Annotated in this window: 115 protein-coding genes, 3 tRNA genes, 2 pseudogenes and 2 riboswitches (1 of these 122 cut by a window edge); of the genes and pseudogenes, 68 read left to right on the top strand and 52 right to left on the bottom strand. The window is 77.1% G+C overall.

Features of this window, described 5'->3' with window-relative positions; all coding sequences use genetic code 11:
- Positions 1 to 523: the 5' portion of a HipA family kinase gene (locus tag AB8M62_RS03170; protein ID WP_369052453.1), read on the bottom strand. The gene continues 263 nt to the left of window position 1, outside the view; 523 of the gene's 786 nt are visible here — the first part of the coding sequence; the start codon lies at positions 521 to 523; its stop codon lies off the left edge, out of view.
- A gap of 114 nt (positions 524 to 637) precedes the next feature.
- Between AB8M62_RS03170 and AB8M62_RS03165 the strand changes: the two genes are divergently transcribed.
- The 3 genes from AB8M62_RS03165 (at position 638) to AB8M62_RS03155 (ending at position 4,389) form a co-directional block, all read left to right on the top strand.
- Positions 638 to 1,354 carry a response regulator transcription factor gene (locus AB8M62_RS03165; RefSeq protein ID WP_369052454.1) on the top strand — a complete coding sequence of 239 codons (717 nt, stop codon included), beginning with the start codon at positions 638 to 640 and terminating at the stop codon, positions 1,352 to 1,354.
- Positions 1,355 to 1,455: 101 nt separating this feature from the next.
- On the top strand, positions 1,456 to 2,925 hold the full coding sequence (locus AB8M62_RS03160; RefSeq protein WP_373694845.1) for a sensor histidine kinase: 1,470 nt from the start codon (positions 1,456 to 1,458) through the stop codon (positions 2,923 to 2,925).
- Positions 2,926 to 3,030: 105 nt separating this feature from the next.
- The gene (locus AB8M62_RS03155) at positions 3,031 to 4,389 is read left to right on the top strand and encodes a S1C family serine protease (RefSeq protein ID WP_369068656.1); all 1,359 of its coding nucleotides are present in this window, start codon (positions 3,031 to 3,033) and stop codon (positions 4,387 to 4,389) included.
- Positions 4,390 to 4,696: 307 nt separating this feature from the next.
- Here the strand turns inward: AB8M62_RS03155 and AB8M62_RS03150 are convergent.
- Positions 4,697 to 4,954, bottom strand: a pseudogene (locus tag AB8M62_RS03150) (DUF4031 domain-containing protein); the annotation flags it as partial.
- A 152-nt stretch (positions 4,955 to 5,106) separates the two neighbouring features.
- Between AB8M62_RS03150 and AB8M62_RS03145 the strand changes: the two are divergent.
- A complete protein-coding gene (locus AB8M62_RS03145; protein WP_369052456.1) occupies positions 5,107 to 5,397 on the top strand; it encodes a WXG100 family type VII secretion target in 291 nt (96 codons plus the stop codon).
- Positions 5,398 to 5,498: 101 nt separating this feature from the next.
- On the opposite strand, the gene AB8M62_RS03140 is transcribed toward AB8M62_RS03145, so the two are convergent.
- On the bottom strand, positions 5,499 to 5,660 hold the full coding sequence (locus AB8M62_RS03140) for a hypothetical protein (RefSeq protein ID WP_369068626.1): 162 nt from the start codon (positions 5,658 to 5,660) through the stop codon (positions 5,499 to 5,501).
- A gap of 270 nt (positions 5,661 to 5,930) precedes the next feature.
- Between AB8M62_RS03140 and moaA the strand changes: the two genes are divergently transcribed.
- On the top strand, positions 5,931 to 7,067 hold the full coding sequence (gene moaA / locus AB8M62_RS03135; RefSeq protein WP_373694842.1) for a GTP 3',8-cyclase MoaA: 1,137 nt from the start codon (positions 5,931 to 5,933) through the stop codon (positions 7,065 to 7,067).
- Positions 7,068 to 7,074: 7 nt separating this feature from the next.
- Entirely contained in the window at positions 7,075 to 7,371 is a 297-nt protein-coding gene (locus AB8M62_RS03130; protein ID WP_369052457.1) for a MoaD/ThiS family protein, read from the top strand.
- 30 nt (positions 7,372 to 7,401) lie between these two features.
- Here the strand turns inward: AB8M62_RS03130 and AB8M62_RS03125 are convergent, their stop codons facing one another.
- From AB8M62_RS03125 to AB8M62_RS03115, 3 genes are all read right to left on the bottom strand, one after another.
- Positions 7,402 to 8,832, bottom strand: a complete 1,431-nt coding sequence (locus AB8M62_RS03125) for a flavin-containing monooxygenase (RefSeq protein WP_369052458.1) — start codon at positions 8,830 to 8,832, stop codon at positions 7,402 to 7,404.
- Positions 8,833 to 8,909: 77 nt separating this feature from the next.
- Positions 8,910 to 9,938, bottom strand: coding sequence for an FO synthase (locus tag AB8M62_RS03120; RefSeq protein ID WP_373694844.1), 1,029 nt, complete (start codon positions 9,936 to 9,938; stop codon positions 8,910 to 8,912).
- A gap of 113 nt (positions 9,939 to 10,051) precedes the next feature.
- Positions 10,052 to 10,507, bottom strand: coding sequence for a molybdenum cofactor biosynthesis protein MoaE (locus AB8M62_RS03115; RefSeq protein ID WP_369068624.1), 456 nt, complete (start codon positions 10,505 to 10,507; stop codon positions 10,052 to 10,054).
- A 79-nt stretch (positions 10,508 to 10,586) separates the two neighbouring features.
- Between AB8M62_RS03115 and cofC the strand changes: the two genes are divergently transcribed.
- The 3 genes and pseudogenes from cofC (at position 10,587) to AB8M62_RS03100 (ending at position 13,217) form a co-directional block, all read left to right on the top strand.
- Positions 10,587 to 11,255: a 2-phospho-L-lactate guanylyltransferase gene (gene cofC, locus AB8M62_RS03110; protein WP_369052460.1), complete on the top strand. Its 669-nt coding sequence runs from the start codon at positions 10,587 to 10,589 to the stop codon at positions 11,253 to 11,255.
- A 31-nt stretch (positions 11,256 to 11,286) separates the two neighbouring features.
- Positions 11,287 to 12,600: pseudogene (gene cofG, locus AB8M62_RS03105) on the top strand (7,8-didemethyl-8-hydroxy-5-deazariboflavin synthase CofG); the annotation flags it as partial.
- Positions 12,601 to 12,620: 20 nt separating this feature from the next.
- On the top strand, positions 12,621 to 13,217 hold the full coding sequence (locus AB8M62_RS03100) for a suppressor of fused domain protein (RefSeq protein ID WP_369052461.1): 597 nt from the start codon (positions 12,621 to 12,623) through the stop codon (positions 13,215 to 13,217).
- Positions 13,218 to 13,319: 102 nt separating this feature from the next.
- On the opposite strand, the gene groL is transcribed toward AB8M62_RS03100, so the two are convergent.
- The 3 genes from groL to AB8M62_RS03085 form a co-directional block, all read right to left on the bottom strand.
- Complete coding sequence (groL, locus tag AB8M62_RS03095; protein WP_369052462.1) at positions 13,320 to 14,945, bottom strand: chaperonin GroEL; 1,626 nt, start codon at positions 14,943 to 14,945, stop codon at positions 13,320 to 13,322.
- 330 nt (positions 14,946 to 15,275) lie between these two features.
- Positions 15,276 to 15,479: a cold-shock protein gene (locus tag AB8M62_RS03090; protein WP_179749831.1), complete on the bottom strand. Its 204-nt coding sequence runs from the start codon at positions 15,477 to 15,479 to the stop codon at positions 15,276 to 15,278.
- Between the two features lie 406 nt (positions 15,480 to 15,885).
- Positions 15,886 to 16,206: a DUF3263 domain-containing protein gene (locus tag AB8M62_RS03085; protein ID WP_369068623.1), complete on the bottom strand. Its 321-nt coding sequence runs from the start codon at positions 16,204 to 16,206 to the stop codon at positions 15,886 to 15,888.
- A gap of 256 nt (positions 16,207 to 16,462) precedes the next feature.
- Between AB8M62_RS03085 and AB8M62_RS03080 the strand changes: the two genes are divergently transcribed.
- Positions 16,463 to 17,110 carry a uracil-DNA glycosylase gene (locus tag AB8M62_RS03080; protein ID WP_369068655.1) on the top strand — a complete coding sequence of 216 codons (648 nt, stop codon included), beginning with the start codon at positions 16,463 to 16,465 and terminating at the stop codon, positions 17,108 to 17,110.
- 63 nt (positions 17,111 to 17,173) lie between these two features.
- Here AB8M62_RS03080 and AB8M62_RS03075 read toward each other — a convergent pair whose 3' ends face one another.
- A complete protein-coding gene (locus AB8M62_RS03075; RefSeq protein WP_369052464.1) occupies positions 17,174 to 17,347 on the bottom strand; it encodes a CsbD family protein in 174 nt (57 codons plus the stop codon).
- Positions 17,348 to 17,460: 113 nt separating this feature from the next.
- Here AB8M62_RS03075 and AB8M62_RS03070 point away from each other — a divergent pair, with 113 nt between their 5' ends.
- Positions 17,461 to 18,570, top strand: coding sequence for an aldose epimerase family protein (locus AB8M62_RS03070; protein WP_369052465.1), 1,110 nt, complete (start codon positions 17,461 to 17,463; stop codon positions 18,568 to 18,570).
- Positions 18,571 to 18,631: 61 nt separating this feature from the next.
- Here the strand turns inward: AB8M62_RS03070 and AB8M62_RS03065 are convergent, their stop codons facing one another.
- Entirely contained in the window at positions 18,632 to 19,135 is a 504-nt protein-coding gene (locus tag AB8M62_RS03065; protein ID WP_369052466.1) for an OsmC family protein, read from the bottom strand.
- A 135-nt stretch (positions 19,136 to 19,270) separates the two neighbouring features.
- On the opposite strand from AB8M62_RS03065, the gene AB8M62_RS03060 reads away from it, so the two are divergent.
- Together AB8M62_RS03060 and AB8M62_RS03055 are read left to right on the top strand one after the other, a co-directional pair.
- Positions 19,271 to 19,897: a DUF7711 family protein gene (locus tag AB8M62_RS03060; protein ID WP_369068622.1), complete on the top strand. Its 627-nt coding sequence runs from the start codon at positions 19,271 to 19,273 to the stop codon at positions 19,895 to 19,897.
- Between the two features lie 9 nt (positions 19,898 to 19,906).
- On the top strand, positions 19,907 to 20,104 hold the full coding sequence (locus AB8M62_RS03055; RefSeq protein WP_369052468.1) for a DUF1737 domain-containing protein: 198 nt from the start codon (positions 19,907 to 19,909) through the stop codon (positions 20,102 to 20,104).
- 37 nt (positions 20,105 to 20,141) lie between these two features.
- Here AB8M62_RS03055 and AB8M62_RS03050 read toward each other — a convergent pair whose 3' ends face one another.
- The 4 genes from AB8M62_RS03050 to AB8M62_RS03035 all read right to left on the bottom strand — a co-directional run bounded on the left by AB8M62_RS03050 (position 20,142) and on the right by AB8M62_RS03035 (position 25,999).
- Positions 20,142 to 21,116 carry a diacylglycerol/lipid kinase family protein gene (locus AB8M62_RS03050; protein WP_369068621.1) on the bottom strand — a complete coding sequence of 325 codons (975 nt, stop codon included), beginning with the start codon at positions 21,114 to 21,116 and terminating at the stop codon, positions 20,142 to 20,144.
- Positions 21,117 to 21,205: 89 nt separating this feature from the next.
- Positions 21,206 to 22,429 carry an amidohydrolase family protein gene (locus tag AB8M62_RS03045; RefSeq protein ID WP_369068654.1) on the bottom strand — a complete coding sequence of 408 codons (1,224 nt, stop codon included), beginning with the start codon at positions 22,427 to 22,429 and terminating at the stop codon, positions 21,206 to 21,208.
- 151 nt (positions 22,430 to 22,580) lie between these two features.
- The gene (gene metE / locus AB8M62_RS03040) at positions 22,581 to 24,995 is read right to left on the bottom strand and encodes a 5-methyltetrahydropteroyltriglutamate--homocysteine S-methyltransferase (RefSeq protein ID WP_369068620.1); all 2,415 of its coding nucleotides are present in this window, start codon (positions 24,993 to 24,995) and stop codon (positions 22,581 to 22,583) included.
- On the bottom strand, positions 24,992 to 25,999 hold the full coding sequence (locus tag AB8M62_RS03035; RefSeq protein ID WP_369052471.1) for a methylenetetrahydrofolate reductase: 1,008 nt from the start codon (positions 25,997 to 25,999) through the stop codon (positions 24,992 to 24,994). The genes metE and AB8M62_RS03035 overlap by 4 nt, the downstream gene beginning before the upstream one ends.
- A gap of 60 nt (positions 26,000 to 26,059) precedes the next feature.
- A riboswitch (SAM riboswitch) is annotated at positions 26,060 to 26,151 on the bottom strand.
- 250 nt (positions 26,152 to 26,401) lie between these two features.
- Here AB8M62_RS03035 and AB8M62_RS03030 point away from each other — a divergent pair.
- The 3 genes from AB8M62_RS03030 to AB8M62_RS03020 all read left to right on the top strand — a co-directional run bounded on the left by AB8M62_RS03030 (position 26,402) and on the right by AB8M62_RS03020 (position 29,190).
- A complete protein-coding gene (locus tag AB8M62_RS03030) occupies positions 26,402 to 27,013 on the top strand; it encodes a DUF8692 domain-containing protein (protein WP_369052472.1) in 612 nt (203 codons plus the stop codon).
- A gap of 138 nt (positions 27,014 to 27,151) precedes the next feature.
- The gene (locus AB8M62_RS03025) at positions 27,152 to 27,532 is read left to right on the top strand and encodes a DUF485 domain-containing protein (protein WP_373694841.1); all 381 of its coding nucleotides are present in this window, start codon (positions 27,152 to 27,154) and stop codon (positions 27,530 to 27,532) included.
- Positions 27,529 to 29,190 (top strand): monocarboxylic acid transporter, encoded by a 1,662-nt coding sequence (locus AB8M62_RS03020; RefSeq protein WP_369068619.1) that lies wholly within the window; start codon positions 27,529 to 27,531, stop codon positions 29,188 to 29,190. Before AB8M62_RS03025 ends, AB8M62_RS03020 begins: the two co-directional genes overlap by 4 nt.
- On the opposite strand, the gene AB8M62_RS03015 is transcribed toward AB8M62_RS03020, so the two are convergent.
- Both AB8M62_RS03015 and AB8M62_RS03010 read right to left on the bottom strand, forming a co-directional pair.
- The gene (locus tag AB8M62_RS03015) at positions 29,153 to 30,325 is read right to left on the bottom strand and encodes an acyltransferase family protein (RefSeq protein ID WP_369068618.1); all 1,173 of its coding nucleotides are present in this window, start codon (positions 30,323 to 30,325) and stop codon (positions 29,153 to 29,155) included. The two genes, AB8M62_RS03020 and AB8M62_RS03015, sit on opposite strands and share 38 nt — an antisense overlap.
- Before the next feature lie 97 nt (positions 30,326 to 30,422).
- The gene (locus tag AB8M62_RS03010; protein WP_369068617.1) at positions 30,423 to 33,251 is read right to left on the bottom strand and encodes a glycosyltransferase; all 2,829 of its coding nucleotides are present in this window, start codon (positions 33,249 to 33,251) and stop codon (positions 30,423 to 30,425) included.
- A 199-nt stretch (positions 33,252 to 33,450) separates the two neighbouring features.
- Here AB8M62_RS03010 and AB8M62_RS03005 point away from each other — a divergent pair, with 199 nt between their 5' ends.
- Positions 33,451 to 34,611 (top strand): acyltransferase family protein, encoded by a 1,161-nt coding sequence (locus AB8M62_RS03005; protein WP_369068615.1) that lies wholly within the window; start codon positions 33,451 to 33,453, stop codon positions 34,609 to 34,611.
- On the opposite strand, the gene rsmI is transcribed toward AB8M62_RS03005, so the two are convergent.
- From rsmI to AB8M62_RS02990, 3 genes are read right to left on the bottom strand one after another with little or no spacing between them, the layout of a single operon-like run.
- Entirely contained in the window at positions 34,608 to 35,549 is a 942-nt protein-coding gene (rsmI, locus tag AB8M62_RS03000; protein ID WP_373694840.1) for a 16S rRNA (cytidine(1402)-2'-O)-methyltransferase, read from the bottom strand. The genes AB8M62_RS03005 and rsmI overlap by 4 nt on opposite strands.
- Before the next feature lie 34 nt (positions 35,550 to 35,583).
- Complete coding sequence (locus AB8M62_RS02995) at positions 35,584 to 37,113, bottom strand: MOP flippase family protein (protein WP_369068614.1); 1,530 nt, start codon at positions 37,111 to 37,113, stop codon at positions 35,584 to 35,586.
- Positions 37,110 to 38,390 carry a polysaccharide pyruvyl transferase family protein gene (locus AB8M62_RS02990; RefSeq protein ID WP_369068612.1) on the bottom strand — a complete coding sequence of 427 codons (1,281 nt, stop codon included), beginning with the start codon at positions 38,388 to 38,390 and terminating at the stop codon, positions 37,110 to 37,112. The genes AB8M62_RS02995 and AB8M62_RS02990 overlap by 4 nt, the downstream gene beginning before the upstream one ends.
- A 213-nt stretch (positions 38,391 to 38,603) precedes the next feature.
- Between AB8M62_RS02990 and AB8M62_RS02985 the strand changes: the two genes are divergently transcribed.
- The 5 genes from AB8M62_RS02985 to AB8M62_RS02965 all read left to right on the top strand — a co-directional run bounded on the left by AB8M62_RS02985 (position 38,604) and on the right by AB8M62_RS02965 (position 45,389).
- Entirely contained in the window at positions 38,604 to 40,250 is a 1,647-nt protein-coding gene (locus AB8M62_RS02985; protein ID WP_369068610.1) for a dolichyl-phosphate-mannose--protein mannosyltransferase, read from the top strand.
- Between the two features lie 288 nt (positions 40,251 to 40,538).
- Positions 40,539 to 42,161, top strand: coding sequence for an NPCBM/NEW2 domain-containing protein (locus tag AB8M62_RS02980; protein WP_369068608.1), 1,623 nt, complete (start codon positions 40,539 to 40,541; stop codon positions 42,159 to 42,161).
- A 246-nt stretch (positions 42,162 to 42,407) separates the two neighbouring features.
- Positions 42,408 to 43,331 (top strand): hypothetical protein, encoded by a 924-nt coding sequence (locus AB8M62_RS02975; protein ID WP_369052480.1) that lies wholly within the window; start codon positions 42,408 to 42,410, stop codon positions 43,329 to 43,331.
- Positions 43,328 to 44,674 carry an O-antigen ligase family protein gene (locus tag AB8M62_RS02970; protein ID WP_369052481.1) on the top strand — a complete coding sequence of 449 codons (1,347 nt, stop codon included), beginning with the start codon at positions 43,328 to 43,330 and terminating at the stop codon, positions 44,672 to 44,674. Before AB8M62_RS02975 ends, AB8M62_RS02970 begins: the two co-directional genes overlap by 4 nt.
- 40 nt (positions 44,675 to 44,714) lie before the next feature.
- Positions 44,715 to 45,389, top strand: coding sequence for an acyltransferase (locus AB8M62_RS02965; protein WP_369052482.1), 675 nt, complete (start codon positions 44,715 to 44,717; stop codon positions 45,387 to 45,389).
- On the opposite strand, the gene AB8M62_RS02960 is transcribed toward AB8M62_RS02965, so the two are convergent.
- Complete coding sequence (locus tag AB8M62_RS02960; protein WP_369068607.1) at positions 45,374 to 46,435, bottom strand: DUF4124 domain-containing protein; 1,062 nt, start codon at positions 46,433 to 46,435, stop codon at positions 45,374 to 45,376. The two genes, AB8M62_RS02965 and AB8M62_RS02960, sit on opposite strands and share 16 nt — an antisense overlap.
- Positions 46,436 to 46,846: 411 nt before the next feature.
- On the opposite strand from AB8M62_RS02960, the gene AB8M62_RS02955 reads away from it, so the two are divergent.
- Positions 46,847 to 47,938 (top strand): DUF4124 domain-containing protein, encoded by a 1,092-nt coding sequence (locus tag AB8M62_RS02955; RefSeq protein WP_369052484.1) that lies wholly within the window; start codon positions 46,847 to 46,849, stop codon positions 47,936 to 47,938.
- 40 nt (positions 47,939 to 47,978) lie between these two features.
- On the opposite strand, the gene AB8M62_RS02950 is transcribed toward AB8M62_RS02955, so the two are convergent.
- From AB8M62_RS02950 to AB8M62_RS02935, 4 genes are all read right to left on the bottom strand, one after another.
- On the bottom strand, positions 47,979 to 48,821 hold the full coding sequence (locus tag AB8M62_RS02950) for a glycosyltransferase family 2 protein (protein ID WP_369052485.1): 843 nt from the start codon (positions 48,819 to 48,821) through the stop codon (positions 47,979 to 47,981).
- 131 nt (positions 48,822 to 48,952) lie between these two features.
- Complete coding sequence (locus AB8M62_RS02945) at positions 48,953 to 50,116, bottom strand: glycosyltransferase (RefSeq protein WP_369068606.1); 1,164 nt, start codon at positions 50,114 to 50,116, stop codon at positions 48,953 to 48,955.
- 1 nt (position 50,117) lies between these two features.
- Positions 50,118 to 51,083, bottom strand: coding sequence for a glycosyltransferase family 2 protein (locus AB8M62_RS02940; RefSeq protein WP_369052487.1), 966 nt, complete (start codon positions 51,081 to 51,083; stop codon positions 50,118 to 50,120).
- Positions 51,080 to 51,901, bottom strand: a complete 822-nt coding sequence (locus AB8M62_RS02935) for a glycosyltransferase family 2 protein (protein ID WP_369052488.1) — start codon at positions 51,899 to 51,901, stop codon at positions 51,080 to 51,082. The genes AB8M62_RS02940 and AB8M62_RS02935 overlap by 4 nt, the downstream gene beginning before the upstream one ends.
- Before the next feature lie 126 nt (positions 51,902 to 52,027).
- Here AB8M62_RS02935 and AB8M62_RS02930 point away from each other — a divergent pair, with 126 nt between their 5' ends.
- Positions 52,028 to 53,329 (top strand): glycosyltransferase, encoded by a 1,302-nt coding sequence (locus tag AB8M62_RS02930; protein ID WP_369052489.1) that lies wholly within the window; start codon positions 52,028 to 52,030, stop codon positions 53,327 to 53,329.
- Between the two features lie 14 nt (positions 53,330 to 53,343).
- Here AB8M62_RS02930 and AB8M62_RS02925 read toward each other — a convergent pair whose 3' ends face one another.
- From AB8M62_RS02925 to galU, 11 genes are all read right to left on the bottom strand, one after another.
- Positions 53,344 to 53,997, bottom strand: a complete 654-nt coding sequence (locus AB8M62_RS02925) for a glycosyltransferase (RefSeq protein WP_369052490.1) — start codon at positions 53,995 to 53,997, stop codon at positions 53,344 to 53,346.
- A gap of 86 nt (positions 53,998 to 54,083) precedes the next feature.
- Positions 54,084 to 54,836, bottom strand: a complete 753-nt coding sequence (locus AB8M62_RS02920; RefSeq protein WP_369052491.1) for a WecB/TagA/CpsF family glycosyltransferase — start codon at positions 54,834 to 54,836, stop codon at positions 54,084 to 54,086.
- A gap of 178 nt (positions 54,837 to 55,014) precedes the next feature.
- Positions 55,015 to 56,004, bottom strand: coding sequence for a glycosyltransferase (locus AB8M62_RS02915; protein WP_369052492.1), 990 nt, complete (start codon positions 56,002 to 56,004; stop codon positions 55,015 to 55,017).
- Between the two features lie 158 nt (positions 56,005 to 56,162).
- Positions 56,163 to 57,779: a sugar transferase gene (locus AB8M62_RS02910; protein ID WP_369052493.1), complete on the bottom strand. Its 1,617-nt coding sequence runs from the start codon at positions 57,777 to 57,779 to the stop codon at positions 56,163 to 56,165.
- Between the two features lie 291 nt (positions 57,780 to 58,070).
- Positions 58,071 to 58,143: transfer RNA gene (locus AB8M62_RS02905), tRNA-Ala, on the bottom strand.
- A 79-nt stretch (positions 58,144 to 58,222) separates the two neighbouring features.
- A complete protein-coding gene (locus tag AB8M62_RS02900) occupies positions 58,223 to 59,197 on the bottom strand; it encodes a hypothetical protein (RefSeq protein ID WP_369068605.1) in 975 nt (324 codons plus the stop codon).
- 136 nt (positions 59,198 to 59,333) lie between these two features.
- Positions 59,334 to 59,933, bottom strand: a complete 600-nt coding sequence (locus AB8M62_RS02895; RefSeq protein ID WP_369052495.1) for a GNAT family N-acetyltransferase — start codon at positions 59,931 to 59,933, stop codon at positions 59,334 to 59,336.
- Positions 59,930 to 60,457 carry a MogA/MoaB family molybdenum cofactor biosynthesis protein gene (locus AB8M62_RS02890; protein ID WP_369068604.1) on the bottom strand — a complete coding sequence of 176 codons (528 nt, stop codon included), beginning with the start codon at positions 60,455 to 60,457 and terminating at the stop codon, positions 59,930 to 59,932. Before AB8M62_RS02890 ends, AB8M62_RS02895 begins: the two co-directional genes overlap by 4 nt.
- Positions 60,450 to 60,953 (bottom strand): cyclic pyranopterin monophosphate synthase MoaC, encoded by a 504-nt coding sequence (gene moaC / locus AB8M62_RS02885; protein ID WP_369068603.1) that lies wholly within the window; start codon positions 60,951 to 60,953, stop codon positions 60,450 to 60,452. Before moaC ends, AB8M62_RS02890 begins: the two co-directional genes overlap by 8 nt.
- A complete protein-coding gene (gene glp, locus AB8M62_RS02880) occupies positions 60,950 to 62,275 on the bottom strand; it encodes a molybdotransferase-like divisome protein Glp (RefSeq protein ID WP_369068602.1) in 1,326 nt (441 codons plus the stop codon). The genes moaC and glp overlap by 4 nt, the downstream gene beginning before the upstream one ends.
- A gap of 73 nt (positions 62,276 to 62,348) precedes the next feature.
- Positions 62,349 to 63,266 carry a UTP--glucose-1-phosphate uridylyltransferase GalU gene (gene galU / locus AB8M62_RS02875; protein ID WP_369052499.1) on the bottom strand — a complete coding sequence of 306 codons (918 nt, stop codon included), beginning with the start codon at positions 63,264 to 63,266 and terminating at the stop codon, positions 62,349 to 62,351.
- A gap of 175 nt (positions 63,267 to 63,441) precedes the next feature.
- Between galU and AB8M62_RS02870 the strand changes: the two genes are divergently transcribed.
- From AB8M62_RS02870 to AB8M62_RS02855, 4 genes are all read left to right on the top strand, one after another.
- Entirely contained in the window at positions 63,442 to 64,116 is a 675-nt protein-coding gene (locus AB8M62_RS02870) for a 5-formyltetrahydrofolate cyclo-ligase (protein ID WP_369068601.1), read from the top strand.
- 53 nt (positions 64,117 to 64,169) lie between these two features.
- Positions 64,170 to 67,655, top strand: a complete 3,486-nt coding sequence (locus tag AB8M62_RS02865) for a phosphodiester glycosidase family protein (RefSeq protein ID WP_369068600.1) — start codon at positions 64,170 to 64,172, stop codon at positions 67,653 to 67,655.
- A gap of 113 nt (positions 67,656 to 67,768) precedes the next feature.
- Positions 67,769 to 68,113 (top strand): FmdB family zinc ribbon protein, encoded by a 345-nt coding sequence (locus AB8M62_RS02860; RefSeq protein ID WP_369068599.1) that lies wholly within the window; start codon positions 67,769 to 67,771, stop codon positions 68,111 to 68,113.
- 101 nt (positions 68,114 to 68,214) lie between these two features.
- Entirely contained in the window at positions 68,215 to 68,919 is a 705-nt protein-coding gene (locus tag AB8M62_RS02855; RefSeq protein WP_369068598.1) for an SAF domain-containing protein, read from the top strand.
- 32 nt (positions 68,920 to 68,951) lie between these two features.
- On the opposite strand, the gene AB8M62_RS02850 is transcribed toward AB8M62_RS02855, so the two are convergent.
- Genes AB8M62_RS02850 through AB8M62_RS02840 form a run of 3 tightly spaced genes read right to left on the bottom strand, consistent with a single transcriptional unit; the run spans position 68,952 to position 74,682 of the window.
- Positions 68,952 to 69,110: a hypothetical protein gene (locus AB8M62_RS02850; protein WP_369052504.1), complete on the bottom strand. Its 159-nt coding sequence runs from the start codon at positions 69,108 to 69,110 to the stop codon at positions 68,952 to 68,954.
- 5 nt (positions 69,111 to 69,115) lie between these two features.
- A complete protein-coding gene (locus tag AB8M62_RS02845; RefSeq protein WP_369068597.1) occupies positions 69,116 to 73,009 on the bottom strand; it encodes a hypothetical protein in 3,894 nt (1,297 codons plus the stop codon).
- Between the two features lie 23 nt (positions 73,010 to 73,032).
- Entirely contained in the window at positions 73,033 to 74,682 is a 1,650-nt protein-coding gene (locus AB8M62_RS02840; protein WP_369068596.1) for a PP2C family protein-serine/threonine phosphatase, read from the bottom strand.
- A 205-nt stretch (positions 74,683 to 74,887) separates the two neighbouring features.
- Between AB8M62_RS02840 and AB8M62_RS02835 the strand changes: the two genes are divergently transcribed.
- Together AB8M62_RS02835 and AB8M62_RS02830 are read left to right on the top strand one after the other, a co-directional pair.
- Positions 74,888 to 75,685, top strand: a complete 798-nt coding sequence (locus tag AB8M62_RS02835) for a histidine phosphatase family protein (protein WP_369052507.1) — start codon at positions 74,888 to 74,890, stop codon at positions 75,683 to 75,685.
- Positions 75,682 to 76,584 (top strand): NAD(P)H-hydrate dehydratase, encoded by a 903-nt coding sequence (locus AB8M62_RS02830; RefSeq protein ID WP_369052508.1) that lies wholly within the window; start codon positions 75,682 to 75,684, stop codon positions 76,582 to 76,584. The genes AB8M62_RS02835 and AB8M62_RS02830 overlap by 4 nt, the downstream gene beginning before the upstream one ends.
- Before the next feature lie 19 nt (positions 76,585 to 76,603).
- Here AB8M62_RS02830 and AB8M62_RS02825 read toward each other — a convergent pair whose 3' ends face one another.
- Positions 76,604 to 77,017 carry a hypothetical protein gene (locus AB8M62_RS02825; protein ID WP_369052509.1) on the bottom strand — a complete coding sequence of 138 codons (414 nt, stop codon included), beginning with the start codon at positions 77,015 to 77,017 and terminating at the stop codon, positions 76,604 to 76,606.
- A gap of 290 nt (positions 77,018 to 77,307) precedes the next feature.
- On the opposite strand from AB8M62_RS02825, the gene AB8M62_RS02820 reads away from it, so the two are divergent.
- A tRNA-Arg gene (locus tag AB8M62_RS02820) sits at positions 77,308 to 77,380 on the top strand.
- A 131-nt stretch (positions 77,381 to 77,511) separates the two neighbouring features.
- Positions 77,512 to 78,420 carry a Gmad2 immunoglobulin-like domain-containing protein gene (locus AB8M62_RS02815; RefSeq protein WP_369068595.1) on the top strand — a complete coding sequence of 303 codons (909 nt, stop codon included), beginning with the start codon at positions 77,512 to 77,514 and terminating at the stop codon, positions 78,418 to 78,420.
- A gap of 20 nt (positions 78,421 to 78,440) precedes the next feature.
- Here the strand turns inward: AB8M62_RS02815 and AB8M62_RS02810 are convergent, their stop codons facing one another.
- From AB8M62_RS02810 to AB8M62_RS02800, 3 genes are all read right to left on the bottom strand, one after another.
- Positions 78,441 to 79,388 (bottom strand): GGDEF domain-containing protein, encoded by a 948-nt coding sequence (locus tag AB8M62_RS02810; protein ID WP_369052511.1) that lies wholly within the window; start codon positions 79,386 to 79,388, stop codon positions 78,441 to 78,443.
- Positions 79,389 to 79,469: 81 nt separating this feature from the next.
- Positions 79,470 to 79,787 carry a ferredoxin gene (gene fdxA / locus AB8M62_RS02805; protein WP_369068594.1) on the bottom strand — a complete coding sequence of 106 codons (318 nt, stop codon included), beginning with the start codon at positions 79,785 to 79,787 and terminating at the stop codon, positions 79,470 to 79,472.
- A complete protein-coding gene (locus AB8M62_RS02800; RefSeq protein WP_369052513.1) occupies positions 79,784 to 80,689 on the bottom strand; it encodes a sulfite exporter TauE/SafE family protein in 906 nt (301 codons plus the stop codon). Before AB8M62_RS02800 ends, fdxA begins: the two co-directional genes overlap by 4 nt.
- A gap of 32 nt (positions 80,690 to 80,721) precedes the next feature.
- A riboswitch (SAM riboswitch) is annotated at positions 80,722 to 80,836 on the bottom strand.
- Between the two features lie 304 nt (positions 80,837 to 81,140).
- Here AB8M62_RS02800 and AB8M62_RS02795 point away from each other — a divergent pair.
- The 6 genes from AB8M62_RS02795 (at position 81,141) to AB8M62_RS02770 (ending at position 87,984) form a co-directional block, all read left to right on the top strand.
- Positions 81,141 to 82,862, top strand: a complete 1,722-nt coding sequence (locus AB8M62_RS02795) for a nitrite/sulfite reductase (protein WP_369052514.1) — start codon at positions 81,141 to 81,143, stop codon at positions 82,860 to 82,862.
- A complete protein-coding gene (locus AB8M62_RS02790; RefSeq protein WP_369068593.1) occupies positions 82,859 to 83,593 on the top strand; it encodes a phosphoadenylyl-sulfate reductase in 735 nt (244 codons plus the stop codon). Before AB8M62_RS02795 ends, AB8M62_RS02790 begins: the two co-directional genes overlap by 4 nt.
- Positions 83,594 to 83,661: 68 nt before the next feature.
- A complete protein-coding gene (gene cysD, locus AB8M62_RS02785) occupies positions 83,662 to 84,552 on the top strand; it encodes a sulfate adenylyltransferase subunit CysD (RefSeq protein ID WP_369052576.1) in 891 nt (296 codons plus the stop codon).
- Positions 84,552 to 86,228 (top strand): GTP-binding protein, encoded by a 1,677-nt coding sequence (locus AB8M62_RS02780; protein ID WP_369052516.1) that lies wholly within the window; start codon positions 84,552 to 84,554, stop codon positions 86,226 to 86,228. Before cysD ends, AB8M62_RS02780 begins: the two co-directional genes overlap by 1 nt.
- Entirely contained in the window at positions 86,228 to 87,469 is a 1,242-nt protein-coding gene (gene cobA / locus AB8M62_RS02775) for a uroporphyrinogen-III C-methyltransferase (protein WP_369052517.1), read from the top strand. Before AB8M62_RS02780 ends, cobA begins: the two co-directional genes overlap by 1 nt.
- Entirely contained in the window at positions 87,466 to 87,984 is a 519-nt protein-coding gene (locus tag AB8M62_RS02770) for a low molecular weight protein-tyrosine-phosphatase (protein WP_369052518.1), read from the top strand. The genes cobA and AB8M62_RS02770 overlap by 4 nt, the downstream gene beginning before the upstream one ends.
- Before the next feature lie 11 nt (positions 87,985 to 87,995).
- Here the strand turns inward: AB8M62_RS02770 and AB8M62_RS02765 are convergent, their stop codons facing one another.
- The gene (locus AB8M62_RS02765; protein ID WP_369052519.1) at positions 87,996 to 88,505 is read right to left on the bottom strand and encodes a methylated-DNA--[protein]-cysteine S-methyltransferase; all 510 of its coding nucleotides are present in this window, start codon (positions 88,503 to 88,505) and stop codon (positions 87,996 to 87,998) included.
- A 111-nt stretch (positions 88,506 to 88,616) separates the two neighbouring features.
- Between AB8M62_RS02765 and AB8M62_RS02760 the strand changes: the two genes are divergently transcribed.
- Together AB8M62_RS02760 and AB8M62_RS02755 are read left to right on the top strand one after the other, a co-directional pair.
- The gene (locus AB8M62_RS02760) at positions 88,617 to 89,036 is read left to right on the top strand and encodes a TIGR03618 family F420-dependent PPOX class oxidoreductase (RefSeq protein WP_369052520.1); all 420 of its coding nucleotides are present in this window, start codon (positions 88,617 to 88,619) and stop codon (positions 89,034 to 89,036) included.
- Between the two features lie 113 nt (positions 89,037 to 89,149).
- Positions 89,150 to 90,097 carry a core-2/I-branching beta-1,6-N-acetylglucosaminyltransferase family protein gene (locus tag AB8M62_RS02755; protein ID WP_369052521.1) on the top strand — a complete coding sequence of 316 codons (948 nt, stop codon included), beginning with the start codon at positions 89,150 to 89,152 and terminating at the stop codon, positions 90,095 to 90,097.
- A 14-nt stretch (positions 90,098 to 90,111) separates the two neighbouring features.
- On the opposite strand, the gene AB8M62_RS02750 is transcribed toward AB8M62_RS02755, so the two are convergent.
- Both AB8M62_RS02750 and AB8M62_RS02745 read right to left on the bottom strand, forming a co-directional pair.
- On the bottom strand, positions 90,112 to 91,578 hold the full coding sequence (locus AB8M62_RS02750; protein WP_369052522.1) for a malate:quinone oxidoreductase: 1,467 nt from the start codon (positions 91,576 to 91,578) through the stop codon (positions 90,112 to 90,114).
- Between the two features lie 133 nt (positions 91,579 to 91,711).
- Positions 91,712 to 92,920, bottom strand: coding sequence for a PrsW family intramembrane metalloprotease (locus AB8M62_RS02745; protein ID WP_369052523.1), 1,209 nt, complete (start codon positions 92,918 to 92,920; stop codon positions 91,712 to 91,714).
- A gap of 116 nt (positions 92,921 to 93,036) precedes the next feature.
- Between AB8M62_RS02745 and orn the strand changes: the two genes are divergently transcribed.
- Entirely contained in the window at positions 93,037 to 93,660 is a 624-nt protein-coding gene (gene orn, locus AB8M62_RS02740) for an oligoribonuclease (RefSeq protein ID WP_369052578.1), read from the top strand.
- Between the two features lie 98 nt (positions 93,661 to 93,758).
- Positions 93,759 to 93,834: transfer RNA gene (locus tag AB8M62_RS02735), tRNA-His, on the top strand.
- 404 nt (positions 93,835 to 94,238) lie between these two features.
- Here AB8M62_RS02735 and AB8M62_RS02730 read toward each other — a convergent pair.
- Genes AB8M62_RS02730 through AB8M62_RS02720 form a run of 3 tightly spaced genes read right to left on the bottom strand, consistent with a single transcriptional unit; the run spans position 94,239 to position 95,277 of the window.
- Positions 94,239 to 94,481: a hypothetical protein gene (locus AB8M62_RS02730; protein ID WP_369068591.1), complete on the bottom strand. Its 243-nt coding sequence runs from the start codon at positions 94,479 to 94,481 to the stop codon at positions 94,239 to 94,241.
- A gap of 3 nt (positions 94,482 to 94,484) precedes the next feature.
- Complete coding sequence (locus tag AB8M62_RS02725) at positions 94,485 to 94,622, bottom strand: hypothetical protein (protein WP_369068590.1); 138 nt, start codon at positions 94,620 to 94,622, stop codon at positions 94,485 to 94,487.
- Between the two features lie 28 nt (positions 94,623 to 94,650).
- Complete coding sequence (locus AB8M62_RS02720) at positions 94,651 to 95,277, bottom strand: sigma-70 family RNA polymerase sigma factor (protein ID WP_369068588.1); 627 nt, start codon at positions 95,275 to 95,277, stop codon at positions 94,651 to 94,653.
- Positions 95,278 to 95,417: 140 nt separating this feature from the next.
- Between AB8M62_RS02720 and AB8M62_RS02715 the strand changes: the two genes are divergently transcribed.
- Positions 95,418 to 97,013, top strand: coding sequence for a tyrosine-type recombinase/integrase (locus AB8M62_RS02715; RefSeq protein WP_369068587.1), 1,596 nt, complete (start codon positions 95,418 to 95,420; stop codon positions 97,011 to 97,013).
- Positions 97,014 to 97,016: 3 nt separating this feature from the next.
- Here the strand turns inward: AB8M62_RS02715 and AB8M62_RS02710 are convergent, their stop codons facing one another.
- The 3 genes from AB8M62_RS02710 to AB8M62_RS02700 form a co-directional block, all read right to left on the bottom strand.
- The gene (locus AB8M62_RS02710) at positions 97,017 to 97,280 is read right to left on the bottom strand and encodes a hypothetical protein (protein WP_369068586.1); all 264 of its coding nucleotides are present in this window, start codon (positions 97,278 to 97,280) and stop codon (positions 97,017 to 97,019) included.
- Positions 97,264 to 97,815: a hypothetical protein gene (locus AB8M62_RS02705; protein WP_369068585.1), complete on the bottom strand. Its 552-nt coding sequence runs from the start codon at positions 97,813 to 97,815 to the stop codon at positions 97,264 to 97,266. The genes AB8M62_RS02710 and AB8M62_RS02705 overlap by 17 nt, the downstream gene beginning before the upstream one ends.
- Before the next feature lie 185 nt (positions 97,816 to 98,000).
- The gene (locus tag AB8M62_RS02700) at positions 98,001 to 98,327 is read right to left on the bottom strand and encodes a helix-turn-helix domain-containing protein (RefSeq protein ID WP_369068584.1); all 327 of its coding nucleotides are present in this window, start codon (positions 98,325 to 98,327) and stop codon (positions 98,001 to 98,003) included.
- Between the two features lie 143 nt (positions 98,328 to 98,470).
- Between AB8M62_RS02700 and AB8M62_RS02695 the strand changes: the two genes are divergently transcribed.
- From AB8M62_RS02695 to AB8M62_RS02575, 25 genes are all read left to right on the top strand, one after another.
- Complete coding sequence (locus AB8M62_RS02695; RefSeq protein ID WP_369068583.1) at positions 98,471 to 98,704, top strand: helix-turn-helix domain-containing protein; 234 nt, start codon at positions 98,471 to 98,473, stop codon at positions 98,702 to 98,704.
- A complete protein-coding gene (locus AB8M62_RS02690; RefSeq protein WP_369068582.1) occupies positions 98,701 to 98,946 on the top strand; it encodes a helix-turn-helix domain-containing protein in 246 nt (81 codons plus the stop codon). The genes AB8M62_RS02695 and AB8M62_RS02690 overlap by 4 nt, the downstream gene beginning before the upstream one ends.
- A complete protein-coding gene (locus AB8M62_RS02685; RefSeq protein WP_369068581.1) occupies positions 98,943 to 99,104 on the top strand; it encodes a hypothetical protein in 162 nt (53 codons plus the stop codon). Before AB8M62_RS02690 ends, AB8M62_RS02685 begins: the two co-directional genes overlap by 4 nt.
- Positions 99,101 to 99,298 carry a hypothetical protein gene (locus AB8M62_RS02680; protein WP_369068580.1) on the top strand — a complete coding sequence of 66 codons (198 nt, stop codon included), beginning with the start codon at positions 99,101 to 99,103 and terminating at the stop codon, positions 99,296 to 99,298. Before AB8M62_RS02685 ends, AB8M62_RS02680 begins: the two co-directional genes overlap by 4 nt.
- A 131-nt stretch (positions 99,299 to 99,429) precedes the next feature.
- Complete coding sequence (locus AB8M62_RS02675; protein WP_369068578.1) at positions 99,430 to 99,981, top strand: hypothetical protein; 552 nt, start codon at positions 99,430 to 99,432, stop codon at positions 99,979 to 99,981.
- 1 nt (position 99,982) lies between these two features.
- The gene (tas, locus tag AB8M62_RS02670) at positions 99,983 to 101,131 is read left to right on the top strand and encodes a TIGR-Tas system RNA-guided endonuclease (RefSeq protein ID WP_369068577.1); all 1,149 of its coding nucleotides are present in this window, start codon (positions 99,983 to 99,985) and stop codon (positions 101,129 to 101,131) included.
- Positions 101,132 to 101,229: 98 nt separating this feature from the next.
- Entirely contained in the window at positions 101,230 to 101,472 is a 243-nt protein-coding gene (locus tag AB8M62_RS02665) for a hypothetical protein (RefSeq protein ID WP_369068576.1), read from the top strand.
- The gene (locus tag AB8M62_RS02660; RefSeq protein WP_369068575.1) at positions 101,469 to 101,933 is read left to right on the top strand and encodes a hypothetical protein; all 465 of its coding nucleotides are present in this window, start codon (positions 101,469 to 101,471) and stop codon (positions 101,931 to 101,933) included. The genes AB8M62_RS02665 and AB8M62_RS02660 overlap by 4 nt, the downstream gene beginning before the upstream one ends.
- The gene (locus AB8M62_RS02655; RefSeq protein WP_369068574.1) at positions 101,930 to 103,153 is read left to right on the top strand and encodes a DNA polymerase III subunit beta family protein; all 1,224 of its coding nucleotides are present in this window, start codon (positions 101,930 to 101,932) and stop codon (positions 103,151 to 103,153) included. Before AB8M62_RS02660 ends, AB8M62_RS02655 begins: the two co-directional genes overlap by 4 nt.
- Entirely contained in the window at positions 103,150 to 103,716 is a 567-nt protein-coding gene (locus tag AB8M62_RS02650) for a hypothetical protein (protein ID WP_369068572.1), read from the top strand. Before AB8M62_RS02655 ends, AB8M62_RS02650 begins: the two co-directional genes overlap by 4 nt.
- On the top strand, positions 103,716 to 103,838 hold the full coding sequence (locus tag AB8M62_RS02645) for a hypothetical protein (protein ID WP_369068571.1): 123 nt from the start codon (positions 103,716 to 103,718) through the stop codon (positions 103,836 to 103,838). Before AB8M62_RS02650 ends, AB8M62_RS02645 begins: the two co-directional genes overlap by 1 nt.
- Entirely contained in the window at positions 103,835 to 104,626 is a 792-nt protein-coding gene (locus tag AB8M62_RS02640) for a ParB/RepB/Spo0J family partition protein (RefSeq protein WP_369068570.1), read from the top strand. Before AB8M62_RS02645 ends, AB8M62_RS02640 begins: the two co-directional genes overlap by 4 nt.
- The gene (locus AB8M62_RS02635; protein ID WP_369068568.1) at positions 104,623 to 104,838 is read left to right on the top strand and encodes a hypothetical protein; all 216 of its coding nucleotides are present in this window, start codon (positions 104,623 to 104,625) and stop codon (positions 104,836 to 104,838) included. Before AB8M62_RS02640 ends, AB8M62_RS02635 begins: the two co-directional genes overlap by 4 nt.
- Positions 104,839 to 105,035: 197 nt before the next feature.
- Positions 105,036 to 105,893 (top strand): hypothetical protein, encoded by an 858-nt coding sequence (locus AB8M62_RS02630; protein ID WP_369068567.1) that lies wholly within the window; start codon positions 105,036 to 105,038, stop codon positions 105,891 to 105,893.
- Positions 105,890 to 106,243 (top strand): hypothetical protein, encoded by a 354-nt coding sequence (locus AB8M62_RS02625; RefSeq protein ID WP_369068566.1) that lies wholly within the window; start codon positions 105,890 to 105,892, stop codon positions 106,241 to 106,243. The genes AB8M62_RS02630 and AB8M62_RS02625 overlap by 4 nt, the downstream gene beginning before the upstream one ends.
- Positions 106,244 to 106,246: 3 nt before the next feature.
- Positions 106,247 to 107,098: a hypothetical protein gene (locus AB8M62_RS02620; protein ID WP_369068564.1), complete on the top strand. Its 852-nt coding sequence runs from the start codon at positions 106,247 to 106,249 to the stop codon at positions 107,096 to 107,098.
- A complete protein-coding gene (locus tag AB8M62_RS02615) occupies positions 107,095 to 107,613 on the top strand; it encodes a hypothetical protein (protein ID WP_369068563.1) in 519 nt (172 codons plus the stop codon). The genes AB8M62_RS02620 and AB8M62_RS02615 overlap by 4 nt, the downstream gene beginning before the upstream one ends.
- Complete coding sequence (locus AB8M62_RS02610; RefSeq protein WP_369068562.1) at positions 107,610 to 107,897, top strand: hypothetical protein; 288 nt, start codon at positions 107,610 to 107,612, stop codon at positions 107,895 to 107,897. Before AB8M62_RS02615 ends, AB8M62_RS02610 begins: the two co-directional genes overlap by 4 nt.
- Positions 107,890 to 108,336 (top strand): hypothetical protein, encoded by a 447-nt coding sequence (locus AB8M62_RS02605; RefSeq protein ID WP_369068560.1) that lies wholly within the window; start codon positions 107,890 to 107,892, stop codon positions 108,334 to 108,336. The genes AB8M62_RS02610 and AB8M62_RS02605 overlap by 8 nt, the downstream gene beginning before the upstream one ends.
- Positions 108,326 to 108,760: a hypothetical protein gene (locus AB8M62_RS02600; protein WP_369068559.1), complete on the top strand. Its 435-nt coding sequence runs from the start codon at positions 108,326 to 108,328 to the stop codon at positions 108,758 to 108,760. The genes AB8M62_RS02605 and AB8M62_RS02600 overlap by 11 nt, the downstream gene beginning before the upstream one ends.
- Positions 108,757 to 108,891, top strand: coding sequence for a hypothetical protein (locus AB8M62_RS02595; RefSeq protein WP_369068558.1), 135 nt, complete (start codon positions 108,757 to 108,759; stop codon positions 108,889 to 108,891). The genes AB8M62_RS02600 and AB8M62_RS02595 overlap by 4 nt, the downstream gene beginning before the upstream one ends.
- Positions 108,888 to 109,703: a hypothetical protein gene (locus tag AB8M62_RS02590; RefSeq protein WP_369068557.1), complete on the top strand. Its 816-nt coding sequence runs from the start codon at positions 108,888 to 108,890 to the stop codon at positions 109,701 to 109,703. Before AB8M62_RS02595 ends, AB8M62_RS02590 begins: the two co-directional genes overlap by 4 nt.
- A gap of 147 nt (positions 109,704 to 109,850) precedes the next feature.
- A complete protein-coding gene (locus AB8M62_RS02585) occupies positions 109,851 to 110,090 on the top strand; it encodes a DUF3263 domain-containing protein (RefSeq protein ID WP_369068556.1) in 240 nt (79 codons plus the stop codon).
- Positions 110,090 to 110,455, top strand: coding sequence for a hypothetical protein (locus AB8M62_RS02580; protein WP_369068555.1), 366 nt, complete (start codon positions 110,090 to 110,092; stop codon positions 110,453 to 110,455). The genes AB8M62_RS02585 and AB8M62_RS02580 overlap by 1 nt, the downstream gene beginning before the upstream one ends.
- Positions 110,452 to 110,640: a hypothetical protein gene (locus tag AB8M62_RS02575; RefSeq protein WP_369068554.1), complete on the top strand. Its 189-nt coding sequence runs from the start codon at positions 110,452 to 110,454 to the stop codon at positions 110,638 to 110,640. Before AB8M62_RS02580 ends, AB8M62_RS02575 begins: the two co-directional genes overlap by 4 nt.
- Positions 110,641 to 110,773 lie beyond the last annotated feature (133 nt).

Here is a 110,773-nt window from a genome sequence, read left to right as displayed (position 1 = left end):
GCAGCGGGCGCTGCACCGAGGCGGCCGCGCGCGGCCAGTCGTGGTGGAAGTACAGGGCCGCGCCGTGGTCGATGAGCCACGGCTGCCCGCCCCACCACAGGGCGTTGGGGTTGCGCCAGGAGCGGTCGACGTTGAGCACGAGGGCGTCGAACCACAGCACCCGCGCCGCCCACGCGGGGTCGACGGGGTCCACGGCCGGGTCGAAGGACAGCGCCCCGGGCAGGAAGTCGGCGCCCAGGTTGTCCCCCGGCGAGCGCAGCAGCAGGTCCTGCACCTCCTCGTCCGGCTCCCCGCGGCCGATGACCGGGTCGACGCGGGCGACGACGAGCTCCGGCACCCGCAGGTCCAGCGCGGCGGCCAGGCGGGCGGCCAGGACCTCGGCGACCAGGACCCGCCGGCCCTGCCCGGCGCCGTGGAACTTCACCACGTACGTGCCCAGGTCGTCGGCCTCGCACAGCCCCGGCAGGCTGCCGCCCTCGCGCAGCGGCGCCACGTAGCGGGTCGCGGTGACGGAGCGCAGCACGCCGGGGAGTCTGCCAGCCGCCCGGCGCGCCGCGGGGCGCGGCGGGCACGGACGGCGGAGCGGGCACGGGCGGCACCCAGCGCCCTCCCAGGATCGCGGCGCACACTGGGCCGGGTGAGGTCAGCGAGCACCGGTCCCGAGGCGAAGCTGCTCGTCGTCGACGACGAGCCGAGCATCCGCGAGCTGCTGGCCACCAGCCTGCGCTTCGCGGGGTTCGAGGTCACCGCGGCCGCCGACGGCGCGCAGGCGCTGGAGCTGGCCGAGCAGGTGCGCCCCGACCTCGTGGTGCTCGACGTCATGCTGCCCGACCTGGACGGGTTCACCGTCACCCGCAAGCTGCGCGAGCGCGGCCGGGCGGTGCCCGTGCTGTTCCTCACCGCCCGCGACGACACCGCCGACAAGGTCGCCGGGCTGACGGTGGGCGGCGACGACTACGTCACCAAGCCGTTCAGCCTGGAGGAGGTCGTGGCCCGCATCCGCGCGGTGCTGCGGCGCACCGGCGCCGGGGAGGGACCCGACACCGGCCGGCTGGTCTTCCACGACCTGGAGCTGGACGAGGACTCGCACGAGGTGCGCCGCGCCGGGCGCGTCGTGGAGCTGTCCCCCACCGAGTTCAAGCTGCTGCGCTACCTCATGCTCAACCCGCAGCGGGTGCTGTCCAAGACGCAGATCCTGGACCACGTGTGGGACTACGACTTCAACGGCGAGGCCGGGATCGTGGAGTCCTACATCTCCTACCTGCGCCGCAAGCTGGACACCGAGGGCCTGGCGCCGCTCATCCACACCAAGCGGGGCGTCGGCTACGTGCTGCGCGTGCCGCCGGGCGCGTGAGCGCGCTGCACCGCTGGCGCGCGCGGGCCCTGGCCGCCGAGGCGGGCCTGCCGCTGCGCGCGCGGCTGCTGGTCATCGTCGTGCTGCTGCTGGTGGCGGCGATGTCGGTGACGGCGCTGGTGTCCACGAACCTGCTGCGCGCCAACCTGCGCGCGCAGGTCGACGCGGAGCTGCAGGGCAAGGGGGCGACGGCCGTGCGCGGGGCGTTCGCGCAGTTCTCGCAGAGCCGCGCCGAGCAGCTGCTGCTGTCCGACTACTACGTGCTGTTCGCCTACCCGGACGGCACGACGCGCGTCTCGTGCGAGCGCGACGACGCGGGCCGGTGCGTGGACGCCCCGCAGCTGCCCGCGCTCAGCGCGCCGGCGGTCGCCGGCGGGGACCAGGAGCCGTTCACGGTGCCCGACGCCGACGGCGGCGACCCGTGGCGGGTGGTGCTGCTGCCGGCCGCGGTCGGCGACGTGCCGGTGGCGGTGGCGGTGGCGCTGCCGCTGTCGGGCGCCAACGCGACCCTGGACCACTTCCGCACCGTCTCGCTGGTGGTGGCCCTGCTGGTGCTGGCCGGCGGGACGGGCCTGGCGGCGCTGGCGATCCGCCGCTCGTTCCGGCCGCTGTCGGACATCGAGGAGACGGCCTCGGCGATCGCCGCCGGGGACCTGTCGCGGCGCGTGCCGCCGGCCCCGGCCGGCACCGAGATCGGCCGGCTCAGCGGGGCGCTGAACACGATGCTCGGGCAGATCGAGCGCTCCTTCCGCGCCCAGCAGCGCTCGGAGGAGCAGATGCGCCGGTTCGTCGCCGACGCCAGCCACGAGCTGCGCACCCCGCTGGCCGCGATCCGCGGGTTCGCCGAGCTGTACCGGCAGGGCGCGGTGCGCGAGGAGGCCGACGTCGCCCACGTCATGGGCCGCATCGAGGGCGAGTCGACCCGGCTGGGCCGGCTGGTGGAGGACCTGCTGGCGCTGGCCCGCCTCGACGAGGCGCAGCGGCGGCGGGCGGCGGCTCCCGAGCCGGTGGACCTGGCCGTCGTCGCCTCCGACGCCGTCCACGACGCCCGCGGCCTGGCCGCCGACCGGCGGGTGCGCCTGGTGGGCGTGGACGACGAGCACGGGCCCTCCTCGGCGGTGGTGCTGGCCGACGAGCCGGGGCTGCGGCAGGTGATGACGAACCTGCTGGCCAACGCGCTGCACCACACGCCCGCCGGCACGCCTGTGGAGGTCGCGGTGGGCCGGGTGGCCGGGCCCAGCGGCCCGGAGTCGGTGGTGGAGGTGCGCGACCACGGCCCGGGGCTGACGCCGCAGGAGGCCGAGCGGGTGTTCGAGCGCTTCTACCGCGTGGACGCCTCCCGCCAGCGCGGCACGGGCGGCGCCGGCCTGGGCCTGGCGATCGTGTCGACCATCGTCACCGGGCACGGCGGGACGGTCTCCGTCGTCCCCACGCCCGGCGGCGGCGCGACCTTCCGGGTGCGCTTCCGCGCCGTGGACGCCCCCGTCGGCGACGAGGACCCCGAGGAGGAGGACGCCGCCGAGGACGTCGCCGAGGACGTCGCCGGCACCGGTCCCGAGGTTCACAGGTGACGTCCAGCCGGTTCCGGGTCCACCTGCAGGGGGGCGTCCGATCCTCGTGGTGAACGGTCGCCCGCGACGGGCGGCGCGGACCTCCACGAGCACGGGGTGAGCAGGATGAACGGTCAGGACGAGCGCACCCGCACCGACGTCACCGGCGGCGCGGCGGGCACCGGGACGGCGGGCACGGGCTGGCCCGCGCCGGCGGCGGACGCGCGGCGCTTCGACCCGTGGACGACGCCGGGCGGGCCGGTGCCGCCCACCGGCGGGGACGGCGGGACGGGCGGCGGCGGGCGGGGCCCGCGGCGCCGGCCGGGCTGGCTCGGGCTGACCGGCACGGCGTTCGTCAGCGCGGTCGCCGCGAGCGTCCTGACCGCGGGCCTCGTGGGGGCCTTCGGGCAGGACACGAGCACGAGCACCGGCGCCACCACCGGCGCGTCCAGCGCGGCCGTGGCCGGGGTCAGCGAGACGACGGTGAACTGGCAGGGCGTCGCGAGCGCCGTCGGCCCCAGCGTCGTGGCGATCGACGTGCGCTCGGCCACCGCCGAGGGCCAGGGGTCGGGCATCGTCTACGACACCGACGGGCACGTCGTCACCAACAACCACGTCGTCACCGGCGCCGGCAGCGGCGCCACGATCACCGTGACCCTCAGCGACGGCCGGCGCTACGGGGCGACCGTGGTGGGCACCGACCCCTCGACCGACCTGGCGGTCATCCAGCTGACCGACCCGCCGTCGGACCTGGTGGCGGCCACCTTCGCCGACTCCGACGACGTGGTGGCCGGTCAGGCCGTCATGGCGCTGGGCAACCCGCTGGGCCTGGCCGGCAGCGTGACGACGGGTGTCGTGTCGGCGGTCGACCGCCCCGTCCTCACCGAGGCGGCCACCGAGCAGGAGCAGCAGACCTCCCCGTTCGGGCAGCCGGGGCTGTCGGCCCCGCAGCGGACGACGGCGGAGACGGTGGCGACCAACGCGATCCAGACCGACGCGGCCATCAACCCCGGCAACTCCGGCGGCGCGCTGGTCGACAGCTCCGGGCGGGTGGTCGGGGTGAACTCCTCGATCGCCTCCCTGGGCTCGGGCAGCGGCGGGCAGGCCGGCAGCATCGGCCTCGGCTTCGCCATCCCCTCGAACGAGGTGCGGATGATCGCCGACCAGCTCGTCGCGAGCGGCTCGGCGCAGCACGCGTGGCTGGGCGTGAGCCTGGCCTCGCAGGACCCCGCCGTGACCGCGGACGGCGTCACCCGCACGGGGGCGCAGGTGGCGGCCGTGGAGGACGGGACGCCGGCCGCGGAGGCGGGGCTGCGCGCCGGGGACGTCGTGACGGCCGTGGACGGGCGCGAGACCCCCGGCTACGAGTCGCTGACGGCCACCGTGCGCGGCACCGCGGTGGGCACGAGGGTCGAGCTGACGGTGGTGCGCGACGGGCAGCAGCTCGCGCTGACGACGACCCTCACGGCGCGCCCGGAGCGGTGAGCCCCGCGGGGGTGGTGGGGCCGCGCCACAGCGGGCTCCACCACCCCGCGGGCAGCGGCCCGTTGCCCGGGCCGCCCGCGGCCAGCTGCACGGCGTGGTGCTCGACGCGGCGCAGGCCGCCGTCCCACCACCAGCGGCGCCGGAACCCCAGGACCTCCAGGGCGGGGTCGGGCGCGGCCAGCGGCGCGACGAGTCCCCGGGCGGGGTCGAGGACGACACCGGGCCCGTGCGGGGCGGGGACGGCGGCCGCGCTCAGCAGGTCCTCGCGCACGCCGTCCGCCTCGCGGGTGGCGACGACCCTCTCCCCGCGCCGCTTGGGGGTGCGCAGCCCCGCGGCGCGCACGCGGCGCAGCAGCTCGCGGGTGGGCACGGCGACCGCGCCGCGGGCCAGGGCCCGCGGGACGAGGTCGGCGGCCACGTCGTAGTGGTCGCCCTCGAAGGCGCGCCGGGGCAGCCCCAGCGCCTCGGCGAAGGCGTGCAGCTCGGCCAGCGAGGTGTCGCTGGCCAGGTGCGCCCAGAGGCGGCCGTGCGCGGGCCAGCGCGGGTCGTCGACGAGGACGGTCACGGGCGGGTCCACAGGCGCGCTGCGCCCGGTCGCGGGGACCGGGGTGTGGACGGCGGCGGCGTGCCGATCGGGCGCTCCCTAGCGTCGCGGGCGGCGGGTCGGCGCAGGGCCGGCCCCGGAGTGCGGGCGGGTCCCGCGGGCAGGAGCGTGCCATGAGCCGGTTCGAGGTGGACAGCGACCGCGTGGCCGCGGCGAGCCAGGTGGTGCAGGCCTCGGTGCAGACCCTGGGCGGCGAGGCGGAGGCGCTGATGCGCCACCTGCTGGACCTGGAGGCGGTGTGGAAGGGCTCGGCCGCCACGGGTTTCCAGGCGCTGAGCGCGAGCTGGCGCTCGACGATGGAGCGGGTGCGCGTGAACCTGGAGGAGATCCAGCGGGTGCTGGCCGCGGCCGGTCAGCAGTACGCGGAGGTGGAGGCGGCCAACGCCCGCATGTTCGCGGGCTGAGCACCCGCGCGTCCCCGCCGGCCGTCGCGGCCGCCGGACGCACGAGGGCCCGGGACGCTCGTCGGTGGGCGTCCCGGGCCCTCGCGGCCGGTGCGGGCGGGTCAGGCGGCGCGGGCCGCCGGTGCCGCCGCGGTCGCGCCGGGCACGTCCCAGCGCATCTCCAGGTGCGGGCGACCGCTGTCGTCCCGCACGGTGATCCAGTGCACCGTCGGCGTGCTCGGGCGGACACGCTCACGGCGAACCGTCATGGTCAAGTCAGCCATGAGGAACCTCCTGTTCATCTTCCGTTCACCTGAACCATAGCTCACGATCGCGCCGAGAGCGAGCCACCCGGCCATCACGGTGCGGTCACGGTCGCCCGCCGGGGTCTGCCGGCCCACCCGCTGCCCGGACCGCGCCGCGAACCGCGCCAGATGTCGACGCAGCGTCCACATCGGTGACTGCTCGTGGTGGCCGACGCGGATCGCGCCAGCGCCGCCGGCCCTCCGCGTTCACCTCGGGTTCACCCGCGTCCCGGCGCCTACGCTGGGGCGGTGACGATCGTCGACCTCGGGGTGCCCGCGGTGCGCCGGCCCACCGGGTCCAGCAGCTCCACCGGGTCCGGCCCGGGCAGCGCCTCCCCGGCCCCGCCCGTCCCGGACAGCTCCTCGGGCCCGCTGCGCGACCGCTACGGCCGCACCGCGACCGACCTGCGGGTCTCCCTGACCGACCGCTGCAACCTGCGCTGCCACTACTGCATGCCGCCGGAGGGGCTGCCCTGGCTGGAGCGCCCCGCCGTCCTCACCGACGACGAGGTCGTCCGGCTCGTCGCGCTGGCCGTGCGCGAGCTGGGCGTGCGCGAGGTCCGCTTCACCGGCGGCGAGCCGCTGCTGCGCCGCGGCCTGGAGGACGTCGTGGCCGCCGCGGCCGCGCTGCGCACCGCCGACGGCGCCCCGGTCGGCACCTCCCTGACCACCAACGGCATCGGCCTGGCCCGGCGCGCCGCCGGCCTGGCCGCCGCCGGGCTCGGACGCGTCAACGTCTCCCTGGACACCCTCGACCCCGCCCGCTTCGCGGCCATCACCCGCCGCGACCGGCACGCCGACGTGCTGGCCGGCGTCGAGGCCGCCGCGGCCGCCGGGCTGGCGCCGGTGAAGGTCAACGCCGTCCTGCTGCGCGGCGTCAACGACGACGAGGCGCCCGCGCTGCTGCGCTGGGCCCTGGAGCGCGGCGTCGAGCTGCGCTTCATCGAGCAGATGCCGCTGGACCCCCACGGCACCTGGCGGCGCGAGGACATGATCACTGCCGAGGAGGTCCTGGCCTCCCTGCAGGGCGCGTTCACCCTGGCGCCCCGCCCCGCCGGCGCGCGCGGCTCCGCCCCCGCCGAGACGTGGGACGTCGTCGAGGGCGCCACCGGCCGCGCGCTCGGCCGCGTCGGGATCATCGCCTCGGTCACCCGGCCGTTCTGCGGCGACTGCGACCGCACCCGGCTGACCGCCGACGGGCAGGTGCGCACCTGCCTGTTCTCCACCACCGAGACCGACCTGCGCGACGCCCTGCGCGCCGGCGCCGACGACGCCGAGCTCGCGGCGACGTGGCGGACGGCGATGTGGGGCAAGCTGCCCGGCCACGACATCGACGACCCCGGCTTCCTGCACCCCACCCGGCCCATGAGCGCCATCGGAGGATGACGAGCCCGTGACCAGCAGCACCCCCTCCCCCACCGCCACCGTCCCCGCGACCGTGCGGGTGCGCTTCTTCGCCGGCGCGGCCTCCGCCGCCGGGCGCGAGGAGGAGGACGTCGCCCTGCCCGCCGCCGCCGGAGGCGAGCCCACCGTCGGGGACCTCGTCGACGTCCTCGCCGCGCGCGGCGAGCCGCTGGCCCGCGTCCTCGCGGCCTCGACGTTCCTGCTGGACGCCGAGGCCGCCGAGCGCGGGGACCGCTTGCGCCCCGGCGCCCTGCTCGACGTCCTGCCCCCCTTCGCCGGCGGCTGAGCCCCGCGGCCGGGGCCGCCGCACCGCTCCTCAGGCGGCGAACGGCGCCGGGTCGAACACCCCGTTGCGCTCGCGGAACTCCGTCGCGGTCCCCGGCCACAGCAGCGTCAGCCGGCCGCTGCGCGCGTCGACGTACCAGCTCGTGCACCCGCCGCGCAGCCACACCGTGGAGCGGGCGCGCTCGTCGATCTCGCGGGTGTACTCGCGCTCGGCGCGCTCGCTGACCTCCAGCGCGCCGGCGCGCCCGGCCAGGTGGTCCAGCGCGCCCAGCACGTAGCCGAACTGGCTCTCGATGACGTGCACCGCCGAGTTGTGGCCCAGGCTCGCGTTCGGGCCGTCGAGGACGAACATGTTCGGGAACCCGTGCACCACCGTCGAGGCGTGCGCGGTCATGCCGTCGCGCCAGTGCTCGGCCAGGGTGCTGCGCCGCCCGCGCACGCGCTGCGCCCACAGCGGCCGCGTCGAGCGGAACCCCGTGGCCAGCACGAGGACGTCCAGGCCGAACCGCCGGCCCGCCGCCGACACCGCCGCGCCGGGTTCGAGGCGTTGCAGCGCAGCCGGTTCGAGGTCCACGTGGGGTTCGCCGAGCGCTGGGTAGAACTCGTCGGACAGCAGCACCCGCTTGCAGCCGACCTCGTGGTCGGGCGTCAGCAGCGCCCGCAGCCGCGCGTCGGGCACCTGCGCCGCCAGGTGCGCCAGGGCGCGCTCGCGCAGGGCCTCGACGTCGGGGCGCACGAGGCGGCGCGCGGCGTGGCCGCGCTCCATCTGCGCGAACTGCTCCTCGCGCAGGCGCCGCACCAGCTGCGGGTCGGCGCGGAACGCGGCGCGCTCGGCGTCGCTGTAGGCGCGGTCCTGGCGCGGCACGACGTACGGGGCGCTGCGCTGGAACACCACCACCCGCCCCGCGGTCCGGGCCAGCTCCGGGACCAGCTGCACGGCCGAGGCGCCGGTCCCGACCACGCCCACCCGCTTCCCGGCCAGGTCCACCGACGGGTCCCAGCGCGCGGAGTGGAACACCGGGCCGCCGAAGGCGTCCAGGCCCTCCACGTCCGGCAGCCGCGGGTCGGACAGCCGCCCCCCGGCCAGCACGAGGACCCGCGCGCGCACCGGCCCGCGGCGGCTGGTCACGTGCCAGCAGCCCGCGTCCTCGTCCCAGCGGGCGTCCGTCACCTCCGCCCCGAACCACGGGCGCACCCCCGCCGCGCGGGCGGTGGCGCGCAGGTACTCCTGCACCTCCGCGCCGGGGGCGAAGACGCGCGACCAGTCCGCCCGCGGGGCGAAGGAGTAGGAGTACAGGTGCGAGGGGACGTCGCAGGCCACCCCCGGGTAGCGGTTGTCGCGCCAGGTGCCGCCGACGTCGTCGCCGCGCTCCAGCACGACGAACGACTCGCGGCCGCGGCGGGCCAGCAGCACCGCCAGCCCCAGCCCCGCGATGCCGGCGCCCACGACCGCGACGTCCACCGCGGTCCGCGCCGACGGGTCCGCCGGGGGGCTCGGCGAGAGGCCCGGCGAGGCGTCCGGCGAGCGTCCCGGGGAGGTCACCAGCGCCCGCCCGGGGCCGCCGGGACGTCCCCGTACAGCGTGGTGCGCTGGCGCACCCGCCGGCCCAGCCGCTCCCCCAGCGCCGCGACGTCGGCGCGGGTCAGCTCCCGGCCCGCCTCGGCGCCGGCGCCCGGGCGCAGCGCGCCGTCGACCAGCAGCCCGCCCAGGTCGTCCGCGCCGCCGCGCAGCAGCTGCTCCACGACGTCCGGGCGCACCTTCGTCCACGCCGTCTGCACGTGGTCGATGCGCCCGTGCAGCAGCAGCCGCGCCACCGCCGTCAGCGCCCGCACCTCGCGCGCGTCCGGGCCCGGGCGGCAGCCGGGCGGCAGCGGCCCGGCCGGCGGCAGGAACGGCATGGGGATGAACTCGGTGAACCCGCCGGTGCGGTCCTGCAGGTCCGCCAGCAGGCGCAGGTGCGCCACCTGCTGCGCGGGCGTCTCGACGTGCCCGTGCACGACCGTCGCCGTCGAGCGCAGCCCCGCGGCGTGCGCGGTGGCCACCAGCTCCAGCCAGCGCGCCACCGGCAGGTCCGGCACCCCGCCGTTCAGGCGGGTGCGCACGTCGTCGTCCAGGACCTTCGCGGCCGTCCCGCACACCGAGCCCAGCCCGGCGGCGCGGGCCGCGAGCAGGAACTCGCGCGGGCTCGTGCCCAGCCGCGCGGCCGCGTCGGCGACCTCGGCGGGGCGGAAGGCGTGCAGGTGCACGCCCCGGGCGTGCTCGGCGACCAGCCGCACCAGCCGCAGGTAGCCGTCGGCGGGCGCGTCCTCGGGCAGCGGGCCCTGCACGCACACCTCGGTGGCGCCCAGGGCGACGGCCTCGGCCAGCAGCTGCGGCGCGTCCTCCTCCAGCACCACGGCCGTGTCCAGGTTGCGGTTGACGACGAAGGTCAGCTCGTCGCCGACGGCGTCGCGGCGCACCCCGTCGGCCAGCGCGCACAGCGCCTCCAGGTCGCCGCCGTCGGCCACCAGGAGCGCGGCGTACGCGGCGTCGCCGAGGCCGGCGGGGTCGCGCTCGACGGCCCGCAGCGCGGCGCGGACGGCCGGGTCCGACGTGCCGGCGGAGGGTGCGGGGGCGCGGGGCGCGCTCAGGGGCCGGGCGGGCGCGTCGGGGGTGGTGCCGGGGGCGGCGTCGGGGCGCGTCACGGGCAGGCGACCCACTCGCTCGTCCCGTCGGCGAAGCGCTGCCGCTTCCACACCGGCAGGTGCTCCTTGACCTCGTCCACCAGCCGGGCGCACGCCGCGAACGCCTCCGCGCGGTGGGCGGCGGAGACCGCGACGGCCAGCGCGCAGTCGCCCACCGCCAGGTGCCCGAGGCGGTGGCTGACCGCGACGGCGTCCACGGCCTCCTGCGCGCTCACCCGCGCCACGACCGCCGCCAGGACGTCGGCGGCGCTCGGGTGGCCCGTGTACTCCAGGTCCAGGACGGCGCGGCCGTGGTCGTGGTCGCGCACCACGCCGGCGAAGGTGACCACGGCCCCCGCGGCGGCGTCGCCGACGAGGCGCGCGTGCTCGTCGACGTCGAGCGCGTCGGCGGTCACGGCGGTGCGCACCACGCGCCGGGCCGGCTCGCTGCGGCGGGAGGTGTCCAGGCTCACGGGGCCACCCTAGGCGCGCGGCGCGCGCCCGGCCGGGGCCGCCCGGGCGCCCGCCCGGCGCCTGGGGGAGGATCCCCCGGTGGTCGCGAGCGCACGCTGGCGGGTCGTCGTGCCGGTCAAGGGCGGGGACGGGGCCAAGTCGCGCCTCGGGCTGCCCGTCGCGCAGCGGCGGGCTCTGGCCACCGCCATGGCGCTGGACTGCCTGGCCGCGGCCCTGGCCGCCCCGCCCGTCGCCCTCGTCGTGTGCGTCACCGACGACCCGGACGTCGCCGCGGCCGCCCGCGGGGCCGGGGCCGCCGTCGTGGCCGCCGGTGGTCCGGGCCTGCACCGGGCCGTGGAGGCGGGGCTGGCCGCCGTCGGCGCCGGTCCCACCGCCGTGCTGGTGGCCGACCTGCCGGCGCTGCGGCCCGGCGACCTGGCCGCCGCGCTGACCGGTGCGGCCGCCCACCCCGGCCCCGTGCTCGTCACCGACGCCGAGGGCACCGGCAGCGTCCTGGTCGCCGACCGCGCCGGGCACCCCCCGCACCGCTTCGGCCCCGGCTCGGCGCGCGCCCACGCCGAGGCCGGCGCGGTGCCCCTGCCGGGCGCGCTGCCGACCCTGCGCCGCGACGTGGACGTGCCCGCCGACCTGGCGGCCGCCCGCGCGCTCGGCGTCGGCCCCCGCACCCGGGCGGCCCTGGACGCCGCCGCGCCCACGACCGCGCCCACGACCACGTCCGCGCCCACGTCCGCGCCCGCCTGCCGCTGAGCCCCCGACACCGGACCGGAGGTCCGTCCCCGTGACACCCACCGCCCTGCCCGCGCCGCGCCGTCGCGCCCGCCACGCCGCCCCCGCGGTGCCCGCGCCGCCGGCGCCGCGGCTGCGCAGCGCCCTGGACGCCCTCGACGACCTGGACCCGGGCGCGGGCACCGCCCCCTCCCCCGGCGACGCCGAGGTGCTGCTGCACGCGCGCGGGGAGGACCTGGCGCGGCTGTGCGCGGCGGCCGCGCCCGTGCGCGACGCGGCGATGGCCGCCGCCGGCCGGCCGGGCACGACCACCTACTCCAAGAAGGTGTTCGTCCCCGTCACCCGGCTGTGCCGCGACCGCTGCCACTACTGCACGTTCGCCACCACGCCCGGGCGCCTGCCCGCCGCCTACCTGGACGAGGAGGAGGTCCTGGCGATCGCGCGCGCCGGGGCCGCGGCCGGCTGCAAGGAGGCCCTGTTCACCCTGGGCGACGCGCCCGAGGACCGCTGGGGCGCCGCGCGCGACTGGCTGGCTGCCCGCGGCTACGCCTCGACCTTGGAGTACGTGCGGGCGCTGGCCGTCCTCGTGCTGGAGGAGACGGGGCTGCTGCCGCACCTGAACCCCGGGGTGATGAGCGCGCAGGCCCTGGCGCGGCTGCGGCCGGTGGCCCCCTCGATGGGGATGATGCTGGAGACCACCTCGGCGCGGCTGTTCACCGAGCCCGGGCAGGTCCACTTCGGCTCTCCCGACAAGGACCCCGCGCTGCGCCTGCGGGTGCTGCACGACGCCGGCCGCGCGGCCGTCCCGTTCACCACCGGGATCCTCGTCGGCATCGGCGAGACCCCCGCCGAGCGCGCCGAGTCGCTGTTCGCGCTGCGCGCGGTGGCCGACGAGCACGGCGGCACGCAGGAGGTCATCGTGCAGAACTTCCGCGCCAAGGACGACACCGCCATGCGCGGCGAGGACGACCTCGGCCACGAGGAGTACCTGGCGGCGCTGGCCGTGGCCCGCCTCGTCGTGGGCCCGTCGGTGTCGCTGCAGGCGCCGCCGAACCTGTCCGACCCGGAGCAGCGCGCGCAGCTGCTGGCCGCGGGCGTCGACGACTGGGGCGGGGTGTCGCCGCTGACGCCCGACCACGTCAACCCCGAGCGGCCGTGGCCCCAGCTGGACTCCCTGGCCGCGACCACCCGGGAGGCGGGCTTCCGGCTGCGCGAGCGGCTGACCGCCCACCCCCGCTTCGTGCTGGACGCCCTGAGCGGCAGCGAGCGCTGGGTGGACGCGCGCCTGCACGCCCACCTGGCGGCCCTGGCCGACCCGGTCACGGGGCTGGCGCGCGAGGACGCGCGGCCGGTGGGCCGGCCCTGGCACGGGGCGGGGGTGAGCGCGTGAGCCTCGTGGAGCCCAGCGACGCGGAGGTCGCGATGGCCCGCTACGTCGCCCGGCGCCTGTCGCCGGGGGCGTGGCCGCTCATCGAGCCGTACCTGGACCGCACCCAGGAGCACGAGCTGCACCTCATGACGTGCCCGGACGCTCCTCGGCCGGGGCAGGTGACGGTCTCGACGCTGTCCCTGCACCGGCGCCGGAACCTCGTCGACGGCGAGGACGTGCGGGTGGAGCTGGTGACGACGCTGCGGCACCCCGACGTGGACCTGTGCAGCGGCCTGGTGGTGGCGTGCGCGTTCACGGCCGTCAAGGAGCGCCTGCCCGTGCGGGCCGGGACGGTCTTCCCCGACGTGGTGGGCGAGCTGCTGGACGGGCGGGCGCGGCACCTGCTCGTCACCGCCCCGTGGTCGTTCCCCACGCTGGCCCGCTACCCGCTGAGCGAGGGGGTGGAGGTGCGCTGGCTGCAGGCCGTGCCGGTGCACGACGGCGAGCGCGAGCACGCCGAGCGCAGCGGCGCCGACTCCCTCGTGGAGCTCCTGCACGCCGCGGGCGCCGACCTGGCCGACCTCGACCGCGACCCCGTGCCGCTGCCCGCCTGACGACGGGCCCGGGGACGCCGCGAGGGCGGCCCCCTGCCGGGGACCGCCCTCGCGGGTGGTGCTGGTGCGGTGCGCTCGCGCGCGCCGCGCCTCAGGCGCGGATCAGAAGTCCATGCCGCCCATGCCGCCGTCGCCGGCCGGGGCCGCAGCGGCCTTCTCCGGCTTGTCGGCGATGACGGCCTCGGTGGTCAGGAACAGGCCCGCGATCGAGGCGGCGTTCTGCAGCGCGGAGCGCGTCACCTTGACCGGGTCGTTGATGCCCGCGTCGAGCAGGTCCACGTACTCGCCGGTGGCGGCGTTCAGGCCGTGACCGGTGGGCAGGTTGCGGACCTTCTCCGCCACGACGCCGCCCTCGAGGCCGGCGTTCACGGCGATCTGCTTCAGCGGGGCCTCGACGGCGACCTTGACGATGTTCGCGCCCGTGGCCTCGTCACCGGTGAGCTCGAGCTTCTCGAACGCCGCGGTGCCGGCCTGGATGAGGGCCACGCCACCACCGGCGACGATGCCCTCCTCGACGGCGGCCTTCGCGTTGCGGACGGCGTCCTCGATGCGGTGCTTGCGCTCCTTGAGCTCGACCTCGGTGGCCGCGCCCGCCTTGATGACGGCCACGCCGCCGGCGAGCTTGGCGAGGCGCTCCTGCAGCTTCTCGCGGTCGTAGTCGGAGTCGCTGCGCTCGATCTCGGAGCGGATCTGCGCGACGCGGCCGGCGATCTGGTCGGCGTCGCCGGCGCCCTCGACGATGGTCGTCTCGTCCTTGGTGACGACGACCTTGCGGGCGCGGCCCAGCAGGTCGAGGTCGGCGGTGTCGAGCTTGAGCCCGACCTCCTCGGAGATGACCTGGCCGCCGGTGAGGATGGCGATGTCGTTCAGCATCGCCTTGCGGCGGTCGCCGAAGCCCGGGGCCTTGACGGCCACGGACTTGAAGGTGCCGCGGATCTTGTTGACGACGAGCGTGGCCAGGGCCTCGCCCTCGACGTCCTCGGCGATGATGACGAGCGGCTTGCCCGACTGCATGACCTTCTCCAGCAGCGGGAGCAGGTCCTTCACCGTGGAGATCTTGGAGTTGAGGATCAGCAGGTACGGGTCCTCGAGCTCCGTCTCCTGACGCTCGGCGTCGGTGACGAAGTAGGGCGAGATGTAGCCCTTGTCGAAGCGCATGCCCTCGGTGAGCTCGAGCTCGAGGCCGAAGGTGTTGCTCTCCTCGACGGTGATGACGCCTTCCTTGCCCACCTTGTCGAGGGCCTCGGCGATGAGCTCGCCGATGGAGGAGTCGCCCGCGGAGATGCCGGCGGTGGCGGCGATCTGCTCCTTGGTGGTGACCTCCTTGGCGGCGCCGAGCAGCTGCTCGGTCACGGCCTCGACGGCCTTCTCGATGCCGCGCTTGAGGCCCATCGGGTTCGCGCCGGCGGCCACGTTGCGCAGGCCCTCGCGCACGAGCGCCTGGGCCAGGACGGTCGCGGTCGTCGTGCCGTCACCGGCGACGTCGTCCGTCTTCTTCGCGACCTCCTTGACGAGCTCGGCCCCGATCTTCTCGTAGGGGTCCTCGAGCTCGATCTCCTTGGCGATGGAGACACCGTCGTTGGTGATCGTGGGGGCGCCCCACTTCTTCTCCAGGACGACGTTGCGGCCCTTGGGGCCGAGCGTCACCTTGACCGCGTCGGCGAGCTGGTTCATGCCGCGCTCGAGGCCGCGACGGGCCTCCTCGTCGAAGGCGATGATCTTGCTCATGCCTGGTGTTCCTCCCAGAAGGCGGGCGGGGGTCGGCCGGAGCGGTGCCCGCGACGGACGGCCGGCGGCGGCGGGGTCACGTCCCCCGCGCCGACGACCTCACCGGACCGGCCGGGAGCTGTCGCTCCCGTGTCGAGGTGCTGGTCGTGCTGTCACTCTCGACTCGAGAGTGCCAGCGCCAATGTTGGCACTCGGGGCGGGCGAGTGCAAACCACCCCCCGCCGTCCGGGGGCGTCCGGAGGGCACGACCGGTGCCCGCGCGGCCGGGTCCGGGCGCGCGAAGGCCCCGCGACCGGGCTGCGGCGGCAGCGGTCGCGGGGCCGGGACGCTTCAGAGGCCGCGGACGCTCTCGGCCTGCGGGCCCTTCTGGCCCTGGCCGACCTCGAACTCCACGCGCTGCCCCTCCTCGAGGGAGCGGTAGCCGTCGGCCACGATGGCCGAGTAGTGCACGAACACGTCCGCACCGCCGTCGTCGACGGTGATGAAGCCGTACCCCTTCTCGGCGTTGAACCACTTGACGGTGCCCTGAGCCATTGCCTTCTCCTGGTGGTGCCACGAGCGGAGGACGCCTCCGGCACGCACCGGACGCGGGTCTCACGCTGCCCGCGGCGGTGGTCGCCGTGGGCGACGCCCGGCGCTCGCGCCCGCGGGGGGCGCGAGGGCCGGACGGCTCGACCGGGACCGAGGCTAGTGCGGCGGACGCCCGCGCGGACAGGGTTCGCGCAACCCGTGGCCGGACGGTGTCACAGCAGCGAGCGCGCCAGGTCCAGGAGGTCACCGGCGACGCGGTCCAGCGCCCAGGCAGCGGCGGCGACCACGGCGGCGGCCACCAGCAGCCAGAGGAGCACCAGGAGCAGCACGCCCAGCGGCCCGCGCCGGGTGCGGTGGGCGCCGCGGCGGGGGGCCAGCGGCCGGGCGGGACGGGCGGCGCGGCGCGCGCTCAGGGCTGCACGCCCAGGCGGCGCGCCGAGCGCGCGCGCTGGCGGGTGGCGCGCATCCGGCGCAGCCGCTTGACGAGCATCGGGTCGTGGGCCAGGGCCGCCGGGGAGTCGATGAGGGCGTTGAGCACCTGGTAGTACCGGGTCGGGGACAGGTCGAACAGCTCGCGGACGGCCTGCTCCTTGGCGCCGGCGTACTTCCACCACTGCCGCTCGAAGGCGAGGACCTCGGCGTCCCGGGGGCTGAGCCCGCCGGCCGCGGCACCGGCGTCCCCGGCCCCGTCCTGACCGGCGCCGATCGTGCGCGCCGCCGCCTCGTCCATGCCGTCCTCCAGCCCTCGTGCGTACCGCCGACGTCCCCACCGGCGTGCGCCACTGTAGGTCCTGGCACCGACACGAGCCCCTCCGCGCGCCCCCGGCGCGCCCCGCCCGCAGCGCTCACGACCGCTCGCCGCCGGGCGCCCGCGCGGGGCGCGGGTTAGCGTCGCGGCCGTGGTGCAGCCCCCCCTCGACCTGGACCTGCCCGACCCCGGCGACGGCGGTGCCGGCAGCGGTGGCGACGACCCCGCCGGCCTCGGCCTGGACGACCTGGACCCCGGCTGGGCGCGGGCCCTGGCGGGCGTGCGCCCGCAGCTGCGGGCGCTGTCGCAGCGGCTGGCCGCCGAGGAGGGGCCCTGGCTGCCGGCGCCGCAGCACGTCCTGCGGGCCTTCCGCCAGCCGTTCGAGGACGTGCGGGTCCTCCTGGTGGGGCAGGACCCCTACCCCACCCCGGGCCACCCCATCGGGCTGTCCTTCGCCGTCGAGCCGCACGTGCGGCCGCTGCCGCGCAGCCTCGTCAACGTCTACCGGGAGCTGCGCGAGGACACCGGCGTCCAGCCGCCGGCGCACGGCGACCTGTCGGCGTGGACGGCCTCGGGGGTCCTGCTGCTCAACCGCGTCCTGACGGTGCGCTCGGGCGCCTCCGGCTCGCACCGGCGGATCGGCTGGGAGGCCGTCACCGACGCAGCGGTGCGCGCGCTGGCCGCGCACGGCGGCCCGCTCGTGGCGCTGCTGTGGGGCCGCGACGCGCAGACGGTGCGGCCCCTGCTGGGGTCCGTGCCGGTCGTCGAGGGCGTGCACCCCAGCCCGCTGTCGGCCTCGCGGGGCTTCTTCGGCTCCCGGCCGTTCAGCGCCGTGGACCGGCTGCTGCGCGAGCAGGGCGGGGACGGGATCGACTGGCGGCTGTGAGGGGGCCGGACGCGACGGGGCGCCGCCCCCTCGGGGACGGCGCCCCGGGAGGGCTGGCGCGGTTCAGCCGCGGAAGACGTCCTTGACGTTCTCCCCGGCCTGCTTGGCGCTGGCGGTCGTCTGGTCCGCCCGACCCTCGGCCTGCAGGTCGCGGTCGTCGGTGGCCTTCCCGGTGGCCTCCTTGGCCTTGCCGGCCGCCTTCTCCGCGGCGTTGTTCAGCTTGTCCCCGATGCCCATGAGGACGCCTCCTTCTCGACGTGCTGCTCGACGTGGTCGACGGACCCCCACGCTAGGTCGGTGCGGGCCCGGGCGCGCGCCGGGAGACCGCCGGGGTGCGGCAGCATGCGCGCATGGACGCCGAGAGCACCACGACCCCCGCCCCGGGCGCGGCGAGCGCCACCAGCGCCCCCTGGGGCCGCACCCGCCGCGGCGAGCCGGTCGAGCGCTGGGAGCTGCGCCTGCCCTCGGGCGCGGGCGCGTCGGTGCTGACCCGCGGCGCCGCGCTGGCCTCGCTGCGGGTGCCCGACGCCGCCGGGCACCTGGACGACGTGGTCGTCGGCCTGGCCGACGTCGGCGCCTACGAAGAGGCCTCCGGCTACCCCGGCGCCGTCGTCGGCCGGGTGGCCAACCGGATCGCCGGCGGCCGGTTCGTCCTGGACGGCACCGAGCACCGGGTCCCCGTCAACGACGGGGCGCAGGCCCTGCACGGCGGCGCGGAGGGCTTCGACCAGCGGGTGTGGAGCGCGCGGGCGGTGGACGTGCCCGGCGGCGCGGGCGTCCGCCTGGAGCTGGTCTCCCCCGACGGCGACATGGGCTTCCCCGGGCGGCTGGAGGCGGCGGTCGTCTACGCGCTGACCGAGGAGGACGGCGCGGTCGTCCTGGCGCTGGAGTACGAGGCGCGCGCGGACGCGCCCACCCCCGTCAGCCTCACCAACCACGCCTACCTCAACCTCGACGGCGCCGGGTCCGGCAGCGTCGAGGACCACGTGCTGCAGCTGCGCGCCGCGCGGTACCTGCCCGTGGACGCCGGCCTGGTGCCGGCCGGCGGGCCCGCCGACGTGGCGGGCACCCCGTTCGACTTCCGCGAGCCGGTCCGGGTGGGCGAGCGGCTGCGCGAGGCCGACGAGCAGCTGCGCCGCGCGGGCGGCTACGACCACGACTGGGTGCTCGACGAGCCGGCGCCGGGCCGGCCCGGCACGGCGGCCGTGCTGCGCGCCGGGCGCAGCGGGCGCGTGCTGACGGTGACGACCGACCGGCCGGGCGTGCAGTTCTACTCCGGCAACTTCCTCACGGGCGCCTGGCGCACCGCCGACGGGCGCGCCGTCCGGCAGGGCGACGCGCTGTGCCTGGAGACGCAGGCGCACCCCGACGCCGTCAACCAGCCGGAGCTGGGGAACGTGGTGCTGCGCCCCGGCGCCGTGTGGCGCTCGACGACGGCGCTGCGCTTCACGGCCGGCTGAGAGCGGCCGGACGCGCGACCGGCCCCCGCCCGTCCTCGGGCGGGGGCCGGTCGGGGTGCGCTCAGGCCCGGCGGACGGTCAGCTGCGGGGGCGTGCGCAGGGTCTGCGCGATGACGCAGTAGCGCTCGGCCAGGGAGACCATCTTCGCCTCGGTGGCCTCGTCGGCGTCGGAGGTGAAGTCGAAGGTGACGGTGACGTCGGTGATGCCGACGGGCACCTCGCGGGAGACGCCGAGGGTGCCGCGCGCGTCCCAGGTGGCCTCGGCGGTGACGGAGGCGTTGCGCAGCTGGACGCCCATCGCGGTGGCGACGCTGCGCAGCGTGACCCCGGCGCACGCGGCGACGGCCTCGCAGAGCATGTCCGCCGAGCACGCCTCGGTGCCGTCGCCCCCGGCGGCCGGGTGCAGGCCGGCGCGCGTGGTGCCCGCGAAGCCGTCCACGGACACGCCGATCGAGGAGCCGTCGAGGACCGCGACGGCCCTGGCCGGCACCTGCGCGGTGGCGGGGTCGTCGCGGTACTTGTCCTTCAGCGGCTTCTGCAGGGCCCTCAGCTCGGTCGCGTCCACCGGGTGAGGATAGGCCGACGCCGCGGGGCGGGCGACAACCCCCGCACCCCGCCCCGCAACCCGCCCCGCACCCCGGGCGGGGGTCCGCCGGTGCCCGGGGGCCGGGACCGCGCCCGGCCGCGCGAGCATGGGGCCGTGAGGTGGACGACGGCCGCGCGGCAGCTGGAGAAGGTCGCGGCGGGGTGCGCGCACGCGGCCCGGCTGCCGTTCCTGGGCCTGCGGGTGGAGGAGGCGTGGGTGCACGGGCGCCTGCTCGGCCCGCGCGAGGACGACGTGCCCGACGGCGCGGTGGCCGTGGCGCTGGTGTGCGACGCGGCGCGCGACGACGTGCCGTGGGGGCGCGCACCGGCCGGGGCCCAGCACTGGCTGGGCGCCGCCGGCCTGGCGACGCTGCCGGTCGCGGTCGTGTTCCGCTCCGCGGCCGGGCCGGTGGCCGGGCACGCCGTCCAGCGGCCGGTGCGCTTCTGGAGCCGGGAGGACGCCGTGGACGAGGACGTGCTGCGCGCCGTGCGCGACGGGGACGCGGAGCGGCTGCGCCCGCCGGCCCCGGAGCCGGAGCGGGCGGCCGCGGACCTGGCCGAGGAGGCGCGGGTGTCGCTGGCCGCCCTGCGCCGCGCGAGCGCCGACTACCGCGAGCACCGCTGGGGCGGGGGCTCCCCCGTGGCGCGCGCCGACGTCCTGGCCGACGTGGTGGCCGGCTGGCTGGACCTGCTGGACGCGGGTGCCGCGCCGCCGGGCGCGCAGGGCGGGCGGGCGTCCTAGGGTGCGGGCGTGAGCGAGGAGAAGCTGCGCTACCGGCTGCTGACGGGACCGGACGACCGGTCGTTCTGCGAGCGCGTCAGCGCCGCCCTGGCCGACGGCTACGAGCTGCACGGCAGCCCGTCGGTGACCAGCGTGGACGGGCGGGTGGTGGCCGCGCAGGCGGTCGTGCTGCGCACCCCGCCGGCCCCGCGCACGCTGCCCGCCTGAGCCCGCCTGAGCCCGCGGGGCCGGCTCGTGAGCCGGGTCAGCCGGGGCAGACCGCCCGCCAGGCGTCGGCGCGCATCTCGAAGCGCTCGCGCACCTGCTCGCCGCTCACCTCCCCGTCGGCGTTGAGGCGGAACGGCCCGCCCGCGGAGGTGATCTCCACGACCGTGCCGCGGGCGGTGCGCACGTCCTGCCGCTCCACGTGCACGCCCTGGCGCAGCCCGGCGGCGAAGCCGACGCGGGCCAGCGGCCCCGTGGAGGTGGACACGACGACGTCGGCGACGCCGTCGTGCGGGTCGGCGCCGGGCACCAGGGGCGCGCCGCCGCCGATGGTGCCGCCGATGCCGATGCCCACGAGGAGCACCGGGTCGGACGGGTCGGCGACCTCGCGGCCGTCGACCTGCACGCGCAGCCGGTAGCCGCGGCCGATGCCGACGCCCGCCCACAGCGCCCCGACGGGGTAGGCGGCCGGGCCCAGCAGGCGCTTGAGGCGCTCGGCGCGCGCGGTGGCGGCGGCGCCGATGCCGGCGTGGACGGTGTTGACGGTGATCCGGTCGCGGCTGTCGACGAGCAGCTCCAGGTCGCGCACGCACCCGCCGAGGGCGGTGCGCGCGGCGCGCACGGGGTCCAGCGGCAGCCGCAGGGAGCGGGCCAGGTCGTTGCCGGTGCCCAGCGGCACGATGCCCAGCGGGCCGACGTCGCGGGCGGCCCCGGCGCTGTGCAGCACCTGCAGGGCGGCGTGCAGGGACCCGTCGCCGCCCATGAGCACCACGCGGCGCCCGTCGTGCTCGAGCAGCGCCCGGCGCAGGTCGTCCAGGGTGGCGGTGCGCCGCAGCTCCACCGGGGTGCCGCCGCCCGCGCGGCGCAGCTCGTCGAGGACGGCGGCGACCGTCCGCGGCTGCGCCGAGCCGGCGCCGGCGTTGACGACGGCCACCACGCCCTCGACCTCGGACCGGGCGGGCTCCCCCGCCGGTCCCGCGGGTCGTGGCTGTCCTGACGGTCCTGCTGCGTCCACGGGGTCCTCCTGTCCTCCGGCGGTGCCAACGCCGGGCGGGTCGCGGACGTGCCCGACACCCGGTACCGGCTCGGCCGGACGGGTGCCGCTCAGCCGGCCGGGCCGGCGAGACCGGTGGGGCCGGTCAGCCGGCCGTCGCCGCGGTCGGTGACCACGGGCGCGGCGTGCGGGGCCCCGCGGTCCCGGTGCAGCACGACCCGGCCCTCCAGGACGGTGGTCAGCACCCGCGAGGTGACGTCCATCGGGTCGCCCGACCACAGCACGAGGTCGCCGTCCAGGCCGGGCGCCAGCGAGCCGACGCGGTCGTCGAGGCCGAGCAGCCGCGCGGGCGAGGACGTCAGCGCGCGCAGCGCCTCGTCGCGGTCCAGGCCCTCGCGGACGGCGACGGCGGCGCTCAGGGCCAGGTGCTGCACGGGCACGACGGGGTGGTCGGTGGTCAGGGCCAGCGGCACCCCGGCGGCGGCCAGCGCGGCGGGCACGGCGGGTGTGCGCCCGCGCAGCTCGGCCTTGGAGCGCGAGGTCAGCAGCGGGCCGACGACGGCGGCCGCGCCGTGCTCGGCGAGGAACCCGGCCACCAGGTGGCCCTCGGTGACGTGCTGCAGCAGCAGGCGGTAGCCGAACTCCTCGGCCAGGCGCACGGCGGTGACGAGGTCGTCGGCGCGGTGGGCGTGCTGGTGCCACAGCAGCTCACCGGCCAGGACGCGGGCCAGGACCTCCGCGTCGCGGTCGGCGCCCGTGGCGGGCAGGACCTCCTGGCCGGCGGCCAGGCGCTCGGCGCGCCGGGCGGTGAGGGCCTGCGCGGCGGCGAAGGAGTCGCGCAGCGCCGCGGCCACGCCCATCCGGGTGCCGGGGCCGGGGTTGCCGGCCTTGCGGGGGTTCTCCCCCAGCGCGCTCTTCACCCCCAGCGGGGCGCGCACCAGCATGTCGAGGACGGTGCGGCCCCACGTCTTCAGCGCGGCCGTCTGCCCGCCGACGACGTTGGCCGAGCCGGGCATCACCACGGCGGTGGTGACCCCGCCGGCCAGGGCGTCGGCGAAGCCGGGGTCGGCGGGGTCGACGGCGTCCAGGGCGCGCAGCCGCGCCCCGCGCGGCTCGCCCTTCTCGTTGACGTCGGCGCCGTGCCAGCCCTCCCCCTCGGCGTGCACGCCCAGGTGGGTGTGCGCCTCGACGAACCCCGGCAGGACCCAGCAGCCGGTGGCGTCCAGCACCGGGACCCCGTCCGGCACGGCGACGTCGGGGCCGACGGCCGCGACGACCCCGCCGCGCACGAGCACGGTGACCGGCTCGCGCTCGCCCGCCCACCCGGGCGTCATCCGCAGGACGCTCCCGCCGACGACGGCCAGGTCGCGCCCGCGCGGGGTGGTGCGCGGGGCGCCCGGCGCGGCGGGCGGGTGGACGGGCGGGACGGGGACGGTCACCGGGCCAGCCAACCAGCGGCCCGGTGAGCCGACCACCGCGCGGGGCTCAGCCCGCGCGCCCGCCCGCCCCCACGGCGCGCCCGTGGGACCCGTCGTGCCCGTCCAGCTCGGCGCGCACGGTGCGGGCGGCCTCGACCAGCGCCCGCAGCGCCGGCTCCACCTCCGCGTAGCCGCGGGTCTTCAGCCCGCAGTCGGGGTTGACCCACACCTGGCGCGCGGGCACGGCCGCCACCGCCAGCCGCAGCAGGTCGGCGACCTCCTCCTCGCCCGGCACGCGCGGGGAGTGGATGTCGTACACGCCGGGCCCGATGCCGCGGGCGAAGCCCTGCCGGGCCAGGTCGGGCACGACCTCCATGCGCGAGCGGGCGGCCTCGATGCTCGTGACGTCGGCGTCCAGGCCGTCGATGGCGTCGATGACCTCGCCGAACTCCGAGTAGCACAGGTGGGTGTGCACCTGGGTGGCGTCGGCGGCGCCGGCGGTGGCCAGGCGGAACGAGCCCACCGACCACTCCAGGTACGCGCCCTGGTCGGCCTCGCGCAGCGGCAGCAGCTCGCGCAGCGCCGGCTCGTCGACCTGCACGACGCGGGTGCCCGCGGCCTCCAGGTCGGCGACCTCGTCGCGCAGCGCCAGCGCCACCTGCCGGGCGGTCTCGCCCAGCGGCTGGTCGTCGCGCACGAACGACCACGCCAGGATCGTCACCGGGCCGGTGAGCATCCCCTTGACGGGCTTCGCGGTCCGCGACTGCGCGTGCTGGGCCCAGCGCACGGTGATCGGCTCGGGGCGGACCACGTCGCCGAACAGGATCGGCGGGCGCACGCAGCGCGAGCCGTAGGACTGCACCCACCCGTTGCGGGTGACGGCGAACCCGTCCAGGTGCTCGGCGAAGTACTGGACCATGTCGTTGCGCTCGGGCTCGCCGTGCACGAGGACGTCGAAGCCGAGGTCCTCCTGCAGCGCCACGACGCGGTCGACCTCGGCGCGCAGGAACTCCTCGTACGCCTGCGTGCTCAGCTCCCCGCGCGCGTGGGCGGCGCGGGCGGCGCGGATCTCGCGGGTCTGCGGGAACGAGCCGATGCTCGTGGTGGGCAGCAGCGGCAGGCCCAGGACCTCCTCCTGCGCGGAGCGGCGCACCGCGTAGTCGCTGCGGCGGAACGCCTCCGGGGTCAGGGCGGCCAGGCGCTCGCGGACCTCCGGGCGCACGACGCCGGGGGCGCCGGCCCGGTCGGCGCGCACGCGGGCGCTGGCGGCGAGCGCGTCGGCGACCGACGCCTCGTCGCGCAGCGCGCGGCCCAGGACGACGACCTCGGCGACCTTCTGGTCGGCGAAGGCCAGCCAGCTGCGCAGCCGCTCGTCCAGCTGCGGCTCGTCGGCCACGTCGTGCGGGACGTGCAGCAGCGACGTCGACGTGCCCGCCGCGACGTGCGCCGCGCTCCCCTCCAGCGCGCGCAGCGACGCCAGGGCGCGCGGCAGGTCGCCGGCCCACACGTTGCGCCCGTCCACGACCCCGCCGACGACGAGCGTGCCGCGCAGCGCCTCGCGCAGCCCGGCGTCCGCGTCGACCTCCGGCAGCCGGCCGCGCACGAGGTCGAGGCCGATCCCCTCCACGCCGGTGCGGGCCAGCGGCTCCAGCAGCTCGCCCAGGTCCCCGTACGGGGCGGCCACCAGCAGCTGCGGGCGCTGCGGCAGCGCGACCAGCCGCTCGTAGGTGCGGCGCACCAGGCCCGGCAGGTCCGCCACCCCCGCGGTGGCCGAGTCGCTGACGAGGGCGGGCTCGTCCAGCTGCACCCACGTCGCGCCGGCGGCCGCGTGCGCGGCGAGCAGGTCCGCGTACGCGGGCAGCAGGTCGTCCAGGCGGTCCAGGGGCCGGAACCCGGCGGGCGCGCCGTCGACGGGCTTGGACAGCAGCAGGAACGTCAGCGGCCCGACGAGGACGGGCCGGGTGAGGAACCCGTCGGCCAGCGCCTCGGAGAACTCCCGCACGCTGCTGTCGTCGGCGAAGCGGAACGCGGTGTCCGGGCCGATCTCGGGGACGAGGTAGTGGTAGTTCGTGTCGAACCACTTCGTCATCTCCAGCGGTGCGTCGGCGCCGCGCCCGCGGGCGATGGTGGAGCGCCCGGCGACGTCCACGCGGCCGTCGGGGCCGACGACGTCGGCGAAGCGCGGCGGGACGGCCCCGAGGGTGACGGCCGCGTCGAGGACGTGGTCGTAGCTGGAGGCGGCCGAGGGGATGGACGCGTCGTGCGCGTGCAGGCCCAGGGCGTTCAGGCGGCGCAGGGTGCGCGCGCGCACCGCGGCCAGGGCCTCCTCGGTGGCGGCGACGTCGGCGCGCCCGGCCCACAGGGCCTCCAGGGCCTTCTTCGCCTCGCGGCGCGGGCCGGTGCGGGGGTAGCCGAGGACGGTGGCGCCCCACGGCGCCGAGGCGGTGGTGCGTCCGGTGGTGGGGTGGTCGGTGGTGCTCATGCGGTGCCTCCAGCCGGCTGCGCGGCGGGTTCGGGGAGGGGTGCCTCCGGGGAGCTGCCGGCCTGCGGCCGTCCGGCCGCCGGCGGGACCGTCGGGGTCCGCGTGTCGAGGTGGGCGCCCTCGAGCAGGTCCAGCGCGTGGTCGTGGGAGTTGAAGGTGTAGACGTGCACGCCGGGCGCGCCGGCGTCGAGGAGCTCGCGGACCAGCCGCGCCCCCCAGGCGGTGCCGGCGCGGCGGCGGGCGGTGTCCCCGGACTCCTGCGCCGTCTCCAGGACGGCGAGCAGCTCGCGGGGCACGGGCACGCCGGTCAGCTGCTGCAGGCGCAGCAGCCGGGCCGGGTCGGTGGTGGGCACGACGCCCGGCAGCACGGGGATCGTGATCCCGGCGGCGCGGGCGCGCGCCAGGTGGTCGGCGTACTCGCTCGCGCGGTAGCAGACCTGCGCGACGGCGAAGTGGGCGCCGGCGTCCTGCTTGGCGCGCAGGGCCGCCAGGTCGTCCGGCCCGCCGGAGGGGAAGGCCGCCACGGCGATGCTCAGCGGTTGCTCGTCCACGGGGCGGGCGCCGCCGCGCTGGGCGAGGTGGCGCCGGTCGGCGACCTGCAGCAGCTCGACGAGGTCGCAGGCGCGGTGGACGCCGTCGGGGTGCGGGCGCCAGTCCTCCTGCCCGGCCGGCGGGTCCCCGCGCAGGGCGAGGACGTCGCGCACCCCGGCGTCGAAGAACGCCGTGGCCAGCTCGACGACCTCGCGGCGGGAGGCGCCCACGCAGGTCAGGTGCGCCAGGACGGGCACCGGGGTGCTGGCCAGCACGTGCCGCACCAGGTCGGCGCTGGGCCCGCGGGTGGCGCCGGAGGCCCCGTAGGTGACGGAGAAGAAGTCCGGCAGGACGGCGGACAGCTCGGCCACGGTGCGGTGCACGGCGTCCACGCCCGCCGCCGAGCGCGGCGGGTACAGCTCGAAGCTGACCGTGGGCCGGTCCGTCCCCCGCAGGCGCGGGGCGAGGCTCACCGCCGGGCCCGGGCGCCGGCGCAGGCGGGGGTGGCGGGGGTGCGTGACATCGACATCTGAACTCCATCGGCCTGGCGTTAGCACCCTCGCCCGGGCTCGGGGGGTTGCTGCGGCGTCACGGAGCCAGGACTCTCGACCGCTCTGGATGGGCTGCGTCGATGCTAGGGGCACGGGGCCCGCGCTTCAACACCCTTCGTGTCGGCCGTGCGCGGGGCGGGCTCGATCGCCCGGGCGGGTGAGGTGCCGGCCGGGCGCGCAGCCCCCCGCGCCGAGCGCCGGGGTCTCGCGCGGACCTGCCATAGTCATCGGATGGTCACCCGGCGTTCACCGATCAGCCACCGAGCGGAGGACCAGGGCCCTGCTCAGCTCTCCGTCGCGCCCGCCCGCGGGCACGGGGAGGCGGTGCTCGTCGGCTCGGTCGTGGCGGCGAGCGTCGCGGCCGCTGCGGCGCTGACCGTGGTGATCGGGCTGGAGCCCGAGTGGTACGGGGTCGCGGTGCGCGACGTCCTCGCGGTGGCGCGCGCCGGGGACCCGCTCACGTTCTACGCCGGGTGGGTGACCTACCTCGGCGCGCTGGGCTGGTTCGCCGCCGCGACGGCGGGCGTCCTGACGGGCCTCGTCCTGCGGGGCCGGGCGCCGCGCCGGCGCACCTCCCTGCTCCTGTGGGGCGGGCTGGTCTCCCTGGCCATGGGCGTGGACGACCTGTTCATGTTCCACGACGGCGTGCTGGCGTGGCAGGGGGTGCCCGAGGAGGCGACGATGGCCGCGCTGGGCCTCGCCGCGGCGGTGTGGGCCCTCACCTTCCTCGGCTCCTGGGCGCGGGAGCTGACCGGCCTGCTGCTCGTCGCCGCTGGCGCCTGGTTCGCGCACTCGGTGCTCGTGGACGTGCTGGACGTGTCCCTGCTGGTGCACGAGGAGGCCAGCAAGCTGGCCGCCGTCCTGTGCTGGACGGCGTGGTTCACCGCGGTCAGCGCCCGCGAGCTGCGCCGCGCGACGGCGCCCGCCGCCCGCTGAGGGGTCTCGCGCGAGCGCACGGGCACGTCTTCCGGAAGCCCTCTCGGCGCGTTCGGTGGCCGGGAGTCTCGACGTCGAGCTACCGTCGGCGCCCTCACAGCCGGGGCTCGGGGTCCCGGCGCTGACGAGGAGGTCACCGTGAGCACGACCGACCACGGCCGGTCCGGGCCGGCCGGCGAACCGCCCGGCGGGTCCGGGCCCCTGGACGGGCGCACGCCCTACCAGGAGGTCCAGGACTCCCCCGAGTTCGCCGCGCTGCGACGGCGCTTCCGCCGCGTCGTCTTCCCCCTGACCGCGCTCTTCCTGTTCTGGTACCTGCTGTACGTCCTGCTGGCCGACTACGCGCACGGCTTCATGAGCACGCGCCTGGGCGACAGCAACATCACGATCGGGCTGCTGCTCGGGCTGAGCCAGTTCGTCATGACGTTCGCCATCACCACCGTGTACGTGCGCTGGGCGAACAAGAGGTTCGACCCGGCGGCCGAGGAGCTGCGCCAGCGCGTCGAGGGGGTCCGGTGAGCGCTCTGACGACGGGCCTGTCCACCGCGGCGGCCGCGGGGACCGACATCGGCAACCCCTGGGTCAACATCGCCATCTTCGGCGCGTTCGTCGCCGTCACGCTGACGGTGGTGCTGCGGGCCAGCAAGAACAACCGCACGGCCGCCGACTTCTACGCCGGCGGGCGCGCCTTCACCGGCCGGCAGAACGGCGTCGCCATCGCCGGCGACTACCTGTCGGCCGCCAGCTTCCTGGGCATCGCCGGCGCCATCGCCCTGTACGGCTACGACGGGTTCCTGTACTCGATCGGCTTCCTCGTCGCCTGGCTGGTGGCGCTGCTGCTGGTCGCCGAGCTGCTGCGCAACACCGGCCGCTTCACGATGGCCGACGTCCTCAGCTTCCGGCTGCGCGAGCGGCCCGTGCGCACGGCCGCGGCGATCTCGACGCTGGCGGTGTCCTTCTTCTACCTGCTGGCGCAGATGGCCGGCGCGGGCGGGCTGGTCTCGCTGCTGCTGGGCATCGACTCGCGCGCCGGGCAGAACGTCGTCATCGCCGTCGTCGGCACGCTGATGATCCTGTACGTGCTCGTCGGCGGCATGAAGGGCACCACCTGGGTGCAGATCATCAAGGCGTGCCTGCTGGTCACCGGCGCCGGGATCATGACGGTGTGGGTGCTCAGCCGCTACGGCTTCAACCTGTCCGACCTGCTCGGCGCGGCCGTGGCCGCCCCCGGCTCGGCCGGTGAGGCGCTCATCGGGCCGGGTGCGCAGTACGGCGCCAGCGAGGTCTCCAAGCTGAACTTCCTGTCGCTGTCGCTGGCGCTGGTGTTCGGCACCGCGGGCCTGCCGCACGTCCTCATGCGCTTCTACACGGTGCCCTCGTCCAAGGAGGCCCGCCGCAGCGTCGTGTGGGCCATCTGGATCATCGGCGTCTTCTACCTGTTCACGCTCGTCATCGGCTACGGCGCCGGCGCGATCGTGGGCGCCGAGGTCATCCGGGCGGCGCCCGGCGGCGTCAACTCGGCGGCACCGCTGCTGGCGTTCGAGCTGGGCGGCACGATCCTGCTGGGGATCATCGCGGCCGTCGCGTTCGCGACGATCCTCGCCGTCGTCGCCGGCCTGGCGATCACCGCGAGCGCCTCCTTCGCGCACGACATCTACGCCAGCGTGCTGAAGAAGGGGCAGGTCGACCCCGACGGGGAGGTGCGGGTGGCGCGGCTGACCGTCGTCGTCATCGGCGCCGTCGCCATCGTCGGCGGCATCTTCGCGCAGGGGCAGAACGTGGCGTTCCTCGTCGCCCTGGCCTTCGCGGTCGCGGCGAGCGCGAACCTGCCGACGATCATCTACTCGCTGTTCTGGAAGGGCTTCACCACCCGCGGGGCGATGTGGAGCATCTACGGCGGGCTGATCTCCTGCCTGGTGCTCATCGCGTTCTCCCCCGTCGTCTCCGGCAAGGTCGACCCGAACACCGGGGCGAGCCTGTCGGTGATCCGGGACACCTCGGTGGACTTCTCGTGGTTCCCGCTGGAGAACCCGGGCCTGGTGACGATCCCGCTGGCCTTCTTCCTGGGCTGGCTGGGCTCGGTGCTGGGCAAGGAGCGCGGCAACGAGAAGCGCGCCGCCGAGATGGAGGTGCGCTCCCTCACCGGCGCCGGGGCGGAGAAGGCCGTCCAGCACTGACGCCGTCACCGGCCCCGTCGCCAGGCGGGGCCGGCCGGTCAGCGGGGCGGGTGCCGTCGGGCACCCGCCCCGCTGCCGTCCCACCACCGGGGCCCGGGCGCCGGCGCTGGCCCAGGACGAGGGTGCGGGTCAGCGCCCAGCGGCGGGCGGTCAGCTCGACGAGGACGCCGACGGCCAGCCCGGCCAGGACGCCCAGCAGCAGGTGCAGCGGCACCGACTCCACGCCCAGGCGCTCCAGGAGCACGCGGGCGGCCGACGTCCCGAACACGTGCGTGGTGTAGATCGTGAAGGAGAACGCGCCCAGCGCCACGAGCGGACGGACCCGCCACGGCACGAGCAGCAGCGCCAGGCAGGCGCTGATGCTCAGCGCGGCGCCGACCGGGTCGCGCCGCGAGGGCACCGGGGCGACGACCCCGAGCAGTCCCAGCAGCACCCACGCCGACAGGGCGAGCGCGGCGGCGACGACCCCGGCGCGCACGGCGCGCGGGGCGCTGGTGAAGGCGAACCGCTGCGCGGCCAGGCCGGTGAGGAAGAACGGCAGCAGGAACAGGGCGCTGCGCAGCCCCAGCGGGTCCACCCCGAACGGCACGAGCACGTCGGCGGCCACGGCCGCGACGACGAGCGCGGCCACGACGGCCGGGCGGGCCAGGCGCCCCGCCACGTCGAGGACGCCGACCAGCACGAAGATCCAGAAGACGGCCTCGAGGAACCAGAAGTGCGCCACCGGCACGACGTGCCACAGGTACCAGGGCGTCCCCGCCCCGCTGTTGGCGGCACCGGCCGCGAAGAGTGCCTCGCGGAACAGCGCGAACGCCGTGCCCACCACGAGCATCGGCACGAGCAGGCGGCGGGCCTTGCCGCGCACGAAGCGCCCCAGCCCCTCGCGCACGGGCCGGTGCGCGTAGACCACGCCGGACAGGAACGTGAACAGCGGCATCCGCAGGTGGTCGAACGCCGAGACCGCCCGCGACCACGGGTCGTCCGCGGCCAGCTGCAGGCCGTCGGCGGGGGTGCCCCCGCGCACGTGGTAGGCCACGAGCAGGACGCAGGCCAGGCCCCGCAGCGTCTCCACGCGCGGGTCGCGGCCGCGGGCGAGCGCGGGCCGGTCGGCGCCGATGAGGGGGGTGGTCGGCACGAGGTGCTCCTCGGGGGTGGCGGGCGGGACGCTCGCCGTCGAGTGGTCGCAGTCTGTGCCGACCGCTCACCGGGTGTCAAAGACCCGAGCTGGGCGCTCAGTCCTCGGCCGGTGCGCGCCCGGCCCCGCGCACCTCGGCCCGCGAGCGCCACCAGGCGCCGGGGCCGGCGACCGTCCCCCGCACCTGGGCGGCGAGCACGTCCCGCGGGGCGTCGTCGTCGTTCCAGGCGGTGGCCGCGGCCCGGCGCGCCAGGTCGCGCGGCAGCCCCCACACCAGGCGCCCCAGCCCGCGCACGTCGCCGTGCCGGGCGGCGACCTGCAGGTGGTAGGCGACGTGCCCCGCCGAGTAGGCGCGCAGCTGCGCCAGCAGGCCGGCGCGGTCGGCGCGGTGCTCGTGCAGCACCACGGCGGTCGGCTGGTGCACCACGCGGTGCCCGGCGCGCAGCACCCGGTGGAACAGCTCGGTGTCCTCCCCCACGCCCGCCGGGCGCCCGGCGCCCAGCACCTCGTCGAAGGGCCCGACCCCGGCCAGCACGTCGCGGCGCACCGCGGCGTTGGCGGTGGCGCCGATCCGCCAGGTCGGTGCCGGCCCGCGGTGGCCCTCCAGCCACCAGCGGTCGTAGACGTGCCGGTGCGGGCCGCGGTCCAGCCCGCCGTAGTCCTCGAACAGCTGCGGGTCCAGCGAGCGCAGGTCCGCGGGCAGGACGGCACCGGTCACCAGCCCCACCGACGGGTCGGCGAAGGGCGCCAGCAGCTCCTCCAGCCAGCCGGGCGTCACGACGACGTCGTCGTCGACGAGGACGACGACGTCGCCGGACAGGTGGGCCAGCCCGGCGTTGCGGGCCGCGGACAGGCCCGGCCACGGCTCGTGGACGACGACGACCCGCGGGTCGCCACCGGCGACGGCGCGGGCGGTGGCGCGGGTGGCGGCCGGGTCGGGCGAGTTGTCGACGAGGACGACGCGCAGCGACCGCGACGGCTCCGCGAGCAGCGCCGCCAGGGCCCGGCGCAGCTGCTGCGGGCGATCGCGGGTGGCGAGCAGCACGTCGACCCGCGCGCCGGGGTCCAGCCGGGACGGCGCGCGGCGCACGGCGGCCGCCAGGGCTCCCGCCAGCGGGGCGGGGCCGCCCGCGACGGCCGCGGCGTGCAGCTCCTGCCACGAGGTGCCGGGCGCCAGCAGCGCCGGGCCGAGGTGGTCGACGACCTCGCGGGCCAGCCGCGCCGGGGACACGTCGGACCCGCCGGCGCGCACGGTGAGCACCGTCTGCGGCAGCCCGTCGCGCAGCAGCCGCACCCGCAGCCGCCGCGCGCCCGCGACCGGGGGCACGACGACGGCGTCCGGAGCGTCCGGGGCGTCCGGGACGTCCGGGACGTCCGGGACGTCGCGGGCGGCGTCCGGCGGGACGAGGACCTGGCGCAGGACGTCGACGTCGAGGACGGGGTCGGCGCGGCGGGGCGGGCGGGCGCTCGCGGGCCGGTGCACCAGCGGCCCGGCGCTCGGCTCGCCCGGGTGCGCGGCGGCGCGCTCGGCGGCCTCGCGCTGCGCGCGCCGGTAGTAGCGCCCGGCCACGGCGTCCAGGGCCCCGCGCGAGTCGGCGCGCACCAGCTGCGGGGGGTACAGCTGCGGCCACACGAGGCTGCGCACGTGGGCGCGGCCGTGGTACTTGGCGAACCAGGCGGCGGAGGACAGCGCCATGTCCCGCGCCTGGACGCGGCCGTAGTTGCCCCCCGCCCCCGCGAAGATCGAGAAGGCGCCGGTGCCGTTGCCGCGCAGCTGCCGCCGCAGCTGCTCCAGCGACGCGCGGTGGCGGTGCAGGACCACCACGGCCGGGTCGTACACGCACAGCCCGCCCGCGGCCAGCACCCGGAAGTACAGCTCCAGGTCGCCGCCGCCGCCGGTCGCGGTGCCCACGTCCAGGGCCGGGTCGAACCCGCCGAGGGCCAGGACCTCCTCGCGGCGCACGGCGGTGCTGGCGCCGGTGCCCAGGTCGCCGGTGCCGGGGTGGGCGCGGGCGGCGACCTGCCCGTCCCCGACGGCGACGGAGAACCAGCGCTCGCGGTAGCCGCGGCCGAAGCCGCCGACGGCCTCGAAGAGGACCTGCGCGGGGGTGGCGAACTCCGCCGGGGCGACCAGCCCCGTCACCACGAGGGCGGCCGGCTCCTCGGCGAAGGCGCGCACCGTGGCGCGCGCCCAGCGCGGGTGCACGAGCACGTCGTCGTCGGCGAAGGCGACCAGGGGCGTGCGGGCCTCCAGCAGCGCCCGGTTGCGCGCCACGTCCAGCCCGGCGCGCGGTTCGCGCACGCAGCGGGCGCCGAACTCCTCGGCGACGGCGCGGGTGCGCCCGTCGCGGGAGGCGTTGTCGACGACGAGGACCTCCGCGACGGGGTCGGCCAGGCGGCCGACCGCCTCCAGGCAGCGGCGCAGGTCCTCGGGGCGGTCGCGCGTGCACACCGCGACCGTCAGGGACCGGGTGTCGGCGCGCTCGGCGGCCCGCAGGCGCGGGCACTCCCCGGCGGCGGGGTCCAGCCCCTCGCGGGCGGCGCGGCGCACCCCGCCGGGCACGCGCAGCGCGTCCAGCAGCAGGTGGTCCAGGACGGCGTGCTCCAGCTCGCGGGCCGCGCGCGCGGGCAGGCCGGGCAGGACGACGTCCGGGTCGCCGGGGACGGTCAGGTCGCCGACGGGCACGCCGTGGAACCAGACGAGGGCGTGCACGCCCTCCGGCGGGTGCTCGGGCGGCGTCAGCGCCGGGCGCAGCACCGCGGTGCGCGCGTCCAGGTCGACGTCGGCGACGGCCAGCGCGCGGTAGCGGCGGCGAGCGCCGGGCGGCCGGTAGCGGTCCAGCCCCTCGGGGCGGCGCACGCCGGCCACCGCCTGCTGCACGCCCACCCGCGCGGCCCTGCGGGCCGCCGACGTCCACGCGCCCACGCGCGCCCCCCTCCTCGTGCGCGGCGCGCGCCGCGCGCTGACACCCTGCCAGGACCGTTCCACGGTCCGTCGCCGAACCCCTGCAAGTGGCCGGGACCGCCGCCGTGGCGGGTAGGGTCCGGCCCGACCACGACCGGTCCGCCCCACCCGTCACGCCTGTCCCGCGGGCCCCGCCCGCCCGAGCGCACCGGAGACGTCCGTGGCCGCCACCGCCCGCCTCGCCTGGGTCGACACCGCCCGGGGCGCCGCCCTGCTCCTCGTCGTCGTCTACCACGCCTTCCTCTTCGCCCTCGCCGGCGGACTGACCGCCGGCGCGGCCGCGAGCGCGTGGGGGCAGCTCGTCGGGGCGGCGGGCGCGGTGCGGATGCCGCTGTTCTTCTTCCTGTCCGGGCTGCTGGCCGCGCGCGCCCTCGACCGGCCCTGGCCGGTGCTGGTGCGCGGGCGGGTGGGCACCCACCTGTGGCTGTACGTGCTGTGGGCGAGCGTCGCCTACGCCGTCTTCTCCGTCGTGCCCTACCAGCGCGAGGGTGCCCCGGACGGGCCGCTGCTGTGGGCGGAGACGACCTTCTGGCTGCCGCGCAACGCCGCCTGGTACCTGCTGGCGCTGGCGCTGTTCGTCGTGGCGGGCCGGCTGCTGCGCCGCGCGGCGACCGGGCCGCTGCTGCTGGGCGCGACAGCCGTGGCGCTCGGGACGTCGGCGGGCGCGCACAGCGGCGTCCTGCCGGTGCCCAGCTTCGTGTGGTTCAACGTCGCCACCCTGTTCGTGTTCTTCGCCGCCGGGTCGCGGGCCGGCCGGTGGGCGCCCGCCCTCGTGCAGCGCTGCAGCGGCACCCTCGTCGCGGGCGGACTGCTCGCGGCCGTCGGGGCGGTCGCGCTGCTGGCCGCCCGCGCGCAGCTGCTCGCGGTGCCGGGGGTGTCGCTGCTGCTGGGGGCGGCCGGGGTCGTCGCCGGCCTGGCCGTGGCGGGCCGGCTGGCGCCGACCGCGCCCGGGCGGGCGCTCGCCCGGCTGGGCCGGGACACCCTGGGCGTGTACGTCTTGCACGAGGTGGTCCTCGGCTGCCTGGTCGCGGTGGTCCTGGCGGTCACCGGCGCCGCCCGGCTCGTGGCGGCGGGCAGCGGCGCGGGCGAGCTGGTGTCCTGGCTCGCGGTCCCCGTCCTCGTCGTGGCCGCTCTGGTCGCGGCGGTCGCGCTGACCGTGCCGCTGCGCCGGGTGCGCGGGGCGCTGGGCGCGCCGTGGCGCCGCGGCACCGCGCCCACCGCCGGTGCGGTGACGGTGCTGCCCCCGCAGCGCTCCGCTGGGGGCGCCCCGGCGCCGGGCAGCCCGGGCGAGCCGTCGGGCCGGGCAGCCGGGCGCCGCTAGGAACCGGAGCGGCGCGCGGCCAGCGCCGCCTCGTACAGCCGGTTGCGGCCGGCGCCGGAGGCGGCTGCGACAGCGCCGGCGGCGTCCTTGAGCCGCTCGCCCGCCGCGGCGCGGGCGAGGACCTCCTGCGCCAGGGCCGCCAGGTCGTCGGCGGTGGCGACCGCCTCCGGGGCGCCCGCGACGACGAGGCACACCTCCCCGCGCACGTCCCGCTCGGCCGCCCACCCGGCCAGCTCCCCCAGCGGGGCGCGCACGACCTCTTCGTACGTCTTGGTCAGCTCCCGGCACAGGGCGGCCGGCCGGTCGTCGCCGAGGGCGGCGGCCATCGCGGCGAGCGTGGCCGCCGTGCGGTGCGGGGACTCGAAGAAGACCATCGTGCGCCGCTCGCCCGCCAGGGCGCTCAGGGCGCGCGAGCGCTCCCCCGGCTTGCGGGGGCAGAAGCCCTCGAAGGTGAAGCGGTCGCTGGGCAGGCCGGACAGGGCCAGCGCGGTCGTCACGGCCGAGGGGCCGGGCAGCGCGGTCACCCGCACCCCGGCGTCCAGGCAGGCCCGCACGACGGCGTAGCCGGGGTCGGAGACCGAGGGCGAGCCGGCGTCGGTGACCAGCGCCACGACGGCGCCGCCGGCGACGGCGCGGGCCAGCTCCGCACCGCGCGCGACCTCGTTGTGCTCGTGGCAGCTGACCAGCCGCCCCCGCGGCTCCACGCCGAGCGCCGCGCACAGGCGGCGGGTCCGCCGGGTGTCCTCCGCGGCGACGACGTCGGCGCTGGCCAGCAGCTGGACCAGGCGCGCCGAGGCGTCGGCGGCGTTGCCGATGGGGGTGGCCGCCAGGACCAGCGCCCCGCCGGGGCCGCCGGGCACCCCCGGCACGTGCTCCAGCTCGTGCTCCAGCTCGTGCTCCAGCTCGGCCTCGGGCTCTTCGGACGTCACGGCGACCATCATCGCCGCCGCAGGGAGGGCGGACCGCCGGCGCTCAGGCCGCGCGGCGCCGGCGGGCGATGGAGCGCAGCTCGCCCAGGCGCTCACGGTCGACGGCGAGCGCACCCAGGACGTACACCGCGACCCCCGCGAGGACCTGCAGGCCGACGGTCAGCGGCGCGGTGCGCTCCAGGCCGGGCACCAGGCCCACCGACCAGGCGGCCGCGCCCATCAGGGCGGACACCGCGAGGGTGGGCAGGGCGTTGCGCAGGGTCGTGGTGACCCTGAGCCCGACGAGCCGGCCGGACACGTGCAGGGCGACGGGGGTCATGACCCACGACTTGGCGAGCACGGCCCAGGCGACGCCGAGGATGCCCCACGGCAGCCCCGCCACCATGGCGGCGACACCCATGACGGAGCTGACCACCCCCATGACGAACATGAGGGTCGTGCGGCCCTGCGACTGGTACAGCCAGCCGACGCTGGTGGCGATGCACTGCGGGACGCCGGCGATGCACAGCACCTGCAGGACCGGCACCAGCTCGACCCACTGGTCGCCCCAGAGCAGCGGGACGAGCCCGTCGGCGGTCGCGGCGATGCCGACCAGCACGGGGATCGTCACGAAGTTGATCAGCCCGAGGCTGCGCAGGTAGATCGAGCGCACGCGCGGGTGGTCGTCCTGGACGGCCGCGAGGGCGGGGAACATGACCCGCCCGAGCGTGCCCGTGATCTGGGTGACGGGCAGCAGCATGAGGTTGTAGGCGCGCCCGTACAGGCCCAGGGGCCCGGCGCCGAGGAACCGGCCGATGAGCAGGTTGTCGGCGTTGCGGCCCCAGTAGTTCACGGCGTTGAAGCCGAGCATGCCGCCGGAGAAGCGCCACAGCTCGCGCACGCTGCGCCGGTCGACGAAGTGCCGGGGGCGCCAGCGCACGACGGCGAACAGCAGCACCGACGACAGCGCCGTCGTCAGCAGCGGGCCGACGACCAGCGCGAAGGCACCGGCCCCGAGCAGGGCCGCGGTCACGGTGGCGACGTGACCGGCCAGCCCGGCCGAGACGTCCACCACCGCCAGGACCTTGAAGCGCAGCGCCCGCTGGAGGATCGCCGAGTGCACCACGCCCAGGGCCAGGGTGAACGTCAGCGCCACGAACGGCATGAGCGTCGTCAGCCGGGGCGCGTCGAAGAACTCCGCGACGAGGGGCGCGATCGCCCACATGAGCCCCGCGTAGACGACACCGGCGATCGCGTTGATCCAGAAGACCGTCGCCAGGTCGCGCTCGCTGGGGTCGCGCTTGTGGACCAGCGCCGCCCCCAGGCCCATCTCGAAGAACAGGGTGGCGAAGCCGGTGACCACGTAGATGCTCGCCAGGAGGCCGAAGTCCTCCGGGGCGAGCAGGCGCGCCAGCACCAGCCCGGCGAGGAACTGCAGCCCCTGGGTGCCCAGCTTGCTGGCGCTGGCCCACTTCGCGCCCGAGACGACGGAACCGCGCAGGGACTTGCTGGTGTCGACCGTCACCGACGCGGCGGCGGCCTGCTCCCTCGTGTCGCTGGTGGCGACGGCCGCCTCCGGCAGCCGATCGCTCACGCCGGGGTCCCGGCCAGGACCGCGGCGACCCGGCCGCCGACCGCGCGGGCGCCCTCGCGCAGCGGGGGCACCGTCTCGGCGAGCGTCGTGCGCAGGGCGCCGGTCTGGTCCAGCAGGTCCAGGACGCGGGCGGCGAGCACGTCCGCGTCCACCTCGTCGATGGTCACCGTCCACCGGTCGAGCCCGAGCTGGGACCACACCTCGGTGGTCTTGTACTCGTAGGCGATCGTCAGGGTCGGCAGGCCCGTGCAGACCGCGCTGATGGCCCCGTGCAGGCGGGTCGAGAGCATGGCGTCGAAGGTCGCCAGGAAGTCGATGAGCTCCTCGGGCGAGCGGGCGGCGCCGTCGACCTCCACGCGCTCGCGCACGTCGGCGGGCAGCCCCTCGGCCACCGTCCGCGCGAAGTGCGAGTCGTCGCGCACGTACTCGGGGCGCCCCTGGCACGTGGAGACGAAGGTCACGCGCGCACCGCGCTGCCGCACCGCCGCGGTGACCGCCGCGCGCAGGGCCGCGGTGTAGTCGCGCATCCCCTGCTCGGTGCTCTTGCCGGTGAAGTGGGCCCAGTCGCGCACGCTGACCGCGAGGCGCGGGGCGTCGTCGTCGCGGTGCGGCGGCTCGGCGCCGAGGGCCTCCGGACGCGCGAGGGCGAAGACGATGTCGGGCACGACCGCGCAGCGCGCCGGGTCGGCACCGACGTCGACGACGTGCTCCAGGGACCGCTCGTCGCGCAGCAGCACGAGGTCGGCGGCCGCCAGCACGGGGCGCAGCGCCTCGCGGTTGACCGGCTTGGTGAAGGGGCCGGCCGACTGCGGCAGCAGGACGAGGGGCTTGCCCAGCCGCTGGGCGACCTGCAGGTCGAAGACCTTCGTGGACAGGTCGTAGTTGTCGGTCAGGGACGTGCCACCGGTGTAGGCCAGGACGTCGGCGCGCGCCATGAGGTCCAGCGCCGGCCACGCCGCGCGGGGGGCCACGGCCCGGGCGGGCGCGCGCAGTCCGCGGCGCAGCAGCTCGGCGGCCGCCTTGACGCGCGCGCAAGCCACCCGGACCGCCGCGCGGCGGGTGCGCTCGGGCAGCTCGGTGGCCGCCTCCACCAGCGCGGGCAGCAGGAACGGCACGAACTCGACGTCGGGGAGGTAGTGCCCCGCCGCCTCCGGGTGGGTGTCGGAGGCGGTGACGCGCGCACCGGGCCACTGCTCGCGCAGGACGTCGCGCTGGGCGACGAGGATGGCGGCGTCACCGCCGTTGAGCGCGACCGTTCCCAGGACGTGCACGTGCATCGGGGTTCCCTCCGTCGGTGGTGACCTCGGCGGCCCCGCGCGGCGGCGGGACCCGACCAGCCCGCGTCGACGGGCCGGCGGGACGACGGCGTCTCCCCTGATCGGGTCAACAATGTAACCGCACGGCCACGCACAGCGGCAAGGAGCGACCCCCGCCGCCGCGCGGCGGCGACCTACGATGGCCCTCGTGATCGTGAGCACCGGGGACGCTGCGTGACCGCCTCGACGACGTCCCCGGGCACGTCCCCGGGCCCCGCTGTCCGCCGCGGCGACGAGCGGGCCCTGCGCGAGCGCCTGCTGGGCGGGCCCTCCGAGATCGACGGGGAGGGCTGGCGCCGGGCGTGGCTGCCCCTGCTGCTGGTCACCGCGGTCGGCGGGCTGCTGCGGTTCTGGCAGCTGGGGCGCCCGCACCAGCTCGTCTTCGACGAGACGTACTACGTCAAGCAGGGCTGGTCGCTGCTGCGGCACGGCGTCGAGCTGCGCACCGACCCCGACATCGCCGAGCCCGACGCGCTGTTCACGGCCGGCACCCCCGACGTGTTCGACACCGTCGGCGACTTCGTCGTCCACCCGCCCGTCGGCAAGTGGATGATCGCGTTCGGGCAGTGGGTCTTCGGGGTCGACAGCTCGTTCGGCTGGCGCTTCTCCGCCGCCCTCGTGGGGACCCTGTCGATCCTCGTGCTCGGCCGCGTGGCGCGCCGGCTGTTCCGCTCCAGCCTGCTCGGCGTCACGGCCGCCGTGCTCGTCTCGGTGGACGGCCTGCACTTCGTGCAGAGCCGCACCAGCCTGCTCGACGTCTTCCTCATGTGGTGGGTGCTCGTCGCCTTCGCCTGCCTGCTGGCCGACCGGGACGACGCGCGCGCCCGGCTCGCGCGGGCCGTCGCCGAGCGCGGCGCCGACGGTCTGGGACCGCGGCTGGGGGTGCGCTGGTGGCGCCTGGCCGCGGGCGTCAGCCTCGGCCTGGCCTGCGGGGTGAAGTGGTCGGGGATCTACGTGCTGGCCGTCTTCGGGCTGATGACGGTGCTGTGGGACGCCGGCGCGCGCCGCGCCGTCGGCGTCCGGCGCTGGTTCCTCGCGGCCGCCTGGCGCGACGGCGTGCCCGCGTTCGCCTCCACCGTCCCCGTCGCCGTCGTCGTCTACGTGGCGTCGTGGTCGGGGTGGTTCGCCACCTCCGCCGGGTACCTGCGCCAGTGGGGCGAGCAGAACCCCGCGACCGGCGCGGCGGCGCTCGTGCCGGACGCGCTGCGCAGCCTGTGGCACTACCACGCCGAGGCGTACCGGTTCCACATCGGGCTCTCCAGCCCGCACCCGTACTCGGCGAACCCGTGGTCGTGGCTCGTGCAGGGCCGGCCCACGTCGTTCTTCTACGAGACCGTCGAGCAGGGCGCGCAGGGGTGCGACGCGGCCCAGTGCTCCTCGGCGATCACCTCGCTGGGCACCCCGGTGCTGTGGTGGGCGGCTCTGGTGGCGCTGGCCGTCGTCGTCGCCCGGTGGGCGTTCGCCCGCGACTGGCGCGCCGGGGCCGTGCTGGCGGGCGTGGCGGCGACCTACCTGCCGTGGTTCCAGTACCAGCAGCGGACGATCTTCACGTTCTACGCCGTCGTCCTCGTGCCGTTCCTCGTCCTCGCGCTGACGTACGCGCTGGGGCTCGTGCTGGGCCCGGACCCCTCGCGCACCGCGCTGCGCGCCGGGGTGCGGGCCGAGGCCGCGCTGCGCCGGCGCCGGTGGGGGGCGCTGGTGGCCGGCGCCGTGCTCGTCGCGTGCGTGGCCTGCTTCGCCTTCTTCCACCCCGTGTTCACGGCCGAGGTGGTCCCGTACACGTCGTGGCAGCGGCGGATGTGGCTGCCCAGCTGGGTGTGAGCCGAGGGCGCCGGCGCACCCGCTGACCCGGCCCGCCCGGCACCCGTCTCACGCGCCGTGACGGAGCGGGATCACCTGTCCGGTGCAGCGAGCACGCAGGGCGACCGTGACTCCCGCGCCCGACCGGGTGAGCAGCCGTGCGCCCCGCGACGTCGTCCCGCGACCGGGTGTGGAACTCGCGGACGCGGAACCCCGCGGGCGGGTGAGAACTCCCGCCGGGGCTGCAGCCGGGACCCGGGCGGACCCGATGGGTGAGCTCCGCACACCGCAGCCCACCTGGAGATCCCCGTGCTCCCCTCACGCCTCGCCACCGCCCTCACCACCGCTGCCTGCTCCATCGGCCTGGTGGCCCTGTCGGCCACCGCGCTGACGGGACCGGCCGCGGCCACCACCACGAGCACCACGTCCACGAGCACCACCCAGCGCACGACCGTCAGCGGCCACGGCATGCCCGCCGGCGGGGTGTTCACCGCCGGTACGGGCTGGAAGCTCGACGTGCGGAACGCCCCGCTGCACCCGAACTCCGCCGGGATGGTCGCCAACGTTGCGGCGCAGACGGCCGCGCAGTACAGCGGTGTCGCCGCCTTCAACGCCTACCAGTACAGCACCAGCTTCTACACGGTCCCCGCCGACCAGCCGAAGGTCGACGTGCGGTGGACGAACTGCCAGGGCAAGAGCTCCGTCCCCGACTTCCTGCTCGGGCCGGGCGGGCACTTCACCCAGGTCCCGATCCCCTCCCGCGCGGTGCCCGCCAAGGGCACCGACAGCCAGCTCACCGTGTGGTCGCCCGACACGGACCAGCTGTGGGAGTTCTGGATGGCGAAGAAGGTCGACGGCGTGTGGTCGGCGTGCTGGGGCGGCCGCATCGACGGCCTGTCGAAGAACAACGGCTACTTCCCGCAGCACTTCGGGGCGAGCGCCAGCGGGCTCGCGCTCGCCGGCGGCACGGTCGGCATCAAGGACGTCCAGTCGGGAGTCATCGACCACGCCCTGGCGCTGCACCTGCAGGCCCCCGGGACCGCGTCGGAGTGGAGCTACCCGGCCCAGCGCAGCGACGGCTTCGACACCTCGGCGAACCGCGTCCCCGAGGGCACCCGGCTGCGGCTCGACCCGTCGGTCGACGTCGACGCGCTGCCGATGCACCCCATCGCGAAGATGGTCGCGAAGGCGGTCCAGAAGTACGGGTTCATCGTCACCGACCGGGCCGGCTGCACCGCCGTCGTCGCCGAGAGCCCCGAGGCGTCGATCAACGCCACGGGCGTCGACCCGTGGAAGGCGCTCATGGGCAGCACCCCCAGCTACTCGATCATGAAGGGCTTCCCCTGGGAGAAGCTGCAGGCTCTGCCGAAGGACTGGGCCGAGCCCGCCCCCACCGCCCCGGTCGGACCCAGCGGCCCGGTCGACACCACCGGCATGGACGTCCGCTACGCCTCCGACACCGCCTACCGGGTCAACAGGAACGGCTGGGGTCCGGTCGAGAAGGACCGCAGCAACGGCGGTCAGGCCGCCGGGGACGGCCGGACGCTGACCATCGCGGGGACGACCTACGCCAAGGGGCTGGGCGTGCACGCGGCCAGCGAGGTCGTCGTCCCCGTCGGCACCGCCACGGTGTTCACGACGCAGGTCGGCGTCGACGCCTCGGTGGGCCTGAAGGGGTCGGTCGTGTTCCAGGTTTGGCGCGGCACCACGAAGATCGCCGACAGCGGCCTGGTGCGCGGCGGGGAGCCCGCGAGGACGCTGACCGTCGACGTGACCGGCGCCGGGGAGATCCGCCTCGTGGTCACCCACGGCGGGGACAACAACTACGACGACCACGCCGACTGGGCCGACGCCAAGCTGCTGACCAAGCTGCCCACGTCCGGCACGGGCTCGACCGCCACGACGGGCTCGACCGGGCCCTCCGCGACCTGACACCGCCCACCGCGTCCCGAGAACGCCGGCAGGCCGTTGGGGCCGCCCGCTGACGCCCCGCCCCAACCACCCCGGCGCTGTGACGGATCGTCACCACGCCGGGGTGGTTGCTCGTCGCACAACAACACGGCGTGATGGACCTGTGGCCGTTCGTCGCCGGACGGCGACCGGGACGGCCCAGCGCGGGTACTGTCTGCCCCGATCCGACTACAGACGCCCTCGCCGAGTCAGATGGAGCAGTGCCTCGTGGCCCAGGACGCCAACTCCCCCGTGAGTCCCCTCACGGCCCTCGCTCAGCGGTGGAAGCTCGCCGCGGCGCTCGTCGTCGCCGGTGCGCTCGCGGGCGCGGGCCTGGCCCAGGCCGTCCCGACCACGTACACCGGCGAGGCGCGCGTCGCCGTCGGCAGCCAGAGCCTGGACGCCCGCATCGTGGCCGGCTACTCGGTGGCCGCCAACCAGCTCGCCTCCGACATCGCCCGCTACGTCAACGACCGCCAGGCCCAGGGCGACCTCGAGCCCGTCCTCGGCGAGCGCGCCGACGAGGTGCAGCGCGTCTCCGCCTCCCCCATCGCCGGGTCCAGCGTCGTCCTCGTGGAGGTCGACGCGGCGAGCGCCGAGACCGCCACCGAGGGCGCGCAGGCCGTCGCCCAGCAGCTGGTCGACCAGGTGAACACGGCCGGCACCGGTGCCCCCGACCTCCTGCTGCAGCAGTACCGGGACCTGACGGCCCAGGTCGAGCAGGCCCGCCAGGCCGCCGCGCAGGCCGAGGGCGCGCTCGCCGAGGCGCAGGCCTCGGGCGCGGCGGCGCTGGAGGTCGAGGCCGCGCGGACCACCGCGCAGGAGACCGCCGCCGCCCTCGACGTGCTCGAGGTGCAGCAGCAGGCGCTCAGCCAGCGCTACCGCAACGCCGTCAGCAACACCCCCTCGGCCTCCGGGCTCAGCGTGGTGCGCGACGCCGAGGTGTCGCGCGACGACAGCGGCAGCACCCTGCAGCTGCTCCTCCTCGCGGGTGCCGGGGCGGGGCTCCTGCTGGCGCTGCTGCTCGCCGTCCTCCAGGACCGCCGGCGCGCCCGCCGCGCGGGCGCGGCGACGTCCGCGCGCCCGACCGTGCTGGACGTGGACCACGAGCGGGAGCCGGTGGACGGGGCGCGCTCCGCCCCGACGCGGTGAGCGCGCCGGCCACCGGGACCGGCGAGGACGTCCTCACCGGCCGGCGCACCGGACCCCGGGCACCCGCCTACGTCTGGTGCTTCCTGGCGACCATCGTCTTCAACGTCTTCTCCGGGCACTGGGACCGGCTCGGCGCCCCCGTCGGCCTGGACAGGATCGCCTTCGCGGGGGGTGTCCTCCTGCTCGTCCTGGACCCGTGGGCGTGGCACCAGCGGCGGCTGCGCCTGCGACCGGTCCACGTGGCGGTCGTGGGGCTCGTCGCCGTCGCCGTCCTCTCGGCGATCGCCCACGACACCCTGCTGGGCAACTACGGGCTCTTCGCGCTGCTCGACCGGATCGTCGTGCCGTTCGCGATGTTCTGCCTCGCGCCCGTCGTGTTCTCGACCGCCGCCCGGCGCGCCCTGCTGCTCAAGACGCTCGTCCTGCTGGGGCTCTACCTCGGCGTGACCGCCCTGCTGGAGACCCTCCAGCTGTGGTCCTTCGTGTTCCCCTCGTACATCGCCGACCCGGACGTGGGGATCCAGTTCGGCCGGGCCCGCGGTCCCTTCGCCGCGTCGGAGGCGATGGGCATGGCGTGCGCGGCGTGCTTCTTCGCCGCCGGCCTCGCCGTGGTGCGGTTCCGCGGTGGCTGGCGGCTGCTCAGCGCCGCCGTCCTCGCGCTGTCCGGCGGCGGGGTCCTGCTGTCGCTGACCCGCTCGGTGTGGGTGGGACTCGTCCTCGGCGTCCTGGCCGTCATGCTGATCGACCGCCGCCTGCGGCGGTTCACCCCCGTGGCGCTCCTGGGCGGCGCGGCGCTCGTCGCCGTCCTCCTCGCCACCGTGCCCGGGCTCCAGGACAGCGTCGACGAGCGGGCGGGCACGACCCGCTCGGTGCTCGACCGCCTGAACACCAACGCGGCCGCGCTGCGCGTCGTGGAGCAGGAACCGCTGACCGGCGTCGGGTGGACGCGCTTCGTCGACGTGGCGTCGACCTGGGTGCGCCAGGCCGACGACTACCCGATCACCAACGTGGCCATCGAGGTCCACAACGTCCCGCTCTCGCGCGCGGCGGAGCTCGGGATCCCGGGAGCCGCCCTGTTCCTCGCGTGCATCGCCTTCGGGCCGGTGCGGGCGGCGTTCCAGCGCGGGCGTCGCGACGAGCTCGCCGACTGGCGGTACGTGTCGATCGGGATGACGGCCGTCTGGCTGGTCACGATCATGCTGAGCCCCGTCCCCTACCCGCTGCCGAACACGCTGACGTGGCTGCTGGCCGGGATCGCCCTGATCCCCTACCTGTCGGAGGGAGCCGAACATGAGAGCGGACGCGGGAGCGCGACCGGGCGACGAGGTCCGGCCGGCACCTGAGGACCCTCCGGGACCGGCGGCCGGCACGGCGGTGACGGCGATGACGGCGCGACGCGCCCAGCGCCTGGTCGCCGCCGCCGCCTACCTGGGAGTCAGCCGGCACCTGCCCTGGTCGCCGCGTCCCGGTGGCTCCCTGGCCCGTCGGGCCCGTGGCCTCAGCGCGCGCTGGATGCTCGACGAGTGCGGCCGGGACGTGAACATCGAGCACGGCGCCTGGTTCGGCTCCGGCAAGGGCGTCAGCGTCGGCGACCGCTCCGACATCGGCATGGACGCGCTGGTCATCGGCCCGGTGCGCATCGGCCGCGACGTGATGATGGGCCCGCGCTGCGTCCTGCTCGCCTCGGCCCACGAGACCAGCCGCGTCGACGTGCCCATGAACCAGCAGGGTTTCCGCGAGGACCGCCCGATCGTCGTCGAGGACGACGTGTGGATCGGTGCGGGGTGCGTCGTGCTGCCGGGCCGGCGCATCGGCACCGGCAGCATCGTCGGCGCCGGTTCCGTCGTCGTCTCGGACGTGCCGCCGTGGACGGTCGTGGCGGGCAACCCCGCACGGGTCGTCAAGCGGCGCCGACCCGGCGACCAGGTGCCGGAGGCCGTCGCCGCCGCCGTCCCGCCGCCCGTGATGGACCGCGTGGAGGTCGAGGCCGCGGTGGAGGAAGCCGCCGAGGTGGCCGCGCGGGCGCGGCAGGACGCCGGGGGTCAGGGCTTGCCGTAGTCCGTCGGCAGGACCTGCAGGTCGCGCCAGGGGAAGCCCGCCATCACCTCGTAGGAGGGCGTGCCGTCCAGGACCTCGTCCCAGGGGTTCAGCGCGCCGCCGGTCGCCTGGCCGGTCTCCGCGCTGACGGCGACCGACCCGGCCTTGTCGACCACGAGGAACCCGTAGCGCTGGGCGGCCTCGGCGACCATCCGCGCCACCGGGTGCAGGTCGAGGGCGTCGAGGTCGAGGTCGGGGTCCAGCCGCAGCCGCTGCCCCTCGGGCAGCGCGTGCTCGTCGGTGCTGAAGCCGTCGCTGCGCTGCGCCGGCCAGCTGACCCTCTTCCACGTCGCCGGGGAGACGATCTGCAGGGCGAGCGCGTGCTCCACGGCACCGGCCCGCACGTCGTCCACGCGGACCATCCCGCCGGAGACCGCCAGGCCGCTGGCGCTGGAGCCGAACCCGCCCTCGAAGAACCCCGGGCTGGTCGACACGTCGTCGATGCGGCCGCCCCAGCACGCCCGCCACTGCCCGTCGACCCGCTCGGCGCGCCAGAACTCCCAGAGCTGGTCGGTGTCCGGCGACCACACGGTCAGCTGGCCGTCCCGCCCCGCGGCGGGCACGGCGTCGTCCGGCACGGGCACGCCGGAGAACTGCTCCTCGACGCCGCTGGGCGTGTGCCCCTTGTCCTGGCAGTCCTCGAAGGCCACGTCCACGCGCGGCTGGTCGGCGTCCACCACGTAGGAGGAGGTCGAGTAGTCGTTGACGTTGAACGCCGCGACGCCGCCGTAGTGGGCCTCCACCTGCTCCACGAGGTGCTCGACCATCGCGGCGGAGTCCTCGTGCAGCGGAGCGTCGCGCACGTCCTGGCGCCAGACGCTGCCGTCGCCGAAGGGGTAGTCCCCGGCGACGGGCGGGAGCTCCTCCGGTCCCTCGCCGGCCGGTCGCTGCAGGAGGAGGACGGCGGCGGCGACGGCGAGGGCCGCGAGGCCGGCCAGCGCGGCGACGAGCCAGCGGCGCCGCGGCGCCCGGGCGGGGGGCCGGGCCGGTTCGCCTGCTGCCGTCACGGTGGCGGACTCCTCCGGTCGCGGACTGTGCGGGCGCTGCCCACGATACGTGCGCCTCCAGCGGCTCAGGTCCGCCCGGGATCCGCCGATGGCATGAAGGTCGTCACAGCACGTGGAACGGCGGGCGCGGGCGGCAGCGCTGGGTGACCAGCGGGGCACGGCGCCCGGTCCGGACGGGTGAGCGGGGCTGCCGGACGCTCACCCGCAGCGACCGCTCACCCGCTGCGCCGTCCGGGGGTCGCCCCGCTGCCCCGCCCACCCGGCGGCCGGACACACCGCGTGCCCACCGCGGACCGGCGCCTGCGCCGCCCGGGTGGAGCCGCCACCGGACCGGGCACCCGGTGCGCGAGGACGGGTAGCGGCAGCCCGATCACTCCAGGGAGACGAACAGCACCGACCCTGGAGACTCCCGTGCGCACCCGCCGTCCCCTCGCCGCCCTGGCCACCACGCTGACCGCCCTGACGTTCGCGACGCTCGCCGCGCCCGCGGCGGCCGTGGCCGACGCGCCGGCCCTGGCGCGCGGCGAGCGGTCCGTGGCCGCCACGCGGATGCAGGCGACCAGCGACCCGACCCGCCCGCGCGGCGGCGTCTTCGGCGCCACCAGCGTCTGGAAGGCGGACGTGCGCACGGCCCCGGTGCACCCCCGCTCGCAGGTCATGGTCGCCGACCTGACCAAGCAGGTGACGTCCCTCTACAACGGCGTGGCCGCCTTCAACGTCAGCAACTACTCGACCAGCTTCTACACCGTCGGTGCCGCGCAGCCGCGCGTGGACGTGAAGTTCGACGACTGCCAGAAGAAGGGCTACCTGCCCACCGGCCTGTACGGCCCGGGCGGGCAGTTCACGGCCGTCCCGGTCCCCGCCGACGCCGTCCCCGCCCGGGGCACCGACGGGCAGCTGACGGTGTACTCGCCCTCGACGGACCAGCTGTGGGAGTTCTGGCGCGCCAAGAAGGTCGGCGCGCAGTGGCAGGCCTGCTGGGGCGGGCGCATCGACAAGGTGTCCACCAGCCCCGGGTTCTTCTCCGGCAGCTTCGGCTCCTCGGCCACGGGTCTGTCGTTCAGCGCCGGGGCGATCAGCGTCAAGGACGTCCAGGCCGGGTCCATCGACCACGCGCTGTCCCTGCAGATCGTCACCCCGGCGACGTGGAAGACGTTCAGCTGGCCGGCCCAGCGCAGCGACGGGTTCTCCACGCACCCCGACGCCATCCCCGAGGGGCTGCGGTTCCGCCTCGACCCGTCGGTGGACGTGGAGGCCCTCCAGGGGCTGACCCCGATCGGGAGGATGGTCGCCCGCGCGGCGCAGCGGTACGGGTTCATCGTCACCGACAAGGGCGGCGCGGTGGCCCTGACCGCCGAGAGCGGGACGGCCGTCCAGGCGGCCACGGGCACCGACCCGTGGCCGGCCCTCATGCAGCGCAAGCCCTCCTACGAGGTCCTGCGCGGATTCCCGTGGGACAAGCTGCAGGCGCTGCCGAAGGACTACGGCAAGCCGGTGCGCTGACAGCACCTCGTCGGCACGGGCCCGCGGGGCACCGGCCGGGTCAGGCGGAGGCGTTGCGGGACAGGCGCCTGGCGCGCAGGAGCGCCGCGAGCGTCGACCACGTGTAGGGCCTGGACGCGAACCAGGAGAGTTCGCGGACGGCCGCCGCGGCCTCCCCGCTGCGCTGGGCGGCGCGCGCGTCGTCCCAGTGCCAGCGGACCCAGGCCCGGTCGGCGTCGCGGTCGGTGAACCAGTCCTTCGAGCGGCAGTCGTCGACGATCCGCGTGAAGCACTGGCGCATGAGGTCGCTGTCGAGGATGGCCTGCTGCTCGTGCAGGTGGTACGTCACCGTCGGGCGGGCCAGGGCGAGCCCCGTGCCGCGCTCGAGGACCCGCACCCACATGTCGAGGTCCTGGGCCCGGCGCAGGTCCCGGAACAGCCCGGCCGCCAGCAGCGCGTCGCGGCGGGCGGCCGTCCCGCTGGTGCACAGCATGTCCCCCGGGCTCAGCACCGTCAGGGGCGTCAGCTCCACCTCGCGGGACGAGGAGTTGCCGAGCACGCGCCCGTCCGTGGACCTGCCGGGCGACCCCACGAGCACGTGGTCGCCCGCGCGGTCCATCAGCGTGCGCAGGTGGTCGGGGTGCCAGCTGTCGTCCGAGTCGAGGAAGGCGATCCACGTGGTGGAGGCGGCCTCGATCCCCCGGTTGCGCGCGGGGCCGCTGCCCCCGTTGGTCTCCATCTCCAGCACGGTCGCGCCGTGCGCCCGCGCCACGGCCACCGTGTCGTCCGTGGAGGCGTCGTCCACGACGACGACCTCCCGGGGCCGCAGCGTCTGCGCCCGCACGCTGTCGAGGGCGCGCCCGATGAGGTGCGCCCGGTTCATGGCCGGCATGACGACCGTCACGTCGGCGCTCGTCCCGTCACGACCGCCCGCGTCCGCCGACGCACTCACGTCCGACCGCCTCTCCTCGACTCCAGGTACCGGCGAGCCCCGTCGCAGCCTCGGCCACGCTACTCGACGCCGGGCCGGGCTCCTCAGCCCGCGCTCACCGCGCGGTCGTAGACCTCCTCGACCGCCGCCGTGGTGCGGACGATGTCGAAGTTCGCCTCGACGTGCGCCCGCGCCGCCCGGCTCTGCTCGAGCAACCGCGCCGGATCGGCGAGGAGGCCGGTGAGCGCCTCGCCCAGGGCGGCGACGTCCCCCTCGGTCACCAGTTCCCCCGTCCGTCCCGAGAGCACGGAGTCGACGAGACCCGAGTGCGCGTACCCGACGACCGGCCGGCCGCAGGCGCTCGCCTCCAGGCTGGTCACCGGCAGGCCCTCGGTGTCACCGGTGGCCGAGCGGCGCGACGGCATGACCACCACCGAGCAGGACTCCAGGTGCCGCAGGACGGTCTCCCGGTCGGCCATGCCGTGGAACCGGACGTCGACCCCGAGCCGGCCGGCCAGCCCCTCCAGGTCACCGCGCAGCGGTCCGTCGCCCAGCACGTCCAGCGGCGGCAGGCCCGGGTGCGCCGCGAGGGCGCGCAGCAGGTCGGCGCACCCCTTCTTCTCCACGAGCCGCCCGACGAACAGCAGCCGCCCCGACGCGTCGGGCGGGCTCCACCGGAAGGTCCGGGGATCGACACCGCACGGCACCACGGCGATGCGGTCCTCGCGGGCGCCGCGGCGGACGAGTTCCCGACGGACGAAGTCGCTGACGGCGATCACCCAGCCCGTACCCGCCACCAGCTCGTCCCAGCGGTCGAGCATCAGCTGCCCGACCGGGGTCTTCGCCACGGACTCGGGGTAGGTCGTCGCGTCGTACCCGTGGAAGGTGACCACCGAGGGCACGCCCGCGCGCCGGGCAGCGCCCAGCGCCACCGCTCCGTCGGTGCCGAAGTGGGTGTGCAGGAGGTCGGGCCGCAGCGTTCCCAGCGCCGCCGCCAGACCCCGCTCCTCCGTCTCCAGCTGGTCGGCGCGCCACCTCCGCGGGAGCCGCCGCCGCGCCCTGCTCAGCAACCGGCGGTCGTCCGCGAGCACCAGGGGGACGCCCGGCACCTGCAGCCCGTCCGCTTGCGGGTAGGTCGTCACGGCCGTCGGGCGGTACCGCCGCAGCGCCAGCAGGTGGTCGCGCACGAAGGTCTCCGAGCGGGGGAGGAAGGTGCGCCGGTACACCGCCACGCTGCCGCTGCGGGCGTCTTCCGCGGTTCCCGCCACGTCAGCGGTCCCCGGGGCCGGAGGGGCCGGTCACCGGTGCGGCTCCCGCCACCGGCGCGACCCGTCGCCCCTCCGCCCGCGGGCGGTTCCGCAGGCGGTACCGGTCGTGGGCGAGCCGGTAGCCCAGGTCGAAGCACACCCCGGCGGAGTGGCTCAGCTGCTGCACCTGCCGGTCCTCGTCCCCCCGCAACCGCGCGCGCGCGAAGCGCAGGGACATCGCGGCGAGGTTCCGCACCAGGCGCGCGGCGGGGACCGGCGCGGGCAGGTCGGCGCCCTCGTGCGCCCAGTCCAGGCGCAGCTGGTGGTTGCTGCGCCCGTACCGGTAGTTCTGCTCCACGTAGTCGCGCGCGCGGTCGCGCGGCACCCAGTCGGCGAGGACGTCCTCGACGGCGACGAGCCGGCGTCCGGGACGACCCAGGACGCGCCAGCAGAAGTCGGCGTCGCCGCCGCTGCGCACCTCGGAGAAACCGTCCACCGCCTCCAGGTCGGAGCGCCGGACGGCGAGGCTGCACGTCGGCAGGTAGGGCCGGAAGAACGGCCGGGCCAGGTAGTTGCGCAACCGGTAGAACTGCTGGGCGTGGGAGGCCCGCGCCCCCAACGACTCCCCGGGCAGCACCTCGACCTCGGAGCCCACGAGGGCGACCTCCGGGTCGCCGAACGGCTCCGTCAGGCGGCGGGACCACTCGGGGCGGGGGCGGGTGCGGGCGTCGAGGAACAGCACCACGTCGGCGCCGGTCGAGCGCCAGCCGATGTTGCGGGCGGCGTAGGGACCGCGTCCGCGGCTGCGGACCACGCGCGTGCCGGGCAGCTCCTCCAGCGACTCCTCCGGGGAGTCGTCGACGACCACCACCTCGTCCACCGGCACGTCCTGCCGGCTCAGGGCCTCCAGGCAGCCGTCGAGCAGCCGGGCGTGACCGCGGACGGGCAGGACGACCGCCGTCCGCGGCCGCTGCAGCGCGCCGCTCACCGGGCGCCCCCGCCGGTGCGACCGGCCAGCCAGCGGGCGTGCACCTCGACGAGGCGGGTGCGGCCGAAGCGGCGGGCCTGGCTGAGGAACGGGTCGGCCGGGACGCGGCGCGTCCACTCGCGCGCCGCCCGCCCGGCACCGAAGGGCGGCAGGGGGCGCAGGTGCTGGATGGCGGTGATCTCCTTCACGAGGCGCCGGTGGTACGCGCGCACCCCGGCGGAACGGCGGTGGTCACCGGGGACGACGAGCCGCGGGTCGACGACCAGGGGTCCGGAGTCGGCCAGCGCGCGCCACGTCCACTCCTTGTCCTCCGTGGCGCTCAGCTGCTCGTCGAAGCGGTGGCGCTGCCACACCTCGGCCGACCAGGCCGAGGCGTGGTTGGAGAAGCCCCAGTGCTGGTGCTGCAGGACGTACCGGTGGTCGGCCGTGAACGGCCCGGCCAGGGGCCGGCGCTCGCCGTCGACCGGCAGGCCGACCACGGCGGCGGCCCCGGCGCGCACGTGCCCGACGGCGATGCTCACCCAGTCCGGGCGGGGCAGCACGCAGTGGCTGGACAGGGCGAGGTGCACGGGGGCCGAGGCGCGGGAGGCGCCGGTGTTCAGGCTCCCGCCGTAGGTGAAGGTGCCCGGCGGCAGTTCGACGACCACGTCCGCGAGGTCGCGCACGAGGTCGAGCGTGCCGTCCGTGGACCCGGAGTCGACGACCACGACCTCGACGGGGACGTCCTGCCGCCGCAGCGAGGCGATGGTCTCGCCGACCGTCCCCGCCGAGTCGAAGGTGCGGACCACGGCGCTGGCAGCGGGTTCCTGGGGTGCCACTGAGCCTCCTCGTTCATGCCGACCTTCGAGGCGCCGACGCGGACTGCGACACGGAGGATACCCACAGCGACAGCCCTGCCTGTCGACGTCGCCGACCGGCCCGGACCGCTGGCTACTCTTCGCGTCATGTCGTTGCCGAACGTCGTGACGGACGACCGGACGCCCGGGCGTCCCGCGCCGCGGGGCAGCGCGGTCGCCTACCTCGTCAGCCGCTACCCCACGCTGTCCCACGCGTTCATCGAGAACGAGGTGGAGGCGCTGCGCGCCGCGGGCGTCGAGGTCCACACGTTCTCCGTGCGCCCTGCCCCGGCCGACCAGCAGCGCTCGGCGCGCAGCCGCCGCGAGGCCGCCACCACGACCACCGTCCTGGACCGCGCCCGGGCCGGGGCGTGGGCGGCGGCGTCGGGGCGGGCGCTGCGCCGGCCGCGGGGGCTGGCCGCGGCCGCGGCGCTGGCCGCCCGCTCGGGCCCGGGCACCGCCCGCTCGAAGGTCTGGCAGGCGTTCTACCTGGCCGAGGCCGTCGCCGTCCTGGACGAGATGCGCCGCCGGGACCTGCGCCACCTGCACGTGCACTTCGCCAACAACGGCGCGGACGTCGCGCGGCTGGTCGTCGCGATGGGCCGCGCCCAGGACGGCCCGGACGCCGGCTGGCGCTGGACGCTGTCCATGCACGGGCCGACCGAGTTCGAGCAGGTCGACGCCTTCGACCTGCCCGCCAAGGTGCGCTCGGCGGACGCGGTGGCCTGCATCAGCGACTTCTGCCGCTCCCAGCTCATGCGCCACCTGGAGCCTGAGCACTGGGGCAAGCTCGGCCTGGTGCGGATGGCCGTGGACGCCGACCGGTTCGCCGACGCCTCCGCGAGGCGGGCCGGGCGTCCCGCCGGGTCGCTGCGGGTGCTGTTCGTGGGCCGGCTCGTGCCCGAGAAGGGCCCGGCGCTGCTGCTGGACGCCGTCGCCCGGCTGCGCCGCGAGCAGCCGGACCTCGACCTGCGGGTGCGGGTCGTCGGCGGCGGCCCGCTGGCCGGCGACCTGGCGCGGCAGGTGGCGCGCGAGGGGCTCGGCGACGTCGTCGACCTCGTCGGCCCGCTGGGCAACGAGGACCTGCCCGCCCAGTACGCGTGGGCCGACGTGTTCTGCCTGCCCAGCTTCGCCGAGGGCGTGCCGGTGGTGCTCATGGAGGCCATGGCCACGGCCCTGCCGGTCGTCACCACCCGCATCGCGGGCGTGCCCGAGCTCGTGCGCGACGGCGTGGACGGCCGGCTCGTCACCGCCGGCCGCGTCGACGCCCTCGCCGACGCGCTGCGCGAGGTGGCGCTGATGGGCCCCGGGGAGCGCCGCGAGCGCGGTGCGGCCGGGCGCCGGCACGTCGTGGAGGAGTTCTCCCCCGCCCTCAACACCCGCCGGTTGCGCGAGGTCGTCGGCGTCTGAGGCCGGCGGCCGGGTCAGGTCCGCCGCCGGGCGCGCACGAGGAGCGCCAGCGCCTCCCGCGGGGTCCACGGTGCGGCGCGGTGGAGCACGGCCCCCGGGGCGCGGACGACGCGGGCCCCGGGCCGGACCAGCCCGGACCACCGGGCCCGGTCGCGCGCCTCGGGCCACCGGCCGTCCGCACCGGCGAGGTCGAGGTCGGCGAGGTCGAGGTCGGCGCGGCGCACGACCGCGTTGCTCGCCACGTCGTACCACCCCCGGTCCCCGGTCCGGGCCCGGACCGTCGCGGCCCACCGCTCCACCCTCGTGGGGCGCGCGGGCTCGAGGGGGACCACCCGCACGGGTCCCGTGACCACGCACGGCCCGGGGACGTCCCGCAGCACCGCCACGGTCTCGCGCAGCCACCCGGCCCCCGGCCGGCAGCGGCTGTCCAGGAGCGCCACCACGTCGCCGCCGGCGCCCGAGACCGCCGCGGTCAGGGCCGCTCGCCGGTCGGGGACGGGCAGCCGCACGAGGGAGACCTCGCGCAGGGCCTGCACGGCGCGCTGCACGTCGCGGTTGCCGCCGAGGTCCACGACGACGACGTCCACGCCGCCGGGGTAGTCCTGGGCGGCGAGCGCCCGCGCCGTGCCGACCAGCGTCCGGCGGTCCTGCTGCGCCGGCAGGACCACGGTGACCGAGGGCCAGGCAGCCGCCGGGCTCCCGGCGGCGCAGGTGCCGCCGCTCGTGGTCTCCCCACCCGCTCGGGTCGGGCGGCTCACCCCGCCCGGCGGGTCCGGCGGGCGGCCGAGCGCACCATCAGCCCCGCCGCGTAGGGCACGTCGTGCACGAGGTAGCGCTTGGCCATCCGCCGCGGCTCCTTGGCCAGGCGGTGCACCCACTCCAGCCCGCTGCGCTGCACCCACTCCGGGGCGCGGGAGACCTCCCCGGCGATCATGGTCAGGCTGCCCCCGCAGCCGATGAACCACGTCTCCGGCAGGTGCCGGCGCAGCAGCTGCATGAGCCGCTCCTGCTTGGGGAAGCCCAGCGCCACGAACACGAGGTCCGGCTTGGCGTCGACGACCGCGGCCACGGTCGCCTCCAGCTGCTCCTCGCGCCGCTCGAAGCCGAACGGCGGGCAGTGCCAGCCGGCCACCCGCAGGTCCGGCACCTCGTCCTGCAGCGTGTCCGCGGCCCGCTCGGCGATCCCCTCCGCGCCGCCGAGCAGGAACACGGACCGCTCCGCGGTGGCCGCGGCGCGCGAGAGCGTCCACACGAGCGAGGAGCCGGTGACCCGCTCGGGCAGCTCCTGGCCCTGCAGCCTGCTCGCCCACACGATGGGCATGCCGTCGGGCACCACGAGCTCGGCGTCGTCGGCCAGGTCGCGCAGGGCGGGCCGGCGCAGCTGGCGCAGGATGTCGACGTTCGGGGTGACGATGCAGCCGCCGTCGCCGCGGTCGAGGGCGGCGACGACGTGGGCGACGACCTCGCTCTCGCGCAGGGCGTCGAAGGCGACGTCGTCCACGCGCACGCGCAGGCGCTCACCGGGCGGGGTGGTGGCCGTGGCGGGCGCCGTGGCCGCCGGGTGCGCGGGACCCGGACGCTCATCACCTGCGAGCGAACGTCCACTCACGCTGTGTAGCGACCTGAGTGAGCGGGGAGCTGAGGAGTCGAGGACCATGAGGATCTCCAGGGGGGAGGGGTCGCGGTCAGCGCGTGGAGGTGTCCCGCTGCCAGGCGCTCGCGCGCCTGCGGCGGGCCAGCACCCGGGACACGACGGTGACGGCGGTGTAGACGGCGACGGACGGGACGAGGCGGGGTCGCGTCGTCGCGAGCCGCAGGAGCGCGGTGGTCGTCGTGGTCGTGGTGCGGTCGAAGGCGGCGCGGTCGCCACCGCCTCCCCCGTCGACGCCGTCGCCCGGTCCGCTCGGGACCGGACGCCCCCCGGCGTCGTCCGCAGCCGCCGGCAGGCGGCTGAGCTCGGTGTTCCCGGACGCGGTCCGGGTGCGCACCTTCAGCAGGTTGCGCAGGTCGCGCGGAGCGCTCACGACGAACTCGCCGTCGCTGGTGGCGCGCTCGGAGCGGTGGAACGTCCGCTGGACGAACAGGTCGTCGCTCGTCACGGCCGGGAAGTCCCCGAACCGCGCCCGTCCCCGCTCGGACATCCCGTACACCCCCAGACCGACGAGGCCGTCGGTCACGTACGGGATCTCGCGGTAGACGGCGTAGAAGGCCCGCACGGGCCAGGAGGACGCCGACACGTCGAACACGACGCGCGGGGACGCCACGAGGACGTCGTCGCGGCGCAGCGTCGCGGCCAGCGCGTCCAGCGTGCCCGGGGCGAGGCGGATGTCGGCGTCGAGGTAGACCCGCGGGAAGGCGGTGGCCGCGGCGTCGCCGGCGCTGAGCGCGGCGGCCTTGGACGGCTGCGCCAGCTCCACGACGCGGGCGCCGGCCGCGCGCGCCACCTCGGCGGTGGCGTCGGTGCAGCCGTTGGCGACGACGACGACCTCGGGGACCTCGCGCCCGCCCTGGGCGGCCAGCGCCGCCAGCGTGCGGGCCAGGGGGCGCTCCTCGTCGTGGGCGGGCACGACGACGGACACGGTGGGCGTCGTGCCGGGCGCGGGGGCCAGGGCGGGTCGCGGGGAGGGGAGGTCGCCGGGCGCCGTGCGCTCGCTGGTCAGCGGGCTGGTGCTCACGTGTCCCCTCCTCCCTGCTCTCGTGGCTCTCGATCGCTCGTCCAGCGGTTGACGGTCACCTCGGGTCACCGGTCGGAGCGCATGGTAGCCAGCCTCCACGGTCCCGGCGCAACCCCTGACGGTGATCTCCTGTGACCCCTGGGGCTGCCGGGACGTCCTCAGTAGGCCCCGCGCCCGCCCAGGACGGCCTTCACCGTCTTGGCGAGGATCAGCGCGTCGAAGGCCGGCGACCAGTTCTCCACGTACTGCAGGTCCAGGCGCGTGGACTCCTCCAGGTCCAGGTCCGAGCGGCCGCTGACCTGCCACAGGCCCGTCAGGCCCGGCTTGACCAGCAGCCGCCGGCGCAGGTCGTGGCCGTACTGGGCGACCTCGCGCGGCAGCGGCGGGCGCGGGCCCACCAGCGACATGGACCCGGTGAGGACGTTGAGCAGCTGCGGCAGCTCGTCCAGGGAGTAGCGGCGCAGCAGCCCGCCCACGCGCGTGATGCGCGGGTCGCGCTTCATCTTGAACAGCAGGCCGTTGCCCTCGGAGCGCTCGCGCAGGTCGATCAGCCGCTGCTCGGCGTCCACCACCATCGAGCGGAACTTGACCATCGTGAACTCGCGGCCGTCGCGCCCGACCCGGCGCTGGGTGAAGAACACCGGCCCCCGGCTGTCGACCCTGATGGCCACGGCCAGCGCCAGGAACAGCGGGCTGAGCAGCAGCAGGGCCAGGGCCGCGGACCCGCGGTCCAGCGCGGCCTTGCCCAGGTGGCGCACGCCGCGCAGCTCCGGGCGCTCGACGTGCAGCAGCGGCAGCCCGGACACGGGGCGGATCACCACGCGCGGGCCGACGACGTCGGTCAGCGCGGGCGCCACGACCAGGTCGGCGCGGGTGTCCTCCAGCTCCCAGCCCAGCCGGCGCAGCACCGGGCCGTCCAGCTCGGGGCAGGTCAGGGTCGCCACGACGTCGGCGTCGGTGCGCCGCGCGACCTCCGCGACGTCCTCCAGGCCGCCGACGACGGGCACCCCGAGCGCCTCCAGCTCCGGGGACGTGCGCCCGCCGGGCGTGCAGGCCGCGTCCACGCGCAGCCCGTGGTCGGTGTCGCGGCGCACCTGGCGCACCAGCGACGCGACCGCGCCGGGGTGGCCGGCGACCACGGTGGACTGCACGCAGGAGCCGGCGGCCCGGCGCCGGTGCAGGTGGCGGCGGGCCAGCAGCCGCCCGGCGACGGTGAGGACCCCGGCCACCGGCAGGGCCACGACGACGAAGCCGCGGGCCACGTCCAGCGCGAACGCCCAGCTCGTGGTGCCCACGAGCGCGACGACCGTGGTGCCGGCCAGCAGGACGCGCTGGAACTCCTCCGAGCCGACCCCGAGGAAGCGGGGCTCGTAGGCGCGGAAGAGCAGCATCGTCACCACCCACAGCGGGGGCAGGACGAGCAGGGCCCAGGCGGCCGAGACGCCGCTGATGCTGGCGGCGGCCCCGGCCTCGCCGAAGCGCACGACCCAGCCGGCCAGCGCGGCCAGCAGCGCGGCCAGGGCGTCGGAGACGACGAGACCGAGCGTGTACTCGCGCTGCCAGGGCGCGCGCCGGGCCGCGGGCCGGCGCCCGCCGGCCGGGGTCGTGGTGCGCCGCGGGGCCGGCACCAGCGGGCGCAGCAGCGGCAGGAAGGGCTCGGTCGCGCCCGCCGTGCGGGCGGCCCCGGCCAGGGCACCGGCCGGCGCGTCGACGACCCGGCGCTGCTGGGCCGGGAAGTGCTGCGCCGCCAGGGCGCGGGCGTCATCGGTCGCCACGGTGTCTCCCCCGTCGTGTCGGGCTGGTGGGCTCGTCCACGGCGGTGTGGCACGCGGTTCACCCGTACGTGGCGTCAGGAATCACGGACGGCTGAAGTTGTGGTGCCGACTGTAGCCGGGTGTCACCCGTCCGCCGCAAGTCCCTCACAGCGGGTGCACGAGCCGGTGAGCACGAGACGTGCTGGACGCGTGAGGCATCTCACGCTGGGGAGCCGATCCGTCACCTAGCGCAATGGAAGTGGCCGGGAACGCGACGAGGGCCCCACCCTGACGGGTGGGGCCCTCGGAGGGTGGAGCTGAGGGGACTCGAACCCCTGACCCCCTCGTTGCGAACGAGGTGCGCTACCAGCTGCGCCACAGCCCCTCACCGGCGACAGTCCCGCAGGACCGCCGCAGCACGCACGAGGTTAGCAGGTGCCCGCCCCCGGCCCGCGCGCCGGCCCTCAGCGGGCGGCGGCCCGGGGCAGGTCGCGCAGGTCCAGCACGCGCGGCAGGTCGTCGTCCAGCAGGTCGGCGTCCAGCTCGCGGTCCACGGCCGTCAGGTCCACGGTGCGCGGCACCGGGGTCGTCCACGTGCGCGCCTTCGGCTTGAGCAGGTAGGTGGGCAGCGGCACCGGGGCGGGCGTCCACCCGCCGGCGCGGGCCGCCGCGACGACGTCCGCGTCCTCCAGCTCGACGTCGTAGCCGGCGCCGGGACGGGCGTCCGCGGCCGGGGCGGACGGCACCGCCGGGGCCGCCGGAGCGGACGACGCGGCGGGGGCCGCGGGAGCCGCGGCGGGCTCGGCGGTGCGGGGCGCCGGGACGGGACGGGCGGTTGCCGGGGCCCGCACCACCGGCGCGGCGGCCGGAGCGGGGGCGGGAGCGGCGACGGGCACGGGCCGCGCGAGCGGGCGGGGCGCCGGGGCGCCGTGGCGGGCCAGCGCCGCCAGCACGAGGCCGAGGACCGCGGTCGGCGCGAGCGCCGGCCACCACGGCAGCGCCGGACCGGCCAGCGGCACGAGCACCGCGGCCAGCCAGGCCGCGGCCGTCGCCGACGCCAGCACGGCCACCAGGCGGCGCCGGCGGCGCACGACCTCGCGCCCGCGGGGGGCGGCCGGCCGGGCGGGGCTCGCACCGGCGGGCCGGGGAGCGGGGACGGTCGCGGGAGCCGCAGCGGGGCCGGTCGCGGGGACCGCAGCGGCCGGGAGGGCCGGGCGGGCGGGCCCGGTGAGGACCGGGCGGCTGGAGGCCCCGGCGAGCGCCGGCGCCGGGACGGTCACCGCGCTGCCCGCGCGCCGGACCACCACGCGCAGCGCCTCCGACTCCCGGTCGGCGGTGCGCGCGGACGCGACGCGGCGCCGGGCGCGGATCCGGCCGGGCACCAGGTAGGCGGCCGTCAGGACGACGATGGCGAGGAGGGCGAGGCCGCTGGCGGACACGTGCGCCACGGTAGGGGCGGCGGCACCGCCCCTCGGGGACGTCACGGGTGTGTCGCGCCGGGTGTCCGTCACCCACCAGCCTGCGACGGCCGCGGAGCACCCGCACCCCGGACGGTGTCGGCCCGCCAGGTCCTCGTCAGGCCGGCCGCAGCGCCCGGTAGCGGGCCAGCAGGCCCTCGGGGACCTCCTCGGCCGTGACCGCGAACGTGCGGTGGTCGCGCCACTCGCCGTCGATGTGCAGGTACTTCTCGCGCAGCCCCTCGTCGCGCAGGCCGAGCTTCTGCGCCACCCGCAGGGAGGCGGCGTTCTCCGGGCGGATGTTCACCTCGATGCGGTGCAGGCGCAGCGCCCGGAAGCAGTGGTCGCCCGCCAGCGCCAGCGCGACGGGGATGGTGCCGCGGCCGGCGACGCGCTGGTCGACCCAGTAGCCCACGTGCGCCGAGCGCAGCGAGCCCCACGTGATGCCGGAGACCGTCACCTGCCCGACGAGCCGGCCGTCGCGCTCGACGACGAACGGCAGCATCCGCCCGGCGCGCGCCTCGCGGGAGAAGCCGCGCACCATCTGCGCGAACGTCGGCGCCGGCCCGGCCGGCTCGGGGCTGGTGGCCTCCCACGGGCGCAGCCAGGACGCGTTCGCCGCGCGCACCGAGCGCCACGCGGCGGCGTCGCGGCGGCGCAGCGGGCGCAGGCGCACCGGCCCCTCGCGCAGCTCCACCGGCCACACGGGCGCGCTCACGTCCCCGCCCGGCCGGCGCCCGGGCGGGGGTGGTCCCCGCCGCGCAGCTGGTCCACCGCGTGCTCCAGGAACCCCGACAGCACCTGCACGCCGTCGCGGGCGCCGCCCGGCGAGCCGGGCAGGTTGACGACGAAGGTGCGCCCGGCGACCCCGGCCAGCCCGCGCGAGAGCACCGCGGTGGCCACCCCCTTGGCGGCGCCCGCCGCGCGCAGCGCCTCCGCCACCCCCGGCACCTCGTGGTCCAGGACGCGGCGGGTGCGCTCGGGGGTCAGGTCCAGCGGGGACAGGCCCGTGCCGCCGTTGGTGACGACGACGTCGTAGCCGGCGGCCACCGCGTCGCGCAGCGCCTCCTCCACCGGGTCCCCGTCGGGCACGACGACGGGACCGTCGACCGCGAACCTGAGGGCGCGCAGGCCCTCGGCCACGACCGGGCCGGAGTCGTCGGCGTACACGCCGGCCGCGGCGCGGTTGGAGACCGTCACCACGAGGGCGGTGCGGGGCGCGGCGCCCGCTCGCTCAGTCATCGACGCTCCAGTCCCCCGAGCGGCCGCCGCTCTTGGCGGTCACCCGGACCCCCTCGATCACGGTGCGCCGGTCGACGGCCTTGACCATGTCCACGAACGTCAGCGCGGCCACCAGCACGCACGTCAGGGCCTCCACCTCGATGCCGGTGCGGTCCGCCGTGCGCACGGCGGAGCGGATGCGGACGCCCTCCCCGCCGGGCGTCGCGTCGACCTCGACGTCGACCTCCACGGCGTGCACCGCCACAGGATGCGCCAGCGGGACGAGGTCCGGGGTGCGCTTGGCCGCCTGCAGCCCCGCGATGCGCGCCACGGCCAGCGCGTCGCCCTTGGGCAGCCCGCCCTCGGCGATGAGGGCGAGGACCTGCGGCGAGCAGCGCACCCGCCCCTCGGCGCGCGCCTCGCGGACGGTGACCGGCTTGGCGGACACGTCCACGACCCGGGCGCGGCCCGCGTCGTCCAGGTGCGTCAGCCGCGGCGCCGGCTCCTGCCCGCTCACCGCTGCTCCGCCAGGGGCGCCGGGCCCAGCAGGACGCACTCGACCTCGTCGCCGGGCTCCACGCGCGAGACCCCGACCGGCACCACGGCCAGGCAGGTGGTGCGCGCCAGCGCCGTCACCAGGTGCGAACCGTGCCCGGAGACGGGCCGCACGCGCAGCACGCCGTCGCCGTCGCGGTGGTGGGCGGCCCGCACGTACTGCCGCTTGGCCGGCGGGGAGGACCAGGCCTCGTCGGCGACGGCCGTGACGACGGGCCGCTGCGGGTCCGGGCCCTCCTCGCCGAGCATCCGGCGCAGCGCGGGGCGCACGAACACCTCGAAGGAGACGAAGGAGCTGACCGGGTTGCCGGGCAGCGTGAAGACGGGCGTGCGCTGCTCGCCCAGCCGCCCGGCGCCCTGCGGCATGCCCGGCTGGACGGCGACCCGGTCGAAGCGCACCTCCGGCGAGCCCGACAGGACCTCCTTGACGGTGTCGTAGGCGCCCTCGCTGACCCCGCCGGAGGTGACGAGGACGTCGGCGCGCACCAGCTGGTCGTCCAGGACGGCGGCCAGCTCGCGCGCGTCGTCGCCGACCACGCCCACCCGGTAGGCCAGCGCGCCGAGCTCCTCGGCCGCGGCGGCCAGCAGCGGGCCGTTGGCGTCGTGCAGCTGCCCGGGCGCCAGCGGCGTGCCGGGCTCGACGACCTCGGCGCCGGTGGACACGACGACCACCCGCGGGCGCGGGCGCACCCGCACCCGGGCGCGCCCGAGCGCCGCGAGCACCCCCACGTGCCGGGCCTGCAGCCGGGTGCCGGCCTCCAGGACGACGACGCCGGCCTCGACGTCCTCGCCCGCCCGGCGCACGTGCTGCCCGGCGGTGGGCGCGCGGTGCACCCGCACCTGCGAGACCCCGCGGTCGGTGTGCTCGACGGGCACGACGGCCTCCGCGCCGGGCGGCACGGGCGCGCCCGTCATGATCCGCACCGCGGTGCCGCCGGTCAGGCGCACCGGCTCCGAGGGACCCGCGGCCACGTCGCCCACGACGGGCAGCTCGACGGGGCTGTCCTCCCCCGCCCCCGCCACGTCCGCCAGCCGCACGGCGTAGCCGTCCATCGCGGAGTTGTCGAAGCCCGGCAGCGGGCGCGGGGAGACGACGTCCTCGGCCAGCACGCAGCCCAGGGCGTCGCGCAGCGCCAGGTCCAGCGGGCGCAGCGGGCGCACGAGGTCCAGGCAGCGCCGCAGGTGCTCCTCGACCGGGACCAGCGGGAAGCCTGGCTGCGGGCCTGGCTGCGGGCCCGGCTGCGGGCCTGGCGGGGGCGGGCCCGCGGGGGTCTGAGCGCTCACGCGTCCTCGGTACCACCCCGCGGGCCGCCGCGCCCGGCCGCACCGCCGCGACGGCGCGTCCGGCTCGCGCCGCTCAGCTGTCCGCGCCGGTGCCGTAGTTCTCGGTGAGCCAGGCGCGCAGCTCGGCGCCGATGTCCTCGCGCTCACCGGCCAGGCGCACGACGGCCTTGATGTAGTCGAGCTTGTCGCCGGTGTCGTAGCGGCGGCCGCGGAAGACGACGCCGTGCACGCCGTACCCGGGGCCGTCGCCCTGCGCGAGCACCTGCAGGGCGTCGGTCAGCTGGATCTCCCCGCCCTTGCCGGGCGGGGTCTCGCGCAGCACGTCGAAGACGGCCGGGTCCAGCAGGTAGCGGCCGATGATGGCGAGGTTGCTCGGGGCCTCCTCGCGCTTGGGCTTCTCGACCAGGCCGGAGACCTTGACGACGTCCTCGGTGCCGGTGGGCTCGGCCACCGCGCAGCCGTAGAGGTGGATCTGGTCCTCGGGGACCTCCATGAACGCCACGACGCTGCCGCCGTGCTCCTCGCGCACGGCGATCATCGTGTCGAGCAGGGGGTCGCGGGCGTCGACGATGTCGTCGCCGAGCAGGACGACGAACGGCTCGTCGCCCACGTGCTGCGCGGCCACCAGGACGGCGTGCCCGAGGCCCTTGGGGTCGCCCTGGCGCACGTAGTGCACCTGCGCGAGGTCGGTGGACTCCTGGACGCGGGCGAGCTTGGCGTCGTCGCCCTTGGCCTGCAGGCCGACCTCGAGCTCGACGTTGCGGTCGAAGTGGTCCTCGAGCGACCGCTTGTTCCGCCCCGTGATCATCAGGACGTCGGTCAGGCCGGCGCGGACCGCCTCCTCGACGATGTACTGGATGGCCGGGGTGTCGACGACCGGCAGCATCTCCTTGGGCATCGCCTTGGTGGCCGGCAGGAAGCGGGTGCCCTGTCCGGCGGCGGGGATCACGGCCTTGCGCACGGGGCCGGGACGCTCGTCGCGTTCGCTCATGGGGCCGGAGGCTACCGCGGGCCGCTACCACCGGCGGCCGCGCGATCACCCGGCGCAGCGGGGCTGCGCCGCGCGGGCGACGCGCGGGGGCTCGACGCGCCGCGCCGACGGGCGGCAGACTGCGCGGAGGACGACGGTGGAACCCCCGCAGCGCGTCCCGGACCCTGGAGCCGCCGTGCCCGTCACCGACGACCCCGTGACGGGCGAGGTCCCCCTCGCCCGCACCTCCCCCTCGACCGGTGACCCGGCGCCGCAGGTGCGCGCGGACCCCCTGGAGGTCGAGGCCCGCAAGGCGCGGCTGCGCAGCGCCCTGCGCGAGCGCCGGCGCCAGCGCGACGCGGCCGAGAGCACCGCGCTCGATACCGCCCTGGCCCGCACGCTGCTGGCCTGCCCCCTGCTGCAGGGCTGCGCCCGGGTGGCGCTGTACGCCTCCCGGCCGGGCGAACCGGGCACCCGCTCGACGCTGGACGCGCTGCGCCGGCAGGGCGTCGACGTCCTGCTGCCGGTGCTGCGCGCCGACGCCGACCTGGACTGGGAGCTGCGCGCCGCGGCAGCGCCCGCGCGCGGCAGCCACCCGCCGCGCGGGCCGGTGGGCCCGCACGCCGTCGCCGGCGCCGACCTGGTGCTGGTGCCGGCGCTGGCCGTCGACACCGCCGGCCGGCGGCTGGGGCAGGGCGGGGGCAGCTACGACCGGGCGCTGCGCCGCGTGCCGCCCCGGGTGCCGGTCGTGGCGGTCGTGCACGACGACGAGGTCCTGGACGCGGCCGTCAGCCCGCTGCCCGTCCTGCCGCACGACCGGCCCGTGCAGGGCGTGGTGACGCCGACCCGCTGGCTGTGGCTGCTGGCCTGACAGACGGCGACACGACGTCGCTGATCGACTACTCGTCGTGACTACGGTGGGGCATGGGTCCCCACCGGCGCGGAACCGCCACCACCCCGTCGCCCCCGTCGGCCCCGTCGGGCCCGTCGGCCCGGCGCACCCGGTCCGCGGTCCTCGTCGCGGCCCCGCTGGCGGCGCTGCTGGCGGGGCTGCTGACGGGCCCGCCCGCCGCCGCCGCGCCCGCGCCCGCCCCCCTGCCCGCCGGCGCGCTGGCGCCCGACCTGGAGCTGCGGGCGGCACCGGCCACCGGCGCGCTGCTCGTCGACGAGCGCACCGACCGCCTCGCCCCCGGCCTCGTGCTCGAGCAGCGCGCCGAGCTGACCGCGGCCGGTCCCGTCCGCAGCCGCGTCCTGCGCCTGGCGCCCGGGTCCACCACGCGCCCGCGCCTGCTGCAGGACGGCCTCAGCGCACCCCGCGAGCCCGCGGCGCTGGCCGCCGCCGGCGGGGCCGTCGCGGCCGTCAACGGCGACTTCTTCGACATCGACCGCACCGGCAGCCCGAACGGCCCCGTCGTGCGCGACGGCACCGCGCTCAAGGCCGCGGCCTTCCCGCAGGCCGTCACCTCCCTCGACGGCGCCCTCGCCGACCTGCTGCTGCGCGGCACCGCGACCGTCGCCGGGCGCCCGTACCCGCTGGCCGGGCTGAACCCCGGGCAGGTCGGCCCCGACGCCGTCGCCGTCTACACGCCCGACTGGGGCCGCGGCGACCGCGCGTTCGCCGCCGCCGGCGGGGTGGAGCTGGAGGTGCGCGACGGGCGGGTCAGCGCCGTGCGGTCCGCGCCCGGCGCCGTGCCCGTCCCCGCCGGGGGCCAGGTGCTGCTGGCCACCGGCACGGCGGCCGCCGCCCTGGCCGGCACGCCCGTCGGCGCCCCCGCGAGCACGGCGTGGGACGTGCGCGACGTCCCGCCGGGCGACGCGCTGGGCGCCCGCCTCGTCCTCGTCCGCGACGGCCGCGTCGCCGCGGTCGACACGGCCGACCCGCTGTGGAGCACCCCCCGCGCCCGCACGGCGGTCGGCTGGACCGCCGCCGGGGAGCTGCTGCTGGTCACCGCCGACGGCGGCACGGCCCGCTCGCGCGGGTGGACCGCGCTGGAGACCGCCCGGGCGCTGGTGGACCTCGGGGCCCGCACGGCGGTGATGCTCGACGGAGGCGGGTCCGCCCAGCTGGTCGCCCGCGCCCCCGGCACGGGCGCCGCCGCGGTGGTCGGCGAGCCCTCCGACGGGGCCCCGCGGCCCGTGGCCAACGCCGTCGGCCTCGTGCCCGCCCCGGGCGACGGGCGCACTGCCGAGCTGCGGCTGGTCACCGGGCCGTCCGGGTGGTCACCGGACGCCGACGACCCCGGGCAGGCCCTGCGGCTCTTCCCCGGCCTGGCGCGCGAGGTGCGGGCGCTGGCGCTGGACGCCTCGGGCGCTCCCGCCGGCGCACCGGCGCCGGTGTGGACGTCCAGCGACCCCGGCACCGCCGCCGTCGCTCCCGGCCCGGCGGGCCCGGCGGGCCCGGTGGGCCCGGTGGGCCCGGTGGCGGGCACGGCCGCGCTGCGCGGCGGCGCGCCCGGGACCGCGCGGGTGCGCGCGTCCCTGCAGGAGGTGGGCGGGGAGCGGGAGGTCCTCGTCCTGGGCCGGCTGGCCGGGCTGTCGCTGATCACGGACGCCGCCGACGGCTCCGGCGCGGAGGTGCCCGTGCTGCCCGCGGCCGGTGACAGCGCGGACGTCGTCGTCCTCGGCCGCGACGCCGAGGGCCGCGCGGCGCCCGTGGACGCCCGCGAGGTCGCCGTCCGCACCGACCCGGCGGTCCTGCGCGCCGAGGCGCTGCCCGACGGGCGGCTGCGGCTGAGCGCCGTGGCCGTCCCCGCCGCGGGCGGCACCCGCGTCGGCCTGGCCGCGGCCGGGGTGAGCGCGAGCGCCGGGGTGTCCGTCGGCCTGCGGGCGGTGCGCGTGGACGACCTGGCCGACGCGGGCCGCTGGAGCGCGGCCGGCACCCGCGCCGACGTCACCGCCGCGGCCGTGCCCGCGACGGGGCTGGCGGGCGCGGGCGGCGCGCTGCGCCTGTCGTGGGACGTCACCGGGCAGCCCGCGGGCACGTCCGTGGCCGCGCTCGTGCCCGCCGCCCCGCTGCGGCTGCCCGCCGGCGCCCGCGAGGTGGCGCTGGACGTCCGCGCGGACGGGCGCGGAGGGTGGCTGCGCGCGGTGCTGCGCGTCGACGGCGCCGAGCGGCCCGTCACGCTGGCGCCCGCGCTGGACTGGACGGGCTGGCGGCGGGTCAGCGCTCCCGTGCCCGCGGGCGCCCGCGACGTGCGCCTGGTCCGCGTGCACGTCGCGCAGACGGACGTGACGCGCCGCACCTCCGGCGCGCTGGACGTGGCCCGCCTCGACGCGGCCGCCGCCGCGCCACCGCCCGCGGCCGCCGACCCGGCGGCGGCGACCGGGCGGGTGGACCCGGCGCTGGAAACCGCGCAGCCGCTCGCCGGCGGGCCCGCGCCGGTGGCCGTGCTGGCGGGCACGGCCGTGGAGGCGGCGCGCCCGGCGAGCGTGGAGGTGCTGCGCCGCGCCGTCGCGGACGCCGTGGCGGCCGGCGCCGGGCGGGTGGTCCTGGCCGGGGACGTCGCCGGCCCGGCGGGCGGGCGGGCGGGCGCCGCGGACGTGCGCGCCGTGCGGGACGTCCTCGAGCGCTCCGGCGCGCGCTGGGAGTGGGTGCGCGGGAACTCCGAGCTGGGCGCGGACCTGGGGCCGGGAGCGGGCGCGCGCCGGGTGGACGACGCCGGGACCCGGTGGCTGCTGCTGGACGCGGCGGGCGGGTCGCTGCGCGCGGCCGACCCCGGGCAGCTGGCGTGGCTGCGCGCCGAGCTGGACGCCGCCGCCGGCGACGCGGCGGTGCGCGGGCTGGTCGTGGTCAGCGCGCACGGGCCCGGCTCGCTGGCCGACCCGGACGAGGCGGCGCTGCTGCGCGGGTGGCTGGCCGGCTGGCGGGAGGAGACCGGCGGGCGGGTGGCCGTGGTCGCCGGTGGCGCGCCGGGTGCGAGCACCGCGGGCGCGCAGCGGCGCGAGGGGGTGCTGGAGGTGACGGCCGCCGGTGGGACGGGCGCGCCGGGGACGCCGCCGGCGTGGACGTCCCTGGTGGTGGACGCCGCGGCCGCCTCCCGCCCGTCGGCGGGCTCGGCGGCCGTGCCCGGGCGCGACGACGGCTGGCTGCGGGTCGCGACCCGGCCGGTGCTGGACTCCGCGGCCGCCGGTGACCTCGCGCTCGCGCCGGGGGCCCGGGCCGCGCTGGCGGTGAACGGCACCGCCGCCGGGGGCGGCGCGGTGCGCGTGCCCGCGGCGGCCGCGCGGGTCTCGGGGCCGGGGCTGGTGGTGCGCCCCGCGGCGCCGGACGGGCGCCGGGTGGCCCGCGCGGGGACCCTCGCGGTGCTGGACCCCCGCACGCTGGAGGTGACCGGCGTGTCGCCGGGGACGACGACGCTGCGGGTGGAGGCCGGCCGGGCGGTGACGACGCTGCGGCTGCGCGTCGGGTGAGCCGCGCCGCGGGCCCGGCGCGGCTATCATTGGCACTCGACGGGCCCGAGTGCCAGAGCCGGGCCCCGCAGCGCCGCCGCGGCAGCGCCGCGCGCCCGAGCCCAGGAGACGACGTGCCCACCTACGCCTACGCGTGCCAGGAGTGCCAGCACAGCTTCGAGGTCCGCCAGTCCTTCAGCGACGACGCGCTGACCGACTGCCCCGAGTGCTCCGGTCGCCTGCGCAAGCTCTTCAACTCCGTCGGCGTGGTCTTCAAGGGGTCCGGCTTCTACCGCACCGACTCCCGCAAGACCCCGTCCGAGTCGTCCGGCTCCTCCAGCTCGTCCAGCTCGTCCGGCGGCTCCGCCAAGGAGTCCTCGGGCTCGTCCTCGTCGGGCTCGTCGTCCTCCACGAGCTCGTCGTCGAGCTCGTCCTCCGGGTCGTCCTCCTCGGGCTCCTCCAGCACCTCGGCGGCCTGACCGCTCCGGCGGCGGGGTCCACAGCCCGCCGCCGGTACCGCCGTCCACAGGGGCCGGCGCGCGGCCCGGGGCCGGTGGCGGTCGCCGCCTAGCGTCCCCGCGTGCTCGCCGACTCCTCGACCCGACCCACCGCCCCGGCCGCCCCGCCCGCGGGCCGGGGCCCGTCCGCGCGGCGACGCCGGCGGCGGGCCCGCGGCTGGCTGAGCGCCGGGCTGGTGGCGGGGGCGGGCGGTCTGGCCGTCGCCGTCCTCGCCCCGCCGGCGCCCGCGACCACCACCGTCCTCGTGGCCGCGCGCGACCTGCCCGCGGGCAGCGCCCTCGCCGGCGGCGACGTCGTGCCGGCCGCCTGGCCGCGCGCGCTCGTGCCGCCCGGGGCGCTGACGAGCGCCGACGGCGCGGTCCTGGCCGGCCCGCTGGGCCGCGGGGAACCGCTGACCCGCACCCGCACCGCCGGGCCGGGCCTGCTCACCGGGCAGCCCGCCGGCGCGGTGGCGGCCCTGGTCGACCTGCCCGCCGGCGCACCGCCCGGTCTGGCGCCCGGCACCCGCGTCGACGTCCTCGCCCGCGTCCTGGACCCCGTGACGGGCGCCGTCACGGGTGCGAGCGCGCTCGCGGTGGACGTGCCCGTGCTCGCCGTCGCGGGCGGCGCCGCACCCGGCGGCACGAGCGCGGGCCTCGGGGGCGCGTGGCCCGGCGGGGGTGCCGGGGACGGCCCGGGCGCCGTCGTCGTGGCCGTGACCGCGAGCACGGCGGCGGACCTGGCGGCCGCGGCCGGCCGCACCGTCCTCCTCGTGCGCGGGACGTGAGCACCGCGCGCCCGGGCTCGCGCTCCGGGAGGTCAGTCCCAGTGCGGCGGGCGCTCGCGCAGGAAGCGCTCGTCGTCCCCGCCCGTCCCGTCCCCGCGGACCTCGCCCCAGCCGAGGTCGCCGTCGTCGGCGGAGCGCTCGTCCTCCAGCGGCACCTCGCGCTCGCCGTCCTCGCCCGGCCCCCCGCTCACCGGGCTCACCGGGCGCCCCGCCCACCGCGCCCGGCACCCGCGGGCGCCGCGGCGCGCGAGCGCACCTGCTCGTCGAGCACCGGTCCCGGCGCCCGCGGCGTCGGCGGCCTCGACGCCGGGTCCGCGGGCTGCGGACCGGGGGCGTGCAGGTCCGCGGCGCGCAGGTCGACGGTGCGCGGAGCGGGCGGACCGCTCGTCGCCGAGACACCGCCCAGCGAGCGCCAGGCACCCGCGATGCGGCGGGCCTCGCCGGCCGGGTCGGCGTGCACGTCCCCGGAGGTCGAGCGCAGGCAGTGCCAGCCGGCCCGCTCCCAGCGGGCCGGGCGGGCGACCTCGCGCTCCACCACGTCCGGCTCGTCGGCGGCGTCCAGGTCGACGGCCACGGCCGGTCCCCCGCCGGGCGCCTGCACCACCAGCGGCAGCGCGGCACCGGCCCCGACGCCCGTGCTCACCGGCAGGCCCGCGTCCGCGCAGGCCGCGGCGAGGCGGGCGACCAGCGCGCCGGGGGCCCCGGTGGACGGCCTCGCCTCCCCGGCGGCCTCCCAGTCCAGCGCCAGCCGCAGCAGCTCCGCCGGGACCGCGCGCTGGCCCTCGAGCGCGGCGTCGTCCAGGACCAGGGTGGTGCGCCGGCGCGAGCGGGTGAGCGCCAGGCGCACCTGCGCGCGACCGGCGGAGCCGCTCCACGTCCCGGCCACCACGACGACGTGGTCGCGCCGCTCCCCCGGCCACAGCGCCGCCTCGGTCACGAGGAGGGCGGCGGGCAGGCGGACGCCGGCGTCGCCGGCGCGCAGCCGCAGCGCAGCCGTGACGGCGTCGGCGGTCGCGGCGTCGTCCAGCACCACGCCCAGGCTCTCGCGGGGCCGGGTGCGCAGGGCCTCCAGCGCGACGTCGACGGCCAGGTCGACGACGGCCTCGGGCCCGCGGCGCGCCCCCGCGGCCCGCCCGGAGGTGCGCTCGACGCGCCGCGCCCCCGTCCAGGCGGCGGGCAGCGCGTCCGCCGCGGCGTCGGCGGCGGGCCCGGCGAGCAGGGACTCCTCGAGGCAGGCGTGCTGGCGCGTCAGCCGCAGCGCGGGCAGCACCCCGTCGCTCTCGGCGAGCAGGTCGCGCGGGGCGGACGGGTCGGCCGTCGTGAGCGCGGCGGACGTGCCGGGCGGGGCCGGCCGGGGCGCCGGGCCGCCGGTGGCGGGCGGCGCGGGCGGGCCGGGCAGGGCCGGGTCGCCGACGACGACGACCTGCGCGCCGCGCGAGAGGGCCGGCAGGACGGCGGCGGTCGCCACGGCCTCGGCCCCCAGCACGAGGACGAGGTCCGCGGCGGGCTCCTGGTCACCGGCGCCCGGCAGGGCCCCCGCACCCAGGACGGCCGCGGCACCGGCCGGGGACAGCGCCCAGCACGGCAGCACGTCGGCCACCGCGTCGGCCACCGCGTCGGCCACCGCGGCGGTGGCTCGCCCAGCGGCGCCCGCACCGGCGGCGTCGGCGGGCGCGGTGGCGGTGGCGCGGTCGATCCGGGCGTCGACGGCCGCCCGGACCGCGCGGGCGGCGTGCACGTGCGCCGCCGCGACGGCCAGCTGGAGGTCGGCGCGCGCCTGGCGCAGGGCGTCGCTGTCCCCGGCGCCCACGAGGGGGTCGTCGAGGCTGACGACGTCCAGGACGCCCGACCACCAGGCGGCCTCGACCTCGGCGGCCAGGTCCAGGCTGCCCGGCCCCGACCAGCGGGCGGCGAGGTCCTCCACGAGGGGCTGCCAGCCGGCGGCGCCGAGCTCGCGCAGCAGCGTGGTGCGCCGCGGCAGGGTGTCCAGGGCGTCCACGTCGCGCTGCAGCGCGGCCAGCTGCGCACCGAGCTCCGGCAGCGGCAGCTCGACGAGGCTGCCCTCGGCGCGCAGGCGCTCCGGCAGCACCTCGGCCAGCGCGTCCAGGTCGTCGCGCAGGGCCACCACCGCCACCTGCGCCTCGGCCAGCCCGTCGGGCACGTGCGGCGCCGCGTCGCGGGTGGTGAAGCGCTGCCAGGCCAGGCGCTGCGCGCGTGCCTGCTGCAGCCAGTCGTGCAGGTGCTCGGTGCTGTCGGCCACGACCCCCTCGCGCAGCATGGCGCGCGCCTGCCGGCGCAGCCGCCAGCGGGCCAGGGGACCGGTGCGCACGCCGTGGCTGCGGCGCCAGTCGGCGGTGGCGGTGGCGGCGGCCACGTCGCCGAGGGACCGCGCGAAGACGTCCGCGCCGAAGCGGCCGACGGTCAGGCGCACGCCCTCCAGCAGCCGCAGCTGCTCGACGGCCTCGGCGACCGAGGCGGCGCCGCGCAGGCCGGCCGCGTCGGCCAGCGTGGCGGTGCGGGCGCGGGCGCGGGGCAGCTCCTCCTCGACCACGCGCCGCAGCCGCAGCCGGGTCGCCCCGGCGGCCTCGTCGCTGGTCAGGTCGGCGCCGGCCCAGACGCTGGTGTCGGGGGTGACGTCGAAGGCGCCGAGGCGCACGGCCTCCTCCAGGCGCGCCGCCCACCCGGGCAGGTCCTCGCGCCGGCAGGCGGCCAGGTGCTCCCCGCGCAGGCGCCGCGTGGTGGAGGGGGCGGTGGGCCGGGCGGCGAGCTCGGCCAGGGCCTCGCGGGCCTGGTGGGCGCTGACCCCCCACGGGGCGCGGGGGGTGTGCAAGGCGTCGGCGGTGGCGGCCAGGACGGCGGCCAGGCGCTGCACGTCCCGCTCGGGGCCCCGCTGGTCCGGCTGGTCGTCCCGGGGCGCCGCGCGCCCGTCGCGGCGGCGCTCGCGCTCGGCGAGCGCGGCCCGCACCTGGCGCTGCGCGGCGGCCGCAACGGGCGCGGCGCTGAGGTCGCCGTCGAGGTGGAGGACGAGGGAGCCCAGGCCCGCCCCGCGCAGCCGGTCGTCGACCGCGCGCCGCTCGGCCGCGGCACCGGCCACCAGCAGGACGGTGCGGCCGTGCTCGGCGGCGGCGGCGACGAGGGCGGCGGCGACCTGGGTGGCGCCGGTGCCGGCGGGCGCCACGAGGCGCAGGTCGCCGCCGGCGGTGACGTGCTCGACGGCGCGCCGCTGCGCGGGGTCCAGCGGCAGCGGGGAGCGCGCGGGACCCGCGCCGGCGCCCCCCGCGGCGTCCGCGCCGGCCCACGGCGCCGGTCCCGGCGCGGGGGCGCGGCGCTCGGCGAGGGCCTGCACGACGCGGTGCCCGCGCACGCGCGCGCCGCGGCGGCGCAGGTCGGCCAGCAGGTCGGCGGAGGGGTCGGCGAAGGCGGCCAGCAGCAGCCGCCGCTCCACCCGCAGGCCGGGGGCGGCGTGCAGCTGCCGCCGCACCTCGGCCAGGGCCGGGTCGGGGTCGAAGCCGCGGTGGCGCCCGACGGCGCGCAGGACGGCGGCCGTGTCCAGCGGCAGCCCCAGCTCGCGGCGGGCGGTGGCGGCCAGGACGGGGTTGACGAGCACCTCGTCGTCGAGCCGGACGACGTGGTCGTCGGGCGCGTCGGCGGGCACCTCCAGGGTGCAGCGGCGCAGCAGCAGCGGCACCCGCCGCGAGGGGGCGCCCTCACCGCGCCAGCTGACGACGCCCACGGCCAGGGCCAGGGAGCGGGTGCCGTGCTGGGTGAGCAGCACCTGGGCGGTGCGGTGCACGGCGCGGGCGCGCTCGCGGGCGGTGGCGTGGGCGCCGGCCTCGCGCACGAGGCTCGACAGGGCGGTCGGGGACCCGGCGAGCAGCTGCGCCAGGCCCGAGGGGTGGGCGGTGGTCAGGTCCAGCCCGGTGCTCGTACCGTCGGGGCAGTGCAGGAGCGCGGAGGGCACGCCGAGCGCGGAGGCCTCGTCCCACCAGCGGCGGCGGGTCAGGTCACCGGTGCCCGCGGGGGTCCCGCCGGGTGTCGACCCGGCCCGCTCGGGGGTGGCCGGGGCGTCGTCGGGCACGGGCTCGTCCACCCCTCCACAGTAGGCGCTCCGCCTCACTCCCCCGCCGCGGCGACACCGCCCGTCCGCGTGCGCTCACCGTCCGTGCGGGCCGCGGTGCCCAGGCGCTGCAGGGCGACGAGCGTGACGTCGTCGCGCACGCGGCCGCCGCTCCACCGGCGGGCGACGTCGAGGGCCTCGTCCACGATCACCGCGGGGGTGAGCTCCTCGTGGGGGGCCAGGGCCTGCAGGAAGCGGTCGACGCCCAGCTCGTCGGTGCTGCCGGTGGGGCGCGCCTCGACGAGGCCGTCCGTGTAGACGACGAGCGTGGAACCGGGAGCGAGCGGCACGGTCGCGGCCGTCCAGGCGCCCGGCACGTCCAGGTGCAGCCACGACAGCAGCGGCCCGGTGGGCCGCAGCCGCGAGACGACCCGCACCCCCTCGGGCCCCGAGCGCACGACGAGCGGCTCGGGGTGCCCGGCGTTGGCGTACGTGACGAGGCCGGAGTCGGGATCGACGACCGCGACGACGCAGCTGGCGAAGCGCTCGGCCTCGTCGGCGAAGACGCGCGCGGCCATCGCCAGCGCCAGGTCCGGCTCCGGCGCCAGGTGCAGGGCGGCCTCCAGCAGCCGCTTGAGCTGGATGGCGACGATGCCGGCGCGGGCGCCGTGCCCGGACACGTCGGCCACGACCACGGCGCAGCGGCCGTCGCGCAGGGGCAGCACGTCGTACCAGTCCCCCGCGAGCAGCCCCTCGGCCGGGCGCAGCGCCGCCGCGGCCGCCCAGCCGGGCAGGTCGGGCACGGGGTGCGCCTGCAGCTGGTCGCGGACCTCCGCGACGAGCGGCTGGCCCTGCTGCAGCGCCTCGCGGGCGGCCACGGCGTCGGCGAGCTCGTCGAGGATGCGCCGGCGCATCGTCTCGGCCGAGGAGGCCACGGCGGCCAGCTCCGGCGGCCCGGCCAGCCCGACGGGGGTCTGCAGGTCCCCGCCGCCCACGCGCAGCATCTGCGCGGACAGGTGGTCCAGGGGGCGCAGCACCCAGCGGCGGACGAGGTAGAGGGCGCAGGCGACGAGCACGATGGCGGCGCCGGCCGCGGCGAGGGACAGCCACAACCAGATCGCCTGCGCGCGCGCCGACTGCCGCACCGCCTCGCCGCGCATGTCCTCCAGCTGCGTCACCAGGTCTTCCAGGGCGCTGTTCGTCTCCAGGAACTGCAGTCCTGCGAGTCCACGACCCTGCGCTTCCCGGAGCGCCTGCTGATCGCCAGCCAGCCGGGCCACCACCTGGCGGCGAGCGATGACCCGCCACCGCGAGTAACCGGCGAGCACCTCCTCGACCTGAGCGCTGATGTCAGCCCTGCCGGTGGCGCGAGCCGCCCCTCGCAGGTCGTCGGCGCTGTCGGTCAGCGCCGTCTCGTCCTGCTCGCGCATCTCGAGGTCTTCGAGCAGGCCGGAGACGATGTAGAGCTGGTGGTGCACGTGCAGTCGGACGAAGTCGCCGCGGTAGTCGTTCACCTCGGCGACGACGTCGTTGTACGGCTCGGGCCGGTCGATCACCTCGTCGCGCGCGACGAGCCCGACGACGACGACCGTGGCGAAGGCGAGCACCACCGCGAGGAACCCGGCCGCGATGGCGGACACCCGCCGCTGCAGCGAGGTGCGCAGCATGAGCCGGTGCCACGCCCGTGCCACGCGCGCCAGCGCCACCACCTCCGCTCCTCCGGACCGCCGGGTCCCGGCGGGTCCGGGGCGGCCGCCGTCGCCCGCCCAGTGTCGACGACCGCTCCGTCGACGGTCACCACCTTGTCACCCGTCACGCCCTGTGCGCCCGGTGCACCGGCTGTCACCGCGCGCCGGGGACGTTCGTGCGGTTGGCTGGCCGCCGGAACGGGTGCGAGCGGGAGGAGCCGACGTGGGGGTGCCGGGCGGCTGGCCGGCGGGACTGGTGCTGGTGCGGCACGGGGAGAGCGTCGGCAACGTGGCCGAGGCGCGCGCCCGGGCCGGCCGCTCGGAGGTCGTCGACGTCGGGGAGCGCGACGCGGACGTGCCGCTGTCGGCGCTGGGGCGCCGGCAGGCGCGCGCGGTGGGCCGCTGGCTGGTGCACGACGCGGCCGCGCCCCCGCTGCCCGACGTGGTCGTCACGTCCCCGTACCGGCGGGCGCGCGCGACGGCCGAGGCGGTGGTGGCGGAGCTGCGGGAGGCGGGTCGCGACCCGGGCCGCCTGCGCACCGACGAGCGCCTGCGCGAGCGCGACCTGGGCTGGTGGGACGGGCTGACCGGCGCCGGGGTGCGCGCCCGGTACCCGGAGGAGGCCGCCCGCCGCGAGCACCTGGGCAAGCTGTACTACCGCCCGCCGGGCGGGGAGAGCTGGTGCGACGTGGCGCTGCGGCTGCGCAGCCTGCTGCGGGACCTGCGCGCCGAGCACGCCGGCCGCCACGTCCTGCTGGTCAGCCACCAGGCGGTGGTGATGAACGCGCGGATGGTGCTGGAGGACCTCGACGAGGAGGAGGTCCTGCGCCTGGACCGGGAGGAACCGCTGGCCAACTGCTCGGTGACGGCGTACCGGGCGGGCCCGGACGGGCCGGTGCTGGACGTGGCGGGCGACACGACGGCGGTGGCGGACGTGGCGGACCTGGCGGTCACCGACGACGAGGTGGACGACGAGCCCGACGACGCGCCCGCGGGCGGCGGCGCGGGGGTGGCCCGGTGAGCGGGCCGGCCGGCGAGCGCGCCACGACGGTGACGTCGGCGCTGCTGCGCGAGTGGCCGCTGCCCCCGCCGGGGTCCGGCAAGGAGAGCCGCGGGCGCACGCTCGTGGTGGGGGGCAGCACCCGCACGCCGGGCGCGGTCCTGCTGGCCGCGGAGGCGGCGCTGCGCTCGGGCGCGGGCAAGCTGCAGGTGGCGACGACGCGCACGACGGCGGCGGGGCTGGGGGTGGCACTGCCGGAGGCGCTGGTGCTGCCGCTGACGGAGACGCCCGGCGGGGGCATCGACCCCGCCGCGGGCGAGGAGGACGGCGAGCTGGCCGAGCTGGCCGGGTCGGCGGACGCCGTGCTGCTGGGCGTGGGCGCGGTCGGCGAGCCGGACGTGCGCGCGCTCCTGGAGGCGCTGGTGCCGCGGCTGTCGAGGACGGTCGTGCTGGACGCGCTGGGGCTGGCGCCCGTGACGCGCGACGAGACGTTCCTGCACCACCTCGAGGGCCGGGCCGTGCTGACCCCGAACGCCGCGGAGCTGGCGATCGTGCTGGACGCGGAGCCGGAGGAGGTGGAGCGCGACACGGCCGGGGCGGCGGTGGAGCTGGCCCGCCGCAGCCGGTGCGCGGTGGTGGCGGGCGGCGGGACGAGCTGGATCGCCGCGCCGGACGGGCGGCTGTGGAGCGACCCGTCGGGCGGTGCGGGGCTGGGGGTGTCGGGGTCCGGGGACGTGCAGGCCGGCATCGTCACGGGGCTGTGCGCCCGCGGTGCGGAGCCGGTGCAGGCGGCGCTGTGGGCGGCGTACCTGCACGGGCGGGCCGGGGACCGGCTGGCGACCGAGGTGGGCCGGCTGGGCTTCCTGGCGCGGGAGTTGCCCGCGCAGGTGCCGCGCGTCCTCGCCGAGGTCGAGGTCTAGGACCCCCGGCGGGAGCGGCTCAGACGAGCAGGGCGCTGGCGGTGGGCACGAGGTCGGCCAGCGGGATGCCGAGGCGCCACGTCGTGGAGGAGCGGCTGCCGGCGGCACGCGGGTCGCCCTCGGGGCCCTCCCACGCCTGCGGGTGGGCGGTGACGGTCCAGGCGCCCGGACCGGCCTGGCGGGCGCGGTCGGCGAGGCCGGTGTCACCGGCGCGGACGGCGGCGGCGGCGATGACCTCGACGGCGCGCCCGAGGGAGCGGGCGTCGTAGAAGGACACGGTGCAGCCGGTGGTGGTGGCGGTGGTGTCCACCAGGATGCAGCCGCTCTCGGTCAGGGCCGCCTGGACGGCGGCGGTGGCCGCGTGCTGGCGCGGCGCGCGCCGCTGGGCGGGGACGGTCTGCTCGGCCCGGGGGCGGGCGACGGTGGGGGCCATGACGGGTACTCCTCTGGGCGACGACGTCGGCCGGTGTCGGAGTCGCCGTCGACTCGGCCTCCGACACCCAGCAGACGGCATCGGTCGGCGTTCGCTGCGGCTTGAGCATAGGCGCTGCGCGGTCGTGGTCCGGACCGGCGGGCCGCGATGTTCGTTGTGGGAGAACGACATGACGTCGTACGCCAGCGGCGTTCGACGATGACGAACGCTCCCGGCGGGCGGCGACGCCGCGCCCGCGGGCCCCGGCAGCCGCCCCGCTAGACTCGCCCCGGCCCGCCCGCGCGGGCCGCGCCTCCGTAGCTCAGGGGATAGAGCATCGGTTTCCTAAACCGTGTGTCGCAGGTTCGAATCCTGCCGGGGGCACCCTCCCGCACCGACCCTCCCGTCCCCGCGCCCGTCCGCCGCTCACCGCGCGCAGGCCGTCGCGGGCGAGGACGATGGGCCTCGCAGCGCTGCGGCGTCGCGGCGCTGCGGCGTCCGGGAGGAGCAGCGCCGTGACCGAGCAGGAGTCCACTCCCCGTCCCCCGCGCGCCGGCGCGGCGCTCGCGCTGGTCACCGCCCTGGTGACCGCGTGCGGCCCCGCTCCCGCCGGGGGTCCCGCCCCGGGCACCCCCGCGCCGTCGTCCTCGCCGTCGTCCCCGACGGCGACGGCGGACCCGTCCGCCCCGCCGGAGCTGGTGACGGTCCCCGCCTACTACGCCGGCCGCACCGGCCTGGTGGGCGGCCTGGAGGTGGCGCTGTACCGGGAGTTCGCGCGGGTGCCCCTGGACGGTGACCGGGTCAGGACCGCCCTGGGCGTGGCGCTGTCGCCGCCGCGCGACCCCGACTACTCGGTCCCGTGGCCGGAGGGCACGCGGCTGCTCGGCGTGGAGCGGCTGGAGGACCTCGTCACCGTCGACCTGTCCGCGGAGGCGGCCGCGCCACCGCCGGGCGCGGACGCGCCTCTCGCGCGGGCCGCGCTCCAGCAGGTCGTGCACACGGTGACGGCCGCGGACCCGTCGGTGGCGGGGGTGCAGCTGCTCGTCGACGGTTCGCGCGTGCCCGACCTGTGGGACCTCGGCGCCCACGCCGGGGAGGCGCTGGCGCGCGCGAGCGCCGCGGAGGTGCTGGGACCGGTGTGGGTGCTGCAGCCCGAGGAGGGCGCGCGGGTGACCTCGCCGGTGACGGTGTCCGGTCGGGCGACGGTGTTCGAGGGCACCGTCGGCTGGGACGTCGTGGACGCCGGCGGGCGGGTCGTGGCGCAGGGGTGGACGACGGCGTCGGAGGCCGGCCCGGGGCGGGGCGACTTCTCCGTCGCGGTCGACCTGCCGCCGGGCGAGCACACCGTGCGCGCGTTCAGCGAGTCCGCCCGCGACGGCTCGCGCGTCGCGGAGGACTCCAAGACGGTGACCGTCACCGGGTGAGGGCCGGCGCACGCCGCCGGTCAGCGGCGCGCGCGCTTCACCTCGTACATGCGCTCGTCGGCGCGCGAGAGCACCTCGTCGACGTCGTCGCCGGCCGCGGCGCGCACCCACCCCGCGCTCACCCCGACGCCGTGGGCGCGGGCCAGCGGGCCGGCCGCGGCGGCCCGCGCGGCGCGCGCGGCGGCGTCGGCGGGGTCGCACCCGGCGCCGCGCAGGAGGAGGACGAACTCATCGCCTCCGGTGCGGGCGACGACGTCGCCGTCGCGGACGGCGGAGCGCAGCCGGGCGGCGACCTCGACGAGGACGGCGTCGCCGACGGCGTGCCCGTGCTCGTCGTTGACCCGCTTGAACCCGTCGAGGTCGGCGCACACGACACCGCAGCCCTCCCCGGCGGGGTCGAGCGCCGCGGCGGCCTCCTGGAACAGGGCCCGCCGGTTCAGCAGCCCGGTCAGGGGGTCGGTGCTCGCCAGCTCGCGCAGCATCTCCTCGGCGCGGCGCTGCTCGGTGACGTCGACACCGACGCACGCGAGGCGGTCGGGCACGCCGTCCTCGTCGAGCAGGATCGTGTTGTGCCAGCGGATGCGGTGGTGGCCGCCGTCGCGGTCCAGCCACTCCCCCTCCGCGACGCTGGAGGACCCGTGCGCCACACCGAGGGCGACGCCCTGCCGGGCCAGCTCACGGTCCCCGGGCGCGATGACGAGGTCGAACATCTCCTCGCCCAGGACGTCCTCGGCCGCGTAGCCGGTCAGCTCCTCGCAGGCACGGTTGAACAGGGTGAAGCGGCCGTGGACGTCGAGGACGCAGACGAGGGCCGCGGTGCTGTCGAGGACCGCGCGGGACGTCTCGCGGTCCAGGGCGCTCGGCGCCGACGCGCGGGCGCGGCGGGTCGGGCCGGCGGCCGGCCGCCGCGGTGTCAGGCTCACCAGCGGCGCCCGCTCACCGCGCTCCGGCACGCTGGAGGTGTCCACGTCCCCCGATCGGTGCGCCCGGCACGCGCCTTGAGCCCGGGCGGTCACGGCGACCCGGACGGCGCAGCGCGGACGGGACCCTCAGGAGGGGGCGGGCAGGGCCGCGACGAGCGGGTGGTCGCCGGCCACCGGGCCGTGCGCCCCCGCCCCGCCGGGGGAACCCACCGCGTCGAAGAACTCGGCGTTGGCGGCGGTGAACGCCGACCACTGCTCGGGCACGTCGTCCTCGTAGTAGATGGCCTCGACGGGGCACACGGGCTCGCAGGCCCCGCAGTCCACGCACTCGTCGGGGTGGATGTACAGCGACCGCTCGCCCTCGTAGATGCAGTCGACGGGGCACTCCTCGATGCACGCCTTGTCCTTGACGTCCACGCACGGCTGGGCGATGACGTAGGTCACGCGGTGGTGCTCCTCTGCAGCTGGCGGGCGGGGGTGGTGCGGGAACGCCGGTGGCGGCGCACCGCGCTGGTCACGGCCAGGCCGCCGAGGACCAGCACCAGGGCGTACACGGCGAACCGCACGCCGTCCGGCGCGGCGACGGCGTCGGCGCGCAGCAGGGTGCGGGAGTTCGTGAGGACGATGACGGTGCCGACGGCGGCACCCAGCACCTGCGGGGGCGCGAACCGCACCAGCCAGGCGGCGATCGGCGCGGCGACCAGCCCGCCGGCCAGCAGCGCGAGGACCCACGACCAGGCGATCCCCTGCGAGCCCAGGCCGAGGAGGAAACCCGCGCTGGCCGCGACGGCCACGAGGAACTCGCTGGCGTCGACGGACCCGATCACCTTGCGCGGTTCCAGCCGGCCCGAGGCGAGCAGGGCGGGGGTCCCGACGGGGCCCCAGCCCCCGCCGCCGGTCGCGTCGACGAAACCCGCGAACAGCCCGAGCGGGGCGAGGAACCTGCGCCGCAGCGGGCGGTGCAGGGACCGCGCGTCCAGGGTGGTGACCGAGAACCGCACGAGGATGTAGACGCCCAACCCCAGCAGCAGCACGCTGACGAAGGGGGCGGCGACGTCCCCGGGCAGCGACGACAGCAGCGTGGCGCCGACGAAAGCGCCTGCGGCGCCGGGGATCCCGACCCGCCGGACCACGCGCCAGTCCACGTTCCCGAACCGGTGGTGCGCGGCGCCGGAGGCCAGCGTGGTGCCGATCTCGGCCAGGTGCACGGTGGCCGACGCCAGCGCCGGGCTGGTGCCGACGAGGAGCAGGAGAGTCGTCGAGGTGACGCCGTAGGCCATGCCGAGCGAGCCGTCGACCAGCTGGGCCAGCAGGCCGACGACAGCGAGGAGCACGAGTCTGCGCACGAGGGTTTCCCGTTCGTCCCGGTGGACCCGCAGGTCCGCGCTTGCCGGGCACCGTGCGGCGACCGGCCAGGTCCTCACCCGGAGCACCCCGCCGCGGAGGAGGGTTGCCGACCAGCGAGCCGGGGCTTGACGCTGGCACTCGTGACCTGCCGACCACGCTAGGGCGCCGGACGCGGACCGTCAACACCCGGCGCCGGCCGGAACTCCCCGCGGACCGCGCCGGGAACCCGCCGGAGGACCCGCGGAACTCCCCGACGGGCTTGACGGGGGTTCCGCGTGCCCTACGGTGGGGACGTGGTCCAGCCGCTGACCGTGCGCCTCGTCTCGCGCCGGTACGTCGACCTCATGCGCGTGCACAGCAACTACGCCTGCCGCCGCACCACCTCCCCCACCCCTCCCCGTCACCGCTAGGGGCGCTCCTCACGGAGGGCCCGCACCCCCGTGAGGACCGATGACACCCGACCCCTCGCTCGCGACGCCCGGCGCACCCGCCGCGGCGCCGGCCCGTCCCGCGCGCACCCGCAGCAACGGCCAGTGGGCCGTGGACGGTCGTGCACCGCTCAACCACAACGAGGAGGTCAAGGCCGCCGGCCCGGGCCTCGACGTCCGCGAGCGGATCGAGCGCGTGTACGCCCGGGAGGGTTTCTCCTCCATCGACCCCGACGACCTCAACGGCCGGTTCCGCTGGTGGGGCCTGTACACCCAGCGCCGGCCCGGGATCGACGGCGGGCGCACCGCGCAGCTGTCGAACGAGGAGCTGTCCGACGAGTTCTTCATGCTGCGCGTCCGCGTCGACGGCGGGGCGCTGACGACGGAGCAGCTGCGGGTCGTCGGGGACCTGTCCACCCGGTTCGGCCGCGACTCCGCCGACATCACCGACCGGCAGAACGTGCAGCTGCACTGGGTGCGCGTCGAGGACGTGCCGCAGGTGTGGCGCGAGCTGGAGGCCGTGGGGCTGCGCACCACCGAGGCGTGCGGGGACACCCCGCGCGTCGTGCTCGGCAGCCCGGTCGCGGGGATCGCCCGCGACGAGGTCCTGGACCCGACGCCGGTCGTCGAGGAGATCGTGGGCCGGTTCGTCGGCGACCCGGAGCTGGCGAACCTGCCGCGCAAGTTCAAGACCGCCGTCACCGGCCACCCCAGCCAGGACGTCGTCCACGAGATCAACGACGTGTCGTTCGTCGGCGTCGTCCACCCCGAGCTCGGGCCGGGTTTCGACGTGTGGGTCGGCGGCGGGCTCTCGACCAGCGCCCACCTCGCCCAGCGCCTGGGCGCGTTCGTCACCGCGGACGAGGCGCCCGAGGTGTGGCACGGGGTCGTGCGGGTGTTCCGCGACTACGGCTACCGCCGCCTGCGGAACAAGGCCCGCCTGAAGTACCTGGTGGCCGACTGGGGCGCCGCGCGGTTCCGCGAGGTGCTGGAGACGGAGTACCTGGGCCGGCGCCTGACCGACGGTCCGGCACCGCCGCCGCCGCGCGGGCCGGGCGACCACGTCGGCGTGCACGAGCAGAAGGACGGCCGCCGCTACGTGGGCCTGGCCCCCACCGTCGGGCGGGTCAGCGGGACGGTGCTGAGGGCCATCGCGGACGCGGCCGAGGCCGCCGGGTCGGGGCGCGTCCGCCTGACCCCCCACCAGAAGGTCGTCGTCCTGGACGTCGAGCCGGACCGCGTCGACGCGCTGCTGGCCGCGGCGCGGGAGCTGGGGCTGACCGCCGCCCCGTCGCCGTTCCGGCGCAGCACCATCGCCTGCACGGGCATCGAGTTCTGCAAGCTGGCGATCGTCGAGACGAAGGCCACGGCGGCGCAGGCGGTCGCCGAGCTGGAGCGGCGGCTCGCGGGCATCGAGCTCGACACGCCGATCACGCTGCACGTCAACGGGTGCCCGAACTCCTGCGCCCGGATCCAGACCGCCGACATCGGCCTGAAGGGGCAGCTGGTCACCGGGGACGACGGCGTGCAGGTGCCCGGGTTCCAGGTCCACCTGGGCGGCGGGCTGGCCTCCGCCGACCGCACCGAACCCGGGCTGGGCCGCACCGTGCGGGGGCTGAAGGTGAGCGCCACCGGTCTGGCCGACTACGTCGAGCGCGTCGTGCGCCGCTACCTGGACACCCGCGCCGACCGCGAGACGTTCGCGGCCTGGGCGCACCGCAGCGACGAGGAGGCCCTGCGATGAGCACCCCCACGAGCACCCCCCCGGGGACGACCCCCGCCACCCGCTCCGCCGAGGAGCTGCGGGCCGTCGCGGCCGCGGCCGCCGACCGGCTCGCCGGGGCGGGCGCGGACGAGGTCGCGGCCTGGGCGGCGGCGGAGTTCCGCGGCCGGCTGGCCGTCGCGTGCAGCATGGCCGACGCGGTCCTGCCGCACCTGGTGGCCGGGCACGCCCCCGGGGTGGACGTGCTGTTCCTGGACACCGGGTACCACTTCGCCGAGACCCGCGGCACCCGCGACGCGGTCGCGGCGACGATGGACGTGCGGGTGGTGGACGTCCTGCCGCGGCTGAGCGTCGCCGCCCAGGACGAGGAGTTCGGCGCCCGCCTGCACGAGCGCGACCCCTCGGCCTGCTGCCGGATGCGCAAGGTCGAACCCCTGGCGGCGGCGCTGGCCGGGTACGAGGCCTGGGTCACCGGGGTGCGCCGGGACGAGGCGCCCACCCGCGCCGGGACACCGCTGGTGCAGTTCGACGAGCGGCACGGGCTGGTGAAGCTGAACCCGCTGGCCGCCTGGAGCGCCGACGACGTGCAGCGCTACGCCGACGAGCACGGCGTGCTCGTCAACCCGCTGCTGTCGCAGGGGTACCCCTCGATCGGGTGCGCGCCCTGCACGCGCCCCGTCGCGGTCGGCGCGGACCCGCGCTCGGGCCGGTGGGCCGGCAGCGCCAAGACCGAGTGCGGGATCCACCTGTGAGCGCCGCCGCCGTGCACCCCGCACCCCGTCCCGCGCCCGGGTCCCGTCCGGTCACCCGCCCCGGCGCCGTGGACGACCTGCGCGCGCTGGAGGCCGAGGCCGTCCACGTCGTGCGCGAGGTGGCCGCCGAGTTCGAGCGGCCCGTGCTGCTGTTCTCCGCCGGCAAGGACTCCGTCGTCCTGCTGCGCCTGGTGGAGAAGGCGTTCCGTCCCGCGCCCGTGCCGTTCCCCGTGCTGCACGTGGACACCGGCCACAACTTCGACGAGGTGCTGGAGTTCCGCGACCGGCGGGTGCGCGCGGGCGGCCACCGGCTGCTCGTGGCGTCCGTGCAGGACAGCATCGACCGCGGCCGCGTCCGCGAGGACGCCCCCGGCGCCTCCCGCAACCGCCTGCAGACCCGCACGCTGCTCGACGCCCTCGCCGAAGGGGGTTTCGACGCGGCGTTCGGCGGCGCCCGCCGCGACGAGGAGCGCGCCCGCGCCAAGGAGCGCGTGCTCAGCGTCCGCGACGCCGCGGGGCAGTGGGACCCGCGCGCGCAGCGTCCGGAACCCTGGTCGCTGTACAACGGCCGGATCCGCCGCGGCGAGCACGTGCGGGTGTTCCCGCTGAGCAACTGGACCGAGCTGGACGTGTGGCGCTACGTCGCCCTGGAGGACCTGGACCTGCCGTCCATCTACTACGCGCACGAGCGCGACGTCGTCGAGCGCGACGGGATGCTGCTGGCCGTCACGCCCCTGACCCCGGCGCTGCCCGGTGAGCGCGTGCAGCGGCTGCGGGTGCGCTACCGGACCGTCGGGGACCTCACCGTCACCGGCGCGGTGCGCTCGGACGCCACCGACGTCGAGGCGGTGCTCGCCGAGGTCGGCGCGGCGACCGTCTCCGAGCGCGGCGCCACCCGCGCCGACGACCGCACCTCCTCCGCCGCCATGGAGGACCGCAAGCGCGAGGGGTACTTCTGATGCGGGAACTGCTGCGGATGGCCACGGCCGGGTCCGTCGACGACGGCAAGTCCACCCTCATCGGGCGGCTGCTGCTGGACACCGGCAGCCTGCCGACGGACCACCTGGCCGCCGTGGACGGCCCCGACGGCCCGGACCTGGCGGCGCTGTCGGACGGCCTGCGCGCCGAGCGGGAGCAGGGCATCACGATCGACGTCGCGTACCGGTTCTTCTCCACCGCCGCGCGCAACTACGTGCTGGCCGACACCCCCGGCCACGTGCGGTACACGCGCAACATGGTGACCGGCGCCTCGAACGCGCACCTGGCGATGCTGCTGGTCGACGTGCGCGCGGGGGTGCTGGACCAGACCCGCCGGCACGCGCGGATCGCGACGCTGCTGGGCGTGCCGCACCTGGTGGCGGCCGTGAACAAGATGGACCTCGTGGACTTCGACCGCGGCGCCTTCGACCGCGTGCGCACGGAGCTGCAGGACGTCGCCGAGCGCCTGGGCGTGCCGCTGCTCGTGGTGCCGGTGGCCGCCAAGCACGGCGACAACGTGGCGGTGCGCTCGGCGCGCACCCCGTGGTGGGACGGGCCGACGCTGCTGGAGCACCTGGACGCCGTCGACGTCCCCCCGCCCGGCGAGGGCGGGCTGCGCCTGCCGGTGCAGTGGGTGTCGCGGCCGGTGGCCGGTGCGCGGCGCAGCTACGCGGGCCGGCTGGCGGCGGGCACCCTGCGCGCCGGCGACGAGGTGGTCGTCCTGCCCTCGGGCGCGCACACCCGCGTCACGGCCCTGGACGCGCTGGACGAGGAGCGCGAGACCGCCCTGGCTCCGCTGTCGGTGTCGGTGCAGCTGGCCGACGACCTCGACGTGGGCCGCGGGGACGTGCTCACCGCGCCGGAGGACCCGCCCGTGGTGACGCGCGAGCTGCGCGCGCAGCTGTGCTGGATGGGCGAGGAACCCCTCCACCCGGGGCAGCGGTTGCTGCTCAAGCACACGACGCGCACGGTGCGGGCGGAGGTCACCGCCCTGCACGACCGCCTGGACCCGGCGACCCTGGCGGACGTCACGTCCCCGGACCGGCTGGAGCTCAACGACATCGGCACGGTGACCGTGCGCACGGCCGTCGACCTCGTCGTCGACGCCTACACCCGCAACCGGGACACCGGCGCGTTCGTCCTCGTCGACGAGCACACCCACGCCACGGTGGCCGCGGGCGTGGTGCGCGAGGCCGTGCCGCGCGCGGGCGCCGGGCGGCCGGCGGACGGCCCGGAGGGCACGGGGAGCGCCCCGCGCTGGACGCCGTCGCGGGCGGCGCGGGCGCACCGCGGCGCGGCCGTGTGGCTCGTGGGCGCCCCGCCCGAGGCGCTGCGGGAGGCGGAGGCCGCCCTGCTGGCCGCCGGGCGCCCCGCCTACGCCGTGGACCCCGGCAACGTGCGCGCGGGCCTGGCCGAGGACCTCGGCGACGGGCCGGCGGAGCGGGCGGAGCTGGCGCGCCGCACGGGGCACGTGGCCCGGCTGCTCGCCGACGCCGGGCTCGTGGCGCTGGTGGCGGCCGGCTCGGCCGCCGAGGCCCGCACCGCCGCGCGCCCGGCCGGGGAGGCCGGACTCACGGCCGTCGTCGTCACCGGGGCGGGCGGCGCGCCGGGCGTCGCGGACGTCCTGGCCGCGCTCGCGCTGGCCGAGGAGGCCTGATGCTGCCCCTGCACCTGGACGTGACCGGCCGGCGCGTGCTGGTCGCCGGCGGCGGCCCCGTGGCCGCCCGCCGCGCCGCGGACCTCGTGGCCGCCGGCGCCGACGTCGTCGTGGTCGCCCCGCAGCTGTGCGAGGACCTCGCGGACCTGGCCGGTGCGGGCGCGCTGGTCCACCACGCCCGCGCCGCCGTCGCGGCCGACGTCGAGGGCGCCTGGCTGGTGCACACCGCCACCGGCGACCCGGGCACCGACGCCGCGCTGGCCGCGGCCGCCGAGGAGCGGCGCACCTGGTGCGTGCGCGCCGACGACGCGGCCGCCTCCACCGCCTGGACGCCCGCCGTGGCCCGCCGCGACCTGGCCGGCGGCGGGGAGGTGGTGGTCTCGGTGACGGCCGGGCGCGACCCGCGCCGCGCCCGCCACCTGCGCGAGGCCCTGGGCCGCTGGCTGGACGGAGCGCTGGACGGGGCGCAGGACGGGGCGCAGGACCCAGCGGTGGAACCCGCTCCCCTGCGCCGGCGGCGCCCGGGGCCCGGCCGCGTCACCCTCGTCGGCGGCGGCCCCGGCGACAGCGGGCTGCTCACGCTGCGCGGGCGACGCCGGCTGGCCGAGGCCGACCTGGTGGTCGTCGACCGCCTGGCGCCGCTGGACGTCCTCGACGAGCTGGACCCCGAGGTGGAGGTCGTCGACGTCGGCAAGACCCCCGACCACCACCCCGTCCCCCAGCACGAGATCAACCGCCTGCTCGTCGAGGCCGCGCGCACCGGCCGGCACGTCGTGCGCCTCAAGGGCGGCGACCCCTTCGTCCTGGGCCGCGGCGGCGAGGAGGTCCTGGCCTGCCGCGAGGCCGGTGTCGAGGTCGAGGTCGTGCCCGGGGTGACGAGCGCCTTCGCGGTCCCCGCCGCGGCCGGGATCCCCGTGACCCACCGCGGCACCGCCCGCGCCGTCACCGTGCTGTCCGGTCACGACACCAGCACCGGCGAGCTGGACCACGCCGCCCTCGCCCGCCTGGAGGGCACCCTCGTCGTCCTCATGGGCGTCTCGACCCTGCCCGCGCTGGCCGCCGGGCTGCTCGCCCACGGCAAGGACCCCGTGACCCCCGTCGCGGTCGTCGAGGACGGCTGGCGGCCCTCCCAGCGCACCACCACGGCCCCGCTCGCGGACATCGCCGCCGTCGCGGCCGCGCGCGGCGTGCGAGCCCCGGCGGTCGTCGTCGTCGGGGAGGTCGCGAGGATGGCCCGGTGACCTACCGGATCATGACGGTCTGCACGGGCAACATCTGCCGCTCCCCGATGGCCGAGGTGGTGCTGCGCCGGCGCCTGGCCGAGGCGGGCCTGGACGGTCGGGTGGAGGTCGACTCCTCCGGGATCAGCGACGAGGAGCACGGCAACCCCGTCGACCCGCGCGCCGCCTCGGTGCTGCGCGAGCACGGCTACGACGTGCCCCGCCACCGCGCCCACCAGGCGACCCCGGAGGAGATCGGCGGGCGCGACCTCGTGCTGGCGATGACCGCCCGGCACGCCCGCTGGCTGCGCACGAACGCCCCCGACGAGGACGCCGCCGCCCGCGTGCGGATGTACCGCTCGTTCGACCCGGACGCCCCCGACGTGGAGGGACCGGACGCGGTGGCCGACGAGGCGGACCTCGACATCGACGACCCCTGGTACGGCGGCCGGGAGGACTTCGAGCGCACGCTGGAGCAGGTGGAGGCCGCGGCCGGCGCCGTCGTGGAGCACGTGCGCCGGCAGCTGGACGGCTGAGCGCGCGGAGGTCAGAACAGGCGCCCGGCCTCCTCGGCCGGCGCCTCCTCCAGCGCCAGCAGGAACCGCTTGCGGGCCAGGCCGCCCGCGTAGCCGACCAGCGCCCCGTCGGCGCCGACGACGCGGTGGCAGGGCACCAGGACGCTCAGCGGGTTGCGGCCGTTGGCCGCGCCGACGGCCTGGGCGTACCCCGGCCCGCCCAGCTCGCGGGCCAGCGCCCCGTACGTCGTCGTCGCCCCGTGCGGCACGCGCAGCAGCGCCGCGCGCACCCGCTGCGCGAACGCGTCGCCGACCGGGGCCAGCGGCAGCTCGAACGCGCAGCGCTCGCCGGCGAAGTACTCGCCCAGCTGCTCGCGCACGTCCGCCACGGCCGCCTCGTCGCGCACGCCGAGCGCGTCCGCGGACGGCCCACCGCGGTGACCGGGGAACCAGACGCCGCGCACGCCGTCGTCGCCGCGGGCCACGAGCAGGTCGCCCAGCGGCGAGGCCACCACCCCGTACCGCGCCCCACCGGTCCCCACGCCGCTCCCCCGTCCCCCGCCGCGAGCGCCCGCGGCGGCCTGCGCGAGCATCGCAGCCGCTGGTCCCCCGCGGCCCACCCGGCCCGCGACCGCCCTGGAGAGGAACCCGACGTGCCCGTCCCCCCGCTTCCCGACGACGTCACCGCCCTGCTGCGCCGCCCGAACCCCGCCGTGATGGCGACCGTCCACCCCGACGGGCACCCCGTCACCGTCGCCACCTGGTACCTGCTCCAGGACGACGGGCGGGTGCTGCTGAACCTGGACGCCTCCCGCGCGCGCCTGCGCCACCTGCAGCGCGACCCGCGCGTCTCCCTGACCGCGCTGGCCGGGGACGACTGGTACACCCACGTCAGCCTCCAGGGCCGCGTCGTGGAGGTCCGCGAGGACACCGACCTCGCGGACATCGACCGCCTGTCCGGGCACTACCTGGGCACGCCCTACCCGACCCGCGACAGCCCGCGCGTCAGCGTCCTCGTCGAGGTGGAGCGCTGGCACGGCTGGGGCGCCGCCCGCCGGGACGAGCGCGGCTGAGGCGGCGCTCCCCCCGGTCGCGGCGGACCGGTGGTGGGAGCGCTCCCGCTGGTCCACCCTGTGCTGCGACACGGCGCCGTCCCGGTGCCGCCCACGGACGGGAGTACGGCGCGGTGCAGCGCACGGGTGCGGACGGGGCCTTCGCCTACGTCCTCATGAGCCACGTCGACGCGGACCTGGTGCTGCGCACCGCGCGCCGGGTGCGGGAGCTGTCCCCGGGCGCGCACGTGCTCGTGCGGCACAGCCGGCCGGGGTTCCTGGACCCGCGGGAGGCGGCGGCCGCGGGCGCGCAGGTGCTGCGCAGCCGCACCGCGATCCGCTGGGGCACCTGGTCGACGGTGGCGGCGGTGCTGGAGGCGCTGGCGGAGGCGGAGCGGCGCTTCTCGCCCTCGCACACCGTCCTGCTGTCCGGGCAGGACCACCCGGTGCGGGACCTGGCCGCCTGGGAGCGCTCGCTGACCGGTGTCGACGCCCTGCTCAACCCCGACCCGCGCGAGCACCGCGACCGCTGGGAGCGCTCCTGGCACCGGCTGCCGGGCGGGCGCCTGCTGCCGGCGCGGCTGGCCGGGCCCGTCGCGGCCGCCTCCCGCGGGGTGGGCGGCCTGGTCCCGGGGGCGCCCGACGTGCGCCTGGCGGGCGGGCGCACGTGGCTGGTGTCGCGCCCGCGCGCGGACGCGCCGCCGGTGCCCTACCGCAAGGGGTCGCTGTGGACGGTGCTCTCGCGCCGCGCCGTCGCGCGGCTGCTGCGCACCACGCACGAGCGTCCCGACGTCGTGCGCTTCTTCGCCTCCACGCTGCTGCCCGACGAGGCGTACGTGCACAGCGTCCTGGCCGCGCACCCGGACCTGCGGGTGGTGCACGGGCCGACGACCCTGGCGCTGTTCGCCGAGCGGGCCCCGCACCCGGGTGTGCTGCACCTGGAGGACCTGCCGCTGGCGCGGGCCAGCGGGGCGGCCTTCGCGCGCAAGGTCGTGCGGGACGTCAGCGACGCCTTCGTGGTGGCCGCCGACGCGGCGGTGGACGCCGACCGGGCGGGCACCGGCACGACCTCCCCCGCCTGAGCGGGGGGGCGCCCTCAGGCCGTCAGGTGCAGGGCGTCGCGGGTGCGGGCGGACGCCTTCGCCAGCAGGTCCGCGTCCTCGGACAGGGCCCGGCCGTAGCTGGGCACCATGTCCACCAGCCGGGGGCGCCAGGCCTCCTGGTGCGCGGGGAAGCACTGCCGCAGCAGCTTGAGCATGACGTCGACGGCGGTGGAGGCGCCCGGGGAGGCGCCCAGCAGCGCGGCGATCGAGCCGTCGGCGGCGTGCACGAGCTCGGTGCCGAACTGCAGCACCCCGCCGCGCGGGCCCTTCTTGATGACCTGCACGCGCTGGCCGGCGGTCAGCAGCTCCCAGTCCTCCTCGCGGGCGTCCGGGTAGAACACCCGCAGCGCCTCCAGGCGCTGCGCGGGCGACTGCAGGACCTGCTTGACCAGGTAGGTCGTCAGGGGGACGTTGTCGCGCGCGACGGCCAGCATCGGCAGCAGGTTGTCGGCGCGCACCGAGCGCGGCAGGTCGGTCAGCTTCCCGGTCTTGAGGAACTTGGGGCTGAACCCGGCGTAGGGGCCGAACATGAGGGCCCGCTGCCCGTCGACGACGCGGGTGTCCAGGTGCGGCACGGACATCGGCGGGGCGCCGACCTCCGCCTGCCCGTAGACCTTCGCCGCGTGCCGGGCCACGACGTCGGGGTTCGTGCAGCGCAGCCACTGCCCGCTGACGGGGAACCCGCCGAACCCGCGGCCCTCGGGGACGCCGCTGCGCTGCAGCAGGTGCAGGGCGCCGCCCCCGCCGCCGACGAACACGAACGGGGTGACGACCTCCTCGGTGCCGGCGGCGTCGGAGCGCACGGTCAGCGCCCACCCGGAGCCGCGGCGGGCCAGGTCGGTGACGGTGTGCCCGGTGCGCACCTCGACGCCGCGGGCGGCGGCGCCCGCCAGCAGCTCCCGGGTCAGGGCGCCGAAGTTCACGTCCGTGCCGGCCTCCGAGCGCGTCGCGGCGATCCGCTCGCCGGGCGCGCGCCCCTCCAGCAGCAGCGGCGCCCACTCGCCGACCACGGCGCGGTCGTCGGTCCACTGCATGTCCGCGAACAGCGGGTGCGCCGACAGCGCCTCGTACCGGGCGCGCAGGAAGTCCACGTCGGCCCCGCGCACGAAGCTCATGTGCGGCACGGAGCGGATGAACGCGCCCGGGTCGGCCAGGGCGCCGGTCTCCACCAGGTGCGCCCAGAACTGCCGGCTCACCTGGAACGACTCGTTGATGGCGACGGCCTTGGCGATGTCGACGCTGCCGTCGGCCTTCTGCGGCGTGTAGTTCAGCTCGCACAGCGCCGAGTGGCCGGTGCCGGCGTTGTTCCAGGGGTCGGAGCTCTCGGCGCCCAGGGTGTCCAGGCGCTCCAGCACGAGGACGGACCAGTCCGGCTCCAGCTCCCCGACGATCGCCGCGAGCGTGGCGCTCATGACGCCCCCGCCGATGAGCACGGCGTCGTAGCGGTTCTCCGTGGGCACCCTGACCACCCTCTGTCCCGGCGAGACGTCCCGGCGGCCGCGTCCGCGGCCGCCCCCCGGCGCACCGTGCGGCGCGCCCCAGCAGGCTACGTCCCCCCGGCGGGGCGCCGCCGCCCGGGACCGCGGGCGGGGGTCAGCGCGGCGCCGGCGGCAGGGGCGCGCGCGGCGGGGGCAGCACCGCCAGCAGCTGGGCGCGGTCGGCGACCAGCCGCTCCAGCAGCGCGGCCTCCTCCCCCGCCGCCGGGCGCGCCGTGCCCCGGCGCGCCCGGTCGCGCAGGAACGCCAGCTCGGTGGCCGTCTCGTGGAACTCGCGCAGCGCGGCCAGGGCGGGCCGGCCGCCGCCGCGCGCGACCTGCCGACGGGCCAGGCGCCGCCCGCCCGTCGAGGACAGGGTGCGGACCTCGTCGGCGGTCAGCCAGCCGGTGCGCACGTACACCTGCAGGTGCCGGCCCACCAGGCGCGCCTCGCGCGAGCGGGCCGCCAGCGCCACGCCCACGGCGGCGACGAACACCGGCACCTGCAGCAGCAGGTACAGCTCGATGAACGTCGTCACCCCGCTGCTGGCGCTGGCGTTCCACAGCGCGTGCAGGACCACGGAGACCACCAGGCCGGCCACGGGCGCCACCACCCGCACGAGGCGCGAGCGGTGGGAGGCGGCGAGCCCCAGCCCGACGCCCACGGCCATCGTGAACAGCGGGTGCGCGAACGGCGAGACCAGGCAGCGCAGCACGAACACCGCCACGAGCGCGCCCTGCCCCTCCGGGGCGCCCAGCGCGCGGCCCAGGTAGAGGACGTTCTCCAGGTAGGCGAACCCGACCCCCACGAACGCGGCGTAGACGACGCCGTCGACGACGCCGTCGAAGTGCCTGCGCTGCAGCAGCAGCACCAGCAGCAGCCCGAGGCCCTTGAGGGACTCCTCCACGAGCGGGGCGACCACGACCGAGGTGTTCGTCACGTCGCCCACGGCCCGGTGCAGCAGCTGCGAGCCCAGCGAGTTCAGCACCAGCGCGCCCAGGCTGGCCACGCACGCGCCCCACCCGAAGGCGAACGCCAGCAGGTGCGGCGGCTCGGCCTCGTGACGGTCCAGCCACACCACGGTCGCCAGCACCGGCCCCACGGGCACGGCCGCCAGCAGCAGGCCCGGCAGGGTGCCGCGCAGCCCGACCTCCATCGTCACCGCGGCGATGGACAGCGACCCGCACACCAGCAGCACGAGCACGGTCAGGACGAGCAGCGAGCGACCGCGCGGCGCGCGGGCGGCGGGGGCACCGCCGGCGCCCGCGCCGGACGGTGCGGCGAGCGCGGGGGTACCGGCCGGGCCGCCGGGGGCGTCGTCCGGCATGGGGCTCAGGCTAGGGCACCGCCTAGGCTGGCGCCGTGAGCAGCACAACCAGCGGTGGCGCGGCCCCGTCCGGCGGCGGCCCGGCCCCCTCCGGCGGCGCGCGCGCCCAGGACCGCGTGCAGGACCGGATCGTGTGGATCGACTGCGAGATGACCGGGCTGGACCTGGAGCGCGACGCGCTCGTGGAGGTCGCCGCCCTGGTCACCGACGCCGACCTCAACGTGCTCGGCGAGGGCGTCGACGTCGTGGTCAAGCCGCCGCAGGAGGCGCTGGAGGGCATGGAGCAGGTCGTCGTCGACATGCACACCGCCTCGGGGCTGCTCGCGGAGCTGCCGCACGGGCGGACGCTGGCCGAGGCCGAGGAGGCGGTGCTGGAGTACGTGCGCCAGTGGGTCCCCGAGGCGCGGAAGGCGCCGCTGGCGGGCAGCTCGGTGCACACCGACCGCGCGTTCCTGGCCCGCGACATGCCCGGCCTGACCGGGCACCTGCACTACCGGATCGTCGACGTGTCCTCGATCAAGGAGCTGGCGCGGCGCTGGTTCCCCCGCGTGTACTTCCACACCCCCGCCAAGCACGGCGGGCACCGGGCGCTGGCGGACATCCGCGAGAGCGTGCAGGAGCTGAAGTACTACCGGGACGTGCTGTTCGTGCCCGCGCCCGGGCCGGACTCGGAGACGGCGAAGGCCGCGGGCAAGCGCCACGAGCTCGCGCCCGGGGACGGCACCGCGGCCCACGGCTGAGCGCGCGCCCGCCCGGGTGACCGGCGGCGGCCGCGCCCGCGCCGGGCGTGTATCCTCGCTGCGTCGCCGCGTGCCCGGAGAGGGCGGACGGCGTCGTGGTGGGTGTAGCTCAGCTGGTAGAGCACCTGGTTGTGGTCCAGGAAGTCGCGGGTTCAAGTCCCGTCACTCACCCCACGGGCGAGGGCCCCTGACCTGCGGAAACGTAGCTTAGGGGCCCTCGCTGCATCTCCCGGCAATGAAAACAGGCAAGCTAACGGAAACGGGCGTAGCTGACCCCGTGCGGGACAGCCACTCTCAACCACCGGCAGGGTGAGCACCGTCACCCGCACCGTGCCCACTGTGCGACGATCCACCGCGGGTCCTTCTCCTGTTCGAGCAGGTGTTGGATCAAGGCCCTCGTCGGTGTTCGAGCGCCGGCGGGGGCCGCCGTCTTCGCTGGCCGGTCGGGTGAGTGCGTCGTGACCCTCCGTGCCCTGCGTGTGAGAAGCTCGGCTCCGGGTCCGCCCCTCTTTTTCTCCTGTTCCAGGGGTGGATCAAGGCCCTCATCGGTGTTGGCGCACCGGTGAGGGCCGCCCCACTCAGGGCCCGGCGGCGCGCATCTCCTCCAGCCACACCCGGAAGGCGGGCGTCAGGACGAGCGGCGGCTGCCAGGGCCGGCGGGTCTTCCACGGGTCGTGGGGCGGCTCGACGGCGTCGGGGTCCGGGTGGGTCGCGCCGCGCAGGTCTGCGATCCAGCTACCGCCCACGGCGTGGGGCTGGTCGCCGTGGCCGAGCTCGAGCAGCTCCTGGCGCCGCCAGGCGGGCAGCTGCCGCCACCACACCTCTCAGCGGTGCCCGTCCCACCACAGGTCGGGGTGACCCTGCACGCCATCGACGACTACGCCCGGCTCCAGGTTCCCCGGCACGTCGCCCAGCCCGCCCCTCAAGACGTCCTCCCCCACGGCGGCCACCGTGCCAGCCACGACCGACAGGCGCCGTCCTGGGCCGTGCTCAGCCGGCCAGGGCCTGCGGGGCGTCCGGGGCGTCGTCGGCGTCGTGCACGGCCCGCAGGCGGGCATGAGCGCGGGTCAGGACCCGAGAGGCGCGCGACTCGCTGAACCCGCGCCGCTCGCCGAGCTGACGCAGCGTCAGGCGCGCCCAGTGGTACTCGCTCAGCAGCCGGCGGTCCGCCGGCGAGGCCGCGGCGAGCAGCTGGCGCGCGGCGAGGCGGTCGACGACCTCCTCGGCGTGGTCTGCGACCGCGGACAGCCCCTGCCCCAGCGTCGTCCCATCCGGGCCCGGCTCGTCCAGCGACAGCAGCAGCACCCGCGGGCGCGGCCGCTGCGGCGCGCGGTCCGGGCGCTCGGGGTAGCCGCGGCGGGTGCGGTGCAGGTCGATCATCCGCCACCGCACGGTGTGCACGACGTGGGCGACCTCCGCTCCCCCGCGCTCGGGGTCGTAGGTGCGCGCGGCTTCCAGCAGCGCCAGCGCCGCGTCGGAGAGGACATCGTCGTGGTCGATCGCGGGGGCGGTGCGCATCTGCTTGCGCGCCAGGCGCAGCATCACCGGCCAGTGCCGCAGCACGAACGTCTCGACGTCGGCCTCGCTCCTGCCCGTGCCCGTGCGCTCGCTGCGCATCCCCGGCTCCTCCTGCGGCGGCGCCCATCGCCTACCGGCTTACGGTGTCAAGCGTAACTGCGCGGGTTGCGCCATCCGGGTGAGCGAACCGCGTGCTACGTCACACCCACGCTGGCCTGGCCGTCCGTACCATGAGCGCCATGACGACGGCCGCTGAGGCGTTCCTGGCAGCGCTCACCCCGGAACGGCGTGAGCGGTTCTGGGCGCGGGTTGAGTGCGGCGGACCGCAGGAGTGCTGGCCGTGGACGGGGGCCCGGGCGAAGTCCGGGCAGGGCACGTGGACGGTGCCGCGGGTCGACCGGGCCGGCACGACGAGCGTGCGCCCGCACCACGTCGCGTGGGTCGCCGAGCACGGCTGGCGCGGCGACGTCGCGCTGCCGGAGCCGTGCGCGGTGGACCCGGCCTGCTGCAACGTGGCGCACCTGGCCGCGGGGCGCTCGGGCCCGCGCCGGCGCCGCGGCCGTGGGGCGCACATCGACGCCCGCCCCCGCGCGGACGGCTCGATCGCCTACCGGGTGATGTTCACCCTCAGCGACGGCGCGCAGACATCTGTGACGATGGACACGCCGGCCAGCGCGAACCAGCTCGTCGACCTCGTCGCCCGCCTGGGCGGGGACGCGGCCCTGGACCTTGCTCGCGCTCGCCGCGGCAACATCGTCGGCGCGGTCCCGCTGCTGCGCGACTGGCTGGAGCACCACCTGGCGCACGCCGCCGGCGTCACCGACGGCACCGTGGCCGAGTACCGACGTCTGGCTGCGCGCACGTGGCTGCCCACCCTGGGCGAGTACCCGCTGGACACCCTGACCCGCGACCACGTGGCCCGCTGGGTCGCGCAGCAGACCCGGACGCTGACCCGGCGCGGGACCCCGACCAGCGCGAAGACCATCGCCAACGCCCACGGGCTGCTGTCCACGGTGATGGCCTCCGCCGTCGACGCCGGGCACCGCCCGGACAACCCCTGCCGCGGGCTGCGCCTGCCCTCAGGCACCCGCGAGGAGATGACCTTCCTCACCGAGGGCGAGTTCGCGCGCGTGCTGGCCGCCGTCGAGCCGTACTGGCAGCCGCTCGTGGCGCTGCTGGCCGGCACCGGCCTGCGCTGGGGCGAGGCCACCGCCCTGACATGGGGCGACCTCGACCTCGAGGCGCCCGTGCCCACCTTGCGCGTCTCGCGCGCGTGGAAGCGCGGCGCCGGCGTCAACCAGGGCGGCAAGGTCCGCGAGATCGGCGCGCCCAAGACCCGCCGCGGCGTGCGCACCGTGTCCCTGCCCCCGCAGATCGCCGATCTGCTGCGCCAGCTGCGCGGCCCGGCGACCGCCCGCCGCGGCGGCGGCTACGTCTTCACCGGCCCCCAGGGCGGCACCGTGCACCACCAGAACTTCCACCCGCGGGTCTGGCGCCCCGCCGTCGAGCGCGCCGGCATCGGCAAGACCCCCCGCATCCACGACCTGCGGCACTCGCACGCCTCGTGGCTGATCGCCGCGGGTGTCCCGCTGCCGATCATCCAGCGGCGCCTGGGCCACGAGTCCATCCAGACCACCGTCGACGTGTACGGCCACCTGGCCGCCGACACGCAGGGCCTGGCCGCGCAGGCCGCCGCCGCCGCGCTCTCGACGGCGCTGCCTGAAGCGCTCCCCGACACCCTCGTCGGTGAGCTGGTCGAGGAGGTGAGCGTCGTCAGCCCTCTGCTCGAGCTGCCCGACGTCGCGCAGCTGCCCGGCACCGGCCCGGCAGCCTGATCCTCACGGGCGGTGCCGTGTGCGGGCCTCCTCCAGTCCCGCTCGGTAGCCTGCCCGCCAGGCGTCACGGGAGCGGGCCACCTGCAGCCAGACGCCGATCACGGCGCACAGGACGGCCACGATGAAGACCAGCCACCCGACCCGGGTGTTGGCCGCCCAGCTGTCCGGCTCGAAGAACACCCACCCCAGGGTCACGAGGAAGCCCGCGACGGCCTTGCCGAGGAACAGCCCCCCGAGGAACTGGCGGGTGCTACTGGACAGGTTCACGCCGCACCTCCCCTCTGACCACGCTCAGGCGCCGCGGCGTGCGACCAGCGCGGACGGTGGCCGTCGGCCTGCCGGCGCGGGCGTCCGCGGCCGCGTCGCGGACCCCGCTCAGGTAGGGCAGGTCCGCCAGGGCCTCCTCGCGGCCCTGCCGGTAGCCGTCGCGCCAGGCGTCCTTGCTGCGGCGGATGCGCAGGCGCAGCGCGAGCACGCAGGCCGCGGCCACCACCGCGGTCGCGGCCCGGGAGGCCGTGGTCGGCGGGCCCACGAGCGTCCAGACGCCGAGACCGGCCAGCCCCAGGCCGGCCGCCGTGCTAAAGCCGACCAGCCACAGGCGCTGGCGGCGGTGCTGCTCGCCCGGTGCGAGCAGGACAGGTTCCCCGATGGACAGGAGCATCCAGACCGCCGTCGTGGTGATGGCGGCGACGGTGCAGAAGCGGGCCGGCGTCCCGGCCGGCTGGACGAAGGACAACCACAGGACCAGGCCCCACGAGACGACCGTCATCGTCGTCAGAGCCGGCAGGAAGAAGCGGTGCAAGATCAGAACCCCCCAAACTCGCTGTAGGGGCATGACAGCACGGTGTGAGAGCGCGCGCTAACTCACGCTGCGTGACCTGCTAGCTGGTCGCACACCGTGTAAACCGTTGCGCCGCATACGAAGTGATAAGTGCGCTGCGCACTACGCACTGACCCCGACTCGGGGTCGTGGCCCTCCGTCGAGGGTCAGCCGGTGCGGCGGCGGAAGCTCTCGCCCGGGCGCGGCGGGTTCAGCCCGTAGGCCATCTGCGCGAGCAGCTCGTAGTCCATGTTCAGCGCCTGGGCGTAGGCCACCAGGCGGTGGATCGGGATGCCGCGCTCCTTGCCGCGCTCGTCCTCGGAGACGACGTTCTGGCGCACGCCGATGCGCTCGGCCAGGTCGGCCTGCGACATCTCGCGCTCGAGGCGGGCGGCGCGCACCTCGGCACCCACGGCCTGCCAGCGCTGGCGGGTGCCGGCATCGTCCGTCGGCCACGAAGGCATGAGCGGCATCTCCAGGCAAGCGGTGGGCATGTGGTCAGCATCGACCTTAGCGGTTACCGGGTAAAGGGTGAACGAGGCTGACGCGCCCCAACTTCACCCATCCGCCAGACCTCGTGCGACATCCCGTCACTCCAACGCTTGACCCGTAATCCGTTAGCCGGTAGACATGGGGCATGCCCACCACGACGACGCACCTCGCGGACCGCATCCGCCGAGAGCGCGAGGCGCGCAACTGGACGCAGCACCGCCTGGCCGCCGAAGCGGGCATCGGGCAGTCCACTGTCGCCGCCCTCGAGCGCTCCAGCGATGCGCGCACCAGCACCCTGTGCGCCCTGGCCCGCGCCCTGGACCTCACCGTCGCCGACCTGCTCGACGGTGCCGGCCCCAGCACCGTCAGCGCGCCATGACCGAGACCCTGACCGCGGACGACGTGGCCGCTCAGCTGCGCGTCCCGCGCAGCTGGGTCGACAAGGCCGCTCGCCGGGGTGAGATCGGCTCCCGCAAGATCGGCCGCTACCGCCGCTTCCTGCAGAGCGACGTCGACGACTTCCTGGCCGTCTGCCACCGAGCGGCCAGCGACCCCCTGCTCATGACGGCCCGAAGCTACGCCGCCCACAGCCGACCCAGGAAGCGGAGGACCGCACGATGAACCGCACCAGCCACGAGGTGCACCAGCCGCGAGAGCGCTCCGTGCCCTGCAACACCTGCCAGCGGCGCACCCTCAACATCCACGGCCGCTGCGACAGCTGTCTGCCCGGCGCCCCCGTCAGCTGCCCCCAGCGCTGCCGCGAGGCGGTGCCGGCGTGAGCGTCCAGGTCGTCCTCGTCGGCTACGCCCTGCTGTGCGTCGTCGCCGGCATCGTCAGCCTCAGCCTCATGGCCGTCCCCGCCCTCGACGAGCGCGCCCAGGCCCGCGAGAAGGAGCGCCTGGCCGACGCCCGGCGCTGTCTGCCCGAGCCCACCCGGGCACCCGCGCCGGCCGCCGCGCCGCGCACTCCCTGACCCGCTGGATCCGCCGCGACACCGGACTCCGGCGGATCCAGCGGCACCACCCCACAGCAACCGCCAGGCCACAGCCCCTTCGGTACCCGTACTCGTCGCGCCTGGCGGCCACCACTTCACCGGGAGAACCCATGAGCACCACGACGACCGACAGGACGGTGCGCTCGATGATCCGCGAGCTCATCAACGCCAGCGACCTCACCGACTGGCGCGAGATCGCCGACGCCGTCCTCGCCGGCATCGACCCGCAGGACTACGCCGACGCCCTGCGTGAGGTCCTGCCCTCCTACGTCCGCCTGGTCGCCTCCCGCTCCCGGCAGACCGGCTCCATCGCCGGACCCGTGCAGCCGGCACCGCAGCTGCAGCAGGTGAGCGACGACGGCAACCTGCCGCCGGACGCCCCCCGCAAGCACGTCTCCTCCAAGATCCGCGCCATCAACGCCGACTGGCGTGAGCGGCTGCGGGAGATCTACCCCGCGGCCGACGGCACCAACAAGCACCTGGGCGACTTCACCCGTCACGACCTGCTCGCCATGGCCGACCGGCTGCGCCGTCACGCCCGCCACACCATGGCCCGCGCCCAGGGCTGGACCGAGCTGGCCGACGCCCTCAGCGTGCACCAGGCCGACACCGTCGCGGGCCTACCCGTCTCCGTCGCCGAGCGCCTCGTGAAGGCGGCCTGAGATGACCATCGAGCAGACCCGCTACATCGTCGGCGAGAACGGCCCCAACCTGCAGCTGAAGCCCAGCGCCGAGGGCATCGCCCGCCGCGCCCGAATCCTCCAGGACCCCACCAACTCCCTGCCCGGCCAAGTTGGCCTCGATGCCCACCACTCGGCCGCCGGGCAGGGCTCTACTCCCACCAGCAGCAGCCAGGCGCCAGTCGCTACCCAGCCAACGCTCGCTGCTGCTGGTGGGCCCACTACTCCCCCGCCGGCCAGGTCGGACACGACGCCCGTAGAAGGTCCGCCGGCGGGGGCCTCAACTCCTGCTCCGACCACTGACCCCGCGGTCACCACTGACCCCCCGTCGGAGCAGGGCACAACTCCAGCAGCAGCGGCCAGCGCAGATTCGCGACCCCGCCGTGGTGCGCCGCTGCTGCTGGACCCCACCCTCCTGCTGGCCGCCGCGGCGCTCGACGACATCGAGCGCACCGCGAACGCCAACGCGAACCGGCTGCGGATGCTCACCCGCGACGTCGAGGACAGCGACGGCCGCATCCGCGGCGCCGGCCTGACCGCCGAGCACCCCCAGGTCGCCACCCTCACCGCGATCGTCGACACCCTCAAGCAGCTGGAGAAGGACGCCACCCGCAACCTCGAGAAGGCCATGAAGGCCCACCCCCTCGGCCCCTGGGTCAAGGCCCAGGCCGGCGTCGGCAACAAGCAGGCCGCTCGCCTGCTCGCCGCCATCGGCGACCCCTACTGGCGCGAAGACCTCCTGCACGAGGACGGCACCGTCCGCGTCCCCGCCGGCCCTCGCACCGTCTCCGCCCTGTGGGCCTACTGCGGCCGCCACGTCATCGACGGCGACGCCGCCCGCCGCCGCAAGGGCCAGCGCGCCAACTGGTCAGTCTCCGCCGGCTCCCGCGCCTACGTCATCGCCGAGGCCTGCATCAAGCAGACCGGTGAGCCGATGAAGAACGGCATCACCCGGGCCCGCTCGCCCTACCGCGACGTGTACGACGCCCGCCGCGCGCACACCCTCATGACCCACCCCGAGTGGACCGACGCCCACAGCCACAACGACGCCATGCGCGTCACCACCAAGGCGCTCCTGCGTGACCTCTGGATCGAGGCCCGCCGGCTGCACCACGAGGCTGCAGCCCACTAGCTCTGACGCCCATCCGTCCGCGTCCTCGCGCGCCCGCTGCTACCTCAATCCCCGGTAGCCGCTAGCCGTTCACTCGACCACCACGGAAGGTCACCGACATGGACTCCTCCGCCGCCCGGCGACACGCCGGACCCACCCGCCGGCGCCCCACCGACGGCTGCGTCGGCTCCTGCGGCCGCGCCGTCGCCGCCCCCAAGATCCTCTGCTCCGCCTGCTGGCCGAAGCTGCCCACCCACCTGCAGCGCGCCGTCATGCGCCGCAAGCGCATGGAGCCCGGCGACCGCTTCAACCTCCTCCTCGACGTCGAGGCCCACCTGCGCACCGCCCGGAGCGCACGATGAGCACGGGACCCTGCGGCACCCTCGACCTGCTCGAGGTCCTGGCGACGCCCACCACAGCGCCCACCACCGGCACCCGTCCGCCGCGCGCACCGCACCGCCCCGCGGACACCGTCGACGACGTCGCCGCCGTCTGCGCCCTGGTCAACGGCAACCCGCTGCACGCCAACGACCGCCGCGAAGTCGTCAGCGCCATCCTCGCCGAGGCCGCCGCCCACGGCGGAGCCGTCGACCCCAACGGGGTCCGAGCCCGCCTGGCCGTCACGAACGCCGACGGCAGCACCGACTACCGCGTCTACCCGCGCGTCATCGGCGCCACCTACCAGGCCCTGTGCACCGCCGGCGTCCTGGAGTTCACCGGCTGGATCCCCAACACCGACGCCCGCGGCCGGAACAGCGGCAAGCAGGCCCGCTCCTACCGCCTCACCCGCCAGCCCAGCCGACAGGAGACCCCCACGCGATGAGCGCCACCGTCCTCACCTCCACCCCGACCACCGTGCGCGTGCAGTCCAGCGACCTGATCTCCGCGCTGGCCGACGTCAACGCGGCCATGCCCCGCCGCCTGCAGCGCCCCCTGCAGCACGGAGTACGCATCAGCCATCACGGCGGCGTCCTCCTCATCGAGCGCACCGACGGGCACACCTGGGCCCACGCGCAGCTGAGCACCGTCGACGACGTCAGGGCCCTCGACCTCGGCCCGGCCGGGGCCCTCGTCGTCTCGGCCCGTGCGCTCACCGGCCTGGTGCGCGCCATCGGCCACGGTCACGAGCTGCACCTGAGCCTCGTCGACGGTCTGTCCGACAACGTCGACGACGGCTACGTCGCTCTGCAGCTCGTCGGCGACGGGACCACCTACCGCCTGCTGCTCCTCAACACCGGCGACACCTGGCCCACCTCCCAGCGGTCCGCCGGCGAACACATCGCCACCCTCACCGGCGAGCAGCTGCAGCAGCTGACCCGAGCGGTCACCTCCGCCGACACCGACCCCACCCTGCCGGTGCTCAACCACGTCTACCTGGAGGAGCACCAGGGGCACCTGACCGCCAGCGGCACCGACCGCTACCGCCTCACCGAGGTCACCGTCCCCACCGCCGTCCCGGACGGCTTCACCGCGCTCGTCCCCTCCTCCGCGCTGGTCCTCGCCGCCAAGCTCGCCCGCCGCGACGGCTCCGCCACCCTGAGCCTGGACCGTCAGGAGACGCTCGAGGGCAAGAAGCTGGACGCCCTGACCTTCAACGTCGGCGCCCACCGGTCGCTGCGGGTCCCGCTCCTGGACTCCCCCTACCCCAAGGTCCGCTCCCTGTGGAGCGACCCGAAGTACACGCTGCACGTCGAGCGGACCGCGCTGCGCCAGGCCGTGCGCCGCATCGCCGAAGCCGTCAGCGGCCACACGCCCGTGGTCCTGCACTTCACCGGCACGGCGCTGACCGTCCGCACCAACCAGCAGCTCTCCACGAGCGACTGCGCCGCCAGTACGACCATCCCCTGCCAGCCCGGCACCCTCACCGAGCCCTTCACCACCGCCGTCCAGCCGGACTTCCTCCTCGACGGCCTCGACGTCGTCGCCGACGAGCGCATCGCCCTCGGCCTGACCCACCCGACCCGGCCGCTGATCCTGTCGGCGCCAGACAGCCCCGCCCGCTACCTGCTCATGCCGGTTCGCCTCCGGGACGGTGTCCTGTGAGCGCCCGCCCCCTGGTGTTCCTGGACACCGAGACCACGTCCCTGCTGCCGGACCGGCAGGCCTGGGAGGTCGCCATCATCCGCCGCGACCTCGACGGCCGGCGCACCACCTGGGAGGCGATGCTGCCCGTCGACATCACCAGCGCCGACCCCGCCAGCCTGCGCATCGGCGGCTACTACGACCGCCACCCCGTCGGGCGCTGGCTGACCGGCAAGGGCGAACCGCAGACCCGCACCGTGCAGCCGCACCAGGCCGCTCGCCGCATCGTCGAGCTGACCCACGAGGCCACGATCGTCGGGGCCTGCCCCTGGTTCGACACCGAGACCCTCGAGCGGTTCCTGCGCAGGTACGACGCGATCCCCTCCTGGCACTACCGGCTGCGGGACGTGGAGGCCATGACGGCCGGGTTCGCCGGCTCCGCCGAGGTCGGCGGCCTGGCGCACTGCGCGCAGCTGCTCGACGTCGTCCAGCACGACCCGCACACCGCGATGGGCGACGCCCTGACCGCCGAGCGGATCTGGGACGCCCTCGTCCTGGCCTCCCACGCGCAGGAAGCCAGCTGATGGACCTCGTCATCGGCGCCGGGCTCGTCGGCCTGGCATCCGGCACCTGCCTTGGCGCGTGGGTCGTCTGCGCCGCCCAGGCCCACGAGAACCGCGAGCAGAGCAGGAGGAACCCGAAGTGAGCGCCAGCCGCCCCCAGCCCGACGTCGTCGTCGCCCGCATCCGCGTCGCCGACGTCCGCTTCCACCCCCACAACGTGCGCCGCGACCTCGGCGACCTGCGCGACCTGACCGGCAGCATCAAGCGCTACGGCGTCATGCAGCCCCTCGTCGTCGAGCGCTACGGGCCCGGGTTCCGGCTGCGCGCCGGGCACCGGCGCCTGGCCGCCGCCCGCCTGGCCGGCCTGGCCAGCGTCCCCGCCCTCGTGCACCGCGAGGTCCTCGAGGACGACGAGTTCCTCATGCAGGCCCTGCACGAGAACCTCATGCGCCGCGGCCTCGACCACGACGAGCGACGCCAGGCCCTGCACGACCTGCGCGACGCCGGCTGCACCTGGCAGGGCATCGCCGACTCCCTCAGCGTCTCCGTGGCCACGGTGAAGAAGTGGGCCGCCCACGTGCCCACCACCGGCAAGAGGCCCGGCGGCACCCGCCTGCCCACCGGCCAGCTGCGCGACCTCATCGACAGCTGGCGCGAGCGGGCCAGCCACGGCCTCAGCGCCGACGACGCCGCCGCGCTCATCGAGCAGCTCGACGCGCTCGCCCACCGCGCCAAGGCGTCCACGCCGACCGTCGAGGAACCGCCCGCCCCGCAGCAGACCAGCCAGACCCCGGCCGAGCGCACCCCGCAGCCGTGCGGCACCAACGCAGCCTTCGTCCGGCACACCCGCCGCGGTGAGGAGCCCTGCCCCGCCTGCCGCGCAGCGCGGATGACCTACCGCCAGCAGCTGCGCCTGGCCGGTGCCGCATGAACCCCGAGGAGGTGCTGCGCGCCGCGAGCGAGGAGCTGCGCAGCGCCGTGGAGTCCACCGACAGCGAGCACATGGAGCTGTCGCTGCGCTGGGACGCCTGGCACGAACTGGCCAGCGCCCTCGACGCCGCCGCCGCCCACGGCCTCACCGGACACGTCGCGCTCGCCTCCTTCGGCGAGTACCTGCTCGAGGCGCTGCGCGAGGCCACGTGAGCCCCGACGACCTTGGCCGGCGCTGGCCGATGACCACCGACGCCGGCCGCGCGCCCCGCCCGCACCGGGCACCGCCCGGGCCCGTGTGCGCCGTCTGCACCAAGCCCCTCGCGCCCGCCATGGCCGAGATCTCCGACACCCACCCCTGCTGCGACCCGCATGACACGCAGCCCCGACAACCACGAAGGAGGTGACCGGTGCCCTGGTTCAAGGTCGACGACGGCCTCGCGTTCCACCCCAAGTTCCTCGCCATCGGTCTGGCCCCCGCCGGCCTGTGGGTCCGCTCCGCAGCCTGGGTCGCCCACCACCTCACCGACGGGTTCGTCCCCGCCGGCATCCCCGCGGCGCTCGGCGCCACCACCAGCGAGATCGACGCCCTCGTCGCCGCCCGCCTGTGGGAGGTCACCAACGGCGGCTGGCGCTTCCACGACTGGCACGACTTCCAGCCCTCCCGCGAGGACGCCGAGGAGCAGCGCCGCAAGCGCGCCGAGGCCGGCCGCAAGGGCGGGCAGGTCTCCGGGAAGGTCCGCCGCGGACGCGCCGCCGCGAAGCACACGCCAAGCAACGAAGAAGCAAGTGCTTCACCTGGGGGAAGCAACGACGAAGCGGAATCGAACCCCGTACCCGTACCCGTACCCGTACCCGTCCCTTCTGCTGCTGCGGCAGCAGAAGCCGCGCACGCGCGCGGCGAGCAGCCGCCGCCGCCGCTCGAGCAGCCCGAACTACCCATGGACGTCGAGATCCTGCGCACCGCCCTCGACGCCGCCCGCCTCGTCGTGCGCTGGGACAAGCTCACCGCCGACCAGGTCGCGACCATCAGCGCCTTGGTCGCCAAGCACGGCGACAAGCGCCTCGTGAAGGCCGCCGTGCAGGCCTGGCGCCCCGACGCCCCCGCCGCCTACGCCCAGGCCTGGCTCGGGGTCTGGCAGGCCCTACCTGACCCCGGCAAGACCCTCGCCGTCGTCAAGGGCCCCCGCTGCACCGAGTACGGCCACGAACGCGAAGACGCCAGCACCTGCCGCCTGTGCGCGGCCGACCGGAAGGCAGTCCAGTGAGCAACCCCGACCACACCCCCACCAGCCCCACGCCTCTGCAGGCCGCCACCGCCCGCGTGCCCGCCCTGCGCGCCGCCGCCCGCGGCTACCTGGACAGCCCCAGCGACGACAACGGCCTGGCCCTCGGCCTGACCGCCGACTACCTCAAGGCCCTGTCCCACCTGGCGAGCACCCTCGCCGACCAGCACGCCGCCACCGCCGGGCACCCCACCACCCCCAAGGTGTTCATCGACTCCCGCGTCCTCGGCGCCGTCGGCGACGTCTTCGACCGCCTCGCCGACCGCGGGCACCTCACCGCCGACGACTCCACCGTCGCCCACCTGGCCGACCTGCTCACCCAGGAGCACTGACCCATGCCCACCGCCACCGCCTACGCCGGTACCCGGACGACCGCACCTGCCGGCGCGACCGCCCACCAGAGCTGCATCCGCCGTCCCGGATCCCGGTGGACCACCTGCAGGTGCGAGCCGTGCAAGCGCGCGAACACGCGCACCAAGAAGCTCCACGGCGCCGGTGTCCTGCCGAACCAGCGCGCCGCCGCCGACGCCCGCATCGACGACTGGCTGCAGCGCGGGTGGACACCCGCCGCCATCGCCTCCGCCACCGGCCTGCCTCTGGTCACCGTGCAGGAGATCGTGAAGATGCGCGCCAAGGGCCTCGTGCGCCGCTTGAACCACCGCACCGTGCGCGCCGTCCTGACCGCCGGTGCACCCACCCGCGGGCACCTGTCCCGCCTGGGCGCACGCCGCCGCATGCAGGCCCTCACCTGGATGGGCTGGAGCCTGCAGACCCTCTCCCAACGCACCGGCCTGCCCGTCATGACCCTGTCCGACGTCCGCGGCGACAACGGCCGGCAGCTGACCCACCCGCAGATCGCCGCCGCCATCACCGAGGCCTACCTCCAGCTGTCCCACCTGGACGGCGGCTCCCCCGGCGCCCGCGCCTACGCCCGCAGGAAGAGCTGGGCCCCGCCGGCCGCGTGGGACGACGAGTCCCTCGACGACCCCGACGCCCAGCCGCAGGGCCTGAGCAGCGGCCCGCACCGCTTCCAGGCCACCGACACCGTCGTCATCGACCGCGTCCGCCAGCTGCACCGCGCCGGCCACAGCGACTCCGAGATCGCCGTGCGCGCCGGGCTGCCCAGCCCTGCCGCCGTCCAGAAGCTCCGCCACCGCAACGGCATCCGGAAGGACCCCGCCGCGTGAACCCTCAGCCGCTGTTTTCCGACCGCAACCAGGCCGCCATCGACGCCGTCGTCGCCGCCACCTCTACCGACCCGTCTACCCGGGCGGCCGGCCGACAGGCGTTGGCCCAGCTGCCGGCTGGCCCGCGCACATGGACGGTGCGGGTGCCGGCCCTCCTCGACGCTCAGCGCCGCGCCATGTGGCTGACCGCGAACCAGCGCGAGCACTGGCGCCCCCGAGCCCACAAGGTCGCCGTCTGGCGCGAGCACGGCCGGATCCTCGCCCTCACCAACCGCCTGCCCCGCGGCGTGCAGCGCGTCCACGTCCTGGCCGTCGTCCACTACCCGACCACCACCCGCAACCGCGACGTCCTGAACCTCGCCCCCACCCTCAAGGCCCTCCTGGACGGCCTCCTCGTCGACTCCGGGTTCCTGCCCGACGACAACGACCGCCACCTCGTCGGCCCCGATCTGCGCCCCGGCGAGGCCGCCGACCGCCCCACCATCGTCCTGACCATCACCGAGGAGCCCTCGTGAACCTGCCCTCCCGCGACACCTTCCAGGGCCGCCTCGCCCGCCGCCTGTTCCTGGAGGCTCCGCGTCCCGTCGAGGACGTCGACGAGCACGGCATCGCCACCGGTGTCGCCGAGATCCCGCTGGATGCCGCCACCCGCGTCGCCGGTCGCGAGCTGCTCGACACGCTGCACCCGCTCGACGAGCAACCCCGCACCGCCATCCTCCGGCCGGCATGGGAGCCCGTCGTCGACGAGGCCGCCCTGCTCGCCGCCTTCGACCAGGCCGAGGAGGACGACCGTGGCTGAGACGCCGAAGACCCGCAGCACCCGCAAGGAGCCCGCGCCCGCATGGGTGGACGGGCAGCAGATCATCGACGTGGTGGAGGACAGCGTGGACGAACACTGGGAGCAGCGTGAGGTGACTGATGTCGCGCTGTCCCCGCTACCAGCAGCGGAACACCAGGCGCCCGCCTGCGGTGCCTGTGGCGCCGAGACGAACTGCTACGAGCCCTACGAGTACCAGTGCGACGACTGCGTGCTCACCTTCAGTGGAAGCGATCTGACGCCCGCCTACGTGGTTGAGGACGAGAAGCCGTGCGCGAAGCCGTGCGCGAACTCGTGGCATGAGCCGGACAAGATCAAGAACGGGTACCGGTTCGACTGCTTCCCGTGTGCCCTGCCGTCGTCCCACACGTCGATGTGCTGGACCGGCTGCACGATGCGGGAGGCCGACCGTGACCGGTGACCTGCCCGACGAGGCCCGCGAAGTCGTCCAGGACGTCCTCGACCAACGGCACGGCTGGGACCCCATGCGCGTCCGCTGCACCTGTGGGTGGCGGTGCCGTGACGGGCAGGGGCACCCCGAGCACCAGGCGCAGAAGGTCGCCGTCGCTCTCGCCCCGCACGTCGTCTCCCGCGCCGAGCTTGTGGAAGCCAGGAGGTGGGTCGAGCGCGTCGAGCAGGGCGCCGACAGCGTCGCCGCCGCCTACACCGAACTGGCCCAGGAGCACGAGCGGGTGGTGGCGCGGGAAGCCCGCCTCGTCGCCGCCCTGCGCGAGCTGTCCGACGGGTGGATGAAGGCGGCGCGAGCCTTCGGTGATTCGGAGCAGATGGGCGCGGCTCACGAGCTGCGCGCAGTCCTCGACGAGCACACCCCGGAGGCGACGTGAACAGCGCTGCCATCACCTACGTCGCGCCGTGCCCCCGCTGCGGACGCGACGCCGCCTGGACCGCCCGCACCGACACCGTGAAGTCGTGGATCGACCGCATCGACTGCCCCGCAGAGGAGCTCGCCGCGTGACCCCCAGCCAGACCGCCGGCCGACTCACCGCCGCGCTCGCCACCATCACCGCCGTCTGGCACCTGACCCTCGACCCGCCGCGCCTGGTGCAGGGCGCCGGCGGCGGCCGGGCCGGCAAGCCGGAGTCCAAGCTGCCCATCGACGTCAACGCCTACGAGGCCCGCGCGGACGCCGCCCGCCTGCTCGGCTCCTGGTGCGAGACCGTCGCCGACGAGCGGGCCGTCTGCCCGCGCGACCTGGGCGACGGGTCCGTGCCCCACCTGGCCGCCTGGCTCGGCGAGCACGTCGACTGGCTGGCCGAGCACGAGGACGTCGGCCCCGCCGCGGCCGTGGAGCTCGACGAGGTCGCCGCACGCCTGGACCGCGTCGCACACCCCGACCGGCCCGACGCGGTCTACATCGGCCGCTGCCCCGTCGGCCTCGACGTCGGCACCCCCTGCGAGGCCCGCCTGTACTGGCCGCGCGGCGCCGAGACCATCACCTGCCCGCGCTGCGGCGTCACCGACGGCGTGCGCGGCTGGGCGGCCCGCATGGGCACCTACACCGACGCCCACCTCACCGCGGTGCAGCTGGCCACGTACCTGTCGCACCGCTTCGAGCGCGTCATCGACCACGACCTCGTGCGCCGCTGGGCCAGCCGCGGCGTCCTGACCCGCGCCGGCCACGACGAGCGGCGCCGCCCCGTCTACGACGTCGCGGCCGCCGTCACGGCCTGCACCGCGCACCTGCAGACCAGCCAGCGCCCGCCCCGGCAGCTGGCCGCCGCCGTCGGCGGGACGCGCGATCACCCGCGTGTCGGACCTTCCGTGTAGGCGCCGCTACTGCCTAAGCCGGTATGGTGTGACGAGTCGGGGGCATCGCTGTCCCCGCACACGGCCGGGTGGCCCGGTGTGCTCCCACCTCACAAGTGGTTCGAGCCCGGGCCCCCGGCCACCTTCACACCCCCGGGGAGGCCGCCCGTGCTGCAGCCCAGCGAGCAGCGCCTGCTCGACGTCGTCGGGCAGCTGCCCACCCTCGACGAGCGCGTCACCGCCGCCCGGCTGCACGTCGAGTTCGGCAACGTCACCCGCGCCTGGCAGCGGCTGAACGCCCTGCTCGAGCGCGAGGACGCCCTGGCCTACGCCCCCGCCACCGTGCACCGCCTGCGCCGCTACCGCGACCAGCGCAACGCGCGGCGCACCACCCGCCGGGTCGCCTGATGGGCGCCCCCCGCAAGACCGCCCACCAGCGCGGCCTCGGCTGGGCCCACCAGCAGCAGCGCGCCGCCCTGCTGCGCGCCCACGTCGACGGCGCCCCGTGCCCGTGCACCGACTGCGGCCCCGGCTGCCCCTGCCGCAAGGCGGGCCGGCCCCCGGGCCGCGGCCTGCCGATGTGGCGCGACGCCGCCCTCAACGTCGACGGCATGGCCCTGGAGGCCGACCACGGCGACCGCGCCCGCTCCCGCGGCGGCACAGTCGCCGACCGCCTGCTGCTGGCCACCTGCAACCGCTCCCGCGGCGACGGCACCCGCCGCGCCGCACCACGCGAGAACGGACCCCGACCGCACTGGAGCAGGCAGTGGTGAACCTCGACATCCTCAACGAGCGCATCGCCGAGCGGATGGCCGACGCCGACAACCCGCTCGACTTCACCAGCATCGCCTACGACGAGGCCGTCGCCCTCGGCCTGGCCGAGTCCGACGACGGCCTCGTGGTGCGCGACGACCGCATCGTGGGCGTCTACTCCCCGCACGGGCACCGCAAGCTCTGACCCGATCCCGGGGGGGGGGGGGGGGGGGGGGGGGGGGGGGGGGGGGGGGGGGGGGGGGGGGGGGGGGGGGTTGGCGCCCCCCCGCCCCCGCGGGGCGGCGCGGGGGCGCGCCCCCCCCCCGCGCCCCCCCGCC

Origin of the sequence: Kineococcus terrestris (assembly GCF_041020755.1) — a bacterium.
GTDB lineage: Bacteria > Actinomycetota > Actinomycetes > Actinomycetales > Kineococcaceae > Kineococcus > Kineococcus terrestris.
This window is presented reverse-complemented; position numbering and strand designations above follow the sequence as displayed.

Excerpts from the sequence above, each read along its gene's own strand:
- AB8M62_RS03160 (WP_373694845.1), top strand. The coding sequence starts at position 1,456 with ATGTCGGTGACGGCGCTGGTGTCCACGAACCTGCTGCGCGCCAACCTG.
- AB8M62_RS03155 (WP_369068656.1), top strand. The coding sequence starts at position 3,031 with ATGAACGGTCAGGACGAGCGCACCCGCACCGACGTCACCGGCGGCGCG.
- AB8M62_RS03145 (WP_369052456.1), top strand. The coding sequence starts at position 5,107 with ATGAGCCGGTTCGAGGTGGACAGCGACCGCGTGGCCGCGGCGAGCCAG.
- AB8M62_RS03140 (WP_369068626.1), bottom strand. The coding sequence starts at position 5,660 with ATGGCTGACTTGACCATGACGGTTCGCCGTGAGCGTGTCCGCCCGAGC.
- groL (WP_369052462.1), bottom strand. The coding sequence starts at position 14,945 with ATGAGCAAGATCATCGCCTTCGACGAGGAGGCCCGTCGCGGCCTCGAG.
- AB8M62_RS03090 (WP_179749831.1), bottom strand. The coding sequence starts at position 15,479 with ATGGCTCAGGGCACCGTCAAGTGGTTCAACGCCGAGAAGGGGTACGGC.
- AB8M62_RS03085 (WP_369068623.1), bottom strand. The coding sequence starts at position 16,206 with ATGGACGAGGCGGCGGCGCGCACGATCGGCGCCGGTCAGGACGGGGCC.
- AB8M62_RS03075 (WP_369052464.1), bottom strand. The coding sequence starts at position 17,347 with ATGGGCATCGGGGACAAGCTGAACAACGCCGCGGAGAAGGCGGCCGGC.
- AB8M62_RS03070 (WP_369052465.1), top strand. The coding sequence starts at position 17,461 with ATGGACGCCGAGAGCACCACGACCCCCGCCCCGGGCGCGGCGAGCGCC.
- AB8M62_RS03045 (WP_369068654.1), bottom strand. The coding sequence starts at position 22,429 with ATGACGCCCGGGTGGGCGGGCGAGCGCGAGCCGGTCACCGTGCTCGTG.
- metE (WP_369068620.1), bottom strand. The coding sequence starts at position 24,995 with ATGAGCACCACCGACCACCCCACCACCGGACGCACCACCGCCTCGGCG.
- rsmI (WP_373694840.1), bottom strand. The coding sequence starts at position 35,549 with ATGGTCGCCGTGACGTCCGAAGAGCCCGAGGCCGAGCTGGAGCACGAG.
- AB8M62_RS02990 (WP_369068612.1), bottom strand. The coding sequence starts at position 38,390 with ATGCACGTGCACGTCCTGGGAACGGTCGCGCTCAACGGCGGTGACGCC.
- AB8M62_RS02965 (WP_369052482.1), top strand. The coding sequence starts at position 44,715 with ATGACGGCGCGACGCGCCCAGCGCCTGGTCGCCGCCGCCGCCTACCTG.
- AB8M62_RS02930 (WP_369052489.1), top strand. The coding sequence starts at position 52,028 with ATGTCGTTGCCGAACGTCGTGACGGACGACCGGACGCCCGGGCGTCCC.
- AB8M62_RS02890 (WP_369068604.1), bottom strand. The coding sequence starts at position 60,457 with ATGACTGAGCGAGCGGGCGCCGCGCCCCGCACCGCCCTCGTGGTGACG.
- galU (WP_369052499.1), bottom strand. The coding sequence starts at position 63,266 with ATGAGCGAACGCGACGAGCGTCCCGGCCCCGTGCGCAAGGCCGTGATC.
- AB8M62_RS02865 (WP_369068600.1), top strand. The coding sequence starts at position 64,170 with ATGGGTCCCCACCGGCGCGGAACCGCCACCACCCCGTCGCCCCCGTCG.
- AB8M62_RS02825 (WP_369052509.1), bottom strand. The coding sequence starts at position 77,017 with ATGGCCCCCACCGTCGCCCGCCCCCGGGCCGAGCAGACCGTCCCCGCC.
- AB8M62_RS02795 (WP_369052514.1), top strand. The coding sequence starts at position 81,141 with ATGACACCCGACCCCTCGCTCGCGACGCCCGGCGCACCCGCCGCGGCG.
- AB8M62_RS02790 (WP_369068593.1), top strand. The coding sequence starts at position 82,859 with ATGAGCACCCCCACGAGCACCCCCCCGGGGACGACCCCCGCCACCCGC.
- AB8M62_RS02780 (WP_369052516.1), top strand. The coding sequence starts at position 84,552 with ATGCGGGAACTGCTGCGGATGGCCACGGCCGGGTCCGTCGACGACGGC.
- cobA (WP_369052517.1), top strand. The coding sequence starts at position 86,228 with ATGCTGCCCCTGCACCTGGACGTGACCGGCCGGCGCGTGCTGGTCGCC.
- AB8M62_RS02745 (WP_369052523.1), bottom strand. The coding sequence starts at position 92,920 with ATGCCGGACGACGCCCCCGGCGGCCCGGCCGGTACCCCCGCGCTCGCC.
- AB8M62_RS02720 (WP_369068588.1), bottom strand. The coding sequence starts at position 95,277 with ATGCGCAGCGAGCGCACGGGCACGGGCAGGAGCGAGGCCGACGTCGAG.
- AB8M62_RS02715 (WP_369068587.1), top strand. The coding sequence starts at position 95,418 with ATGACGACGGCCGCTGAGGCGTTCCTGGCAGCGCTCACCCCGGAACGG.
- AB8M62_RS02700 (WP_369068584.1), bottom strand. The coding sequence starts at position 98,327 with ATGCCCACCGCTTGCCTGGAGATGCCGCTCATGCCTTCGTGGCCGACG.
- AB8M62_RS02695 (WP_369068583.1), top strand. The coding sequence starts at position 98,471 with ATGCCCACCACGACGACGCACCTCGCGGACCGCATCCGCCGAGAGCGC.
- AB8M62_RS02690 (WP_369068582.1), top strand. The coding sequence starts at position 98,701 with ATGACCGAGACCCTGACCGCGGACGACGTGGCCGCTCAGCTGCGCGTC.
- AB8M62_RS02685 (WP_369068581.1), top strand. The coding sequence starts at position 98,943 with ATGAACCGCACCAGCCACGAGGTGCACCAGCCGCGAGAGCGCTCCGTG.
- AB8M62_RS02675 (WP_369068578.1), top strand. The coding sequence starts at position 99,430 with ATGAGCACCACGACGACCGACAGGACGGTGCGCTCGATGATCCGCGAG.
- tas (WP_369068577.1), top strand. The coding sequence starts at position 99,983 with ATGACCATCGAGCAGACCCGCTACATCGTCGGCGAGAACGGCCCCAAC.
- AB8M62_RS02665 (WP_369068576.1), top strand. The coding sequence starts at position 101,230 with ATGGACTCCTCCGCCGCCCGGCGACACGCCGGACCCACCCGCCGGCGC.
- AB8M62_RS02660 (WP_369068575.1), top strand. The coding sequence starts at position 101,469 with ATGAGCACGGGACCCTGCGGCACCCTCGACCTGCTCGAGGTCCTGGCG.
- AB8M62_RS02655 (WP_369068574.1), top strand. The coding sequence starts at position 101,930 with ATGAGCGCCACCGTCCTCACCTCCACCCCGACCACCGTGCGCGTGCAG.
- AB8M62_RS02645 (WP_369068571.1), top strand. The coding sequence starts at position 103,716 with ATGGACCTCGTCATCGGCGCCGGGCTCGTCGGCCTGGCATCCGGCACC.
- AB8M62_RS02635 (WP_369068568.1), top strand. The coding sequence starts at position 104,623 with ATGAACCCCGAGGAGGTGCTGCGCGCCGCGAGCGAGGAGCTGCGCAGC.
- AB8M62_RS02620 (WP_369068564.1), top strand. The coding sequence starts at position 106,247 with ATGCCCACCGCCACCGCCTACGCCGGTACCCGGACGACCGCACCTGCC.
- AB8M62_RS02580 (WP_369068555.1), top strand. The coding sequence starts at position 110,090 with ATGGGCGCCCCCCGCAAGACCGCCCACCAGCGCGGCCTCGGCTGGGCC.